The 86,547-nt window shown below is 40.0% G+C and carries 79 protein-coding genes, 10 tRNA genes and 1 riboswitch (1 of these 90 running past the window's edge); of the genes, 44 read left to right on the plus strand and 45 right to left on the minus strand.

Features of this window, described 5'->3' with window-relative positions:
- The 3 genes in view from PVK70_RS01870 to hemW are tightly spaced (at most 10 nt apart) and all read left to right on the plus strand, a layout consistent with a single transcriptional unit that may run on beyond the window.
- A protein-coding gene (locus PVK70_RS01870) for a DUF4426 domain-containing protein (RefSeq protein ID WP_130046957.1) crosses the window boundary here: on the plus strand, positions 1–332 show its 3' portion. The gene continues 100 nt to the left of window position 1, outside the view; 332 of the gene's 432 nt are visible here — the last part of the coding sequence; the start codon falls outside the window, past its left edge; the stop codon is at positions 330–332.
- 10 nt (positions 333–342) lie between these two features.
- The gene (locus PVK70_RS01875) at positions 343–939 is read left to right on the plus strand and encodes an XTP/dITP diphosphatase (protein WP_130044351.1); all 597 of its coding nucleotides are present in this window, start codon (positions 343–345) and stop codon (positions 937–939) included.
- A 3-nt stretch (positions 940–942) separates the two neighbouring features.
- Positions 943–2,103: a radical SAM family heme chaperone HemW gene (hemW, locus tag PVK70_RS01880; RefSeq protein WP_130046898.1), complete on the plus strand. Its 1,161-nt coding sequence runs from the start codon at positions 943–945 to the stop codon at positions 2,101–2,103.
- Positions 2,104–2,406: 303 nt separating this feature from the next.
- Here the strand turns inward: hemW and glsB are convergent, their stop codons facing one another.
- Together glsB and trmB are read right to left on the minus strand one after the other, a co-directional pair.
- Positions 2,407–3,327, minus strand: a complete 921-nt coding sequence (gene glsB / locus PVK70_RS01885; protein ID WP_130046899.1) for a glutaminase B — start codon at positions 3,325–3,327, stop codon at positions 2,407–2,409.
- A gap of 130 nt (positions 3,328–3,457) precedes the next feature.
- Complete coding sequence (gene trmB, locus PVK70_RS01890) at positions 3,458–4,174, minus strand: tRNA (guanosine(46)-N7)-methyltransferase TrmB (RefSeq protein WP_130046900.1); 717 nt, start codon at positions 4,172–4,174, stop codon at positions 3,458–3,460.
- Positions 4,175–4,392: 218 nt separating this feature from the next.
- On the opposite strand from trmB, the gene mutY reads away from it, so the two are divergent.
- The 14 genes from mutY to PVK70_RS01960 all read left to right on the plus strand — a co-directional run bounded on the left by mutY (position 4,393) and on the right by PVK70_RS01960 (position 8,814).
- A complete protein-coding gene (gene mutY / locus PVK70_RS01895) occupies positions 4,393–5,445 on the plus strand; it encodes an A/G-specific adenine glycosylase (RefSeq protein WP_130046901.1) in 1,053 nt (350 codons plus the stop codon).
- A 2-nt stretch (positions 5,446–5,447) separates the two neighbouring features.
- Complete coding sequence (locus PVK70_RS01900; RefSeq protein ID WP_130046902.1) at positions 5,448–5,720, plus strand: oxidative damage protection protein; 273 nt, start codon at positions 5,448–5,450, stop codon at positions 5,718–5,720.
- A 137-nt stretch (positions 5,721–5,857) separates the two neighbouring features.
- Positions 5,858–6,994 (plus strand): membrane-bound lytic murein transglycosylase MltC, encoded by a 1,137-nt coding sequence (gene mltC, locus PVK70_RS01905; protein ID WP_130046903.1) that lies wholly within the window; start codon positions 5,858–5,860, stop codon positions 6,992–6,994.
- A gap of 109 nt (positions 6,995–7,103) precedes the next feature.
- Positions 7,104–7,179, plus strand: a tRNA-Phe gene (locus PVK70_RS01910).
- Between the two features lie 76 nt (positions 7,180–7,255).
- A tRNA-Thr gene (locus PVK70_RS01915) sits at positions 7,256–7,331 on the plus strand.
- 7 nt (positions 7,332–7,338) lie between these two features.
- A tRNA-Phe gene (locus PVK70_RS01920) sits at positions 7,339–7,414 on the plus strand.
- Between the two features lie 6 nt (positions 7,415–7,420).
- A tRNA-Asn gene (locus tag PVK70_RS01925) sits at positions 7,421–7,496 on the plus strand.
- Between the two features lie 43 nt (positions 7,497–7,539).
- Positions 7,540–7,615, plus strand: a tRNA-Thr gene (locus PVK70_RS01930).
- 32 nt (positions 7,616–7,647) lie between these two features.
- Positions 7,648–7,723, plus strand: a tRNA-Asn gene (locus tag PVK70_RS01935).
- A 75-nt stretch (positions 7,724–7,798) separates the two neighbouring features.
- Positions 7,799–7,874, plus strand: a tRNA-Thr gene (locus PVK70_RS01940).
- 7 nt (positions 7,875–7,881) lie between these two features.
- Positions 7,882–7,957 (plus strand) — tRNA-Phe (locus tag PVK70_RS01945).
- Positions 7,958–7,964: 7 nt separating this feature from the next.
- Positions 7,965–8,040: transfer RNA gene (locus PVK70_RS01950), tRNA-Asn, on the plus strand.
- Between the two features lie 108 nt (positions 8,041–8,148).
- Positions 8,149–8,535, plus strand: coding sequence for a diacylglycerol kinase (locus PVK70_RS01955; RefSeq protein ID WP_130046904.1), 387 nt, complete (start codon positions 8,149–8,151; stop codon positions 8,533–8,535).
- 21 nt (positions 8,536–8,556) lie between these two features.
- Complete coding sequence (locus PVK70_RS01960; protein WP_045102898.1) at positions 8,557–8,814, plus strand: DUF2999 domain-containing protein; 258 nt, start codon at positions 8,557–8,559, stop codon at positions 8,812–8,814.
- Between the two features lie 132 nt (positions 8,815–8,946).
- Here PVK70_RS01960 and PVK70_RS01965 read toward each other — a convergent pair.
- Positions 8,947–9,031 (minus strand) — tRNA-Leu (locus PVK70_RS01965).
- A gap of 179 nt (positions 9,032–9,210) precedes the next feature.
- On the opposite strand from PVK70_RS01965, the gene PVK70_RS01970 reads away from it, so the two are divergent.
- On the plus strand, positions 9,211–9,675 hold the full coding sequence (locus tag PVK70_RS01970; protein ID WP_165366842.1) for an RDD family protein: 465 nt from the start codon (positions 9,211–9,213) through the stop codon (positions 9,673–9,675).
- A 58-nt stretch (positions 9,676–9,733) separates the two neighbouring features.
- On the opposite strand, the gene lptG is transcribed toward PVK70_RS01970, so the two are convergent.
- Together lptG and lptF are read right to left on the minus strand one after the other, a co-directional pair.
- Entirely contained in the window at positions 9,734–10,810 is a 1,077-nt protein-coding gene (gene lptG, locus PVK70_RS01975) for an LPS export ABC transporter permease LptG (protein WP_130046905.1), read from the minus strand.
- A complete protein-coding gene (lptF, locus tag PVK70_RS01980) occupies positions 10,803–11,915 on the minus strand; it encodes an LPS export ABC transporter permease LptF (protein ID WP_130046906.1) in 1,113 nt (370 codons plus the stop codon). Before lptF ends, lptG begins: the two co-directional genes overlap by 8 nt.
- 190 nt (positions 11,916–12,105) lie before the next feature.
- On the opposite strand from lptF, the gene pepA reads away from it, so the two are divergent.
- The 3 genes from pepA (at position 12,106) to PVK70_RS01995 (ending at position 17,125) form a co-directional block, all read left to right on the plus strand.
- Positions 12,106–13,614: a leucyl aminopeptidase gene (gene pepA, locus PVK70_RS01985; RefSeq protein WP_130046907.1), complete on the plus strand. Its 1,509-nt coding sequence runs from the start codon at positions 12,106–12,108 to the stop codon at positions 13,612–13,614.
- 95 nt (positions 13,615–13,709) lie between these two features.
- On the plus strand, positions 13,710–14,153 hold the full coding sequence (locus PVK70_RS01990; RefSeq protein WP_130044376.1) for a DNA polymerase III subunit chi: 444 nt from the start codon (positions 13,710–13,712) through the stop codon (positions 14,151–14,153).
- 110 nt (positions 14,154–14,263) lie between these two features.
- Entirely contained in the window at positions 14,264–17,125 is a 2,862-nt protein-coding gene (locus PVK70_RS01995) for a valine--tRNA ligase (RefSeq protein ID WP_130046958.1), read from the plus strand.
- A gap of 136 nt (positions 17,126–17,261) precedes the next feature.
- On the opposite strand, the gene PVK70_RS02000 is transcribed toward PVK70_RS01995, so the two are convergent.
- Both PVK70_RS02000 and rraB read right to left on the minus strand, forming a co-directional pair.
- A complete protein-coding gene (locus PVK70_RS02000) occupies positions 17,262–18,104 on the minus strand; it encodes a glycosyl hydrolase 2 galactose-binding domain-containing protein (protein ID WP_130046908.1) in 843 nt (280 codons plus the stop codon).
- A 75-nt stretch (positions 18,105–18,179) separates the two neighbouring features.
- Positions 18,180–18,596, minus strand: a complete 417-nt coding sequence (gene rraB, locus PVK70_RS02005; protein ID WP_130044378.1) for a ribonuclease E inhibitor RraB — start codon at positions 18,594–18,596, stop codon at positions 18,180–18,182.
- A 153-nt stretch (positions 18,597–18,749) separates the two neighbouring features.
- Between rraB and arcA the strand changes: the two genes are divergently transcribed.
- From arcA to PVK70_RS02030, 5 genes are all read left to right on the plus strand, one after another.
- On the plus strand, positions 18,750–19,970 hold the full coding sequence (arcA, locus tag PVK70_RS02010; RefSeq protein WP_130046909.1) for an arginine deiminase: 1,221 nt from the start codon (positions 18,750–18,752) through the stop codon (positions 19,968–19,970).
- Between the two features lie 97 nt (positions 19,971–20,067).
- Positions 20,068–21,072, plus strand: a complete 1,005-nt coding sequence (argF, locus tag PVK70_RS02015; protein WP_130046910.1) for an ornithine carbamoyltransferase — start codon at positions 20,068–20,070, stop codon at positions 21,070–21,072.
- A 267-nt stretch (positions 21,073–21,339) separates the two neighbouring features.
- On the plus strand, positions 21,340–22,269 hold the full coding sequence (gene pyrB, locus PVK70_RS02020; RefSeq protein ID WP_130046911.1) for an aspartate carbamoyltransferase: 930 nt from the start codon (positions 21,340–21,342) through the stop codon (positions 22,267–22,269).
- A gap of 12 nt (positions 22,270–22,281) precedes the next feature.
- Positions 22,282–22,746 (plus strand): aspartate carbamoyltransferase regulatory subunit, encoded by a 465-nt coding sequence (gene pyrI / locus PVK70_RS02025; protein WP_130044440.1) that lies wholly within the window; start codon positions 22,282–22,284, stop codon positions 22,744–22,746.
- Between the two features lie 116 nt (positions 22,747–22,862).
- Positions 22,863–23,252, plus strand: a complete 390-nt coding sequence (locus PVK70_RS02030) for a RidA family protein (protein ID WP_005417516.1) — start codon at positions 22,863–22,865, stop codon at positions 23,250–23,252.
- 79 nt (positions 23,253–23,331) lie between these two features.
- On the opposite strand, the gene idi is transcribed toward PVK70_RS02030, so the two are convergent.
- The 9 genes from idi to mlaF all read right to left on the minus strand — a co-directional run bounded on the left by idi (position 23,332) and on the right by mlaF (position 29,348).
- Positions 23,332–23,871 carry an isopentenyl-diphosphate Delta-isomerase gene (idi, locus tag PVK70_RS02035; protein ID WP_130046912.1) on the minus strand — a complete coding sequence of 180 codons (540 nt, stop codon included), beginning with the start codon at positions 23,869–23,871 and terminating at the stop codon, positions 23,332–23,334.
- A 73-nt stretch (positions 23,872–23,944) separates the two neighbouring features.
- The gene (locus PVK70_RS02040; RefSeq protein WP_130044382.1) at positions 23,945–24,670 is read right to left on the minus strand and encodes a 1-acylglycerol-3-phosphate O-acyltransferase; all 726 of its coding nucleotides are present in this window, start codon (positions 24,668–24,670) and stop codon (positions 23,945–23,947) included.
- Positions 24,671–24,758: 88 nt separating this feature from the next.
- Entirely contained in the window at positions 24,759–26,027 is a 1,269-nt protein-coding gene (gene murA / locus PVK70_RS02045; RefSeq protein ID WP_130046913.1) for a UDP-N-acetylglucosamine 1-carboxyvinyltransferase, read from the minus strand.
- Positions 26,028–26,039: 12 nt separating this feature from the next.
- A complete protein-coding gene (ibaG, locus tag PVK70_RS02050) occupies positions 26,040–26,297 on the minus strand; it encodes a BolA family iron metabolism protein IbaG (protein ID WP_122036590.1) in 258 nt (85 codons plus the stop codon).
- Positions 26,297–26,617, minus strand: coding sequence for an STAS domain-containing protein (locus tag PVK70_RS02055; RefSeq protein ID WP_130046914.1), 321 nt, complete (start codon positions 26,615–26,617; stop codon positions 26,297–26,299). Before PVK70_RS02055 ends, ibaG begins: the two co-directional genes overlap by 1 nt.
- On the minus strand, positions 26,617–27,258 hold the full coding sequence (gene mlaC, locus PVK70_RS02060) for a phospholipid-binding protein MlaC (RefSeq protein ID WP_130046915.1): 642 nt from the start codon (positions 27,256–27,258) through the stop codon (positions 26,617–26,619). Before mlaC ends, PVK70_RS02055 begins: the two co-directional genes overlap by 1 nt.
- On the minus strand, positions 27,258–27,752 hold the full coding sequence (gene mlaD, locus PVK70_RS02065; protein WP_130044386.1) for an outer membrane lipid asymmetry maintenance protein MlaD: 495 nt from the start codon (positions 27,750–27,752) through the stop codon (positions 27,258–27,260). The genes mlaC and mlaD overlap by 1 nt, the downstream gene beginning before the upstream one ends.
- A 2-nt stretch (positions 27,753–27,754) precedes the next feature.
- On the minus strand, positions 27,755–28,549 hold the full coding sequence (mlaE, locus tag PVK70_RS02070) for a lipid asymmetry maintenance ABC transporter permease subunit MlaE (protein WP_130046916.1): 795 nt from the start codon (positions 28,547–28,549) through the stop codon (positions 27,755–27,757).
- On the minus strand, positions 28,542–29,348 hold the full coding sequence (gene mlaF / locus PVK70_RS02075) for a phospholipid ABC transporter ATP-binding protein MlaF (protein ID WP_165367120.1): 807 nt from the start codon (positions 29,346–29,348) through the stop codon (positions 28,542–28,544). The genes mlaE and mlaF overlap by 8 nt, the downstream gene beginning before the upstream one ends.
- A gap of 200 nt (positions 29,349–29,548) precedes the next feature.
- Between mlaF and PVK70_RS02080 the strand changes: the two genes are divergently transcribed.
- From PVK70_RS02080 to mgtE, 12 genes are all read left to right on the plus strand, one after another.
- Entirely contained in the window at positions 29,549–30,517 is a 969-nt protein-coding gene (locus PVK70_RS02080; protein ID WP_130046918.1) for a calcium/sodium antiporter, read from the plus strand.
- A 200-nt stretch (positions 30,518–30,717) separates the two neighbouring features.
- Positions 30,718–31,692, plus strand: coding sequence for an arabinose-5-phosphate isomerase KdsD (gene kdsD / locus PVK70_RS02085; RefSeq protein ID WP_130046919.1), 975 nt, complete (start codon positions 30,718–30,720; stop codon positions 31,690–31,692).
- Positions 31,692–32,252: a 3-deoxy-manno-octulosonate-8-phosphatase KdsC gene (gene kdsC / locus PVK70_RS02090; protein WP_130046920.1), complete on the plus strand. Its 561-nt coding sequence runs from the start codon at positions 31,692–31,694 to the stop codon at positions 32,250–32,252. Before kdsD ends, kdsC begins: the two co-directional genes overlap by 1 nt.
- A complete protein-coding gene (gene lptC, locus PVK70_RS02095; protein WP_130046921.1) occupies positions 32,249–32,812 on the plus strand; it encodes an LPS export ABC transporter periplasmic protein LptC in 564 nt (187 codons plus the stop codon). Before kdsC ends, lptC begins: the two co-directional genes overlap by 4 nt.
- Positions 32,793–33,290, plus strand: coding sequence for a lipopolysaccharide transport periplasmic protein LptA (lptA, locus tag PVK70_RS02100; protein WP_130044393.1), 498 nt, complete (start codon positions 32,793–32,795; stop codon positions 33,288–33,290). The genes lptC and lptA overlap by 20 nt, the downstream gene beginning before the upstream one ends.
- Before the next feature lie 2 nt (positions 33,291–33,292).
- Entirely contained in the window at positions 33,293–34,018 is a 726-nt protein-coding gene (lptB, locus tag PVK70_RS02105) for an LPS export ABC transporter ATP-binding protein (RefSeq protein ID WP_130044394.1), read from the plus strand.
- A 66-nt stretch (positions 34,019–34,084) separates the two neighbouring features.
- Positions 34,085–35,512: an RNA polymerase factor sigma-54 gene (locus tag PVK70_RS02110; protein WP_422836555.1), complete on the plus strand. Its 1,428-nt coding sequence runs from the start codon at positions 34,085–34,087 to the stop codon at positions 35,510–35,512.
- 19 nt (positions 35,513–35,531) lie between these two features.
- Complete coding sequence (gene hpf / locus PVK70_RS02115; protein ID WP_130044396.1) at positions 35,532–35,819, plus strand: ribosome hibernation promoting factor; 288 nt, start codon at positions 35,532–35,534, stop codon at positions 35,817–35,819.
- 1 nt (position 35,820) lies between these two features.
- Positions 35,821–36,264 (plus strand): PTS IIA-like nitrogen regulatory protein PtsN, encoded by a 444-nt coding sequence (ptsN, locus tag PVK70_RS02120; protein WP_130046923.1) that lies wholly within the window; start codon positions 35,821–35,823, stop codon positions 36,262–36,264.
- A gap of 19 nt (positions 36,265–36,283) precedes the next feature.
- Positions 36,284–37,138, plus strand: a complete 855-nt coding sequence (rapZ, locus tag PVK70_RS02125; RefSeq protein WP_130044398.1) for an RNase adapter RapZ — start codon at positions 36,284–36,286, stop codon at positions 37,136–37,138.
- A gap of 2 nt (positions 37,139–37,140) precedes the next feature.
- Entirely contained in the window at positions 37,141–37,419 is a 279-nt protein-coding gene (locus tag PVK70_RS02130) for an HPr family phosphocarrier protein (protein WP_130046924.1), read from the plus strand.
- 150 nt (positions 37,420–37,569) lie between these two features.
- Positions 37,570–38,925: a magnesium transporter gene (gene mgtE / locus PVK70_RS02135; RefSeq protein ID WP_130046925.1), complete on the plus strand. Its 1,356-nt coding sequence runs from the start codon at positions 37,570–37,572 to the stop codon at positions 38,923–38,925.
- 79 nt (positions 38,926–39,004) lie between these two features.
- Here the strand turns inward: mgtE and pmbA are convergent, their stop codons facing one another.
- Positions 39,005–40,348: a metalloprotease PmbA gene (gene pmbA, locus PVK70_RS02140; RefSeq protein ID WP_130046959.1), complete on the minus strand. Its 1,344-nt coding sequence runs from the start codon at positions 40,346–40,348 to the stop codon at positions 39,005–39,007.
- A gap of 118 nt (positions 40,349–40,466) precedes the next feature.
- Here pmbA and yjgA point away from each other — a divergent pair, with 118 nt between their 5' ends.
- Positions 40,467–40,997 (plus strand): ribosome biogenesis factor YjgA, encoded by a 531-nt coding sequence (yjgA, locus tag PVK70_RS02145; protein WP_165367117.1) that lies wholly within the window; start codon positions 40,467–40,469, stop codon positions 40,995–40,997.
- Between the two features lie 82 nt (positions 40,998–41,079).
- On the opposite strand, the gene tldD is transcribed toward yjgA, so the two are convergent.
- The 26 genes from tldD to PVK70_RS02275 form a co-directional block, all read right to left on the minus strand.
- Positions 41,080–42,525: a metalloprotease TldD gene (gene tldD / locus PVK70_RS02150; RefSeq protein ID WP_130046927.1), complete on the minus strand. Its 1,446-nt coding sequence runs from the start codon at positions 42,523–42,525 to the stop codon at positions 41,080–41,082.
- 111 nt (positions 42,526–42,636) lie between these two features.
- Positions 42,637–43,455: a carbon-nitrogen hydrolase family protein gene (locus tag PVK70_RS02155; RefSeq protein ID WP_130046928.1), complete on the minus strand. Its 819-nt coding sequence runs from the start codon at positions 43,453–43,455 to the stop codon at positions 42,637–42,639.
- A 148-nt stretch (positions 43,456–43,603) separates the two neighbouring features.
- Entirely contained in the window at positions 43,604–47,476 is a 3,873-nt protein-coding gene (locus tag PVK70_RS02160) for a YhdP family protein (protein ID WP_130046929.1), read from the minus strand.
- Between the two features lie 13 nt (positions 47,477–47,489).
- Positions 47,490–48,959 carry a ribonuclease G gene (gene rng / locus PVK70_RS02165; protein WP_130044405.1) on the minus strand — a complete coding sequence of 490 codons (1,470 nt, stop codon included), beginning with the start codon at positions 48,957–48,959 and terminating at the stop codon, positions 47,490–47,492.
- 19 nt (positions 48,960–48,978) lie between these two features.
- Entirely contained in the window at positions 48,979–49,572 is a 594-nt protein-coding gene (locus PVK70_RS02170) for a Maf family protein (RefSeq protein WP_130046930.1), read from the minus strand.
- A 9-nt stretch (positions 49,573–49,581) separates the two neighbouring features.
- A complete protein-coding gene (mreD, locus tag PVK70_RS02175; RefSeq protein ID WP_130044407.1) occupies positions 49,582–50,073 on the minus strand; it encodes a rod shape-determining protein MreD in 492 nt (163 codons plus the stop codon).
- Positions 50,063–50,920, minus strand: coding sequence for a rod shape-determining protein MreC (gene mreC / locus PVK70_RS02180; protein WP_130046931.1), 858 nt, complete (start codon positions 50,918–50,920; stop codon positions 50,063–50,065). Before mreC ends, mreD begins: the two co-directional genes overlap by 11 nt.
- 23 nt (positions 50,921–50,943) lie before the next feature.
- Positions 50,944–51,987, minus strand: a complete 1,044-nt coding sequence (locus tag PVK70_RS02185) for a rod shape-determining protein (RefSeq protein ID WP_130044409.1) — start codon at positions 51,985–51,987, stop codon at positions 50,944–50,946.
- Positions 51,988–52,109: 122 nt separating this feature from the next.
- The gene (locus PVK70_RS02190) at positions 52,110–55,289 is read right to left on the minus strand and encodes a DUF6701 domain-containing protein (RefSeq protein WP_165367116.1); all 3,180 of its coding nucleotides are present in this window, start codon (positions 55,287–55,289) and stop codon (positions 52,110–52,112) included.
- Entirely contained in the window at positions 55,286–55,720 is a 435-nt protein-coding gene (locus PVK70_RS02195; protein WP_165367115.1) for an MSHA biogenesis protein MshP, read from the minus strand. Before PVK70_RS02195 ends, PVK70_RS02190 begins: the two co-directional genes overlap by 4 nt.
- Positions 55,710–56,435, minus strand: coding sequence for a PilW family protein (locus PVK70_RS02200; RefSeq protein WP_130046932.1), 726 nt, complete (start codon positions 56,433–56,435; stop codon positions 55,710–55,712). Before PVK70_RS02200 ends, PVK70_RS02195 begins: the two co-directional genes overlap by 11 nt.
- Positions 56,435–57,013 (minus strand): prepilin-type N-terminal cleavage/methylation domain-containing protein, encoded by a 579-nt coding sequence (locus PVK70_RS02205; protein ID WP_130046933.1) that lies wholly within the window; start codon positions 57,011–57,013, stop codon positions 56,435–56,437. The genes PVK70_RS02200 and PVK70_RS02205 overlap by 1 nt, the downstream gene beginning before the upstream one ends.
- Positions 57,010–57,606 carry a prepilin-type N-terminal cleavage/methylation domain-containing protein gene (locus PVK70_RS02210; protein ID WP_130046934.1) on the minus strand — a complete coding sequence of 199 codons (597 nt, stop codon included), beginning with the start codon at positions 57,604–57,606 and terminating at the stop codon, positions 57,010–57,012. The genes PVK70_RS02205 and PVK70_RS02210 overlap by 4 nt, the downstream gene beginning before the upstream one ends.
- Before the next feature lie 123 nt (positions 57,607–57,729).
- On the minus strand, positions 57,730–58,191 hold the full coding sequence (locus PVK70_RS02215) for a prepilin-type N-terminal cleavage/methylation domain-containing protein (protein ID WP_130046935.1): 462 nt from the start codon (positions 58,189–58,191) through the stop codon (positions 57,730–57,732).
- Between the two features lie 150 nt (positions 58,192–58,341).
- Complete coding sequence (locus PVK70_RS02220) at positions 58,342–58,905, minus strand: prepilin-type N-terminal cleavage/methylation domain-containing protein (protein ID WP_130046936.1); 564 nt, start codon at positions 58,903–58,905, stop codon at positions 58,342–58,344.
- 88 nt (positions 58,906–58,993) lie between these two features.
- Entirely contained in the window at positions 58,994–59,443 is a 450-nt protein-coding gene (locus tag PVK70_RS02225) for a type IV pilus, mannose-sensitive hemagglutinin protein MshF (RefSeq protein ID WP_130046937.1), read from the minus strand.
- A gap of 2 nt (positions 59,444–59,445) precedes the next feature.
- Complete coding sequence (locus tag PVK70_RS02230; RefSeq protein ID WP_130046938.1) at positions 59,446–60,675, minus strand: type II secretion system F family protein; 1,230 nt, start codon at positions 60,673–60,675, stop codon at positions 59,446–59,448.
- An 11-nt stretch (positions 60,676–60,686) separates the two neighbouring features.
- Positions 60,687–62,411, minus strand: a complete 1,725-nt coding sequence (locus PVK70_RS02235) for a GspE/PulE family protein (RefSeq protein ID WP_130046939.1) — start codon at positions 62,409–62,411, stop codon at positions 60,687–60,689.
- Positions 62,411–63,523, minus strand: a complete 1,113-nt coding sequence (locus PVK70_RS02240) for a tetratricopeptide repeat protein (protein ID WP_165367114.1) — start codon at positions 63,521–63,523, stop codon at positions 62,411–62,413. The genes PVK70_RS02235 and PVK70_RS02240 overlap by 1 nt, the downstream gene beginning before the upstream one ends.
- Positions 63,520–64,368, minus strand: coding sequence for an ExeA family protein (locus tag PVK70_RS02245; protein WP_130046941.1), 849 nt, complete (start codon positions 64,366–64,368; stop codon positions 63,520–63,522). Before PVK70_RS02245 ends, PVK70_RS02240 begins: the two co-directional genes overlap by 4 nt.
- Before the next feature lie 11 nt (positions 64,369–64,379).
- On the minus strand, positions 64,380–66,017 hold the full coding sequence (gene mshL, locus PVK70_RS02250; protein ID WP_130046942.1) for a pilus (MSHA type) biogenesis protein MshL: 1,638 nt from the start codon (positions 66,015–66,017) through the stop codon (positions 64,380–64,382).
- 11 nt (positions 66,018–66,028) lie between these two features.
- Positions 66,029–66,364, minus strand: coding sequence for a type IV pilus, mannose-sensitive hemagglutinin D (MSHK) (locus PVK70_RS02255; RefSeq protein WP_130046943.1), 336 nt, complete (start codon positions 66,362–66,364; stop codon positions 66,029–66,031).
- Between the two features lies 1 nt (position 66,365).
- Positions 66,366–67,004 (minus strand): type II secretion system protein GspM, encoded by a 639-nt coding sequence (gene gspM, locus PVK70_RS02260; protein WP_130046944.1) that lies wholly within the window; start codon positions 67,002–67,004, stop codon positions 66,366–66,368.
- Positions 67,004–68,452 carry an MSHA biogenesis protein MshI gene (locus PVK70_RS02265; protein ID WP_242504728.1) on the minus strand — a complete coding sequence of 483 codons (1,449 nt, stop codon included), beginning with the start codon at positions 68,450–68,452 and terminating at the stop codon, positions 67,004–67,006. Before PVK70_RS02265 ends, gspM begins: the two co-directional genes overlap by 1 nt.
- Positions 68,453–68,581: 129 nt before the next feature.
- Positions 68,582–70,561 (minus strand): RNase E specificity factor CsrD, encoded by a 1,980-nt coding sequence (gene csrD, locus PVK70_RS02270; protein WP_130046946.1) that lies wholly within the window; start codon positions 70,559–70,561, stop codon positions 68,582–68,584.
- 277 nt (positions 70,562–70,838) lie between these two features.
- Positions 70,839–71,378 (minus strand): single-stranded DNA-binding protein, encoded by a 540-nt coding sequence (locus tag PVK70_RS02275; RefSeq protein ID WP_130046947.1) that lies wholly within the window; start codon positions 71,376–71,378, stop codon positions 70,839–70,841.
- 506 nt (positions 71,379–71,884) lie between these two features.
- On the opposite strand from PVK70_RS02275, the gene galU reads away from it, so the two are divergent.
- From galU to PVK70_RS02290, 3 genes are all read left to right on the plus strand, one after another.
- On the plus strand, positions 71,885–72,754 hold the full coding sequence (gene galU / locus PVK70_RS02280) for a UTP--glucose-1-phosphate uridylyltransferase GalU (protein ID WP_274441256.1): 870 nt from the start codon (positions 71,885–71,887) through the stop codon (positions 72,752–72,754).
- A gap of 176 nt (positions 72,755–72,930) precedes the next feature.
- Complete coding sequence (gene uvrA, locus PVK70_RS02285; RefSeq protein WP_130046948.1) at positions 72,931–75,756, plus strand: excinuclease ABC subunit UvrA; 2,826 nt, start codon at positions 72,931–72,933, stop codon at positions 75,754–75,756.
- A 99-nt stretch (positions 75,757–75,855) separates the two neighbouring features.
- A complete protein-coding gene (locus tag PVK70_RS02290) occupies positions 75,856–77,610 on the plus strand; it encodes a PglL family O-oligosaccharyltransferase (RefSeq protein ID WP_130046949.1) in 1,755 nt (584 codons plus the stop codon).
- A 61-nt stretch (positions 77,611–77,671) separates the two neighbouring features.
- Here the strand turns inward: PVK70_RS02290 and PVK70_RS02295 are convergent, their stop codons facing one another.
- The gene (locus tag PVK70_RS02295) at positions 77,672–78,781 is read right to left on the minus strand and encodes a pyridoxal-phosphate-dependent aminotransferase family protein (RefSeq protein ID WP_130046962.1); all 1,110 of its coding nucleotides are present in this window, start codon (positions 78,779–78,781) and stop codon (positions 77,672–77,674) included.
- A 215-nt stretch (positions 78,782–78,996) separates the two neighbouring features.
- Positions 78,997–79,169, plus strand: a riboswitch (Lysine riboswitch).
- A gap of 65 nt (positions 79,170–79,234) precedes the next feature.
- Here PVK70_RS02295 and lysC point away from each other — a divergent pair.
- A complete protein-coding gene (gene lysC / locus PVK70_RS02300; protein WP_130046950.1) occupies positions 79,235–80,584 on the plus strand; it encodes a lysine-sensitive aspartokinase 3 in 1,350 nt (449 codons plus the stop codon).
- Between the two features lie 301 nt (positions 80,585–80,885).
- Here lysC and metH read toward each other — a convergent pair whose 3' ends face one another.
- The gene (gene metH / locus PVK70_RS02305; RefSeq protein ID WP_130046951.1) at positions 80,886–84,566 is read right to left on the minus strand and encodes a methionine synthase; all 3,681 of its coding nucleotides are present in this window, start codon (positions 84,564–84,566) and stop codon (positions 80,886–80,888) included.
- A 180-nt stretch (positions 84,567–84,746) separates the two neighbouring features.
- On the opposite strand from metH, the gene PVK70_RS02310 reads away from it, so the two are divergent.
- Positions 84,747–86,024 (plus strand): cation:proton antiporter, encoded by a 1,278-nt coding sequence (locus PVK70_RS02310; RefSeq protein ID WP_130046952.1) that lies wholly within the window; start codon positions 84,747–84,749, stop codon positions 86,022–86,024.
- Positions 86,025–86,547 lie beyond the last annotated feature (523 nt).

Consider the following 86,547-nt stretch of genomic DNA (forward strand, 5'->3'; position numbering starts at 1 on the left):
CCTTCAACTCAACATTTCTAACTCCAAAAGTAGCACGCGCTTATCAACTAAAACGCTCTGGCTACAACGCCTTAATTAACATCAGCGTGTTAGATATATCACAAGCAGGTAAGCCTGCTATTGCTGCAAAAATTACAGGGACCGCTAAAAATTTACTCGGCCAAACAAAAACGTTAACCTTCCGTGAAATTAAAGAGCAAAACGCAATTTACTACATTGCAGAGCTACCAATCACTAACGAAGAAACCTTTCGCTTTGATATTAATGTATCTGCCGATACCAAGGGTGCTGGCAAATTAAAATTCAATCAAAAGTTTTACGTAGAAGAATAAGAGAATCATTATGAGCAAAATCGTACTAGCAACAGGCAACCAAGGTAAGGTTCGTGAAATGGCAGATGTGCTGTCTGACTTTGGATTTGATGTGGTTGCACAAAGTGAATTCAACGTATCTGATGTAGCAGAAACTGGCACAACCTTTATTGAAAATGCCATTATTAAAGCGCGTCACGCAGCGAAAGAAACAGGCTTACCGGCGATTGCTGATGATTCAGGCCTAGAGGTCGACGCATTAAATGGGGCACCTGGTGTTTACTCTGCACGTTACTCAGGTGAAGGCGCAACCGACCAAAAGAACATTGATAAGATGTTAGCAGCAATGGACGGTATTCCTGCAGAAAAACGTACTGCACGCTTTCATTGTGTATTAGTACTAATGAAGCACGAGAACGATCCTACGCCACTTATTTGTCATGGTTCATGGGAAGGTCACATTACTACTGAACAACAGGGTGAAAATGGCTTTGGCTATGACCCTATCTTCTGGGTAAGTGAAGATAACTGTTCTTCAGCAGAGCTTGAGCCTGCGCGTAAAAAACAACTTTCTCACCGTGGTAAAGCGCTGAAAAAACTGTTTGCTGCATTAAAGGAAGGTAAATAAGTAATGCTAGTTCCACCACCATTAAGCTTATACATTCATATCCCATGGTGTATTCAAAAATGCCCATATTGCGATTTCAATTCTCATGCATTGAAAACGACAATCCCTGAAGCACAATATATTTCAGCGTTAATTGACGATCTTGATACCGATCTTGCGCGTTATGATATGCAAAATGAATCACGTAAGCTGCACTCTATTTTTATTGGTGGTGGTACACCAAGCTTAATTACCGCTCCTGAGATTAAGCGTTTATTGACCGAAGTTGAAAAACGCTTACCCTTTGCTGATGACATTGAAATCACAATGGAAGCAAACCCTGGAACCGTAGAGGCTGGTCGATTCATTGAATATCGTGAAGCGGGCGTTAATCGCATCTCCATTGGTGTGCAAAGTTTTCAGCAAGAGAAATTAGAAAAACTGGGACGTATTCACGGTAAAGATGAAGCCATTCGTGCAGCTCGTCTTGCGCATGAAGCCGGATTAAACAGCTTCAACCTTGATTTAATGCATGGCCTACCGAATCAAAGTATTGATGATGCGTTATCTGATTTAAAACAAGCGATTGACCTTAATCCGCCACATTTATCTTGGTATCAGCTGACGATTGAACCAAACACGGTATTTTATTATAAGCCTCCAACGTTACCGGATGATGATGATTTATGGGATATTTTTGAACAAGGTCACCAAATTCTTGCTGACGCCGGTTATGTTCAATATGAGATTTCAGGCTACAGTAAAGTCGGTTATCAATGCCGACATAATTTGAATTATTGGCGCTTTGGGGATTATTTAGGTATTGGCTGCGGGGCTCATGGCAAGCTGAGTTTTGCTGATGGTCGTATTGTTCGAACCACTAAAATCAAGCACCCACGCGGCTTCTTAGATTTAACGAAGCCTTACTTAATTGACGAACAAGAGGTTGTGGATCACGATAGACCTTTTGAGTTCTTCATGAACCGTTTTCGTCTGTTAGAAGCGTGCCCTAAACAAGATTTTATTGATAAAACTGGATTAGGTTTTGAGTCGATTCAAGAGACGATTGATTGGGCTAAAGAGAAGAAATATCTCGATGAAACCGAGACGCACTGGCAGATCACAGAGCACGGCAAGTTGTTTTTGAATGATATGTTAGAAGCGTTTATGGGGGATGAGGACTAAGTTCAGGGTTCAGATCGCTTCGCTTAAAGGTTTCAGGAAGAGCAAAGAATCGAAACTCTAAATTAAACAACCAGCAACCCCTCCTAGCCCCCCTTATATCAATACTGACTACCAAGTAACAGCGGTGAACAAGGGGAGGAACAGTATTGTGATCGTTGATATACCAGCATCAAAGAAAATTCTCCCCCTTTATCGACCAAGCATTGAGATCGATGATATTAATAGAAGGGGGAGTTAGAGGGGGTTGTTAGTGATAAAATCGAACATTTCACGACTCTGCTTTTCCTGAAACCTGCTCTTATCTTAAAATATCGAACGACCAATACGTTCTGAAAGCAGCTCTAACGCTTTAGTGCCAGCTAACGAATTCCCTGATGGATCCAACTCTGGAGACCATACCGCTATCGTCATCTCACCAGGAACTATCGCGATAATACCACCACCAACACCCGATTTACCTGGCATACCAACACGATACGCAAACTCACCGGCACCATCATATAAACCACACGTCGCCATTAAAGCGTTAATTTGTTTACTCTGCATTGGCGTTACGATGAACTCATTTGTCTCTGGTTGAATGCCTTTATTGGCTAAATAGCCAAATGTTCTTGCCAAATCAACACAGCTCATATTTAGCGCACAAGCGTGAAAGTAATTCTTTAATACTGGCATCACTTCATTATCGAAGTTACCAAATGAACGCATCAAATAGGCAATCGATGCATTTCGATCACTGTGATCCATTTCTGAATTCGCTACCGCTCGATCATACATAATATGTTCATTACCTGAGAGCTTACGTACAAATTCTAATAGTCTGTGTTTAGGAGCAGAAAATCGACTGTAGAGCATATCTGAAATAACAATCGCACCAGCATTAATAAAAGGATTACGTGGAACCCCCTGCTCCATTTCAAGCTGAATTAATGAGTTAAATGCCTGTCCTGAAGGCTCTTTTCCAACGCGTTGCCATAATTCTTCTGGCTGATATAACTCCATAGCAAGCGTTAAACTCAATGCCTTTGAGATTGATTGAATCGAAAAACACTCTTCTGCATCACCAGAGATAATGACTTCACCATCGTTGGTATATACGGCAATGCCTAATTTATCACTCGGAACACAAGCCAGTGCTGGAATATAGTCCGCTACTTTTCCTTGTCCAATAAGAGGACGCACTTCATTCAAAATATCATCTAATATTTGTTTTGTTGGCTTCATTATTTTTACTTCCTTTTGATAGCAAGGACAAAAAAGCCAACACAAAGGTTGGCTTTAGTACTTATTTAAATTGGCATAAGAGCCATGCAGCGCTTATCGTGCGCTGTCATACCGTTTGAAAATAAACGGATTATGCGTTACGACGGAATTTAATATCCCATACGCCATGACCTAAACGGTGGCCACGTGCTTCAAATTTTGTTAACGGACGCTCATCAGGGCGAGGAATGAAATCGCCATCGGTAGCGATATTCTCATAACCTGGTGCCGCGTTCATTACTTCAATCATATGCTCTGAGTAATTTTCCCAGTCTGTTGCCATGTGGAAGATACCACCTTCAATCAGCTTAGGACGGATCATCTCAGCAAACTCAGCCTTAACGATACGACGCTTATGGTGACGAGCTTTATGCCATGGGTCTGGGAAGAACAACTGTAAAGTACTTACAGAAGAATCTGGGATCATTGATTCAAACACTTCAACTGCATCGTGGCACATAACACGTAAATTTGTTACGCCAGCTTCTTTTGCTGCTGCAAGACAAGCACCAACGCCAGGACGGTGAACTTCAATACCTAAAAAGTTTTTCTCAGGAGAGTTCTGAGCCATCTCAACCAAAGATGCACCCATACCAAAACCGATTTCTAAAACGACAGGGTTGTTGTTACCAAACACCTCGTTCCAATCAAGCATTTGCTCAACGAAATCGATACCCATGTTAGACCAGCACTCAGTAATAGCGCCTTCTTGGCCTTTCGTTAAACGTCCTTCGCGGCGTACAAAGCTGCGAATTTTACGAACAATTTTACCTTCTTCGGTAAAGTCGTTTTTAGTCACTTCAGTCATGATTGGATAACCTGGTTATTCTCTGAACAAGGATTGTGGATCCGGCATTATCCAAAGTTTAGCTCAGTGTTCAAGTATTATCTTTGCTTTTCGCTATAAACAAGCTTAATTAAGGTAATTACCTCCCTTAATTAATAACCCTATTTTCTATCGGGTGTACAAAGCCACCACAGTGTGATGAGATCACAGTTAATTATAAAAATATGATCGAGCATGTCATGACTTCTTTTTCTCACGCCATTCTAGAGTGGTACGACAATTACGGCCGTAAGACCTTGCCTTGGCAATTAAATAAAACGCCTTATAAAGTATGGTTGTCAGAAATCATGCTACAGCAAACCCAAGTCACCACTGTTATTCCTTACTTTGAGCGCTTCATGGCTCGTTTCCCAACGGTTGTTGATTTAGCCAATGCGGAACAAGATGAGGTATTACATTTATGGACTGGACTTGGTTATTACGCTCGCGCCCGAAACTTACATAAAGCGGCACAGATCATTGCTGAACAATATAATGGGAAGTTTCCAGAAACCATTGAAGAAGTCATTGCTCTTCCCGGTATTGGACGCTCTACTGCTGGCGCTGTTTTATCATTATCATTAAAACAACACCACCCTATTTTAGATGGTAATGTAAAGCGAACCTTATCTCGTTGCTTTGCTATTGAAGGTTGGTCAGGTAAAAAATCCGTTGAGAATGCCATGTGGGAGGTTGCAGAAGAGCATACTCCTAAAGAAGGTGTTGAGCGCTATAATCAAGCCATGATGGATATGGGTGCAATGGTATGTACTCGATCTAAACCCAAATGTGAATTATGCCCAGTCAATGATCTTTGCCAAGCCAAAGCCCAAGATCGTCAATTAGAGTTTCCGACTAAAAAACCTAAAAAAGATAAACCAACCAAAGAGGCATGGTTTGCTATCTACTATCATGATGGTGAGGTGTTACTAGAACAGCGACCTCAAACTGGTATCTGGGGAGGATTATATTGTTTCCCTGAACAACCAGAAAATACGTTAAATGATCTCTCTGATCGTTATGGTATGGACGTAAAATCAAACCAACAATTGATTGCTTTTCGTCATACTTTTAGTCATTACCACCTAGATATAACTCCCGTACTTATCACTCTGAACAAGAAACCGAACATGGTGATGGAAGGAACGCGTGGAGTTTGGTATAACTTATCCCAACCAATGACGGTAGGATTAGCAGCGCCAGTTCAAAAACTGCTGGATGCTTTACCGTTCGAAATTTCTAATGGAGAATAACCATGAGTCGCACTGTATTTTGCGTTCTTTTAAATAAAGAAGCCGATGGCCTAGATTTTCAACTTTACCCTGGTGAACTAGGTAAGCGTATTTTTGATAACATCTCCAAAGAAGCATGGGCTCAATGGCAGCATAAACAAACGATGCTGATCAATGAAAAGAAATTGAACATGATGGATCCTGAGCACCGTAAATTGCTAGAAACAGAAATGGAAGGTTTCTTGTTTGATGGTAAAGACGTTGTTATCGATGGCTACACACCACCAAGCGAATAATTTATAATAAATAAAGCAGTCTAATGACTGCTTTATTTTTATCTATTTCAGTACTATACCCAAGTAACCTCAAGGTGCTTGGGTATATGCACTTCTGCCGTTAATCTAATTATTGAATTCTTATCTATATTGTTTTTATGAAAAAAATTATCCTGATTGCTTCCGCTTGCCTTTTTCTTACCAGTTGTAGCCGAGAATCAATAGAATCTACTTTTGGGGTAAACTACGATACCACTAACCGTTTTGCCAAAAATCTAGCGCCTTTACCTGGCCAGTTCACTAAAGATATTAAAGCGTTAGATTCGCTTATTAGTAGTTTTAGCGGTAATGTTGAAAAACGCTGGGGGAAAAATAACTTAGTGATTGCAGGAAAAAGCTCTTACGTAAAATACACTGATGGTTACCTAAGTCGCTCTCAAGTTAACTTTTCAACAGGTCAAGTCACTGTTGAAACCGTCGCTGGAACAGAGCCAAAAGCACATTTACGCCAAGCTATTATTACCACCCTTTTAACGCCTGATGACCCTGCCGGTGTCGATCTTTACTCTGATGCTGCAGTGACTCTCGGTGGAAAGCCGTTTTTATACCAACAGGTTGTCGATCAGGATAATAAACCGATTGAATGGTCTTGGCGCGCTAACCGTTATGCTGATTACCTCATTGCTCACCATTTAAAAACCAAAAATATTGACTATAAAAAAGCTTACTATGTTGATATCCCTATGGTTAAAAACCACACTCAGCTACGAGAATATCAATATGCTGATATTGTTCGTGGTGCATCTCAACGTTATGACATCCCTGAAGATCTCATTTATTCTATTATTAGAACCGAAAGTAGTTTTAACCCTTATGCGGTAAGTTGGGCAAATGCGTACGGCTTAATGCAAGTGGTTCCTAAAACAGCAGGCCGTGATGTATTTAAGCTAGTTAAGAATAAACCGGGAGATCCAACACCCGAGTATCTTTTCAACCCTCATAACAACATTGATACTGGAACGGCTTATTTCTATATTTTAAAAACACGTTACTTAAAAGACATTCGTAACCCAGTGTCTAAACAATACAGCATGATTTCAGCCTATAATGGTGGAGCTGGTGGCGTATTAACGACCTTTAGTAGTAGCCGAAGTCGTGCAATTCAAGATATTAATAGCTTAAATCCAAATCAAGTTTATTGGGCTTTAACCAAAAAACACAAAAATGCGGAAGCTCGTCGCTATTTAGAGAAGGTTACAGCGTTTAAAAAAGAGTTTAATTCAGGGAAGATTTAGCGATAAAATCGCCTATTCGATGAATTATCAATCAAACAATCAAAAAAAGAGACTATTTTGAAAAAAAAAGTTGACGGTTGAGGCAAAAATCCGTTTAATAGCGCTCGTTGCCCGGATAGCTCAGTCGGTAGAGCAGAGGATTGAAAATCCTCGTGTCGGTGGTTCGATTCCGCCTCCGGGCACCATACAATAAGATTGTTGGTGTAGTTCTAGATTTATTAAATAAATGCTAGATCACGAATAGTCAAAAGAATTTAGTGTGCCGACTTAGCTCAGTAGGTAGAGCAACTGACTTGTAATCAGTAGGTCACCAGTTCGACTCCGGTAGTCGGCACCATTCTTTTGCCTCGATAGCTCAGTCGGTAGAGCAGAGGATTGAAAATCCTCGTGTCGGTGGTTCGATTCCGCCTCGAGGCACCATACAATTCCCTTTTAGTTCAGTTGGTAGAACGGCGGACTGTTAATCCGTATGTCGCTGGTTCAAGTCCAGCAAAGGGAGCCATACAATTTAGTCTTTATAGTTTAAAGATTAATAAAAAATTAGTGCCGACTTAGCTCAGTAGGTAGAGCAACTGACTTGTAATCAGTAGGTCACCAGTTCGACTCCGGTAGTCGGCACCATTTCTTCCTTGTAAGAAGAACACAAAATCTGTTCCCTTTTAGTTCAGTTGGTAGAACGGCGGACTGTTAATCCGTATGTCGCTGGTTCAAGTCCAGCAAAGGGAGCCATATTTAAAAATCTTGTCGTAAGATGAGGTTTTCTTATCACTGATTTAATTCAGTGATAGCAAAAAAATTAAGTGTGCCGACTTAGCTCAGTAGGTAGAGCAACTGACTTGTAATCAGTAGGTCACCAGTTCGACTCCGGTAGTCGGCACCATTTTTTTGCCTCGATAGCTCAGTCGGTAGAGCAGAGGATTGAAAATCCTCGTGTCGGTGGTTCGATTCCGCCTCGAGGCACCATTACAATTCCCTTTTAGTTCAGTTGGTAGAACGGCGGACTGTTAATCCGTATGTCGCTGGTTCAAGTCCAGCAAAGGGAGCCATATTAAAAAGCCTCATCATTTGATGAGGCTTTTTTTATGCTTGTTATTTATTAAATGCAGCACTACCATACCTTCCATTCGTATTGGCTCTTCATCTAAGGTTAAACAATGACTGATACTCCATCAGGAAAACCAGGCAACACTGGTATCAAGCGTGTAATCAAAGCGACAGGTTTTTCTATTCAAGGTCTTAACGCTGCTTTTAAACACGAAGCTGCCATCCGCCAAGAGTTAGCGATGCTCGTTATTGCAACTCCTATTGCCCTACTTTTAGATGTGACTGTAGTAGAAAAAATCTTATTGGTTGGTGTGTTTGTTCTTATCTTTATGATTGAGCTTTTAAACTCGGCGATAGAAGCGGTTGTAGACCGTATAGGCCCTGAACATCATGAATTAAGTGGTAGAGCTAAAGATATTGGCTCTGCGGCTGTATTTGTCGCTCTGTGCTTTGCTGGCTTTACTTGGTTAATGATCCTAGGCAGCAACTACCTTTAATTAATTATAAGGACGATTCTAATGAACCCTATTATTCAAACATTAAAAGAACACAATGTTAGTGATGAGAAGATCGCTGAAGTATTTCAAACGCTAACACAAAATCCATTAGCAGCAATGGCTATCATTCAAAGCTTAGGTATTCCCCAAGAAAAGCTGCAACCGCTAATGATGCAAGTGATGACAAATCCAAGCTTAATTAAAGAAGCTGTGGAAGAACTAGGTTTAGATTTCTCTAAAGTAGAAGAAGCAAAAGCAAAGCTTGAAGAGAATCAATAAACCTTTTCAATGAGCAACACTAAAGCCCTGACTTCGGTTAGGGCTTTTTTATATCGAGAGAACGATGGTGTGCTTTCTATATCCCAGATACAACAAAGCCCCGATTTTCATCGAGGCTTTGTCGTTTAAATGTGGTACCGGTAGGCGGACTTGAACCGCCACTCCTTTCGGAAACGGATTTTGAATCCGTCGTGTATACCAATTTCACCATACCGGCTTTATCAGCATTGCTGCTTGATGTGATTGATTATACTCAGAGATGATCTTGGCGCAAGCTCTTTATTACTCTTAGTTTTTTGTTTGCTGAAATAATCAGCATTTATTTACAATCTGATTTTCATTTTTGCTTTCACTATCGTTATACTGCTGTCAGTTTTTTAATTTATGGAAGATAAAATGACAACACAAAAACAAGCGGGCTTTATGCGTCGCATGGGAGCTTGGTTCTACGATACATTAATCATCAGCGCTATCATGATGCTAACTGGTGGCGCTATCGTCGCTACTCTTGAAATGCTTTATGGTGCAGGGATCATTAGTTATGGTGACTTTCCAGATGTAAGCTCTTATTTAAACCATGACCCATTATGGCGCAATCTTTACCCAATTACTCTTATCTCTATATTTGTAGGCTTCTTTGCTTACTTTTGGTGTAAAGGCCAAACGCTTGGAATGCGTGCTTGGAAACTTCAAGTACAGCAGCTTGATGGCTCACCAATCACCCTAACTCAAGCGATTATTCGTATGTCGACTTCAGCTTTTGGTTTAGGCAACCTGCTTGTATTTATCTCTAAAGACAATGCAGCTTTTCAAGATACTTGGGCAAAAACTCGTGTTATCGTGTTAGATAAAGCCGTATAAGTAGTAAATCACTATACATATAAAAAAAGGAGGTACTCTGCAGTACCTCCTTTTTACGTTAAAGCTTTCTATTTAGTAACCCTAAGGTTATAAATAAAAATATCAAACTGGGCCCTAAAGCGCCGAATATCGGGTGAATGTTATATACCAATGTCATTGGGCCAAACACTTCATTCGAAATATAGAAGGTAAAGCCAGCAATCACACCAGATAAGATACGGGCCCCCATGGTTACACTTCGTAATGGGCCAAACACAAATGAGAGCGCTAAGAGCATCATTACCGCAACCGATATAGGCTGCAGTGCTTTACGCCAAAATGCCAACTCATAACGTGCTGCATCTAACTCTGAATCTTTTAAGTAATTAACATAATCATAAAGACCAGTAAGAGACTGCTCTTCAGGCTTAACTGTTACCACCGCCAACTTATCTGGTGTTAATGTCGTAGCCCAATTCAACGTATCCACTTTCTTTTCACTGATTTTTGCTTCATTTTTCATCTGAGTAATAGAAACATCACTCAGCATCCAACCCGCATCTTTAGATTGATAATCCGCTTTACGTGCAAATAAAATATTATTTAGTTTATGCTCATCATCAAACTGCCATACCGTCACACCGTAAAGCTTAGCTTGATTATCCACTCGGGCTAAATAAATAAAATCATTGGCATCTTTTGCCCAGACCCCAGCTCTTACCGCTGCAATATTACCGCCCGATGTGGCAAATGCTCGTAAATCACGTGCCATCTTTTGTGCTTGCGGTGCGCCCCATTGCCCTAATGCCATGACGATTAACATTAAAGGAATAGCCGTTTTTAGTACTGAGATACCAATATCTAGCTTTGAATAGCCTGCAGCTTGCATTACCACCAATTCAGAGCTTGCAGCTAACATACCAAGGCCGATCAAGGCGCCAAGTAATGCAGCCATTGGGAAAAACATTTCAATATCACGTGGCATACTTAAAATAACAAAATACAACGCATCGAGAAGATCGTATGTCCCTCTACCCACTTTACGTAATTGCTCAACGTATTTGATAATTGAAGATAAACCAACCAAGGTAACCAAGCATAATGCAGAGGTCGCAATGATTGTACGGCCAATATACCAATCTAAAATCTTAAACATGTTTTGGTTTTCTCCGCATTTTTTCTTTCAATTGCCTTACAAACACACTGTCCATTGAGTTCAATACAATCCCGATAATTAATAGCACGGCATTAATGGCCCACAATCCAATATAAGGCGCTAATCCACCATCTTCAATGGCTGACTTTCCTGCACTTAATGATAGGAAATAGGCAAGATACAAAAGAACCGCAGGCCCCAGCTTCGCAAAGCGTCCCTGACGTGGGTTAACGGCAGATAAAGGCACAACAACCATGGTTAATAATGGAATACAAATAATCAAAGAAATACGCCATTGTAGCTCTGCTTTTGCTTCTAACTCACCACGTTTCATTAAATCTAATGTCGGTATCGCATCCCAGTCTCGACGTTTCTCTTTCACATCTTTCTGCCCAATTAAGAGCTCATAAGATTTAAAGTTACTTTCAAGATAATCCAAACGTGTTGGTATCCCTTCATAACGGGTTCCGTCTTGTAAGTCTAAGACCTGACGACCATCAGGAAGTTCTTTAACGACCCCTTTTTCAGCGACGAGTACGCTTGGGCGTAATGACTCATGTGGCACTGGCTGAGCTAAAAATATATTCTCTAGCTGCTTACCATTTTTGTTGCTGATATCATCAATAAATACAACGGCTTTACCATCTGGAGATCGCTGAAACTGACCTTTTTGCAGTAAATCAATACCGGCATCCGATTCAACCGTTTCCATTAATTGAGTGGTTTTTTCTTGGCTCCAAGGAGACAACCACAATGAGTTTACCGCCGCAGCAACCCCGGTGATTAAAGCCAGATATAATGCGGCACGAATAAGAATAGAGTTCCCCATTCCTGTCGCATTCATTACCGTTATTTCACTCTCAGCATAGAGACGACCAAAGGTAAGTAAAATACCAATAAAAATACTCAATGGAAGCATCAATAAGCCCATTGCTGGCATATTCAAGCCAACCAAAGACAAAATCAAACCACCAGGAATGTCTCCATCAGAAGCATCCGCTAAAATGCTAATAAACTTTTGACTCATGAAGATCAAAAAAAGCACAAAAAAGATCGCAAATTGACTCTTTAATGTCTCCTTGATCAAATATCTAATAATAATCACGTCGAATCTACCTATAGAAAACTTGTATTTTTGCCAGAATCACTATAATTTCCGTGTAAACCATTTATTTTTTAATCTTTGGCTAGATGTTAGCCTGCGAAATCGGAACACTACATAGTATAGTATCTAACTAGATTTTGCTCATTATCTAACATTTAGTTCTATTTGTCTTTAGGATGTAGGAGTACGCATGGAGTTCAGTGTAAAAAGTGGCAGTCCAGAGAAACAACGCAGCGCTTGTATCGTTGTTGGTGTCTTTGAACCACGTCGTTTATCTCCAATAGCAGAACAGCTCGATAAAATTAGCGGCGGTTACATTAGTTCATTACTTCGTCGTGGTGATCTAGAAGGTAAACCGGGCCAAATGCTGTTATTGCATCAAGTACCAAATATTCTTTCTGAGCGTGTTTTATTAGTAGGTTGCGGTAAAGAGCGTGAGCTTGGTGAACGTCAATATAAAGATATCATCAAAAAAACCATCAGCACACTAAATGAAACAGGCTCTATGGAAGCGGTATGTTTCCTAACAGAGCTTCACGTTAAAGGTCGCGATACGTACTGGAAGGTTCGCCAAGCTGTTGAGTCTACTAAAGACAGCCTATATACCTTTAATCAATTTAAGAGCAATAAACCTGAGACGCGTCGTCCATTACGCAAGTTAGTATTTAATGTACCAACTCGCCGTGAACTAAACTTAGGTGAAAAAGCAATCAACCATGGTTTGTCTATTGCTTCTGGCGTAAAAGCCTCGAAAGATTTAGGCAACATGCCACCAAACGTAGCAAACCCTGCATACTTAGCTTCTCAAGCTCGTCGTCTTGCTGACGATTATGAAACCGTAACGACTAAAGTTATCGGTGAAGAAGAGATGAAGAAACTAGGCATGACGTCTTACTTAGCCGTTGGTCAAGGTTCTCATAATGAATCTATGATGTCGATTATGGAATATAAAGGCCATTCTGATCCAACTGCAAAACCTATCGTACTTATTGGTAAAGGTCTGACTTTCGATTCAGGCGGTATCTCTATCAAACCAAGTGATGGTATGGATGAGATGAAGTACGACATGTGTGGTGCTGCGTCTGTATTTGGTGCAATGAAAGCGCTAGCACAGCTTAATCTACCATTAAACGTTGTAGGTATTCTTGCTGGTTGTGAAAACATGCCAAGCAGTAATTCTTACCGCCCTGGTGATATCTTAACCACGATGTCAGGCCAAACAGTTGAAGTATTAAATACCGATGCTGAAGGTCGTTTAGTGCTGTGTGATGCACTGACTTATGTTGAGCGTTATGAGCCTGAGTGTGTTGTCGATGTGGCAACATTAACAGGAGCTTGTGTTGTTGCACTTGGTCATCATATCAATGGCTTAATCGCAAACCACAATCCTTTAGCTCATGAACTTATTAATGCCTCTGAGCAATCAGGTGATCGCGCTTGGCGTTTACCAATGTCTGAAGAGTACAACGAGCAATTAAACAGCCCGTTTGCAGACATGGCTAACATTGGCGGAAAAGCAGCTGGTACTATCACCGCTGGTTGTTTCCTAGCTCGCTTTGCTAAGAAATACCACTGGGCTCATATTGACAGTGCGGGAACCGCTTGGGTCTCTGGTGCTAATAAAGGCTCTACAGGCCGACCAGTCTCATTGCTTGTCCAGTTCTTACTGAATCGTTCAGGCCAAGAAAACGTAGAATAAATCACTTCGTTTTATGATATAAAGGGCCTCTAAATGGCCCTTTTTTAATACATGCGATTTAGCTTCTTTCCGTCATTTATTAAGTAAGAGAGATTATGAGCCAAGCACTTTTTTATGTCCTTGAACCCACATCCCCAACAGCCACTCAAGATGGACTGTTGAAATTTGTGTGTCAGCTTGCTCATTATTATTATTCTCAAAATGCGAGAGTGTATATATTAGCTCAAGATAAGGAACAGGCTTTATCAATTGATGAAGCGCTTTGGCAGAATGAAGTATCAGAATTTACTCCACACAACTTAATTGGAGAGGGACCAAAATCTGGCTCCCCTATTGAGATTGGTTGGGGAACGTTACGATCATCAGGCCGACGTCATGTATTAATAAATTTAGCTCAAGAGGTCGCAAATTTTGCGGTTTCCTTTGCTCAAGTGGTAGACTTCGTACCTTGTGAAGAAAAAAGCAAACAACACGCTCGAGAAAGGTATAAAATATACCGTAATGCAGGCCGAGCCATGCAAACCGAGACATTAAAATAGTGCCAATCATCATAGCTAAATGACTCATATTTTTGTTCTTTTTAATAATGAGCCATTAATTATGATATTTGGCATTCCACTTTTTAATAGAGATATTCGTGACGAACACTATGGAAAAGACATATAACCCGCAATCAATAGAACAAGCTCTGTACCAGACTTGGGAAGAAAAAGGCTACTTTAAGCCACACGGTGACACATCAAAAGAAGCTTATAGCATCATGATCCCGCCACCAAACGTCACTGGTAGCCTACACATGGGTCACGCTTTCCAAGATACGATCATGGATACACTTATCCGTGCTGAACGTATGAAAGGTAAGAATACGCTTTGGCAAGTGGGTACTGACCACGCAGGTATCGCAACTCAAATGGTTGTTGAGCGTAAGATTGCGGCAGAAGAAGGCAAAACAAAACACGATTACGGTCGTGACGCTTTCATCGACAAAATTTGGGAATGGAAAGCAGAATCAGGCGGCACAATTACGAAACAACTTCGTCGCTTAGGTGCATCTGTAGATTGGGATCGTGAACGATTCACAATGGATGATGGCCTATCTGCTGCAACTCAAGAAGTCTTTGTTCGTCTATACGAAGAAGATCTTATCTACCGTGGTAAGCGTCTAGTTAACTGGGATCCGAAACTGCACACTGCAATTTCTGATCTTGAAGTTGAAAACAAAGACAAAAAAGGCTTCATGTGGCATTTCCGCTACCCACTAGCAAACGGTGTTAAAACTGCTGACGGTAAAGACTACATTGTTGTAGCAACAACGCGTCCAGAAACCATGCTTGGTGATACTGGTGTTGCGGTAAACCCTGAAGATCCTCGCTACAAAGATCTTATCGGTAAACACATCGAACTTCCTATCGTTGGTCGTTTAATTCCTATCGTTGGCGATGAGCACGCGGATATGGACAAAGGCACGGGTTGTGTGAAAATCACTCCAGCTCATGACTTTAACGATTACGAAGTAGGTAAACGTAATAGCCTACCAATGATCAACATCCTAACATTCAACGCGGATATTCGTGATACTGCAGAAGTATTCACAACAAACGGCGAAGAAAGTGATGTTTATAGCACTGAGATCCCAGAGAAATACCGTGGTATGGAGCGCTTTGCTGCTCGTAAAGCCATCGTAGCTGAGTTTGATGAGCTAGGTCTTCTTGAAGAAATTAAAGATCACGATTTAACCGTTCCTTACGGTGACCGTGGTGGTGTAGTTATCGAACCAATGCTGACTGACCAGTGGTACGTACGTACTGCTCCTCTTGCTGCACCTGCGGTTAAAGCGGTTGAAGATGGTCAAATCCAATTCGTTCCTAAGCAATACGAAAACATGTACTTTGCTTGGATGCGTGATGTACAAGATTGGTGTATCTCTCGTCAACTTTGGTGGGGCCACCGTATCCCTGCATGGTACGACAACGACGGTAAAGTATACGTAGGTCGTACTGAAGAAGAAGTTCGTGAGAAAAATAACCTTTCTCCAGTTATCGTACTTCGCCAAGACGACGATGTACTTGATACATGGTTCTCTTCTGCGCTTTGGACATTCGGCACACAAGGCTGGCCTGAAAACACAGATGCACTAAAAACATTCCACCCATCAGAAGTTCTAGTGTCTGGTTTTGATATTATCTTCTTCTGGGTTGCTCGTATGATCATGATGACCATGCACTTCGTAAAAGACGAAGAAGGCAATGCACAAGTACCATTTAAGACAGTTTACATGACGGGACTTATCCGTGATGAAAACGGCGACAAGATGTCTAAGTCTAAAGGTAACGTACTTGACCCTATCGATATGATCGATGGTATTGGTCTTGAAGAATTAGTTGAAAAACGTTGTGGCAACATGATGCAACCTCAACTAGCGAAGAAGATTGAAAAAGCAACACGTAAAACCTTTGAAAACGGCATCGAACCATACGGTACTGATGCTTTACGCTTCACTCTTGCAGCAATGGCTTCAACGGGTCGTGATATCAACTGGGATATGAAACGTCTTGAAGGTTACCGTAACTTCTGTAACAAACTATGGAACGCAAGCCGTTACGTATTAATGAACACAGAAGAGCACGATTGTGGCATGACTGAAGGTGCTGAACTTGAGTTCTCACTAGCAGACAAATGGATCGAATCTCAGTTTGAAATCGCAGCGAAAGAATTTAATGCTCATCTAGAAAACTACCGTCTAGATATGGCAGCAAATACGCTGTATGAATTCATTTGGAACCAATTCTGTGACTGGTATTTAGAGCTAACTAAACCGGTTCTATGGAAAGGTACTGAAGCACAACAACGTGCAACGCGTTACACGCTAATTACGGTTCTTGAGAAAACATTACGTCTTGCTCACCCTGTTCTTCCTTACATCACTGAATCTATCTGGCAGAGCGTTAAGCCGCTAGTTAACGGTGTTGAAGGTGAGACTATCATGACTCAAGCATTACCTCAGTTTAATGAAGAAAACTTCAATGCTGATGTGGTTGCTGATCTTGAGTGGGTTAAAGCCTTCATTACAAGCATTCGTAACTTACGTGCTGAATACGACATCGCACCAAGCAAAGGCTTAGATGTGATGATTAAAGTCGCTGACGAAAAAGACGCTGCGCGTATTCAAGCCAATGAGATTGTTCTGACTTCTCTAGCGAAACTAGACAGCATCAAAGTGCTTGCTGACAATGAAGAGACACCAGCATGTGCAACCTCTCTTGTTGGTAAATCAGAGTTGATGATCCCAATGGCGGGTCTTATCGATAAAGATGCAGAACTTGCTCGTTTAGATAAAGAATCAGCAAAAATCCAAGGCGAGATTAAACGCATTGAAGGTAAATTAGGTAACGAAGGTTTTGTTGCTAAAGCACCTGAAGTGGTTATCGCTAAAGAGCGTGAAAAACTAGAAGGCTATAAAGAAACACTGGCTAAACTAGAAGCACAAAAAGTAACAATCGCTGCGCTGTAAATTACCCTTAATATTATTAAGTTAATTTACTGAAACGCATAAAAAAAGGTCGATGTGAACGCATCGACCTTTTTTATTATCTAGAGAAAATTCACAAATACTAATCACAATAAGTGATCAGAAATAGCGCTATCAACTATAACGGGAAATGAATAACATTCTCTGTACGACATAAGCCTATTTCTAACTCATGTTGCTGCCCATCCAGTGTCACTATTATTGAGTATAAATCATCGGGATTTTGAGCTTTATCATCCCAATATTTTGGCGCCTCAACTTGAAACAATGCAGAAATATGATCGCCTCTTACGTTTACAGGTAACGTCAACGTCATGCCATCAAACTTAACACTTGCTGAGATTAAATCTGGCTTATATGTCTTAAAATAAACATTTACCTTTAACTCACAGCCATGATGCCAAATTTGCTCAACACTAATATGCTCTAACGCCAGGTGTGGGATTGGTTGGAAGAAACACACGCCAAAAATACCAATATCATCTTTAATATCAACATCCTGAACAGCACCAAAACGGCGATGATAAGCCTGATTTATTTCACAGACTTGCTCACTAAAGTCATCATCCAGTAACCAATCATCTTCGTCTTCTTCTAAGAATAGAACTTCAAAACGATTACCGCCTAATTGAAGGTAGTCTTTAATATTTTTACGGTAACGCGTCATGTTATCAGTGCAATCAAATACAGCGACACCATTAATTCGAACTTCTGCGTAACGGGAGGCGCCACTCATTACTAATTCAATCGCAGGGTAATTTAGTAAGGTTTCATCCACCTCAAAAAATCGCATCACATGCCACTCTTGATCATTAACTTCAGAAGCAGATAATGACGCATAAGCAGAAACAATACCTTGCTGAATTGGAATATCTTTAATGGGTAATGAGGTCTCACTGAGCGGTGAAACTTGCCACAGCGCTTGCTCATTATTAAGTAAAATTCTTGAATTGACTGACATATTCATCCTTAAAAAAATGCCCTAGAAGTGGTTCACGTCTAGGGCATATATGTTCTTTTGAATTTTTGCTACGAATTAATCTTCGTCGCCATCTTCAATAACGTCGTATTCAGCGTCTTCGCCTTCATAGTAAGTACCCCAACCATCATAGATGATGTCGTGCTTTTCAGCTAGGTTTACTAATTTTTCAACTTGAGCATCAATCACATCAGCGTCTAATGCTGAATCCATTACTGCGTCACAGCATAAGATCTTCGCACCGTCTTCGTCTTCAAGCTCTTCCGCTTCTAGTACTTCAAAGCCCATTTTAAATGCTTCAACAACCGCATTTTCAAGCGCTTTAAAATCTTCAGCCATTAAATGGTGTTCAATCGCATACAGTGCATCCGGCTCACTACCATCGGCTTTTAGCGATTCAATAATTTCACGCGTTTCCGCTTTTTGCAATTCAAGAAATTGCTCAACCGATAGATATTCATCTTCTTGAGACATAGTAAGACTCCACACTGTATTAAATAATAAATGAGTAAGTAGCCATTATAGCCTGACCAACTCAAATCCCCTAATACTTCAATAATTAAAGAATAATCCCCTACTATACGGTATTATTTCTCTTACTAGCTGTAGATATTAGAAAGGAATCTTATGAATAAGCTATTTGTTGGCTCTGAAATTGGTCAATTACGCCGTGTTATTCTTCACCGTCCAGAAAGAGCGCTTGCTCACCTTACCCCAACAAACTGCCACGACTTACTGTTTGATGATGTGCTCTCTGTTGAAAAAGCGTTACTAGAGCACGACCAATTCGTAGCAACGTTAGAATCTCAAGGCGTAGAAGTATTACTGCTACAAAATTTACTTGAAGAAACGCTGCAACATCCTGAGGCCAAACAATGGCTGCTCAAACATCAAATTTCTCATTATCGCTTTGGTCCTACTTTTTCTAATCAAATTAGGGCGTTTCTGCTTGAAAAAGACAACAAGGAGCTGGCTTCAATTTTATTAGGTGGTCTTGCTTTTATTGAGCTTCCATTTAAAGCTCCCTCGATGTTACAGCAACTGAGTGACCCCTTTGATTTTGTCATTGAACCATTACCAAACCATTTATTTACTCGAGATACTTCATGCTGGATCTATGGTGGCGTTTCTATTAACCCAATGGCTAAAGACGCACGAAAAAGAGAATCGAACCATTTACGTGCAATTTATCGCTGGCACCCTTTATTTTCTCAGCAAGTATTTTCACAATATTTTGAAGATGAAAACCGAGATTACGACAATGCCACCATTGAAGGTGGGGATGTGTTAGTGATTGGCAAAGGTAACGTACTGGTTGGTATTTCTGAACGAACCACTCCCCAAGGTATTGAGAATCTAGCAAAACAATTATTCCGAACTCATCAAGCCAAGCAAGTTATCGCCATTAAACTACCTGAAGATCGTTCGTGCATGCATTTAGATACGGTTATGACTCATATGGACCATAACGTTTTTTCAGTCTACCCAAGAGTAGTTAATAAAAATATGCCTTGCTGGTCAATCACGCCTTGTGGTGAACAGCACCTTGCGATTAAAGAGATGCCTAATTTTCAAAATGTATTAATGGCAGCGTTAGATCTCGATGAGTTGAATATCATTACGACTGGCGGGGATAGCTATGAAGCCGAACGAGAGCAATGGCACGATGCCAATAACGTGCTGACCATAAAACCTGGCGTTGTCGTAGCGTATGAGCGTAATACTTATACCAATGATAAATATGACAAAGCTGGTATCAAGGTTCTTCCAATTACAGGCGATGAATTAGGCCGTGGTCGTGGTGGTGCGCGTTGCATGAGTTGCCCAATAGAAAGAGACGGCATTTAGCCTCAATATAAAATAAATCAAATATAAATTCACATTATCTGCATTTATATGTTTAAATAAATTTTATCGGATTAGCATGCATGGCAAGGAGCACACGATGGCTTTTAACTTACGTAATAGAAATTTTTTAAAACTATTAGATTTTTCCCCTAAAGAGATTGCACATTTACTTGAGCTATCTGCTGAGCTAAAAAAAGCAAAATACGCGGGGTATGAGCAACCTCGCCTGTCAGGTAAAAACATTGCACTTATTTTTGAAAAAGCCTCTACTCGCACACGCTGTGCCTTTGAAGTTGCCGCTTTTGATCAAGGAGCAAGAGTCACTTATCTTGGCCCGTCGGGCTCTCAAATTGGTCAAAAAGAATCAATGAAAGATACCGCTCGTGTACTCGGACGCATGTACGATGGCATCGAATACCGCGGCTTTGGTCAATCGATTGTTGAAGAACTGGGTGAGCATGCTGGTGTTCCTGTATGGAATGGATTAACTGATGAATTCCATCCAACTCAAATTTTAGCTGATTTTCTTACTATGCAAGAATATGCAAATGGTAAGCAATTAAACCAACTTACTTTTGCATACCTTGGTGATGCACGTAATAACATGGGAAATTCTCTTATGGTTGGTGCCGCTAAAATGGGCATGGAGATCCGCCTTGTTGCACCAAAACAATTTTGGCCAGAAGAGGAACTCGTTGCTCAGTGCCAAGACATTGCGAAGCAAACAGGGGCTAAAATTGTGCTGACCGAAGAGGTACAACAAGGCGTGAAGAATTGTGATTTCTTATACACTGACGTTTGGGTTTCTATGGGAGAAGCACCCGAAGCTTGGGATGAACGTGTCGCCTTAATGACCCCTTATCAAATCAATATGGATGTGATTAAAGCAACCAATAATCCGAACGTAAAATTCATGCACTGCCTGCCAGCCTTCCATAATGACGAGACAACAATAGGCAAAGAAATTGCAGATAAATATGGCATGAATGGGCTCGAAGTCACTGATGAAGTCTTTGAATCTGACTACTCTATTGTATTTGATGAAGCAGAAAATAGAATGCATACCATCAAGGCTGTTATGGTTGCAACACTAGGGGCTTAATCCCTCTTGTTTTAAAATGTAATCAAAAGAAAATTTGATGCAAACGCTTGCTTAGAATTTCGATACGAGTATAATCCCGCGCAATTTATTAGGAAATTGTGATGTTATTGACTTATCTTCATACAGTGGTTGACCATGTATCTGCACTAGCAAAGTGTGGTGGTCCCCTATTTTTTGAGTTTCCTAATTAACGATTTTTTAAAGCCTCCTATTTTATAGGGGGCTTTTTTTTGACTTCAATATGATAAATAAAAGGGAAGAGAGACTATGGCTAACTCGCTATACCAAAAGCACATCCTTTCTATTCCAGAACTTTCTCGTCAAGAGTTAGAACTGATTGTAGAAACTGCAGGGAACATTAAAAAAGAACCTCAACCTGATTTATTAAAAAATAAAGTGGTTGCTAGCTGTTTTTTTGAAGCGTCAACTCGTACCCGTCTTTCTTTTGAAACCGCAATTCAACGCTTAGGTGGCTCTGTTATCGGTTTTGATACTGCAGGCAATACTTCCCTTGCTCAAAAAGGTGAAACACTGGCTGATTCAGTTCAAGTGATTACCTCTTATGTTGATGCTTATGTTATGCGTCATCCAAAAGAAGGGGCTGCACGTTTAGCTTCTGAATTCTCTAACGGTACTCCAGTTATTAATGCGGGCGATGGTGCAAACCAACACCCGACGCAAACACTATTAGACTTATACACCATCTATGAAACCCAAGGCCGTTTAGATAATCTAAACATCGCTTTTGTAGGGGATTTAAAATACGGTCGTACCGTTCATTCATTAACCCAAGCATTAGCAAAATTTAATGGTATTAAGTTCTTCTTTATCGCACCTGAAGTCTTAGCAATGCCAGATTATATCTGTGAAGAGTTAGACGAACTTGGCATTGAATATCAAGTGCTAAATAGCATGGATGAAGCAATTCCTGAGTTAGATATTCTGTATATGACTCGCGTTCAAAAAGAACGCTTTGATGAATCAGAATACGCGCACATTAAATCTGCTTATATCCTATCTGCAGAAAACCTAACGCCTGCACGTAATAACTTGAAGGTATTACACCCGCTACCTCGCGTTGATGAGATTGATACTGATGTTGATAGCACGCCGTATGCTTACTATTTCCAACAAGCAGAAAATGGCGTTTATGCTCGACAAGCTTTATTAGCTCTTGTTCTTAACGAAACACTTTAGGGAGAAATGATGATGCCTAACAAAACTCAATTACGCGTTGAAGCAATTAATAACGGTACGGTAATCGATCACATCCCTGCAAACATTGGGGTAAAAGTACTTAAACTGTTTCAAATGGATAAGACAGCAGAGCGAGTGACGATTGGTTTAAACCTTCCCTCTTCTGCGTTAGGAGCGAAAGATTTACTTAAAATTGAAAATACGTTTGTCACGCCAGAGCAAGCGAGCAAATTGTCATTATATGCGCCACACGCAACAGTAAATCAAATTGAAAATTATGAGGTAGTGAAAAAAATTCCTCTTGTTCTTCCTTCACAAATTACTGGGGTATTCGAGTGCCCAAACAGTAACTGTATTACTCATGGTGAGCCGGTTGATAGCAGTTTTAAAGTTATCACTAAAAAAGATGATATCCATTTAAAATGCAAATACTGTGAAAAAGTATATTCACGCGAAGTGGTTACTGATTTAAATTAATCTCATACTTAGTTCAATATTTTTCAGCCTCAGATCTTCTGGGGCTTTTTTATTGATAAGGTTTGTTTTATATTGGATTTATTGAACCTAATACCAATCAAAAAGGAATCATTACAATGACTAAAGTTCTTCATACAGACAATGCACCTGCTGCAATTGGCCCATACATTCAAGGTGTTGATCTTGGTAATATGGTACTAACTTCAGGCCAAATCCCTGTAAACCCTGCGACAGGTGAAGTGTCTGATGATATTGCAGAGCAAGCTCGCCAATCTTTAGAGAACGTTAAGGCCGTTGTAGAGGCTTCAGGCCTAACGGTATCTGACATTGTAAAAATGACCGTTTTCGTAAAAGATCTGAATGACTTTGGCACAGTAAACGAAGTGTATGGCAACTTCTTTGATGAGCATAAAGTAGCGAACTACCCTGCACGTTCTTGTGTTGAAGTCGCTCGTCTTCCAAAAGATGTTGGTATTGAGATTGAAGCGATTGCTGTTCGTAAATAATTAACACCAGCAATGCAGTAAATCAAGTAAGGCAGCCATTGGTATCACTAATCTCTGCCTTATTTTTATGCCAATACAATTAATTCGATAAATATTGTGTCGCTTTATCAAAAACCGTTTCAAACCATACAGAAAATACAGCAGGATTATTTGTTAATTCTTGCTTAATACGGCTCTGGCTCCACCACTGAATATCACTCACTTCATCAGGATTCAGCGTAAATTCCACATCAGGTGTATTAGCCAGTAATATGTAGTCTTGCTCATGTTCACTCAATCCATTCTCCAACTCAGCTTGATAAATAAACCAACCTAGATTTTCAAACACATTAGCGTTAACACTCGTAATACCTATCTCTTCTTCCAATCGTCTCTCGCCAGCAAGCTCGACCGATTCATGTAATCTTGGATGAGAGCAACAAGTATTACTCCACTTTCCTTTACTGTGATATTTACAGTCTGCACGCTTCTGTAATAGAAATTCATACTCATCTTCTGTTTTTCGATACAGCAAAACGGAAAAAGCCAAGTGCAATAACCCTTTTTGGTGGGCTTCTAGCTTTTCCATGGTCCCAATGGTTTCACCTTGTTGATTTACAAGGATAACTTGTTCAGTCATTTTTATTCTACACACTAAATAAAAAGGGCATATAGCAAGCCATACACCCCTTAATAATTATTATAATTAAAATTTAAGCTTGGTTACGCTCGGCAACTTCTTTATTTAATTCTTCTAGCTTAACTTTCATTTGTTCACGACATTCGTTTGCAAAATCACGTACGTTATTTTTGTCGTAACCGTCAGTACTTATTGGAGGTAAAATTTCAACAATAACAGTGCCGTTATTCCAACGATTTAATTTAACGCCATCAGTGCTACTACATACAATTGGAGTTACTGGTACTTCAGCAGCAAGCGCGGCATGAAATGCGCCAGTTTTAAATGGCAATAAACCACGACCACGTGAACGAGTACCCTCTGGAAACATCCAAACAGACACATTACGTTTTTTAATATTGTCAGCAACTTGAGCAATCGTACCCACCGCTTTGCTACGATTATTACGATCAATCAAGATATTACCAGTGATCCAATATAACTGACCAAACAGTGGCATCCACGCTAAGCTCTTTTTACCAACCGTTACTGTACGAGGCTGGATAGCACCAGAAACAGTAAATAGATCCCAGTTATTCTGGTGATTGGCAATGTACAAACTTGGGCCTGCATTTTTTACACTATCAGGAACGCGTACTTCAAGTTTAATACCAAACACTCGTGACATACGAGCAAACCACAAGCCAAACGTATAAACGTGTTTTGGGTTTCGTGGGCTAAGTAAACAATAGCCACAACCAAATACAAACGTAAAGACAGCAAAGATAGCCAAAGCAATTAGGCGTAACAATGCGATCATAAGTGTTTCTCCTACATACAAACAATAAAAAACCGGGTCATTATATACCCGGTTTCCGCTTAGCTTTTTTAGCAAACTAATCTATTGATTAGATTTCGCTGCTACGAACTCTTTCGATGTTCGCACCTAATGCGGTTAACTTATCTTCGATCTTATCATAACCACGGTCGATATGATAAATACGATCAACAATTGTTTCACCTTTCGCTATACAACCAGCAATAACAAGGCTTGCAGAGGCACGTAAATCCGTTGCCATCACTTGAGCACCACTTAAACCATCAGTATCACCACAAATAGCGGTATTACCTTCGATTTCAGCATGAGCGCCCATGCGTTGCAGTTCAGGAATATGCATGAAACGGTTTTCAAAAATCGTTTCAGTAATAATGCCTGGGCCTTTTGCCATCATGTTTAGCAAAGTAAACTGTGCTTGCATGTCTGTTGGAAATGCAGGGTGTGGTGCTGTACGGATATTTACCGCTTTAAGCTCACGACCAGTCATATCCAGGCTAATCCAATCTTCACCCGTTTCAACTTTTGCACCGGCTTCTTCAAGCTTAGCAAGAACGGCTTCAAGTAGATGCGCTTTTGTGTTCTTACAAACAACTTTACCGCCAGATACCGCAGCAGCAACTAAGAAAGTCCCGGTTTCAATACGGTCAGCAACCACTTCATGATAACCACCACCAAGACGCTCTACGCCTTCGATAGTAATAGTATCTGTACCCATGCCTGATACTTTCGCACCAATCGCATTTAGGAAGTTAGCAGTATCAACGATTTCAGGTTCACGCGCTGCGTTTTCTAAAATAGTTTTACCTTCAGCCAATGTTGCTGCACACATTACAGTGATTGTTGCACCAACACTTACTTTATCCATTACGATATGAGCGCCTTTCAGACGACCATCAACTTCCGCTTTAACGTAACCTTCTTCAAGCTTAATCGTTGCACCAAGTTGCTCAAGCCCGTGAATATGAAGATCAACAGGACGAGCACCGATAGCACAACCACCAGGTAACGACACTTGGCCTTTACCAAAGCGAGCAACTAATGGGCCTAGCGCCCAAATTGATGCACGCATCGTTTTTACAAGATCATACGGTGCACAGAAATCATTAACGCCGCTAGCATCAATATGAACTGAACCATTACGAGAAACATTAGCACCTAGGCGTTGTAATAACTCCATAGTTGTATCTACATCACGTAATTTTGGAACGTTTGCAACTTCTACTGGTTCTTCAGCCAGCAGTGCTGCAAATAAAATTGGCAGTGCAGCATTTTTTGCACCAGAAATCGTAACTTCTCCAGAAAGTGGTTGTTCACTTCCTTGAATTCGAAACTTATACATTCAAAGGGCCTCTTAGAATAAGCTATTTAATTTTTTATCACGTGCCCACTCTTCCGGAGTAAACGCTTTTATTGATAGAGCGTGAATGGTATTTGTTGAGATGTGTTCCATCAAAGGTCCGTAGATGGTTTGTTGTTTTTTAACTCGGCTCATTCCATTGAACGATTCATCCACAGCAATAACTTCAAAATGGCTTCCTTCACCTTTAACGTGAATCTCTTGAAGTTGAAGTGCTGCGTCTAATAATTCTTTAATCTCGGCGCTTTCCATTACTCTACCTTTTGCGTTATTAAGTGATCAGCAAACAATGATTCCACATTACTTAATTGAATTAATGTAATGAGCTGATCAGGGACGAAAGCTAGCATTATATGACAGTTTTGATTTTTTGCATGCTCTATTAGGTGTAAAAGTAACACTACCCCTGCTGAGTCAATGCGATTAACGTGACCTAAGTCTACCTTTACTTGTGTTGATTTAGGTTTCCATTCTGTCAATTCTTTCCAAATATTCGGCACAGTCTCACGATCAAGGGCTCCATTTAGATGAATTTCATCTATTTTCGTCTCACATAAGTCCATCATTAGCATTATTTACTGCCTTCTAGGCGAATAGGTTGCTGCGCTAAAGAAGCCAATTCTTTACTTACTGAGCTAATGCCTTCTTTGCGAATTTTACCATTCCACTCTGACTGTTTGGTGGATAAAAGACTGACGCCTTCGGCAACCATATCAAATGCCTGCCACTCTCCCGTTTTCTTATTCTTACGCAGTTTAAAATCCACTTTTACCGTTGGGCGAGCAGAATCTAAAATATCAACACGAACGCTGATAATTCTTTTACCCTCAGGTATTTTTTTCGCTTTTTCTAATACAATTTGTTGGTTTGTATATAGCGTTAATACTTGAGCATAAGATGACACTAAGTAATCACGAAACGCAGTAACGAACTCAGCACGTTCTTCTGGTGAGGTTTTCTTTAAATGAGTGCCTAATAACTTATAAGCGGCATATCTCACATTGACGTATGGCATTAACTCTTCATCAACCACCGTTTTTAATACGTTAGGATCAGACTGAATCGCAGCTTGCTCTGCTTTCAAGCGTGCAAACGTCATTTCAGATACCTGAGCCATCATTTCGTATGGTTTTGTTTTATCGATATCTTGAGCCTGAACTGTACCTGTAAATAAACTTACTATAAGGGTAAATAGGCTAATCCACTGTTTCATTACTCATTCTCACTTTTCTCTGACGAATCACCACCAATGCTATACAGCACTTGGCCTATCATATCTTCTAGAACTAAAGCCGATTTAGTGTCTTCTATATAATCACCGTCTCCAAGCATATCAATGTCTTCATCAATAAAGCCAGGTACTATGCCTATGTATTGTTCACCAATTAATCCTGAGGTTAAAATTTGTGCCGCAGAGGTTTCAGGAAAAGAACCAAATTGTTTATCGATCTCCATGCTTACTATTGGTAAATAACTTTCAGTATCTAGTGTGATGCCTTCTACACGCCCAACCACAACACCACCAACTTTTATAGGCGAGCGTGACTTTAAACTGCCAATATTATCGAACTGAGCATTTAGCGTATAATACTCACCACTGCCACCACTTCGAACATCCGCAACTTTAAGTAATAACATGAGTAACGCAGCCATTCCGGCTAATACAAAAAGGCCAACAAAAAATTCTACTTTACGTGTCTGCTGCATAATTAATTCCCAAACATCAGTGCTGTCAGCACAAAATCAATTCCTAATACCGCCAGTGACGAATGCACTACCGTTCGTGTTGTTGCCAGCGAAATACCCTCAGACGTTGGCGTCGCATCATAACCATTAAATAAGGCAATCCACGTAACTATAAACGCAAACACCACACACTTAATTAAACTGTTTACGATGTCATAACGCACATCAACTGATGACTGCATTAATGACCAAAAGCTACCATAATCAATCCCTTTCCATTCAACACCGACAATTTGACCGCCCCATATTCCTACCGCCATAAAGATCATTGCAAGTAATGGCATTGAGATAATTCCAGCCCATAATCTCGGTGCAATAACACGGCGTAGAGGATCAATCGCCATCATTTCCATACTTGAGAGTTGCTCGGTGGTTTTCATTAACCCAATTTCTGCGGTTAAAGCAGAACCAGCGCGCCCTGCAAATAATAATGCCGTAACCACTGGCCCTAGCTCTCTTAATAAAGATAAAGAGACAAGCTGCCCTAAACTGGTTTCAGCACCGTAATCAACCAAGATAATGTAGCCTTGTAAGCTGATAACCATTCCGATAAATAAGCCAGAGACGACAATAATAACTAAAGAGCGAACCCCAACGGAATACAGTTGCGTTAATAGCAATGGAAACATTTTGAGGGGTTGAGGCTTTGAAATCAAAGCGCCTAATAACATGAACGTCGCACGCCCAAATGCTTCGCAAACCGATAAAGTACGCTTACCAAGTTGCTCGATAGATGAGATAAGAGAAAAGTTACTCATGAGAAAACAACACCTCATTTAATGGTTTGGCTGGGAACCGAAAAGGAACAGGGCCATCAGAACGCCCATCCAAAAACTGCCGAACTTGAGGGTCTGGATTCTCTTCTAATTCTTTTGGCGAGCCTTGAGCAATGACTTTTCCATTTGCTAATAAATAAACATGATCCGCAATACTCATGACTTCTGGTACATCATGAGAGACCACCACTGAGGTCAAACCTAACGCATCATTTAAATTACGGATCAAATCAACCAAGACCCCCATGGTTATTGGGTCTTGGCCAACAAAAGGTTCGTCATACATAATTAAATCAGGATCTAATGCAATTGCACGAGCTAATGCAGCACGACGCGCCATGCCACCCGATAACTCACTCGGCATTAAATCAGAAGCACCGCGCAACCCTACTGCTTCGAGCTTTAATAGCACTAAAGTACGGATAAGTTCTTCTGGTAATCGAGTGTGCTCTCGCAATGGAAAAGCCACGTTATCAAAGACACTCATATCAGTAAAAAGTGCCCCTGATTGAAATAGCATGCCCATTTTTTTTCGAGCTAAGTAAAGCGCCTTTCTGCCTAGTTTAGGAATATTCCACTCTTCAAAATGAATATCTCCAGACTCAGGTAAAATCTGCCCACCAATCAATCGTAATAGTGTCGTTTTACCTATCCCTGACGGCCCCATAATGGCGGTAATTTTTCCTTTTGGGACAGACAAACTAATGTCATCAAAAATCACTCGCTCACCACGTTTAAAAGTGAGGTTTTCTACTTTTATTAAGGTTGTTTCGTTATCCATATCAATATAATTCATTTAAAATCACTTTCTAACAACACCTTCATTAGTATACGTTAAGTTACCGAACCCATTTCTTTTTTTTAACATTCTTGCGAGAATCCCTAAGTAAAGGCGTCCTTTTCTCTTTCCTTTTTGTCAGATAAGCGTCAAAATTGTTCCCCTCAACTATAAAATATCTTCTACAAAAGGAAATTAACACAATGACAGAGCTGCTCATGCCAACTCTACTTCTTATTGTCGGCCTCTCTCTGCTCGTTTGGGGCGCTGATAAACTGGTATTTGGTTCTGCTGCATTAGCGAAAAACTACGGTATCTCTCCTCTTGTGATTGGTATGACTATCTTAGCTATGGGCTCATCCGCACCTGAAATGATGGTATCAGCCGCAGCGGCATTAGATGGTAAAACAGATACCGCAGTAGGTAATGTAATAGGCTCAAACATTGCGAACATTGCGTTAATTTTAGGTATTACCGCTATTATTAAGCCTCTTGCGATTAGCTCTGGTATCATTCGTCGTGAACTACCACTCATGTTGATTGTGACCTTGTTAGCAGGCGCTATCATGTATAACAACTACCTTGGTTTTTACGAAGGGGTATTATTAATTGTACTTTTTGCTGCCTTTATTATCGCGATGCTTTATATCAGTAAAAGCGAACAACAAAATGGTGATATCCTTCTCGAAGAGCAAGAGTCTGAAATTCCTGAAGGCGTAGATAATAAAATTGCCTTATTCTGGGTTGTTGTTGGGCTTATTTTGCTACCCGTTGGTGCAAATATGCTGATTGATAATGCCGTTGTTATTGCTAAATTCTTTGGCATGAGTGATCTAGTGATCGGCTTGACGATTATTGCATTAGGCACAAGTCTTCCTGAACTGGCTGCGTCTGTCGCGGGTGTATTAAAAGGTGAAGATGACATGGCAGCAGGTAATATTATTGGCTCTAACGTTTTCAATATCCTTGCGGTTATGGGGCTACCAGCACTTATCAACCCATCAGCAATTAGCCCTGATTTAATGAGTCGTGATTTTTATGTCATGATGGGCGTTTCTGTTTTATTGCTATTTATGGCACTAGGTAAGAGTCGCAGTATTAACCGAATTGAAGGCGGTGTGTTAGTGACATGCTTCTTGGTATATCAAGGCTACCTTTTTTACACAATATAAGCGTACTCTCATTTAAAAAAATATAGGTTTGTTAATTAGTAAACACACGTTATTAATTAACAAACCATACTCATTTCATTTATTCATCCTCATAACCATCCCCACTAGCTTGAACTACCTCTGGTATATGGCATAATAATTGTATACGCTACTCATCCAAATCATACATCTGTTATAACCAAAATAAAGGTGGTACCCCGATGGCAACTCAGTTTGATTTCTGCACTGCAGGAAAAAATGTACTTCAAATTGAAATAGATGCACTCACTCAACTGAACAACTACATTAATGATGATTTTGCTAAAGCATGCCAATTAATGTTGGAATGTAAGCGTAAAGTAGTTGTAATGGGCATGGGTAAATCGGGCCACATTGGTAATAAAATTGCAGCGACATTAGCAAGTACAGGCACCCCCTCTTTCTTTGTGCACCCAGGTGAAGCAAGCCATGGAGACTTGGGGATGATAGAAAAAGGCGATGTAGTAATTGCCATTTCAAATTCAGGTGAAGCGGGTGAAATTTTAGCGCTATTACCGGTTATTAAGCGCCTTGGTATTACATTAATCACCATGACAGGTAACCCTGATTCAAGCATGGCAAAAGTAGCCGATGTAAACTTACAAATTACCGTACCTCAAGAAGCGTGTCCTCTAGGGTTAGCGCCAACGTCAAGTACCACAGCAACTCTTGCTATGGGTGATGCTTTTGCTGTCGCTCTACTGCAAGCAAGAGGGTTTACTGCGGATGATTTTGCCTTATCTCACCCAGGTGGCGCACTTGGCCGTAAATTACTGCTATTATTGTCTGATATCATGCACAAAGACGATGAACTGCCAATGGTAACGAAAGACGCTCTAATTAAAACAGCACTGCTTGAAGTGTCTGAAAAAGGATTAGGGATGACAGCCATTGTTGATAACGAACAAAAAGTCATTGGTATTTTTACTGATGGTGATTTACGTCGTTTATTGGATAATCGAGTTGATATTCACACCCAAACAATTGGTGAGGTGATGACACACTCTCCAGCCGTTGCAAATCCAAACCTGCTGGCAGTTGAAGGCCTGAACTTAATGCAAGATAAGAAAATTAATGGCCTACTGTTATGCGATGAAAACCATCGTTTAGTCGGAGCACTTAATATGCACGATTTACTAAAAGCGGGAGTAATGTAATGACAACTAAATTCATTTCAACACTCTACGGTAATGTCGACGAAACCGTGTTTAATATCGCAAAAGACATTAAATTACTTATCTGCGATGTTGATGGCGTTTTTTCTGACGGCCTAGTTTATATGGGTAATGATGGTGAAGAGTTAAAGACCTTCCATACTCGCGATGGCTACGGTGTTAAATCATTAATGTCTGCGGGCGTAGAAATCGCCATCATCACAGGACGCAATTCTAAAATTGTAGAAAACCGTATGACGGCCCTTGGTATTAAACTAATTTATCAAGGACAAGATAATAAACTGCAAGCCTATCAAGATATTTTAACTAAACTCAATGTCGCGCCTGAGCATACTGGGTATATTGGTGACGATCTTATTGATTGGCCAGTCATGGAAAAGGTCGCGTTAAAAGTTTGCGTTTCTGATGGGCATCCACTACTCGTACAACGTGCAAATTATGTGACCACCATTAAGGGTGGCCATGGTGCAGTTCGCGAAGTGAGTGATCTTATCCTAGAAGCCAAAGGCGAACTTGAGCAACATAAAGGTTTAAGTATATGACCTTGAAACACTTTTTCATGGCAATATTATTGATGTTCTCCAGCTGGTCAGGGTATTACTTGTATTACGAATACGCTCAAAATAATCAGCAAATAGCGCCAGATCAACAAGTCCCTGTCTTTACAGGCAGAGACATTAGCAATAATAACTATGACGAAAGTGGTGTTCGTAATTACCAAATCGATGCAAAAGCCTTAGAGCGTTTTGCTAAAACTGGTGAAACTAATTTTACAACCCCGCACCTTTTTGTTTTTAAAGATGGAGAACTAAAAGAGTGGGAAGTAATTTCTGATATTGGTGTCCTAAATAAAAAACATGAGCTCTATTTAAGCGGTAATGTCATTGTAAAAAATTTACTGCCTGGCGCAGCATTTGACACAATGACAACCGATAGCATAACAATAGAGCTTTCCACCAAGGATTTTTCGACAGAAGATGTCGTTAACTTAGTTGGCCCAACGTTTGAAACAACAGGCGTAGGTATGAAGGGTAACTTTACTAGCCAACAAACGACCCTATTAAAGAATGTACAAGGTATCTATGAAGCTTTCACACGTTAGTCTACTTGCTGGCTTATTGTTAAGCTCTCCAAGCTGGGCATTAAGCAGCGACACAGAGCAACCAATTCACATTAATTCAAATTCACAAGACTTTGATATGCAAAGTAATCAAGTGACATTTATTGGTGATGTAACATTAAAGCAAGGCAGTATTGAAATTTTTGCTGATAAACTTATCGTTATCCGCCCTCAAGGACAAGAAGGTCGTGAGATCTTAGAAGCGTATGGAAAACCAACACGCTTTAGCCAATTAACTGACGATGGTAAAACCCTCAAAGGTAAAGCTGATAAATTGCGTTATGAATTAGAAAAAGAATTTCTAAAAATGACGGATAACGCTGAATTAACTCAAGACGACAGCATCATTAAAGGTAAAGTAATTACCTATAATATGAAGACTCAAAAATTAATTGCTGATGGTGGTAAAAATGAACGAGTTACTACCATACTTCAGCCTAGCCAATTGAATAAAAAATAATTATGGCCATTTTAGAAGCAAAAAACCTCGCAAAAACATACGGCAGCCGTAAAGTGGTTACCGATGTGAGCTTGACGGTTGAGTCAGGAAAGATTGTAGGTTTACTTGGACCAAATGGCGCAGGTAAAACGACCTCTTTCTATATGATCGTAGGTCTTGTCTCTCGTGATGAAGGCTCTATCACTATCGATGGTGTTGATATTTCATTACAGCCAATGCATAACAGATCAAAAATGGGCATAGGTTACCTACCTCAAGAAGCCTCTATTTTTAGAAAACTGTCTGTTTTTGATAATATTATGGCTGTTCTGCAAACTCGTAAAGATTTATCAAAAGCAGAGCGCTTAGATAAACTTGAAGAGTTATTAGATGAGTTTAACATTCAGCATATTCGTAACAGTAATGGTATGGCGCTTTCAGGTGGTGAACGTCGTCGAGTTGAAATTGCGCGCGCACTAGCTGCAAATCCAAAGTTCATTCTACTTGATGAACCTTTTGCTGGTGTCGATCCTATTTCTGTAATCGATATCAAAAAAATCATTCAACATTTACGAGATCGCGGTTTAGGTGTGTTAATTACAGACCATAACGTTCGTGAAACACTTGATGTATGTGAGCACGCTTACATCGTAAGCCAAGGCCACATGATTGCCAATGGGACTCCTGACCATGTATTAAATGATGAACACGTTAAACGCGTTTATCTTGGTGATCAGTTTAAGTTGTAATTTACATAAAGGTATCACTATATAATGAAAGCATCTCTTCAGTTAAAAATGGGCCAACAACTTGCTATGACGCCTCAGTTACAGCAAGCAATACGATTATTACAATTGTCGACCCTTGACCTACAGCAAGAGATTCAAGAAGCTCTCGACTCTAATCCTCTCCTTGATGTTGAAGAAGAGCAATTAAGTACGCCTGAAAGTTTATTATCTCCAGAGCCAACGCCTGAAAAAGAAACAGCAAGTGCAGAACAAGAAGATCCTATTACTGACAGTAGCGATGTTATTGAAAGCAATAATATTTCGGAAGAGCTTGAAATGGATGCGAGCTGGGATGATGTATATAGCGCTAACAGTGGCAGCACAGGGTTAGCTATTGATGATGATACGCCATTATATCAGGGTGAAACGACTGAAAGCCTGCAAGACTATTTAATGTGGCAGGCGGATTTGACCCCTTTCAGTGATATTGACCGTACTATTGCAACCACCATTATTGAATCATTAGATGACTATGGCTATTTAACCATCAGTCTTGATGACGTATTAGAAAGCCTTGGTAATGATGATGTTGAAATGGATGAGGTTGAGGTCGTATTAAAACGCATTCAACAATTTGATCCATTAGGCGTAGCTTCACGCGATCTTGCTGAATGCTTAATGTTACAACTTGCCACCTATCCAGCGGACACACCTTGGCTTCAAGAAACAAGGTTGATCTTAACCAATTACATTAATCTATTAGGTAATCGTGACTACCGACAATTAGCAAAAGAGACTAAGCTTAAAGAGACTGACTTAAAACAAGTCATGATGCTAATTCATGAACTTGATCCTAGGCCTGGAAATCGAGTTATTGACACTGACACAGAATACGTTATTCCTGACGTTTCTGTCTTTAAGCATAATGGCAAATGGGTTGTGACGATTAACCCAGACAGTGTACCTCGCTTAAAAGTAAATGCAGAATATGCCGCATTAGGTAAAGGATTAGGTAACAGTCCTGACGGACAATTTATTCGAACCAATTTGCAAGAGGCAAAGTGGTTAATTAAAAGTTTAGAGAGCAGAAACGAGACGCTGCTCAAAGTTGCGCGTTGTATAGTTGAACATCAACAAGATTTCTTCGAATATGGTGAAGAAGCGATGAAGCCAATGGTGCTCAATGACATCGCTTTAGACGTTGAAATGCACGAATCAACGATATCTCGTGTAACAACACAAAAATTCATGCATACCCCTCGTGGTATTTTTGAATTAAAATATTTCTTCTCTAGTCATGTTAGTACGGATAATGGGGGTGAGTGTTCATCTACCGCTATTCGAGCACTAGTGAAAAAGTTGGTCGCGGCTGAGAATCAAGCCAAACCGTTAAGTGACAGTAAAATCGCAACCTTATTAGCTGAACAAGGTATCCAAGTTGCACGACGCACCATAGCTAAATATCGTGAATCACTAGGTATTGCCCCATCGAATCAGCGTAAGCGTTTACTTTAATTAACAGAAAGGAAGTGTTATGCAAATAAACATCACAGGTCAAAACGTCGAACTAACCGATAGCCTTCGTGAGTATGTCGATACCAAATTCCAAAAACTCGATCGCTTTTTTGAACACATTAACAATGTCCATGTTGTACTAAAATTAGAAAAAGTACTGCATGTAGCCGAAGCAACACTTCATGTAAATCAAGGTGACATACACGCCCATTCTGACGCAGAAGATATGTATGCCGCTATTGATGGTTTGGTGGACAAGCTCGTTCGCCAGCTCAATAAACATAAAGAAAAACTAAGTAGTCATTAACATGCAATTAAGCACCATTCTTTCATTGGACTGCACTAAAAGCGCAGTCCAATGCTCAAGTAAAAAACGCGCATTAGAACTTATCAGTGAAATTGCGGCACCCAAAATTGGGCAAAACCCTCAAGACTTATTCGAAAGTTTACTCAGTCGAGAAAAAATGGGCAGTACAGGAATTGGCAATGGTATTGCCATTCCACACGGTCGAATTTTTAACTGTGATAATGCCGTTGCTGTCTTACTTCAGTGCCAAGAACCGATCGAATTTGATGCCATAGATAATCGTCCTGTCGATGTACTCTTTGCCTTACTTGTCCCTGATGAGCAATGTAAATTTCACCTACAAACACTCTCTTGTGTTGCTGAAAAACTCAATGATAAGCACGTCTTACGTCAACTTCGTCATGCCGAGAGTGATCAAGACCTATATCAAATTTTCACATCTTAATATACGCAAAGGTCACATAATGAAACTCATGGTAGTTAGTGGTAACTCTGGTGCGGGTAAATCCGTTGCACTTCGAGTATTAGAAGATTTAGGGTATTATTGTGTCGATAACCTCCCTATTGATCTTCTTACTCAGTTTGTCGAGTCCATTCAACACACCACTCAAAATGTGGCCGTAAGCATCGATATTCGAAATCTACCAAAAGATCCGCTATTACTGACCAATACCTTAACTGAACTGAAAAAAAATCATGATGTAACTGTCGTTTTCTTAGACGCTGAAAATAAAGAATTGATTAAGCGTTATAGTGAAACTCGTCGCTTGCATCCACTCTCTTTAACTGGCGAACAATGTTCACTAGAGCAAGCCGTCGCATTAGAAAAAAATATTCTATGTAACTTTAAAGAAGGTGCTGATTTAGTTCTTGATACCACGACTAAATCCATTCATGACTTAAGTGAAACTTTACGTTCCCGTATTCTAGGTCGAGAATCAAAAGAATTAGTTATGGTGTTTGAATCTTTTGGCTTTAAGCACGGCTTACCCACCGATGCGGACTATGTTTTTGATGTCCGATTTTTACCTAATCCTCATTGGGAACCAAACCTAAGACCAATGACAGGATTAGATAAACCCGTTGCCGACTTTCTAGCTGGGTATGATGAAGTCATTCAACTTAAAGAACAAATTCAGCAATTTTTAACCACTTGGTTACCCGCACTAGAAAAAAATAACCGCAGTTATTTAACCGTTGCGATTGGTTGTACTGGTGGGCAACACCGTTCTGTCTATATAACCCAGCAGCTTGGTGAGTACTTTAAACAGCAAGGGCAACAAGTGCAAATTCGTCATAAAACACTAGAGAGGCACTAACAATGCCAATTTCATCCCGTCACCTATTGATAAAAAATCGGCTTGGGTTACATGCTAGAGCAGCCATCAAATTAGTTGAAATGGCACAAAGCTTTGATGCTGTAATCACTCTAACCAATGACGAGAAAAAACAGGCAACTGCTGATGGTGTCATGGGGCTGCTAATGCTGGACTCAGCACAAGGGCAGTATGTTGATGTTTCTGCTGATGGGCCTGATGCTGAGCAAGCACTCAATGCTATTTGTGAACTGATTGAAGCGGGTTTTGACGAAGATGAGTAGATAATACTCATCTCAACACCTGTTTAACCCAATCCTTACAAAATTCACTTATCGCGCCCTCCAAATTGCGTTACTATTCAGCCCATTATCTAATCTAAATTGTCTATACTCATTATTCGAGTTAGAAATCGGTTTTCTATGGGGGAGAGTATGCAAGAGCTACAAGATTTCGATCAAACCCATCAAACTCTTCAAGAAGTATCTAATGCGCTTGATAGTGGGATGTTTGTCCATGTTCGTCGTTTATTACAAGACATGGAACCCGAGGATATTGCCCATCTATTAGAAGCCTCGCCCAGAAAAAGCCGTAACGTATTATGGCAATTAACCGATCCTGAAGATTACGGTGAAATCCTTGATGAGCTATCAGAAGGCGTAAAAGATGGTATCGTCTCTCAAATGGCACTTGAGAGCATCGTCGAAGCAACTGAAGGCATGGAGACAGATGATGTTGCCTACGTTCTTCGTAGCTTGCCTAACGACCTCTCGCGCGAAGTATTAAGTCAAATGGATACGGTTGATCGCTTCCGCGTTGAAACCGCTCTATCTTATCCAGAAGACACCGCTGGCGGTATGATGAATACCGACTTCATTACCATTCGTGCTGATGTAGAGATCGATGTTGTCCTTCGCTACCTTCGCATGAAAGGCGAATTGCCAGAAGCAACCGATGCTCTGTATGTATTGGATGAAGAAAGCCGTTTAATTGGTCACTTATCCTTAACCACCATTCTTACAGCACAACCTGATGTACTGGTTAGTGATGTAATGGATGATGCCGATGAAGCGATCCCAGTAAATACCGACGATGGCGAAGTAGCTAATTTATTTGAACGTCGTAACTGGATATCGGCACCCGTTGTTGATGAAAATAACCTACTTTTAGGCCGTATTACTATTGATGACGTTGTCGATGTTATTCGTGAAGATGCCGAACACTCAATGATGAGCATGGCCGGTATGGATGACGAAGAAGACACCTTTGCACCCGTAGTGAAATCAGCACGCCGTCGTAGTGTTTGGCTCGGAATGAATGTACTTGCAGCCCTTGCAGCTGCTTCTGTTTCAAATATGTTTGAAGCCACTTTAGCGCAAATGGCATCCATCGCTGTACTTATGACCATTGTACCTTCAATGGGAGGTGTTGCCGGGAATCAAACGGTTGCTCTAGTGATCCGTGGTTTAGCCGTTGGTCATATCGGCGACAGTAACCAAAAAGAATTATTATTCAAAGAAGCAGGCATTGGCCTACTCAATGGTATTTTGTGGGCTTCTATCATTGGCGGTATCGTTATGGTTTGGAAAGGTGACATTATGCTTGGAGCAATCATATCTGCTGCAATGCTCGTTAACTTAACAGTAGCCGGAGTTGCTGGCGTTGCTATCCCTGTACTTCTAAAGAAAATGAATATAGACCCTGCATTAGCAGGAGGAATGGCGTTAACTACCATCACCGATATTATTGGTTTATCTGCTTTCCTAGGTTTGGCTACTATTTTAATGTAGTTCGAACAATCCCTATTAAAAAGCGCGCTCTCATTTAATGATTGCGCGCTTTTTTGTTTATGCTTTATGTGTGTTAAGACTACTGACCAGCAATTTTCATTGATTCAATTAAGATAGAGCCAGTTTGAATTTGTGAACGTGTTTCTACATCATTACCTACAGCAACAATATTGTGGTACATATCAGCAAGATTACCTGCAATGGTAATTTCAGAAACTGGGTATTGGATCTCACCATTCTCAACCCAGAAACCCGCCGCACCACGAGAGTAATCACCTGTTACTGTATTGACACCTTGCCCCATAAGCTCTGTCACTAAAAGGCCAGTACCCATGGTTTTTAGCATTTGCTCAAAGCTTTGCCCTGTAGATTTAACAAACCAGTTATGGATACCACCAGCGTGGCCTGTTGGCGTCATATTTAATTTTCGCGCCGCATAACTTGTTAATAAATACGTTGCTAGCACACCATCAGTAATAATCTCACGATCTTGCGTATATAGACCTTCGCTATCAAACGGGCTACTTGCTAATCCTTTTAGAATATGTGGGCGCTCACTCACATTAAACCATTCAGGCAAAATCTTCTCATTTAGCTTATCAAGCATAAACGTCGATTTACGATATAAGTTAGCACCACTGATCGCCATGACAAGATGCCCTAATAGGCCTGTTGCAACATCTGCTGCAAACATGACAGGAACTCTCATTGTCTCTAGCTTTTTAGCATCTAAACGACTCACGGTACGCTCAGCAGCTTCTAAACCAACCTTTTTCGCATCCCATAAATCATCACGATGACGAGCAACGGTATAGCTATAATCGCGTTCCATGTCACCATGTTTATCGACACCAATCACACTACAACTGATGCTATGACGGCTTGATGGGTAACTTGCTAACATGCCATGGCTATTACCATAGACCTTAATACCATAGTGGCTATCGTAACTTGCACCATCACTCTGTTTAATTGAAGAGTGGTACTCTAATGCTGCTTGTTCTGCTTCAATGGCTTTTTGTGCTGCATAATCCGGCTCAGGATCGTCTGGATGAAACAAATCTAAATCAGGAATATTTTGAGCCATTAGCTCTTTTGGCGCAGGTCCAGAAAATGGGTCTTCAGACGTATAGTTTGCAATATCTAGCGCAGCAGCAACCGTCTGCTGAATCGCTTTATCACTAAGATCAGACGTCGATGCACTGCCTTTACGGTGACCACGATAAACGGTAATACCTAATGCACCATCACGATTAAATTCAACGTTTTCAACCTCTCCCATTAAAGTTGATACGCTAATACCTGTCGTTTTAGTGATTGCTACTTCTGCAGCGCTTGCGTGCTTTGTCGCCATTTCTAGCGCTTTGGCTACTGCTGCTTCAAGTTCTATTTTTTGATTCATCATTTGGGCTTTTGCATCCATAACATCAGACTGAATATATACATTTTTACTAGAATAACACTCTATGTGATAAATTTGCGCCCAATTCTCCATTTATCTTGCTAAAATAGAGAGAATCACCCATTAAAGAATGAATATCATGGCACGTAAAAATCAAAAAGCACCTTGGGAAGAAGAAGAAGAGATCATCTGGGTAAGCAGAACCGAGATGAAAAACGACATGGAAGACTTACAAAAGCTAGGCGAAGAATTGGTGGGTTTAAAACCATCTGTTCTTGCTAAGTTCCCATTATCAGAAGACTTGCAAGTCGCAATCGCTGATGCGCAACGCTTTAAGAACGAAGCAAAACGCCGCCAATTACAATACATTGGTAAATTAATGCGTCTTGAAGATCCTGAGCCAATTCAATTAGCTCTAGATAAAATTCGTAATAAGCACTCACAAACTACAATTGCACTTCAAAAATTAGAGATCCTACGTGACCGTATGATCGAAACACCAGATGTGGTAATTGAAGAAGTTATGGTGAGATACCCAGAAGCAGATCGCCAACGCTTCCGCCAACTTGCTCGTCAAGCACAAAAAGAAAAAGCATCGAAAAAGCCGCCAAAAGCGTATCGAGAAATTTTCCAAGTATTAAAAGATCTATACTTAGACGAAGATTTATAAGTCTTATCTAGAAAGCACAAGGGCCATGTATTTTTTAATACGTGGCCCTTTCTTATAGATACTGCATAATTTTTACTGGCTGCTACTCAGTACCGCCAACCGTTAAGGCATCCAGTTTTAATGTCGGTTGACCAACACCAACAGGTACGCTTTGTCCTGCTTTACCACAAACACCAACACCGCGATCAAGTGATAAATCATTACCAACCATTGAGATCTGCTGCATTGCTTCAATCCCAGAACCAATTAAGGTAGCGCCTTTAACTGGGCGAGTAATTTTACCATTTTCAATTAAGTACGCTTCTGATGCAGAAAATACAAATTTACCTGACGTAATATCAACCTGACCACCGCCAAAGTTTGGTGCGTAAATACCATTTTTAACCGTTGAGATAATCTCTTCTGGTGTATGTTCACCCGGTAGCATATAAGTATTTGTCATACGTGGCATCGGTAAATGAGCGTACGATTCACGACGACCATTACCCGTTGGTGCTACGCCCATTAAACGTGCATTCAGCTTATCTTGCATGTAGCCTTTTAATACACCGTTTTCAATTAACGTATTATATTGACCCGCCACACCTTCATCATCCACATTTAATGAACCACGGCGATCTGCCATGGTGCCATCATCAACGATAGTACATACCGAAGAGGTAACTTGTTCACCAAGCTTACCTGAAAATACCGATGACCCTTTACGGTTAAAGTCACCTTCAAGACCATGTCCAACCGCCTCATGTAATAAAACACCCGGCCAACCAGAACCAAGTACGACAGGCATCATACCGGCAGGTGCTGCATCAGCATCAAGGTTCACAAGTGCTTGACGGATCGCTTCATCAGCAAATTCTAACGCGATAGATTTACCATTTACTTCGGTTAAGAAATAATCGTAACCATAACGGCCACCACCACCCGCACTACCACGTTCACGCTTATCACCACGCTGAACTAATACGCTAATAGATAAACGCACCAATGGGCGAATATCCGCAGCATACGTACCATCTAAAGCAGCAACCAACATTTGTTCGTAAACACCACTGATGCTTGCTGATACTTCTTGAACAAGTGGTTCTTTTGCTCGAATGTACGCATCTACTTCTTCAAGTAGGGCAATTTTTTGTTGCTTATCCAAGCTATTAAGTGGATTGATTGGCGCATAAAACTGAGGAATAGTTTGCGCTGAAAACGCCTTAACTCTGCCCTCTCCACCTTGTTGAACAATACCACGAGCCGCTTTAGCACTTTGAGTTAATGCTTCAAGATTAATTTGGTCTGAATACGCAAAGCCTGTTTTTTCACCGGCAACGGCACGAATACCCACACCACGGTCGATATTAAAAGAACCATCTTTAATAATGCTGTCTTCGAGTACTAACGATTCATGCCAGCAAGATTGAAAATAGATATCAGCATAGTCTACGTCTCTTTTTGCGATGGTACTTAAGGTCTGAGACAGTTCTTGCTGACCGATCCCTGCTTGACTCAATAAGGACTGTTCTACTTCTTGCAAACTCATTCGAGGTACTCTTGTTAAGAATTTAAGATCTAGGATCTAATTATGAATAAAAAAGAATGGCTTTTATAGTGAAACTCACTCTTTTATTAAATAAAACGGTAACAATCGCGATTAGCTAAGCTGACAATGCAATCTCGAATGCTGAACAACTGGCATTTTTCTACGTATCGCTCTTAGATGCGAAAGATCAAGCTCCGCAGTAATCACTCCTGTGCCTTCTTTTTGGGCTGTTACTTTATTTCCCCAAGGATCAACAACCATTGAGTGACCCCATGTTTCTCGTCCTGAACCATGATTGCCCCATTGACCTGCAGCAAGGATCCAACATTGTGTCTCTATTGCTCTTGAACGCAATAAGATATCCCAATGGGCGTAACCTGTTACTTTAGTAAATGCAGCAGGAACAACAATAATTTCAGCTCCCTGCTGACGAAGTTCACTATATAACTGTGGAAAGCGCACATCATAGCAAATGGATAAGCCGATCTTGCCAAACGGCGTCTCTACCACTTTGACTTCATTACCGGGAGTAAATGTATCTGACTCTCGATAGCTATGGTGACCATCTTCGATTTCAACATCAAACATATGCAATTTATTATAGTGCTCGACAAGTTCGCCATTATCATTAAACACTAAGCACGTCGTCGACAAGCTACCATCATGATTACGAATAGGAAAAGAACCAACAATAAGCCAAAGCTGGTAACGCCTCGCTAGATCAGATAACTCTTGCTGTAAAACCCCCGTACCTAGCGATTCAGCATGACGCTCATAATCTTCTTTTTTCCCAAAGACAATGCTATTTTCTGGCGTTAAAGCAAGTTTTGCCCCTTGCTGTTGCAACCCTTTCAGCTTGAGATTTAATTGCTTCATATTCTCTTCAGGATCTGAACCTGAATTCATCTGTACTACACCAATCTTCTTCATCTTATATCCTTACACTGATGCTGCAATTTATGTCTTACTCTAATCGATTTGTTCTAGGTAATTATCTGATCAACGACTTATTCAAATAGGCATCATCATTTGAACACTATTTAAGAAAAAACAACCCCACCACTTGGTGAGGTTATTATTATTTTTCCGTTTTCTCTGGCAATTGATATTCACCTTGGCTACGCGAAAGCTCTTTAACTGTTGGCGACTCCAATGGCCCTTCTACCTTATAATTAACTTGAGTAATTACATCAATAACAGGCGCAATGGCGGTGGCTACCGCAAGTACTATAATCGCCGTCTGAGGAGCCACAGCAAAGGCGGTAATAATAGGTATGCCAGAGGTTAAGTCGGGAGTAAATTTCACTTCCGCATCAACGAGACGAGTATTTAAGTCCGCTTTACCTTTGATTATCATTTCACCTGCAACCGCGTCCATCGTTAGGTTATTACTCACAAAAATACCTTCGCGCATTTTGCCGCTGCCTGTGATCGAATTAAACGCCATACCATCATCAAAGACGTCTCTAAAGTCCAGTTTCATTTTACGAATGATGGAATCAATACTAAATAGTCCAAGAAAACGAGCCGCCCCTTTGACGTCAGTAATTACCCCTTCACCGAGCGTTGACGCTAACTCTCCAGATAAAGTATTAACTTGAATGCTCCATGGCGCACCATCCCAATTAAGATCCGCATCCATACTGTAGCTGGCTTTTTGAACACCAGAACTGATCCCAAATCGAGCCAGTAATTCAGAGTTATTCTTTCCTGACGCAGTCATTTTAAAGGCAGAATGGCTTTTCTCTTTATTTAGCACCCAGCTGCCAGACATCGCCAATTTATTCTCACCACTGGTGATCCTTAACTTATCTAAGTAAAAAGCATCGCCTTTTTTATGCAGCTTTGTGTCTACTTTTCCAAGCTTGTATCCTTGAATCCACGTATCTTTAATCGTTAACTCTAGATTAGGCATTAAACGGAAAAACTCATGATCAAACTCAGAAATAAGTGGATCGTCTACTTTTGCTCGATTCAACCCTCTTTGATTTTCAGGCTTATCTAGGCTAGGAATAAAAATATGTAGATTATCTAATTGCACTAATAAATCGTCATTTCCTTTCCAACTGGCTTTGCCATCGACTTCTTGACTTTGCACTTGTGCATACCAGCCTTGAGACTTCTTACGCGCATCAATACTGACATCATTCCAATCTAAACTCGCTACTCGTAATGACTTCACTTTTGCATCAATTCGAGTCGGTGTCGGAATCGTAGGAAAATGACTGACCGATGATGATTTCGATGCACTTTGTGCTTTTTCTTTTGCCAAAATAGGTTCAGATAACCAAGTATCTAAATCAAATGTCTTGGTATTAATGGAAGCAGATTGTCCCACAACAGGACTCACCTTAAAGTTACCTCGACCCACGATGACATGACTGGCAGTAATAACTGGCTCTGAACTTGAGATATTTATTTCTGCTTGGTATTTAGTATTAGGTAACGTTAAGCGGCCAGAAAGTTTTTCTGAGTTACCAGACACTTGTAATAATGCCTGTTCCGTTGTTCCTTTTTCCAGCATTAATGGATATGGCAGTGTTGATGCCATCTCTCCTAACGCTGCATTAACGCCAATTTGATAAGTGAAACCGACATCAGCCACTTGCAAATTAATGTTTGAACTCCATGAAGAGACACCACTGACTTTGTCCATCATTGGAGAATCTATGTAGTCTTTTAACGGGGATACCTTCCACTTTCCTTTTGTTTCAATCGCAACACTATAAAAATCAGATTGTGCTTCACCATCAAATGATAAGGTGACTGGTTGTCCCAATAATGACGCTTTAATTCCTGATGATTTAACCACGTCATTATCAAACTCAATACGTCCCTTAGCGTCTGTTAATACTATATTTGGGGATTGCAGCTCAATGTGGTTGCCAGCTAAATCTGCATAACCCCAAGCTCTAACGTCTTCTCCGGTAAAAGGAATATCCAGTCGCAGTAAAGCATCAACTCGATTATTTACATGGATACTGTTTAATGCTGCACCCACAGAGTCAACCAATGGTGTCGCTGTCATGTATTCTCGCACTGCTTTACCTGAGCCATTAGCTGTCGCACGAATGGTGAGTTTTCCATCTTCGGATAAATTAGCAATACGCCCTGTCACACGGGTAGCATGGACATCCATTAAATCGGCAGAATGTGAGCTTAAGAACATTGAGGCATTTTGAAACAGTAAATCTAACTGTAAATTTGTTAGCGGAGGCCAGGCCGTATCAAACGAAAACTGAGCATTTTTCAACCCCACTTTAACTTGGAAAATACCGTCATATTTTGTATATGGAAAATCACCTAATTCGCCATACCACAGTAATTGCACCGTCTTAGCACTTCCGCCTTGCACCGCCGAAGAGAGATAATCCGTTAAGTCTTGCCCTAATGCTAACGTTGGTAAATAGCGCCACGTTTGATCCGCATTAAAGGCATCAGCCTCTGCATAAAAAGAAAGTACAGAGGGCTTATCTTTAGGGAAATCTAAACGAAACTCCCCTTTAGCTTGCAGATCAGGCGTTGCTACATTGATGTAATCTGACCACAAACGCCACCCTTCATTATTCACTTCCCAATAAATACTCACATCACCATGAGTTATATTTAAAGGTGCTTGGAATACATCACCATAAGGCAAAGTATCGTCTACCAATGATAACTTTGCTTCGCCTTTTTCAGCATCACCAGCAATAAGTACATCTAACTTATGAAAGCCTGGAAGTAACTCCCACTGTTGCATTCCTGCTGCATGAATTGATGCGGAATAACTTAATCCTGTAGTATGATCAAATTCAACACGGATATCATTAATGCTGCCTTTTGGATCTAACGTAGTGAGAAGATCGGTAATATTATCTTGAGAAGCTGGCAACAATGTTTTTAAACTTAATACACTTTTAAGATCAATGTGAATAAGGTTTAAAATCCACTTTTCAGGCTGCCATGTAAAGCTACCTGAGATCTTAGGCCATAAGCTTGATTGATGCTTTATCTGAACATCTGATGCAAATACCTTCCATCCTTGCTTATCAGGCTGAAGCTCAAAAACGCCCCCTTCGACGCTTGCTTGGTGAACCTGTTTATCTTCAACCCAATTAAGATAAGAAGGAGAGGCTTCCACTAATGCATCTATAGGTTGGCCGTCTTTAAATGATAGCCATGCATTAGCCGATATTTCACCTTGGGTAACCCCATATTCTTTTTTAATCTCTTCCGTGATCCATGGTGTTACTTGAATATTTTTTGCTTCAATATAAAAATGGCCATCTAAACTTTTAAACGTGCCTTTTTCTTTAAAATTCGCGATGATTTTAAGTTGATTAATCTCACTTCCTACAACACTAACGACGCCTTCAGCTAAATGCTTTCTACGCTCATTTCGCCACTGTAGCGAGTCAATTTGTACCGTTTTATCTGTTCCATCCAGTGCAACAAACGCAACTTGTGAGTTCTTCACTGAGAAATGATTTAGACGAACTAAAAAGATATCCTCTAATCGTTTAGCTAATGAGTTATCTTCCTTGGCTTCCGTCTCATCTTTTGGGGTATTCGGTTCAGTAGAGCTATTCCCTAATGACGTCAGATCCGCATTAAGTTTATCAATGCGTAAATCTGCAAATTGTGGCTGTCTTGCCCATAGAGAAGAGAGGATATTTAATTGAATTTCGACTTCTTTAACTGAAATAATTTCATCACCAGAGACAGGGTCAATCGCTTTCAGTTTTTGAAGATTTAATGAAGGGTTGGTATTTCGCCAACGGCCATCTAACTCACCAATAGAGATAGAAAAACCAGTCGCTTTAGAAAGAAATGCTTCAATTTCAGGTTGATATTGATTCAAAGAGGGAAGAAACAGACGCAAGCTGGTTATGACTAATGCTGCTAGTAAAAATACCAGCAGCAATAATCCCATCAAGCAACGTTCGAAACGAATTAACTTAGTGGTCACGTATTATTATTCTCTACATCATTACAACATCAAACTGCTCTTGAATATACAAAGGCTCCGCTTGAATTTTGACCTGCTTACCAATAAAGAGTTCGAGCTCCGCTAATGCATGGGATTCCTCTCCCTCAAGAGCATCAGCAACAGCCACCGAGGCATAAACAACAAACTTATCAGAGTCGTAAGCTCGGTTTACTCGTGTGATTTCACGCAATATCTCATAGCACACACTCTCAACCGTCTTAACGGCACCACGTCCTTCACACGTAGGACACTGACCACATAGAATATGTTCAATACTTTCTCGAGTGCGTTTTCGAGTCATTTCAACAAGACCAAGTTGAGTAAACCCATTGATGTTGGTTTTTACTCGATCTTTCTCTAGTGCTGACCCTAAAGATTGAAGTACTCGACGACGATGTTCTTCGCTCAGCATATCAATGAAATCAATAATGATGATCCCACCTAAATTGCGTAAACGAAGTTGACGAGCAATGGCTTGAGTTGCTTCAATATTGGTGTTGAAAATGGTTTCTTCTAAATTACGACGTCCAACAAAAGCACCGGTATTAATATCAACCGTTGTCATGGCTTCGGTTTGGTCGATAATTAAGTAACCACCCGACTTCAATTCAACCTTACGATCAAGTGCACGCTGAATTTCATTTTCCGTTTCGTACATATCGAAAATCGGTTTATCACCAGCATAATATTCAAGCTTCTTAGTCAGCTCAGGGACAAATTCTGTGGTAAATTCTTTTAACTTTTCAAAAGCCAATTTTGAATCAACGCGAATTAAATCCAATTCGGTGCCGACAAAATCACGCAAAATACGTTGGTCTAAACCTAACTCGCCATAAAGCATTGACTTCGTTTTACTCTTTTTACGTCGTTCAATAACTTTATGCCATAAACGCTTTAAGAAAGCGGCATCTTGTGAGATTTCTGCTTCACTGGCGCCTTCCGCAGCAGTTCGAATGATGAAACCACCAAACTCATCACAGTAATCAGAGACGGTATTCTTTAAGCGGTTACGTTCTTTCTCGCTTTCAATGCGTTGAGATACGCCAACATGGCTCGCCCCCGGCATAAAGACCAAGTAACGAGAAGGAAGGGTTATATCTGTCGTTAAACGAGCGCCTTTGGTCCCAAGCGGGTCTTTTACCACTTGAACAACCAAATCTTGTCCTTGATGAACAAGTTGAGAAATGTCTCTTACTTGGAATTGACGTTTTTCATTTTCAGATACACACTCGGTATGAGGGACAATATCCGAGGCGTGCAGAAAGGCGGCTTTATCTAAACCGATATCTATAAATGCAGCTTGCATACCCGGTAATACTCGGCTTACTCGGCCTTTATAAATATTACCCACAATACCACGTCGTGCTTCTCTTTCTACATGGATCTCTTGAAGCACGCCAGCTTCAATCATCGCAACACGAGTTTCACTCGGTGTTACGTTTATTAACAACTCTGTACTCATTGGAGCACCTCACTAATTTTTACAAAAATTGGTGTAAGAGCTGATCTGTTTCCATCAAAGGCAGTCCCATGACAGCGTGATAACTGCCATCAATACGCGAGACAAATCGCCCACCACTACCTTGAATTCCGTATGAACCCGCTTTATCCCAAGGTTCACCACTTTCCCAATATTGTTCTATCTCTTGTTCTGAAAGTGGTCTAAACCACACCTGTGTTATTACTGTTTTGGTTTTTGTTGTTTCAGGTGTCGCTAGTGTTACAGCAGTCATTACTTGATGTTGACGACCAGACAGTGCTAAGAGCATTCTCTTAGCATCTTTAAAATCTTTTGGTTTTTCTAAAATAACACCATCGATAACTACGATGGTGTCAGAGCCCAATACTGGGACTGTTTTTTTCTCAATATGTTCTATTGTGTTGCCTTCAGCTAGTGCTTTTATGCCTGCCTGAGCTTTATCTTTAGAAAGACGCTCTACATACATAAGAGGTGTCTCATGCGCTTGATGCACCTCTTCAACATCTACAGATAACACCTCAAATTGGTAACCTAATTGAGCTAGCAGCTCTTTTCTACGCGGTGAGCCAGAAGCTAAAAAAACTTGAGTTGCCATTCCCTGTCCTTATCGAATTGACCAATGACGACGTACTCTACGCATCAATAAAAATAACCATGGCCATAAAAGAAAGTTTAACACGCCAGCCCATAAAAAGTGTGCGTTAAAGGACACATCATGAACTAAAAATTCGCCCATAAACTCAATTATTTTACCTAAAAGCGTTAATCCTGAAAAAATAGCGGCTTGTTGCCATAATGCCAAATTTCTCAATAACTTAAAATTAGCGGCAACAAGGTAGATTAAAATTGCCATCGTCATACCACGAATACCTAATGTCGTCCCTAATAAGAGATCCCATAAGATACCCAAAATCATTGCTGTACCCACATTCACTCGATGTGGTAATGCGAGTACCCAATAAAACGTGACTAAGATAATCCAAGAAGGTCTCAATACTTCTAGCGTTCCTGGCCAAGGTGCAGCTTGCAAAATTAATGCGATTAAAAAAGAGAGCCAAATAATGATTCGACCACGCATTAAATGACTACTCGCCATCCGGTATCTCCTTGGCTTTTACTTCTGTTTCTGTTGGCCAAACTAATAATAAATAACGCAATTTATCAAATTCAACGGTTGTGCCTAATTCAATCGAAGCAAATGGGCGCTTATTATCATTATCAATACTGGAAATATAACCAACAGGATATCCTTCAGGATAACGACCGCCCAGACCTGAACTCACCAATAAATCACCAATTTCAATATCGGTATTCGTCGGAATATGTTCAAGTTGCATGGTATCTAAATGGCCTTTACCTGACGCAATAACGCGAATGTCATTTCGAACAATTTGAACAGGAATCGCATTGTTTGGATCCGTTAATAGCAATACTCGGCTATTATGCGCTCCAACATAGTTAATTTGGCCAACAATACCTTTATCGTTGATCACTGGTTGTCCTTCATACACACCATCGATCAAGCCTTTATCTATCATGACTTGATGAGTATAAGGTGCTGAATCAACAGCCATCACCTCGGTAACCATCTTCTTTTCATCTCGAATAAAAGGGGAACCAAGAAGATCACGTAAACGGCTATTCTCTTGTTTTAGCTGTTCCAACAACAATAAATTACTGTTTTGAATAAAAATATCTTGCTTAAGTTTCTGATTTTCAAGCATGAGCGTATTTCGGCTATTAAACCGTTCATACATACCATCAAACATCGTACGAGGAAGGTTTGCTGCATAATGAATAGGGGCAACAAAACTATTAAGTAGGTAACGTATCTCAGAAAATGCATTTAAACGACTATCGGCCAGCATAAGGCTAGCCGATATCATTACAGCAATAAACAGGCGAAACTGTAGAGAAGGGCCTCTACCAAAGATTGGAGTCATGTCCACTCACCCGTTATTAATTATTACTCTTCACTAAAGAGATCGCCACCGTGCATGTCGATCATTTCTAATGCCTTACCGCCGCCACGAGCCACACAAGTCAGTGGTTCTTCAGCAACAACAACTGGAATTCCAGTCTCTTCAGTTAGAAGACGGTCTAAATCACGAAGTAGTGCACCACCACCAGTTAGAACCATACCGTGCTCTGAAATATCAGATGCTAGTTCAGGCGGACATTGCTCTAAAGCAACCATTACCGCAGAAACGATACCTGATAGAGGCTCTTGAAGTGCTTCTAAGATCTCATTTGAATTTAGCGTAAAGCTACGAGGAACACCTTCTGCAAGGTTACGACCACGAACTTCAATCTCACAAACATCATCACCAGGGTATGCAGAACCGATTTCATGCTTGATGCGCTCAGCGGTTGCTTCACCAATTAAGCTGCCGTAGTTACGACGAACATAGTTAATGATCGCTTCATCAAAACGGTCACCACCGATGCGAACTGAAGAAGAGTAAACCACACCATTTAATGAGATAACAGCAACTTCTGTCGTACCACCACCAATATCGATAACCATAGAACCTGTTGCTTCAGATACAGGTAAGCCCGCACCAATTGCCGCAGCCATCGGCTCATCAATAAGGTAAACTTCACGAGCACCCGCACCTTGTGCAGATTCACGAATAGCACGACGCTCAACTTGTGTAGAACCACAAGGAACACAAACCAATACGCGAGGACTTGGACGTAACACGCTATTATCATGCACTTGCTTGATAAAGTGTTGTAACATTTTTTCAGTTACATAGAAGTCAGCAATAACACCGTCTTTCATTGGACGGATAGCTGAGATGTTACCAGGAGTACGACCAAGCATTTGCTTTGCATCGTGACCTACAGCGGCAACACTTTTTGTTGCGCCACCACGGTCTTGACGGATAGCAACAACAGACGGTTCATCAAGAACAATACCTTGACCTTTTACATAGATAAGTGTGTTGGCAGTACCTAGATCGATCGAAAGATCGTTTGAAAACATGCCACGAAGTTTTTTAAACATAATCTTCGTATTTCCTGAAAACGTGAGAATGAGATAAATTTTACTAAATGTACCAATGCCTAGCCTAATCAGCAAGGCATTGCTACAGAATCCTGAAGCAAATCAGGATTTTTATTCAATTTTTAGTTAGAAGTACCAATAATGTTACTTTCACCGCGGAATATGACGCGATCATTGCCTCGGTAAATACCAAAGGTCACTACGGTTGATGGATCTTCATCGCCTTTTCCTCTCCAATTAAATTGCAACCAAGGTTGATCTAGATAATCTGGTTCGCAATCGACATTCGCTTCACCTATTTGTGGAGAAGTGCTTGCTAATCTTAACCAAAAACGGACCTGTTCTCGTAATCTACTATTACTTGCATCGGCAACTAAATTGGTAACATTACTTCCTTGAGCAACCGTATTTGAGCCTTTTAGGAGCGTACTACTTGATTGAGTGGGATCTGGCCATACTGTTTGCTTGCAATGCTTTTCACCTTCAAACTTACTCGCAGCATCTTTATTACTCAGAACGAAGGCGTTGCCATTCCAGTACTCTACACGCAGTGGCACATTTACATCACTGCCAATCGAGCCTCCCACACTGTCCAATACCATTCGACCATAACGAACATCAGGCTGCGACAGCAATTCTTGCTCTATTACTGCAGGATCAAAAGAGGTAGCATCAAAAGAAACAGGATCGGCACCACTAATTTCCAGCCCAAGAGCCGTTGTTATTGAGCTTGTATTTCCACTCATATTAAATGGCCCATCAGGCTGTGTAGTTATGTTTCCAGCAAGTGTAGAATCATTTAAACGAGACCATACAACAGCATGATTTAAATTACTTACCTGCCAAAGAGCACCATTTCCCCAATGAGATGCATCTAGATCAGCATTTGTAATATTTAAACGAGTCGCATGCTCACCAACCAAAGAAAACCACGCTTTTAGTGATTCATCAAAACCACCATAATTTATAGTGTCACTACCTGAAGCACTATAAGACATTGCCTGAAAATCAACATTGCTAAAGTGTTGTCCCATATAAACATAGGTTCCATCAGTTGAACCTTGCTCCTCTGGGTAATCCCATTCCGTAGTAGTTATAGAAAAATACGCAGGATAAAAACGCCCGACCTTAGAGAAAGTTGACGGGATAGTAAACCCCGAGCGATTAAAGTAATTATTCTGGAATACATCAAAACCCAGAGTGCCTACTTCATTCCAGTTCATTTGTGTTGAAGCGTTTTTATTCTCACTGGTTACCTCTTTACTAAAATTAGCAATAGGGTGCCCATCTGCGGTAATCACTCCTATCGCCCCTGATAGTGGGTAGTTTAATTGAGCCGCTAAGCTTAACTGAGCCATCCCCTCGCTGTGAGTAACATAGCTGGGTGTTACGGCCTTACTGCACACTAACGATGGATTGGCATAATCAGGAACGCCATCACCATAAGCTCCAGTATCCAACTCTTTAATCCAATTAACCGCTTTTAAATAAGCATTAAAATCGATTCCAGAAGACAAGTAAGCACCATTAAGCTCATCAGTATAAGATGGTAATACTGATGATTGACCACACAGTGCAGCGGTAAAAGGACGAAAATAAAATTGCTCCGAGGTAGTAAACGTATTGCCTTGAATACTTGCACTAACCGTTAATCTTGCTTTACCGGCGTCATTCAAACGCGCTTTCAATGAGCCATCAGCCTGACTCTCATCTCCACCAGCAACACCATTCACAAACGCAACCGATAAAGTTCTATTCGCTTCAGCCCAACCATTAGTTTCTTTCTTGATTTCAATGTTCTCATTGCTCGTCACAGGCAAGACAACGTTTGAAAAAGTAACATCAATATCCGTGGTTTCTTTAATAATATGGCAATTTAGCATATTGCCATTTCCATTGTCTTTACCACGAATTTTTAATCTAAATGGATAAGGTCGACCTGCTACTTGATTACTATCAGAGCCATCAACGCCCTCAGATGGAACAATACTTATCGCTTTAGCAATAAACTCATACGGTCCTTCTGTTGTCGTTAAATTGTCACTACTAACACTTGCGGATACGTTATAAAAGTTTAAAAATTTACTATGAATATATCGAGTAACCACCGCAGGGCCACTTGATGGAAATACCGTATCGAAACGACTGTCATCAGCATGGTTACACTCAGGTGTTGTAATGTTTCCGTCTTCACTCCAACACGCTGCGTTTGTATCGCCAACAGCAACTGGAGTACTGCTTACTTGTAATTGCTGCCCCTTACCTTCAACCACACTGCCATTAGAATCAACAAGGGAGAAATCAATGGCAATACCATCACAAGCCAAGCCTTTACCTGATGTTGGCGAGATAACGAGTTGATAATTTGAAGAATCACAATTTTGTAATTGCTTACCAATTATTTTACTATCCTTATTCATATGTATTTGGCAAGCCGTAACCGAACCAATTATCTGAGAGTTATTTGATAATTTTAACGGTCCTTGAGCATAAATATGCGCTTCAACTACCGCATCGCGATCTAGCAAGACTCTTTGAAAATCGGAGGTATCATTCCAATAGATCTGAGGAATTCCATCTGGATAATTGAGCGGTTTAGGGCATCCCTCCTTTTTATAAGAGTAAATAATAAGAGAGCTGTTTGGTTGTTGTCGAATCTCACCATCGACTCTTAATTGATCTTTAACATGAAAAATCACATTACCATCAGCAATTATTTCTCCCCCAGCATTAATTTGAATACTATCAAACCAATACTCACCTTCTTTGAAGGTCATCGTTCGCCCTGCTGCGACACTTAATGCGATGGTATTATGTGTTGAACTATAAGTACTTTTAAAATAGGTATTTTGATTATAAGTAACATCCACTACTGAAGGCGGTAAATCATTAATTATATGGATATTGCTAGGTACTGTATCAATAAAATTGGCGCTGTAGGCGGGCGCAACGTCACCATTAAGCTCGCATACCGTATCATTATCATTACAACGACTCGATATAATTCGCTCTTCAGGCGTAAAACCAGGATCGCTATAATCCTCAATAATTTTATTAGTAAAGCCGACTTGGTTACTATCGAGTAACTCAATATAAAGAGTACCAGTCTCACTACCGTCCAAAATAGCCTGAAAGAAATTATTTTGGTTACCTTGCCAAGATTGCACCGTATTAGGAAACAAGTCACAGACTGATGTGGATAAGGTAGTATTTTTATCCATAAACAGTGGCTTTTCCGCTGAAAAAAGTAACGTTGACCACGTTAATAAAAAAAGTAACCCAACCGATTGATATTGCTTCATTCTATTTCCTTCGCCCATACTTCTTGAACTCGCGTCACTTGGTTTATCCCTGTCCCACAACTTGCGGTGCTTATAATCTGAAAATATCGAATAGCATTGCCTTTGTAGTTTACTGATGTCATGTCACATTTCACTTGCGGTTTAGTGCGACAACCGCTGTTATCACGTTCCATATCAGGAGTATGAACGCTGCCATTACAAATAAAATCATCAGCCCCGGATTGGTTTAATGGAAACAAGCGTACTAACCCCCACTCAGCCCCTGAATGTGCAAGAAACCAGGCTTGTGTACCTAATACTTCTTTAGATACAGTATCGTGATTACTGGTTTCCACTTTCAATAAATTTAATGACAGATACCCCACCACAACCATAACGACCACTGACATGATTAATAGGTTACCTTTTTGCTTTGATTGATTATGGTACATTAATCACCTGCACATCATGTTGATACTGAGTTACCTCACCAAGATCATTTTCAAACGTTAAGACCATCTTAATCATGCTATTACGATTGAGCGACGCGTTATCAATAGAAAATCCACCGGAGGTCACGTGGTTAGCAATTTGCACCCCATCACGAAACACCCCGCCCGCCTGTATACAATACTCAACGACACTTGGTCGATAAATAAAGGCACGCTCAGAAACAGAGCTTGAAATAAATGCAGGATTATTCGTAGTGTTTGGGAAGTGGATGGTAGAAATACCTCCCGATTGTGTCATAGACTCTATAGTAATAAACCTGTGATGGGCGTCATCTAATAAATCAGATTGGGAACTTGGGTTAATCACTAACCTAAAGTTATCAAGCGTCACTGTATTATTAGAGAGCAAAACAACATCTATTTGTTTTTGATTAAATTGAGGTAATTCAAAATAAAAAGCACTGACTTTTAGAGGAATAAAACTAACACATTGACGACTTACAACCTCCGCGCTATTTGGCACAGCATGACGCAATTCTCTGCTGAGTTTTTCAATCACAAACTTTGCCTGCATTTGGTTATCTTGACGATCAATACTGTCGTTATAACTTTGAAAACCAAGCACAAGGGTGTTGCTTGCTGCGATAGCGATAATCCCAACAACAACAATGGTTAAGATTAACTCGATAAGGGTAAATCCCCTGATACGCTTCATTAATAATTCCCTCGATAAGCACTAAAGGTATATTGAGCGTGGTTGCTTGCATACAGAGTAATATCGATTTTTTTGAACTGAGTTATTACTGTTACTCTATTATCTACATCCGCATAAGCGACATTGATTTCAACAGTGAAATTTTTATATTCATCCGCACTGCTTGAGTCTATTAAACGATTTAACGGATAGCTAGCCAGTCCAGAAGTGCATTGAGCCGCTTCTCCCCAACAACCAATAAAGTCATCTACATCATTAAAGGTTGGCGAACCATTCTCTTGGCTACTATCTCGCCCAAGTTCATTAGGACTTGAACACGCATCTGGTGCCGAAACTTCTCCGCAACGATACGCTCCACCATTAGGATCGCTATGCTCATCAAATTGACGACTTAGAATATCCGTCATTATCGAATGCCCAAGCGTTGCTGCTTGAGATTGATAGGTGGCTTGATGTGATTTAGAGGCTGAACTAAACACGCCCGTCACTAAAATCAATAGCGCAAAACCCAGGATAATAATACCAATAATAGATTCGATTAAGGTAAAGCCCTTTTGACGATTAACAGCTCCATTCATAATCTGCATCCACTGGTTTCTCGTGAGCGATAAATAAACCCTTCGCTATTAATACATACCGAGCGGCTTTCGTTCACAGAGGGCGTATTAATGGTGATTCTACAATCACTGATAGTACAAAGAGAGGTGGCTGCAGATGAGGTAGCCATTATGGGCCGGCCTAATAAATCGAAGGTCAATTCAGAAACAGAGGTAACCCCATTAGCACTGTTAAACGCATAATTAAGTTGGATCTGCTCTAGTTGCTGTTGATTGCTGTCTTTAGAGTAATCAGATAATACCGCGCTGCTCATATCTCGACTTGGGCATGACTGGCTAACACCAAATTGAGTTTTTCTCATGACAATCAACCGACAATCATCGTGGTCATTTGAACCATTTACTTGCATCGCGGTGATTTGAACTTGACGCAGAATAGAGAGTGCTTGTTCTTGTGCTGCTGCTGAAGAAAAACGGCTCGCTCCCATGTATTTGCTCGAGGCATAGACACCAATAATGGCTAATATCAAGATCACGACAATCAGTTCTACTAAGGTAAAACCCATGTTCATTACTGGTTTTTTTGAGTGTTTTTTTATGAGAAAAGGGGTCATCGTCCGTTACCTTATTGCTTCCTGTTATTAGGATAACGGAAATTATAGAGATAGCGAGGGATTGTTAATTTTAGATACAAAAAAGCCAGCGAAGATCGCTGGCTTTTTGGAGATAATTAACTATTAACAGTCATCAGTACCAGCTGCTGTAATTACTGGTGGAGTATCCGCATCTGCTGCTTGTGTATAAGAGACATGACAAGCGTCAGTCGAGCCTGAAGGGAAAGTAGCTATAATAGTGCCAGCAGAAGAACTTGGGGTTAAAACCCAATCCTCATTTAAACCAACAACTGCAGCGCCGATACCTGCAGATGTCGCAGCAGGGTAACCAAATTCAACTGCAATACCTTCTATGTCCTTATGTCCTGTATCGCCCGTACTCAGACTCTCAACACCTTCAATCGCCGCTTTACCATAAACGATACCAGCAGCACCAGCCATTGCGCCTTTTAGGCCTTGCAGTGATGATGCACGCGCATCTGATTGTAGGTTAAGGAACTTAGGTGCTGCAGTTACTGCAAGAATACCTAAAATAACAATGACTACTACTAGCTCAATAAGGGTAAAACCACCTTGTCTTTTCATTTACTACTCTCTTTCTATTATAAAAAGTGATGGAACTCGATTGTTACCACCATTATTGTTAAAACAGTTACCGCTATAACACCATTGGTTTAAGCGGTTTTTCATTTAGTACCTTGCCCATAATCAACGTTATCACCAAGGTATTAATCTTTATTGCAGAGTAACTACCACACGGCCAGATTCTGGCTCATACGTAAAGAAATGCCCTTCATTTTCTTGTTGTGTGTATTTGCATTGATTGCGACTGTTTTCGCTAATCACTTCTGCTAAGTATTTCGCTTTATTATCATTACTGTCATCGGTCACATAGGGTGCGTTTTGCAGTAACATTTCCATTAGCAAGATACACTCTTTTGCAGTTAATGATCCTGGGTAATCACCCGTATCATTACCATCTAAATCTTCACGAGGTGAAATTGGGTAACCCGGACGAAAATCTGATTGATTGTTTTTTGATGGGTCTGTTAACCAAAATTCAGTGCCATCATAACTAACCGCATTACTGCCATCAGTTTTAGGACGAGCTTCTGCTTCCCATTGTGCTCTTGCCGAAAGAACCGCCGTTGCATAACCACCTGCAACACCTTCAATACTGGCTTTTTTTGCTTCAAGGCTAACATCTAAAAATCGAGGTAATGCGACTGTTGCCAGCAAACCTATAACCACAATCACAATCACTAGCTCAACCAGTGAGAAACCTTTTTGGTGTTTCATCGTAATGCTTCTCTCTATTTCTTATTTCGTTCTGAATTGTAAGGGATTTTGTAAAAAAAAACACGCTGTTCGTCAAAAAAACGACAACTTAACCTTCATCCAAAAAACCGACACTGACTTTAAATACGCCATTGATGAGCATAACTGAAATCATTTTACCATTCGACGCACCGTAAGAACATTGATATTGTTCTTTTTTTGTTGCATTATCATGTACTTTTATAGTATCTGCATAAATTTTTTCTTTCCTTGGTAACAGTAAATGCAGCCATTGCTCACAATCTAGCTTGTTATCATTCAATACTAATGGCCAACCAGATTTGCTAAAGGTGACCTCAATATTGTCTTTATCCATACTTACGGGTTGCCCATTAACCACCCAATAATTTTTAAACTCATTTGCAGATGATAGGATTTCACGACTCGCCATCATCAATGCAGTATCTTCGACTTCTGGTTCCATTTTATCCCACTGAACCAAAATAACAGCCAATAGGATAATGAATAAAGCCCCCCACGTAATACGGGTTACTCTCATCGTCAACTTCCTTTTACTACATCCAACATATTCCACATTGGTAAGAAAATACCTAATGCTAATATGAGCACCATGCCTGATACGATAACCAATAACAGAGGTTCAATTCTCGCTGTTAATGTTTTTAAATCATAATCAACTTCACGATCATAAAAATCAGAGACTTCTAATAGCAAATCATCAATTTGCCCAGTCTCTTCACCTACCGCAATCATTTGTTGCACTAAAGGCGTAAAGATCCCACTTTGAGCAGCAGTGGCTGACATACTGGTTCCCGACTCAATACCACTTTTCATCTCTAACAATCGGTTCTCTAAATACTTATTACCAAGAGCCTCAGCAGAGAGTGCTAACGATTGATTTAATGGCACACCTGATTTCAGCATTAACGCAAAAGTTCTTGAAAAACGAGACATTTGGGCTCGAGTAACAATATCACCAACAATAGGGAGCCTAAGTCGAAATTTATCCCACTTTTCTCGTCCTACGTCACCGCTAACCCATGATTGGAAGGCAACAAACATGCCAGCCATACCACCTAAAATAAAGTGCCAGTAGTTAACAGAAAAACTTGAGGTTGCCATCAATATCCGTGTCGGTAGCGGTAATTCAACACCAAAACGAGCAAACATTGAGGTGAATTGTGGGATCACTTTAACGTTAAGTACTAACATTGCGATGAAAATAAAGCTCAACACGAAAATTGGGTAACGCATTGCTGACTTAATTCGCTTACGAGTTTCCATCTCTTGTTCGTAATAATTTGCTAATTGAAATAAGGCCTGATCTAAACGACCTGTATTTTCACCCACATGGATCATTGAAACGAACAAAGAGCTAAATACTCTAGGATGCTGCTTCATTGCTACCGATAAACTTCGACCATTAGTTAGATCCGCAGTAACCTCTTCAAGTGATTGCTTTAACAATTTATTATTACTGTTTTGCGTCAATCCGTTCATGGCTCTTAACAAAGGCACACCAGCTTTAGTTAAGCTGTACATTTGGCGACAAAAGATCACTAGTACTTCAAGTGGGATCGATGGCTGAAACCACGCTTTCCAATCAACAGAAGGGGCCGAACCTTTTAACTTTCCACCAGAACGAATTGAAATAGGAATAATACTGTCATTAATTAATTGCTCTGCCGCACTCTCTTGTGAGGGTGCTTCAATTTTTCCTGATACCGATGCGCCCTTGGCATTTCGACCTGTATATTTATATATAGCCATGGCTTAGCAACCTATAACCATATTGGTTGATGAGAGGAGGAGTTATCACCTTCACCCAAAACCATCACTTCATTGAGACTAATAATACCATTCATTGCTAGCTCCATCGCTGAGGCTAATAATGGTTTGTAATCTGGGTTTTCTCGTGCTTTTTGAGCAAATTCTACTGCATTATTTCCCCGCAGTGCATCCATCATGGGTTGATCTAGCTCTAATAGTTCAAAGACACCAATTCGGCCACTGTAGCCTGTTAAGTTACAACTTTGACAACCAGCGCCCTTTCTAAATGGAACCGAAGCTTGATTTGGAAAGCGGCTTTGCACCCATTGCAAACGTGATTCATCTAGAGGATCGGGGGCTGAGCACTCTGTACACACTTTTCTTACCAAGCGTTGAGCCAATACCGCACGAACCGCACTAGCAACAAGATAACCCGGGGCCCCCATATCCATCATACGAAGCGCACTATCAACAGAGTCATTGGTGTGCAGAGTTGATAATACTAAGTGGCCTGTTAATGCTGCTCGCAAACCAATCTCAACCGTTTCCTGATCACGCATTTCACCAATAAGAATGATATCTGGATCCTGGCGTAGGAAGGTTCTTAAAATTTTAGAGAAGGTTAGATCTATCTTGCTGTTTACCTGAACTTGGTTGATACGTGGTAATCGATATTCTACTGGGTCTTCAGCGGTGATGATCTTTTTACTTGGTTTGTTAAGCTCACTTAATGCACCATACAATGTCGTCGTTTTGCCCGAACCTGTAGGCCCCGTTACTAAGATCATGCCATGAGGGCGGCCTAACTGCTTACGTAAACGAACCAAAAGATGATCAGGAATTCCTGAATATTCTAACTCTCGAACCCCTGAGGTTTGATTAAGCAGACGCATAACAACCGATTCACCGTATTGCACAGGCATAGTAGATAAACGAATATCCACTGACTGACCACGAGATTTAATATTAAATCGCCCATCTTGAGGCAAACGCTTTTCAGAGATGTCGAGATTCGCCATTAGTTTTAAACGCAATACTAATGCTGGCGCAATGTTGACTTCATTAAGTAGGGTTTCGTGCAATATGCCATCAATACGCTGACGAAGTCGTAATACTTTATCATCAGGCTCAATATGAATATCTGAAGCTCCAACTTGGACCGCATCTTCAAACAATGAGTTAATCAACTTTACAACGGTAACTTCGTCATTATCACTGTCTGATATACCAAAGTTAAAGTCGTCCGTCTCTTGGTGCTCTGAATGCAACTGCTCTGCAAATGAAGCTATCTCTTTAGTTCGACGATAAAAACGATCAAAGCTATCGACTAATTGTCTTTCTGAAGCGATAACCATCTCTATTTGATATTGTTGAAGCTGAGAGAATAGGGCTTCTTGAGCAGAAAGATCGGCTGGATCACTCATCGCAACACGAATAGTATTGCCATGCTGACTAAGTACTAATGCTCTTAAGCGACGCGCATGAACTTCTGGCAGTAGTTGCACTGCTGCTGCATCAATATCTGCACGGCTTAGATCCACCAAAGGCACATCTAATTGCTGAGATAAGAAAGTTAGCATTTGCTTTTCGGTTAAGAAACCAAGCTGAATAAGCGTGGCACCCAGCTTACGGCCAGTTGTTTTCTGTGCCGCTAGCGCCTGCTCAATCTGTTGTTCAGTAACAATGTTTTCTTCGACTAATAAATCACCAAGTCTTTTTCTTAACTGAAGACGCATTATTCATTACCTTCCATTGTTTCTAATAACTTAATTCTATCTCGAACGAACACTTGAGAAGAGCGTGATAAACCTGGTGTCGTTAATGCCACTTTATAAGTTTTCAAGGCATTTTTAACTTGTGCATTCCTCTCATACACAATAGCTAACCCTAGCCACCAACGACCATTATCTGGATCTGTCGCTACCAACATTTGGTAACTTTCTTCAGCTAAGTCCATCAATTTTAATTTTTGAGCTAAGCCACCACGCGTAGCTAAATAATCGACAGACGCTCCTAAAGGTATATATTCTAATGCAGAGAGTGCGGCTTCTGGCTGCTCCTCTTTTTGCAATAAACTGGCTAAAGCTAAACGTAAGTCAATACTGTCATTATTTAACCTTATGCCTTGTTGTAAGATAGCTGCTGATTCCTGAATCTCACGTTTACCATAAAGCAAAGCCGCTAGTTTTTTACGAGAATCTTCATCACTAGGTTGGTATTTCAATACTCTATAATAAGCTTTCATCGCAGTATTAAAATCAGAGTTATCTAGGGCTTTTTTTGCTGCGTCACGATTTCTCTGAGCCAGTTCAGAAGGCAGAACCTCGACTTCTTCAACGTGTAATTGCTCTTGAGGTTCAGTCTGACTAATAGCCTGTTCGCGAGGTGTATCTGGAACAATAGACACCTCTTTAGCTTTCGTTGGCGTTGTGTCGCTATTTACAACACGTATCGAACTTTCTTCTACTTTCGGTAATTCGATATGATGGCTTAAGGGTTTCTCATCAATATTTTCATTCAAATATATACGACTAACTTCTGAGGTAACAATTTTTGCCGTTGGTGAATTGACTGGTAAATAAGAGCCTTTAGAAAGTTCTGAATGTTCAACAACGTCCTCTACAATCATCTCTGATACTTGATGTTCATTATTAATGGCATTTGGAGTATTACTCAGTGTTGCCCACCCAATTAAACACAATGAACTCATTACACCAATAGCAAAAAAGAAAGGCGCTTTAAATTTTGATTCAATATTAGGAACGTCAGCTTGAGATAGAGATGTTTTCCTCTCTATGTCTACATCTTGTTTTGTTATGTTTAACAGCGCTTTATTTGTGGCACTCACAAGGCTCTCCAACCCCAAAACTTGGGAAAATAGTGCTTGGGTTTGATGGTATCAGTTGTATCTATAATTGCATTAAATACCGCTTTTTTAGATACTTTATCCAATTGCTCAACAAAAGAAATAAGTAACGCTTTATGGCATATTTGATTAATCAATCGAGGAACGCCACTACTCGCACACCAAACCGCTTTCATTTGAGCTAGGGTAAATGGATTGACTTGAGCCCCCGACTCTTTCATTCGATAAGTAATATAAGCGACCGCTTCATTTACATTAAGTGGGCGTAATTTTGCTGAAAAAGTAATTCGTTGTCTTAATTGTCGTAGATGATGCTGCTGTAAGCGCTCGTCTAATTCAGGCTGCCCAAATAGTACAATCTGAAGTAACTTAGTGTAATCCGTTTCTAAATTACCAAATAAGCGTAGGGTTTCTAGCGCTTCATCACTCAAGGCTTGTGCTTCATCTATAAATACTACTGCGCTCTTTCCTTCCGCTTGAATATCAATCAATTTCTCATGGATAAGCTCAGTTAAAGCAGTACCATCTCCCTCTTGCTCTAGCCAGAGCTCTTTGGCTAATGCTTGCCGTAGCTCTCGTCCATTCATAACAGGATTAGGCAAGTAGAGTAATTCGACATTCATAGGAAGTTGGCTCATCAACATTCTGCAAACAAGCGTCTTTCCTGTCCCAATTTCACCTGTCACCTTAATGACGCCTTCCCCCATTGAGATGGCTGACAAAACGGTTTGAATCGCCTCATAGTGAGGCGGTAATCCATGAAAAAGAGAGGTATTTGGCGTTAACGTAAAGGGAAGCTGTTTTAAGCCAAAATGTTGCTCGTACATAAAAGTAGTCGCTACTCGTCAGGGAACCATTCTTGTAATAAATCACGAGAACGCTCTAACTCTTCTTGCCAAGTATCCACACCAACCACCGTTGGTTTTAATAAAATAACTAACTCGGTCTTCTGAGTTAACTTACTTACGTTACGGAATAAATGGCCTAATGCTGGAATATCCCCCAAGAATGGAACTTTAGATACTTGGTCAACGGTTTGGGATTTCATCAAACCACCAATAACCACCACATCCCCACTTTTCGCTCGAATAACCGAATCTGATTCACGAATTGAACTTTTCGCTAATGGTAATTGAAGTACGCCACCTACATCACCAAGATCTATCTCTTTAATTTCATTCTCAACATCGATAACGGATGGGTGAACATGCAGCATCACGTTACCTTTATCATCAATCTGAGGCGTTACATCTAGTGAAATACCCGAGAAGAATGGCGTTAAAGTAACTTCTGGTGACGCATTTGAATTATCACCACTGCCTGTTACGCTTGATACTTCTGTGACGTAATACTCGTCACGCCCAACCTTAATCACTGCTTTTTGGTTATTAGCCGCTGTCACTCTAGGACTTGAAAGAACGTTCAAATCACCCTGAGTATCCATGAAGCTTAAAACAGCATCAAAGTTACCATCAGAAATCTTAATATTGGTTTGACCGCCAAGCAGTGTTCCAATCGCATCCATTCCGGGTAAAACACCCGCGGTGGTACCCGCCGTTTGGCTAAGTGAAATATCAGTACCGCCAATTGATGCGCTTAAATTAGTCCAATTAATACCTTGTTGATAGCCATCACTTAAGGTTACTTCTAATAATTTTGCTTCTAAAATCACTTGGCGCTGTAAACGTTTGTGTGAGGTCGATAAAAATGCTTTCACCTTACGTAATTCATCCGGAGAAGCGGTAATCGTCACGACACTCGCCTGAGGTGAAACTACGACACTACGACCTGAACCATTGCCGATCATCACTGAAACCGCTTTCTCTAACTCTTTCCAGAAATCACTTTCACTAGTGGTTTCAATTTCTGTTCCACCTGTAGCTGAAGATGATGAGCTATTGTTTGAATTTGAACTTGAATTATCACTATTGTTTGATGATGAATTACCTTCAGAATTCGTGATAGAGCCGGTTGTTATTGTCGTTAGTGAACGGCCTTTACGAGTAAGCTGTAAATAATCAACAGGAATTGTTTCTGTGCGGATAGTCGCAGGGTAAACTTGTAATATTTTATCTGACTTTACAATTTCATAGCCATATAAGTCTTCAACAGAAGAGAGTACTTCATCTAAGGTTACATCGTTAACATTCATCGTAATACGACCAGAAACTGCTGGATGTATTACTACACTGTATTCTGTACCTTTCACTAAACTGGTAAAGAAAGCCTTTGCATTAACACCATTCGCCTTAACTCTAAAACGCTTCACTGGCTCTTCAATTTCAACAACTTTCGCGTTGAGCTCAGGCATCAGATCTGCCTGGACAGATGCAGGCAAATCGACAAGTAACTGACTGCCATTATCATTAATAGACTTATCTAAGGTTTGTTTAATTTCAACAGGATCTCGATGACCCATTGAGCATCCTGTTAATGATGCAACCATTAATCCAATGATGACATTACATACTTTCATTACTGCAAACCTTAATTCTTAATATTTTGTGAAAATAGAGAAAGTTGCCACGTTTTACCAGAACGACCAATAGAAACGCTATCTTCACGAATCGCTAATAAGGTATATCCTGATACTTTGTCGCCTTTTTTCATTGATTTATCATCTAATACGGCATAACAATCATTTGTACCACTGCAACTAATCGCTTGCAGAGATGGGAAGTAATGACGCTTTTTAGTCACCACTTTCTTTTTAGCTACAGGCTTAGTCCAACTTAATGGTTCAGTAGGATCGTGCCCTTCAATGCTATCTGAAGCAAACATAAAGCTTGAAAATAAAGCCAATAAAATAAGAAAAACCTTCATATTAACCGCCGATAAATCCTTTACTTGAACCAAGTGTATATACTTCAATCGTTAGCTCTGCAGTTGGGTATTTCTTAACTTCATAACGGAAGTTTCTCCAATAATACTTAACAGGTAACGCTTCTAAACTTGATAGATACGTTTCTATATCAAAGTAGTTACCTGACAACACTAATTTAACCGGATGAATGTAATAACCCGCCTTATTATTCTCATCAAGTAAGCGCTCTGAAGGCTGCGTACTCATAGATATTAAGGTTAATTTTGACGACTGCTGTAATACTGTTTCTAAAAGCTGAGCCATCTGAGTAGGAGAAACCAATGCAGCAACTCGATTAGACAATAATTGAGCTAAATCTTGGCTTTGTAACGTTAAATCTTGATACTGCTTGTCCACTTCAACATTTGGGTCTTTTTGTAAGCGAAAGTGAGCTAACTCAATTTGCTGTTTTAACGATGTAATTGAATTAGTTACCTGATAAGTTTCACGCTCAGCCTTCTGCTTCGCAACAAGCGCTGGCTCAATAAATAGACTAAATGAGATAAAAATGACCGCGAACCAACCAACCAGAGTAATAAGTATTTTTTCTCGTTGTGAAAGTGCAAAAAATGCATCTTTGGCTTTAATCCAATGCTCCATTATTTTTCCTCTGTCGCTTTAGTGTTTAAAACAAACGACACCAAGCCTTTCTCATCGGTTTTTATGTCTAATTGATTAAACGTTCGACCAATAAGATGCAATTCATTTTCAAAGCTCTGTATCCAATTTGGTACCACATCTGGTGTTCGAGCATACCCAACAAAATTTACATCTTCTCCTGAAATATAAATTTTTGTTAACGATATATTCCCTTTACCAAGCTGAGCTAAGCTACTCATCACACCGGAATAACCAATTTGCATTCCTTCATCAAAGTTATCGATAACTTTTAATGATGACTTCTTAGATTCAATATCTTCCTGTAAGCGCTTAATTGCTGCTAATTTTGCCGCGGATGGTTTATGACTTTCAATCTGACTGTTCAAGTTACCCAGTTCTTGCTGATAACTCTGCTCTTGCGAAGATAATACAGTGAAGTGACTTTCTAACTGGTTCAATTGCCACTGATAATAGCCTGTAATCATACCTACAACAGCAAGACCTACTCCCCAACTAATTATCACATTTTGTAACGTAAAGTGATCGACTTTAGGCTTCAGTCTGTCGTTATATAAGTTAATGTCAGGCTTATTAAATAACCCTAACCAGCTTAGTACTTCACCAGAGCGAAATACTCTTGGCTCATCGACCAATAAAGATGCGACTTGTACACCAAGACGCTTTTGTAGTTCAGCAGAAAGTTCAGCATCATCTTCATCATCACAACGGAAATAAAGGTGATTAATATTAACGTCGTGCAGTTGTGCACTTAAGTAATCTAAAGAACGCTGTAATTCCAAAGCTAAACTATCAAGCTGAAAGCTATTAGATAGTTCGCCAGTTAATGGGGCTGTAATACCACGTAATGAACGGTTTAAATGTAAATTACCTTCATTAAAAGCAAGCAACTTAAATTCAGCAGAAGCACTGTGACTTAATAACATGAAGCTATTTTGTTCTGGTTTAGCGTATTTCCACACTAATTCATCAGGCGTCACGTTAGATATCTGAATTGAAAGTGGTTTTAATAACTCAAGAATCGTTTCTATTACTGAAACCTGAGAAATATAAACCTGCATTTTCCCGTTGGTAATATCTACACCATCAGCAACGATATCAGAGACTCTATCACTAATTAAATCCTTCACTAAAAAAGGCAATGCACCTGGCAGTTCTTCTTTAAGGATATTTGGGTTTTCTATTTGAAAGGATTGATATAAATGAGAACCGATGACAATATTTACACAGCAGTCAGATAAACCCATCTTTTGGCAAGCGCTAACAAGCGAATCTCTCCACGCTTGGGGCTGACTAACAGGCATAAAAACTTGCTCTTTAAGCGCTTTATTTCCACCACTTTTTGCAATGTAAATACCGCCTTGCAATATCACAATTGATGCTGTGACATTGACTGAACGAGATAGCTTCAGTTTTTTAAATGCATCCATTATCTTCATCTACTGCTAGTCTCTTATCTCTCACTTTATTTACAATGCTCTCAGAAAAAGCACAATTCGCGCAATCATACAACATTCTATTCTTTTCTGATATGCTGTAATTAATAAAACACGAAAAACTTACTTTTCCCAACGACTCCTTCTTTTAGGTATTGATAGCTTTTCTTTATGATGGAACAAGGCCGTTTCTGCTTCAAAAATTCGCCCTTGAGCACCTTCAACACCAAGCTCTTTTATTACTTTTAATTCTTTTTTATTTTCAATACCTACAGCAAGAACTTGCGAACCTGTATTTTCGCAAGCACCTAATAAACTTCTCACAAACAATTGGTTTTCATATCGTTGAGGGATATCCTTCATCAAACTGCGGTGCAATTTAATGTAATCAACGTTTAAATCCTTAATATAGTGAGTGCTCACTATTGTCCTTCCAGCTTGCTCTACAATTAACTGACAACCAAAGCTTTTTATTAACTTTGCTACTGGTCTTACCGCATCTAAGTAAGTGACTACTTGCCCTTCAACTAACTCAAAACTTAACCGCTGCAGTTGAGCTCGAGGTGTTTGTAATAGTCGATTTCGTAACTGCCTAATAAATCCTGAATTTTGTAAACTTTTAACATGCAAGTGTACAGAAAAAGAATGCTGCGAAAATTCAGGATCACTAAGTAAAGGGAAAACTTGTTTTAACACGGCAGCATCTAGCTTAATTTGATACCCTACTTGTGCGATCGCAGGTAGAAATCGAGAGGCCTTGATTTGCACACCATTCTCATCTTTAATTCGAGAAAAAAGCTCTAAATGAAGCGGATTAAGATCAGCACCATCAAATAAGAATGTTGATTGCTTATATAGAATTAATTGATCTTGAGAAAAAATAGCATCAAACAAGTTTCTCCAGCGCACACTTCCTAAACTTTCAGTTAGTTGCTGCTGTTTTTTAAACAATGACCAGCTATTATTATTTTGTAATAATGCACTACGATGAGCCATATCAAGCTCATCCATCAAGCGACCTCGCCTCTCCCCACTCACATACATACTGACACCAATATGGCACCAATTATCAATATCTAGGCTTTTAGGTGGAATAATTTTTTCTATCACTTTTAAACATTGTGAAGCTAAAACTTTTGCTTCTTTTAGTGATTGCTGTGGAATAAGAAGAGCAAAATCAGATTGATAATAGCGAGAAAGAACACTGTCACTGTAGCGTTGCATTACATTGTTTAATTGCTTGCCTATCTCGACAATGAGTTCATCTCCAACTGCTTTTCCACTTTCTTCAATTAATTCTTCCCAACCATTAATACGTAATAATAAAAGAACCCCTTGGCTTTCTGATTCTTGCAGAGTTGACTCTAACTTACTGTCAAATAACACTCGATTTGCCGAACCTGTAAGTTGATCCAGGAAGGTATGCGTACGTATAAATGTATCAAAACGGCTACGCTCCTTTCTTGCATCTTTCAGCTCAGCAATCACGTTATCAAGAGCCAAGCTTGCTGTTGCTGGCCATTCTTCTTCATTACCTATAGCGTAATCATCTAGCTTTCCAGCCAGTAGCATACGCCCACGTTCTTCTAATAATTCTGAACCATGCAGTTGTTTTCTTAACCAAACTACCCCCCACAATAATGAGACGATAATTACGGCAATCGCAGCTGTAATTGAAAATAACGCCCCTAAAGAATAAGTAAAAGCACTATAAGGAGGGACGGATTTGAAAGTAATGGAATAACCTTTATTCAGCTCTAAAGGCAGTGTTTTTTGATATAGTAAATTATCATCAGGCATAACCGCTAAGGTTTGAAAAGAGTAAACGACGCCAGTGGGTGAAGATAGCTCCATGCTTACTACACTGCTTGCCTTTAATAATTTAGGTAGCCATTTAGTCATTGATTTTGCTTCCTCTGGCTGAAGAAGCTCTTCATCAACAACATTAACGACACCAATTAAATAGTGCTCAAGATATTCATTACCTATCTGCTTAAATGAGATCGTCCCACCAATAAATAAAATAAAAATAGCGGCTGAAACCATTAATGTTACAAACGAAATTAATCGGTTACTCAACCGTAAACTAGGGGTTTTTCTCATTAAACTTTTCTTCCTTGAAAAAGTTGGCTTTGAATCATGCCACAATTTAAAATGTAAATTTTTGAACTATCTCTAAGTCCGTATTCAGATGTAATACAAATATCTTACTTAAGTTCTTTATGATACGAAGCTTCAGTAACAGAATGATGAATCGCTAAATTAGTAATAAACTTCTGACTTAACAATAAATATCACTGATTGATTAGATTACTCATTATAAAAAAAGCCTCGTTAAATTCGAGGCTTTTTCTATCTATAACAACATTACTCTTAAGTTCTAGAACGGAATGTCATCATCAAAATCCATTGGCGGCTCATTGTATTGAGGTTGAGGTGCTTGTTGAGCTTGCTGCTGAGGCGCTTGTTGTTGCTGTTGAGGTGCAAAATTATTCTGCTGAGCAGGCTGTTGAGGCTGGCCCCAGTTACCTTGCTGTTGCTGTTGACCACCAGCAGGTGCGCCTTGGCCACGGCCACCAAGCATCTGCATTACGCCATTAAAACCTTGAACTACAACCTCTGTAGTAAAACGGTCTTGACCACTTTGATCTTGCCATTTACGCGTTTGAAGCTGGCCTTCAACATAAACTTGAGAGCCTTTACGTAAATATTCACCAGCTACTTCTGCTAATTTTCCGAATAAAGCAACTCGATGCCATTCAGTTTTTTCACGTTGTTCACCAGTTGCTTTATCACGCCATGATTCAGACGTTGCAATTGTAATGTTTGCTACCGCACCGCCACTTGGCATGTAACGGATTTCAGGATCTTGCCCTAAGTTACCCACAAGAATAACTTTATTAATACCACGGCTGGCCATAGTTTGCTCCAGATAGATTAGAGGTGAATATTCATATCACCCGGTTATATATACAGTAGTCTTCAGTCTAACACGTTCAAGGTTATTTCTGATACCCCTAAAGATGGAATCCATTTCATAACCTCCTAAAATAGAGACACAGTTAAAGAGTTCTAACAACTTACCCCGCTAAAAAGCTTAGATCACTCTTTTAATTACAATGGGTATACTTAGTATATTCGTTTCGCTATTCTTACTTTGTACGTAATCAAATCAACCATTAGAATTCATATTTTCCATAATGCCTCATTTGGTGTGTGGAATGGGGTTAAAACAGCACCTCAGTCTTAATATTAAGCCTAGTTTTAACTAATATTCATAGATGAATCGCATTAATGGCTACACGAGATGATTGTTTTACTCAAAGCGCTTCATTTCATTATGTTTAATCGCTAAACTGCATTCATAATGATGAGGCTCAAAGGGCTTTCAACGAATTTAAAATATTGTCTATCTAGGACTCAGTGATGATCAAAAAATGTCTTTTCCCTGCCGCAGGCTACGGCACTCGCTTTTTACCAGCAACCAAATCAATGCCAAAAGAGATGATGCCAGTGGTAAACAAACCTCTGATTGAATATTGTGTAGAAGAAGCTATTAATGCTGGTATGGACGGGATCTGTATTGTAACAGGTCGTGGTAAGCACTCTTTAATGGACCATTTTGATAAAAACTACGAGCTAGAACATCAAATTAGTGGCACAAATAAAGAAGAGTTACTGGAGGATGTGCGCGAACTGATCGACGCGGCTAACTTTACCTATATCCGCCAACGAGAAATGAAAGGTTTAGGTCATGCTATTCTTACTGGCCGTGAGTTAGTCGGTGATGAACCATTTGCAGTAGTACTTGCTGATGATTTATGCGTAAATGAAGAGCAAGGTGTTCTTTCTCAAATGGTTGCGCTGTATAAACAATTCCGCTGCTCTATTGTGGCAGTAGAAGAAGTGCCAGACGACGAAACTCACAAATACGGCGTAATTGCTGGTGAAATGATCAAAGACGATTTATATCGTGTAGACAACATGGTTGAAAAACCAGAACCAGGTACTGCACCAAGTAACCTTGCGATTATTGGTCGCTACATTTTAACTCCTGATATTTTTGAGATTCTAGAAACCACAGAGCCAGGTAAAGGTGGTGAAATCCAAATTACGGATGCACTACTAAAACAAGCTCAATCAGGTTGTGTTCTTGCCTATAAATTTAAAGGTAAGCGTTTTGACTGTGGTAGCGTTGAAGGTTACATCGAAGCAACTAACTACTGCTACGAGAATGTTTATTTAAAAGATAAAAAATCTTCAGAATTAGCAAAACAGGCTACAGGTAAAAAGTAAAACCTCTACATGCCAGTATATAAACGCCTTGTGATACATCTCAAGGCGTTTTCATTTCCCCCGATACTATCTCCAATTTAATAAAACCACTGTTTTTTTACCCAGTACCTCTTTGTTGTTTTGATACTCTGTGCAATACTTATCCTAGTTATTCTTTAAAGCAGAGAGACATTTCCATGGATAAAATTGAAGTTAGAGGGGCAAGAACCCATAACCTAAAAGACATTAGTTTAACTATCCCAAGAGATAAGCTAACCGTTATTACAGGGTTATCTGGTTCAGGAAAATCCTCTTTGGCCTTTGATACTTTGTATGCAGAAGGTCAGCGACGCTATGTAGAGTCTTTATCTGCATACGCTCGTCAGTTCTTATCATTAATGGAAAAGCCAGATGTTGACCACATTGAAGGCCTATCTCCTGCTATTTCTATCGAACAAAAATCAACATCTCATAACCCTCGCTCTACTGTCGGAACAATTACTGAGATTTACGATTATTTACGTCTTTTGTATGCTCGTATTGGTGAACCTCGCTGTCCTGAACATCATGTCGAACTAACCGCACAAACCATCAGTCAAATGGTTGATAAAGCGTTAGAGTTGCCAGAAGGCACAAAACTCATGCTATTGGCTCCAATTGTGAAAGAGCGTAAAGGTGAGCATGTTAAAACCTTAGAAAATTTAGCTGCCCAAGGGTTTATTCGTGCTCGTATTGATGGCGAAGTGTGTGATTTATCCGATCCACCAACGTTGGAACTTCATAAAAAACACACCATAGAAGTGGTTGTTGATCGTTTTAAAGTTAGAGATGATCTAAAACAGCGCCTTGCTGAATCTTTTGAAACCGCTTTGGAACTGACAGGTGGTATTGCGGTTGTCGATTATATGGATGATACCAAAAACGAACCTCTGATTTTCTCAGCTAACTTTGCATGTCCACATTGTGGTTACAGCATGTCAGAGCTTGAGCCACGCCTCTTCTCATTCAATAATCCAGCAGGGGCTTGTGGTACTTGTGATGGTCTAGGCGTTCAACAATATTTCGATGCCGACCGCATTGTTCTAGATAATAAATTAAGTATTGCTGAAGGAGCGATCAAAGGTTGGGATCAAAAAAACTATTATTACTTCCAAATGTTAGGTTCATTAGCCAAGCATTACGGATTTGATCTTTTCGCACCATTTAAATCACTATCAAAAAAATTCCAAAGCATCATTCTTAATGGCTCTGGTTCAGAAGAAATTGAATTTCAATACAGTAATGATCGCGGAGATCTTCGTGTTAAACGTCATCCTTTTGAAGGAATACTAAATACGCTTGATCGTCGTTATAAAGAAACAGAATCAAGCTCTGTGCGTGACGACCTATCAAAGTACATTTCAACTCAATCATGTTCAAGTTGTCACGGTACTCGCTTACGTTTAGAAGCTCGTAATGTATTTGTTGGTGACACAACATTACCTGAAATCTGTGAGATGAGTATTCAAGATTCAATGGCCTTTTTTAGTTCACTAGAGCTAAAAGGACAAAAAGCTCAAATAGCAGATAAAGTAATGAAGGAGATTAATGAACGGCTGCATTTCCTTATCAATGTTGGTTTAAATTACCTTAATTTATCACGTAGTGCTGATACCCTTTCTGGTGGTGAAGCACAGCGCATCCGCTTAGCAAGCCAAATTGGTGCCGGTTTAGTTGGTGTTATGTACGTTCTTGATGAACCTTCTATCGGTCTTCATCAACGAGACAATGAACGCCTATTAAAAACCCTTAATCACCTTCGTGATCTTGGTAATACCGTCATTGTGGTGGAGCATGACGAGGACGCGATCAGAAGCGCCGACCATATTATTGATATTGGCCCCGGGGCAGGGATTCATGGTGGGTATATTGTGGCTGAAGGTGATTACCAAGCTATTATTTCGAACCCAAATTCACTAACAGGCCAATACTTAAGTGGTGCTAAAGAAATCGCGATACCTAAAGAGCGCATCAAAGCCGATCCGAAAAAACAGGTTGAGTTAATTGGCGCGACAGGCAACAACCTAAAAAACGTGACATTAAAATTACCTGTCGGTCTTTTTACTTGTGTGACAGGGGTTTCTGGTTCAGGTAAATCTACACTGATTAACGATACCTTCTTTAAAATTGCTCATACCCAATTAAATGGCGCGACGACATCAGAGCCAGCACCCTATAAGAAGATCAAAGGGATCGAGCATTTTGATAAAGTTATCGACATAGATCAAAGCCCAATAGGCCGAACACCTCGCTCAAACCCTGCGACTTATACTGGTATTTTCACTCCAATTCGTGAGCTGTTTTCTGGAACGCCTGAATCTCGATCTCGTGGTTATAAACCAGGCCGCTTTAGCTTTAACGTTCGCGGCGGTCGCTGTGAAGCGTGCCAAGGTGATGGTGTCATCAAAGTAGAAATGCATTTCTTACCTGATGTTTATGTACCATGTGATGTATGTACAGGTAAACGATATAATCGCGAAACACTAGAGGTAAAATACAAAGGCAAGAGTATTGATGAAGTTCTTCAAATGACGATTGAAGATGCTCACTCTTTCTTTGAACCAGTACCTGTTATCGCTAGAAAGCTACAAACCTTAATGGATGTAGGGCTGTCTTATATTCGTTTAGGGCAAGCTGCGACGACACTATCTGGTGGTGAAGCTCAACGGGTTAAACTAGCTCGTGAACTATCAAAGCGAGATACAGGGAAAACGCTTTATATTCTAGATGAGCCGACAACAGGTCTGCATTTTCACGATATTCAGCAACTATTGAACGTCTTGCATCGCTTACGTGAGCGAGGCAATACCATTGTCGTGATCGAACATAACCTTGATGTCGTTAAAACTGCTGACTGGATTATCGACTTGGGGCCAGAAGGTGGACAAGGAGGCGGAGAGATCATCGCAGAGGGAACACCTGAAGATGTTGCATTAGTTGAGGGGTCTCATACGGCACGCTTCTTAAAACCAATGCTAAAGTAATAAAATTAAGCCTTTTATTGCTTGGATCAGATAGAATAAAGCCAGCATTTTGTTGGCTTTACTTTTATTCTCATGCTCGTAATAAGGAATTAATGAAACATGGCAACGCTACTCACTCAAGGAACATTATTAGAAGCTAGAAAGATTAAAAAACCATTAACTAAATCCTATCTATTCAGCTTAAGTGTTCTTTTCTTTGTTTGTGCTCATTTTTTCCAACCCAACCCTGGAGGTTCAGGGCTACACCTAGCATTCAATGCCGCCTCTTGGATCCCTGCAAGTATTGCAATCGCAATTGCCTTATTTCATACAGCAAAACAGGGACTAATTAAATATTCGACCTTAACTCTGGTTTTATTGTTCGCTGTTAGCTTACTTTCCCTTCCTCTGTTCTATCACGATGCCTCTCCTCAATTAGCTTTAGGGAAGTTTTTAGGTTTATGGGCTGGGTTACTTTTCTTCATTACTCTGCAACAATTCGCCTTTTCAAATAAACAGAAGCAGTGGCTCTTGTGGTGTATTATCGGTTCAGTGTTAATCGAAGCAGTTTTTGGCTATATCCAATACCTTTTTCTAAAGGAAGGGAACAGCTTGGGTTATAACGTTATAGCAAATCGCCCTTACGGTATTTTTCAACAACCCAATGTAATGGCAAGTTTTCTAGCGACAGGGCTAGCTATCGCCTCTTACTTCCTTGCTCGACAACCAATTAAATACCGTGAAAATGTTATTGCACTCACTCTACTTTATGCAACGATCTTATTTACCTTACCACTGATCGTCGTATTAGCGTCTCGTACAGGTTGGCTAGCGACGGTTTTCAGCCTTATTTTATTAACGCCATACATGTGGAAATATTGTACAAAACAACGTTTCTTTTCTTGGGTATTAGCGTTAATTATTGGTTTTAGTGGTAGCTTTGTTTTATTTAACTTATCTCAAGATAATTTATCTAAAGTATCATTAATTAGTCAAAAAGCGGATCTAGAAAGTCCGAGACGATATACCTTTCCACAAGCTCTAGACATGTTTTTAGAAAAGCCGATTACCGGTTATGGTTATGGTAATTTCGAGGCTGATTACACCCTATATACAGCAAAACAACACCAAATTTCATCAAGCTATAAACCTGGGTTGCCTTCAATGGATCATCCTCACAATGAAGTATTATACTGGGGCGTAGAAGGTGGTATCGTTGCAATATTAGGTTTGTTAATTGCCGCGGGAGGAGTGTTACTCAAAATACGAAAAAGCAAACTAGATACACAATTTGCTTTGCTCGCTTTAATTGCTCCGATCTTTATTCATAGTCAATTAGAGTATCCATTTTACCACTCTATGCTGCACTGGTTTACATTCATCATTCTTCTGTTCTGGATAGATCAACTAAGCTGTAAATATAAAAAGTACCGCATTAGTGATATCAGTAAAATAACATTACGAGTCAGCTCATTAGTACTGCCAATTGTCACTGCTTTTTATATGCTTTCAACACTTCACACGAATTGGGTTTTAACTAAATTTGAAACGACTCGACCAATGAACCCTGATATTTTAAATCAAGTAACTAATCCTGTGATTTGGGAAGACAGATTTAATTGGGATGTGTTATCTGCTCAACTATCCATTGGGATAATGAATAAAAAACCAGAACTGATCACGCCTTATATTACTTGGTCAAAAGAACTGATTAAAACCAAGCCAAGACCAGCCTTTTATCAAAACCTAATCATTGCTTATCAAGCTTTAGGCGAAGAAAAAAGAGCAGAAGATATTAGAAGAGAAGCCATTTTTCTCTTTCCAAATAACAAATTTGAATTGGTACAACTCGACGAAAAGTTACGTCAAAAATAAAATCATAAATAAAGACACAGTAAAAAGCCGCTACGTTTTTAGCGGCTTTTGTATTTGTAACCTAAAGAACGTCAGATAATGCTTTTAAACATAATGCGACATTTTCTTTTTTAGCTGCATACCCCATCAAACCAATACGCCAAGTCTTTCCGGCTAAATCGCCCAGCCCTGCGCCAATTTCTAAATTATACTCATTCAGTAATCGACTTCTAACTTCTACATCGCTAACACCTTCTGGAATATAAACGGCATTAAGCTGTGGTAAACGATATGCTTCATCAACCATAAACTGAATACCTAGCGATTCTAATCCTTCTTTTAATTCTTGATGATAAAATGCATGTCGACTCCACGCGGCTTCTAATCCTTCATTTTTAAGCATCAACAATGATTCGTGCAATGCATACAAACTATTTACAGGCGCAGTATGGTGATAACTTCGTTTTCCTTCACCACTCCAATAAGACAGGACTAAGCTTTGATCTAAGAACCAGCTTTGCACAGCTTTAGTTCTTGATTTCATCTTATCGACTGCTCGCTTAGAAAACGTCACAGGAGATAAACCAGGAGTACAAGATAAACATTTTTGAGAGCCAGAATAAACCGCATCTAATTGCCACTTATCAACGAGTAATGGTACACCACCTAACGACGTTACTGCATCAACAATAGTTAAGCAGCCATGTTGACGCGCAAGAGTTGAAATGGATTCTGCATCACTTAATACACCAGTTGATGTCTCTGCATGCACAAAAGCGACGATCTTAATATCTGCATGTTGCAGTAAAGCCTCTTCAACTTTATTTAGTGAAACTGGCTCACCCCATTTATCATCGATAACAATCGCAGTTCCACCACATCGCTCAACATTCTGACGCATACGCTCGCCAAAAACACCATTACGACAGACTAAAACTTTTTCGCCTTCTTCCACGAGATTAACAAAACAAGTTTCCATTCCTGCACTTCCTGGTGCAGAAACCGCAATGGTAAACTCATTTTTTGTTTGAAATGCATACTTAAGTAGCTCTTTTACTTCATCCATCATTTTAATGAATAGAGGATCTAAGTGACCAATCGTTGGGCGACTTAATGCCTGCAATACTTGTGGCGATATATCAGAAGGTCCAGGTCCCATAAGGGTTCTTTTTGGTGGGATAAAACTTTGCATCATTCACTCCTTGAAATATAGGGTGTTTAAAGAATAGACACAATAATAATTAAACTCAATTAGACGAAGTAATTAGAGTGACTTAACTATAGAAAATAGCCATAAAACACTTATATTTACTTTAAATCGGAGAAATACAAATAAATACATTACTATTGATTGACATTTGTTTCATAAAAAAGCACATTGTTAACATATGTTTTGTTATATAAAACATACACAGAAGAGGAGCACTGCCTAGGTAGCTTTATTTGTGGAGCCCAAACTCCCAAACAAATAAGTGAGGGAGAGCAGTGCCGAGATAATCTTGATTGGGAAAAGATTATCGATCGTACAGGCTGAATCCTTACGATTGCCACTTAATTTTAAGTGGAGAGCTTCTAGCAGCTATTTATTTTTTGCTATGACTCTTCACATTTATTTCCACATTGGATGTAGTCGGGAGACAGGAAAGTGAACCCTATAAATGTTGCTAAATTTGGCGGAACAAGTGTTGCAAATTTTGAAGCAATGAGCCGCAGCGCTTATGTCATAGAACAGAACCAAAATACTCACCTTGTCGTTATCAGTGCTTGCTCCGGAGTCACTAATCTTTTAGTTGAACTCGCAAATGGCACACAAGATAACCAAAGAAAAAAAGTAATCCTCTCTGAACTCAAGTCCATACATTTTTCAGTATTAGACCAACTTTCCGATCCCATTTACCCTGAAAAAGCCATTCTTGAAATCCTTGATGATATAGAAAAAACGGCTGACGCTGCGACTTTCCAACCTAGCGATAAACTTACTGACCACCTTGTCGCGTGTGGTGAGTTAATGTCTACCCACCTTTTTACTCAACTATTGATTGAACGTGGAAATTCTGCGGTTCGCTTTGATATTCGAACCGTACTACGCACCGATTCAAAATTTGGTAAAGGTGAACCTCAACTTGAAGAAATTACTCGTTTAGCTCGAGAAAAACTGATACCTCTATGTCAAAAACATATCGTTGTAACGCAGGGCTTTATTGGCTCAGATAGCCAAGGGAGTACAACAACATTAGGTCGAGGAGGCAGTGATTACAGTGCCGCTTTGATTGCAGAATCAGTGAATGCATGTGGATTAGAGATTTGGACCGATGTTCCGGGTATTTATACAACCGACCCACGTATTGCCTCTGCTGCCTCACCAATCCCTGAAATCAGTTTCAGCGAAGCCTCTGAAATGGCAAATTATGGGGCTAAAATATTGCACCCATCAACCCTATTGCCAGCACTTCGCCATCAAATTCCGGTATTTGTTGGTTCATCAAAAGAACCAGAAAAAGGCGGCACATGGATTAAACAACAGGTAAATAGCTCTCCACTATTTAGAGCGCTAACCCTACGCTGCAATCAAACCATGGTGACATTACATAGCCCAAATATGTTTCATGCTTACGGTTTCCTTGCCGAAGTGTTTGAAATTTTGGCAAAATACCAAATATCTGTAGATTTAATTACAACTTCCGAAGTCAGTGTTGCTCTCACTCTTGATCAAACAAACACCAATGGCAAAGCACCTGAATTGCCACCAGAAGCACAGCAAGAACTTGAAGAACTTTGCACAATCGAAATAGAACACAATTTGTGCTTAGTTGCGCTCATTGGTAATCAAATGAGTCACTCTAAAGGCTCAGCTAAACAAGTATTCGGTACTTTAGAGGATTTCAATTTACGTATGATTTGTTATGGTGCAAGCCAACATAATTTATGCTTTTTATTAAATGAATCAGACTCAAAACGTGCAGTTCAAGTTCTACATAAAGAGTTATTTGAATAAATAGAACTAATTTAAATAAGGACCTGACCATTTATACCAATCTACATAAGTATTTGATCATTCTTGCTTGTTAAAATCGATTATATCTGCGTTATACCTTTCTCTTGCAAAAATTAGGTGTAATTAGAACCACTAGTTACTGTAATTTATGCCTTGCTCTAATCGATTTTTCCTACGCAATTATCTGATCAACTATTTATCCAGAATGGTATTACACTTGAATAGATATCAAGTGTATAAACTAAAAATCCCATTAATAGATTTATTAATGGGATTTTTTTATTTTAAATTTAAAAAGAAATTAGTTTAAATTTGGACCTAACCATTTTTCAGTCTCTAACATGTCCCAGCCTTTTCTTTCCGCGTAACTCTCTGCCTGATCTTTTTGGATCTGAGCTATCGCAAAATAACGAGAATCAGGATGAGAGAAATACATACCAGAAACAGAGGCTCCCGGCCACATAGCGTAGCTAGAAGTCAACGACATTCCTATTGCTTCTTCAACATCCATCAACTCCCACAATGTCCCTTTTTCTGTATGCTCAGGACAAGCTGGATATCCAGGTGCAGGACGAATACCTTGATACTTTTCACGGATAAGATCATCATTTGAAAGGTCTTCATCTGGAGAATAGCCCCAAATATCTTTACGTACTTCTTTATGCAAATACTCGGCAAACGCTTCAGCTAAACGGTCAGCAACGGCTTGGATCATAATGGCATTATAATCATCACCTTTGGCTTTATAGTCGTCTGCAAGCTCTCTTTCACCAATGCCACCAGTCACAGCAAAGCCACCTACCCAATCGGCCTTTCCGCTCTTTTTCGGTGCGATATAATCAGATAAACAATAGTTAAACCCTTTTGGTTTTTCTGTTTGTTGACGTAAATTATGTAGTACTTTCAATACCTCAGTACGTGATTCATCGGTATACACTTCAATATCATCATCAACACTGTTGGCAGGAAAAAGAGCACACATTCCTCGCGCTTTTAGTAAGCCTTCTTTTTCTACACGATCCAATAGATCATTCGCGTCTTTATATAAACGCTTCGCTTCTTCACCCACCTCTTCATGCTCTAAAATTGCAGGGTATTTGCCCATTAAAGACCATGTCATAAAGAAAGGAGTCCAATCAATATATTGGCGTAACGTCGCAACATCCATATCATCAATAATATGTACACCCGGCTTTACAGGTACTGGAGGCGTGTAGTTTACCCAATCAATATCGACTTTGTTTGCTCGCGCTCTTTCTAGTGAAACGGGTTTTGTTCGTGGTGTTTTACGATTATGTTGATCACGTACACGCTCGTAATCTAAATCTAATTTTTCAACAAATGCAGGTTTCAATTCATCAGAAAGTAATGAGGTACATACGCCAACCGCACGAGAAGCGTTGTTAACATAAACCACAGGCTGAGAGTAATTTTGTTCTATCTTAACGGCAGTATGTGCTTTAGAGGTTGTTGCTCCACCAATTAAAAGTGGCAAATCAAAGCCTTGACGCTCCATCTCTTTAGCCACATGAACCATCTCATCAAGTGATGGGGTAATAAGACCAGAAAGTCCAATAATATCGACGTTCTCTTCTTTCGCAACTTTTAGAATTTTCTCACAAGAAACCATCACGCCAAGATCAATGATCTCATAGTTATTACATTGAAGAACAACCCCAACGATATTCTTGCCGATATCGTGTACGTCACCTTTCACCGTTGCTAATAAGATTTTGCCATTGGTTGAACCGACATCTTTCGTGGCATTAATAAAAGGTTCTAAATGCGCTACGGCTTGTTTCATCACTCGCGCAGACTTAACCACTTGAGGAAGGAACATTTTCCCTTCACCAAATAAATCACCCACGACGTTCATGCCGTCCATTAAAGGACCTTCGATCACTTCAATAGGGCGAGCTGCATTGACTCGTGCTTCTTCTGTATCTTCAACAATGAAGTCAGTTATTCCCTTCACTAAAGAATGTTCAAGGCGTTTTTCTACTGACCATGTTCTCCATTCTAAAGCCGATTTATCTTCAACCTTTCCGACCGCTCGTTCTAGATATTCTGTTGCCATATCAAGTAAGCGTTCTGTTGAATCATTACGACGGTTAAGTACGACATCTTCTACCGCTTCACGTAAATCTTCAGGTACATTATCGTAAATTTCTAATTGGCCTGCATTTACGATACCCATATCCATACCGTTCTTAAAACAGTGATATAAGAACACGGCGTGAATAGCTTCACGTACGTAATTATTACCTCGGAATGAGAATGATACGTTAGATACGCCACCTGAAATCATGGCATGGGGAAGCGTTCTTTTTATATCAGCTACGGCTTCAATAAAATCAACAGCGTAGTTATTATGCTCATCGATCCCCGTTGCAACAGCAAAGATGTTTGGGTCAAAAATAATGTCTTCTGGTGGGAAACCAATTTCATCTACTAAGATGTTATAAGCGTTAGTACATATTTCTATTTTTCGCTCACGCGTATCCGCTTGGCCGACTTCATCAAAAGCCATCACAATCACAGCAGCACCATAGCGACGGATTAGCTTAGCTTGTTGTAAGAATTTTTCTTTACCTTCTTTAAGCGATATTGAGTTAACAATACCCTTGCCTTGAATACATTTAAGTCCAGCTTCGATAACTTCCCATTTAGAAGAATCAACCATTACAGGAACTTTAGATATCTCAGGTTCTGAAGCACACAGGTTTAAGAATTTAACCATACACGCTTCAGCATCAAGCATCCCTTCATCCATATTGATATCGATGATTTGAGCTCCGTTTTCTACTTGCTCACGAGCAACACTCAATGCTTCATCATATAGCTCTTCTTTAATTAAACGTTTAAAGCGAGCAGAGCCGGTAACATTGGTTCTTTCACCGACATTTACAAAAAGAGAGTCTTTTTCAATAGTTAGTGGCTCTAAACCCGATAAACGACAAGCAACAGGAAGTGTCGGTAATTGACGGGGTTTAACACCTTCAACCACTTGTGCCATTTGGCGGATATGCTCAGGTGTTGTACCACAACAACCACCAATCAAATTTAGGAAACCACTTTCAGCCCATTCCTTTACATGCTCTGCCATTTCCTCTGGAGAGAGGTCATATTCACCAAAGGCGTTAGGTAAACCGGCATTAGGGTGTGCAGACACGCTGCATTCTGAAATACGAGATAGCTCACTCACATACTCACGTAACTCATCAGGCCCCAACGCACAGTTTAAACCGAATGAGATTGGTTTAACATGACGTAAAGCATTGTAGAACGCTTCGGTTGTTTGACCAGATAAAGTTCGCCCTGATGCATCGGTTATCGTACCTGAGATCATTACTGGTAATGTTATACCCATTTCTTCAAAAACGGATTCTACGGCAAAAGAACAGGCTTTTGCATTCAAGGTATCAAAGATAGTTTCGATAAGAATTAAATCAGAACCACCTCTAATTAAGGCTCGAGTGGATTCAGAATAGGCTTCAACTAATTCATCAAAAGAAACATTTCGATAGCCTGGGTCATTTACATCAGGGGAGATAGAACATGTTCGGTTTGTAGGACCTAAAACACCTGCAACATAACGCGGTTTATGTGGTGTTTTTAATGTCCACTCATCAGCGACTTCTCTTGCTAACCTTGCAGCTTCGAAGTTCATTTCTTCGCTCAGGCTTTCCATATCATAGTCAGCCATTGCGATTGTTGTTGAGTTAAAGGTATTCGTTTCTAAAATATCAGCACCCGCTTCTAAATAAGCAGAATGAATATCCCTGATAATTTGAGGACGAGAAAGCACTAAAAGGTCATTGTTACCTTTTAAATCACAATGCCAATCACTAAAGCGCTCTCCACGATAATCTTGCTCTTCAAACTTATACTCTTGGATCATGGTACCCATACCACCATCTATCAAAAGAATACGTTTTAATAACTGTTGTTCTATTTGAGTTTTTTTATTGCTTCCTGCCACGGTACTGCCTCATCCATAATACGTTTCGTTTACAATCCTATCACACATAGAATAGGAATCTAGACGTCCAAAATGGATTTATTTCTACAAATTAGAAATAAAGTTTGATATTTATCAAATAGAGCGGAAAATGACCTTAATCACATTTTGTTACATTAATAACATATTTAGAGGTTAACCATGTCTGTGTATAACACACTCTGTTTTTTAGCAGCTGCTGCTATGCTAATTGCTTTTATTAATAGCAAGATAGGAAAAATGCAAACTACGATCGCTATCACTGCAGGTTCAATGATGTTATCACTAGGGATCATCATCGCGGGGCAAAATGATTGGTTTAACCTAAGAGAAGTGGCAACCGAAACTTTAACTGAGATAGATTTTGAAGACTTCCTATTAAATGGAATACTTGGCTTCTTATTATTTGCCGGTGGGCTAGGAATCAAATTACAAAACCTGAAAGATCAAAAATGGGAGATAACTGTACTTGCTTTAGGGGCTACGCTATTTTCAACCTTCTTTATTGGTTTTGCGTTATGGGGAATATGCAATCTCATTGGTATTAATCTTGATTTAATCTACTGCTTATTATTTGGCTCCCTTATCTCCCCAACTGATCCTATTGCTGTTCTCGCTATTGTAAAAAAGCTGAATGCTCCACAACGTATTTCAACTCAAATCGAAGGTGAATCGTTATTTAATGATGGTTTTGGCTTAGTTATCTTCGTAACACTATTTACGATTGCTTTTGGCTCAGAAGCGCCAACAGTCGGTAGTGTCACTGCATTATTTTTACAAGAAGCTATTGGCGGTATTATTTATGGGTTTGTTTTAGGTCTAATTTTTCATTATCTAATAAGCTCTACAAATGACCATTCAATGGAATTATTATTAACTATAGGTATTCCAACATCGGGTTATGCCTTTGCTGGTATCCTTGAAGTTTCAGGTCCATTAGCAATGGTTGTATCTGGAATTATGATTGGTAACTGGACACGTTATATTGGTTTTTCAAAAGAAAGTGAAGACCATCTAGATCACTTCTGGGAGTTGGTTGATGAATTCTTAAATGGTGTATTATTTCTTCTTATCGGTATGTCGATGCTTCTGTTTCAATTCCATCAAGAAGACTGGGTATTAATGGCAATATCTATTCCACTAGTACTAGCAAGTCGCTACTTAAGTGTCTTTTTGTCTTATATTAGCTTTAAGCGATTTAGAACCTATAACCCATTATCTGTAAATATATTAACCTGGGGTGGACTTAGAGGAGGTTTAGCCTTAGCGATGGCTCTAGCTATCCCTGCTGGTATTTTAGTTATCCCAGAGAAGAATATAGACGTACGAGAAATCATACTTGTTATGACTTATTCAGTCGTTGTCTTCTCTATTTTAGTTCAAGGTTCTACCATTACAGCAATGATTGAAAAAGCAAAAAAATTAGAAAAAGATACTTAACCTCTATCGCTAGCAAATATTAGTGGAGATGCATTTTATGTATCTCCATTTTTTATACCTATACAATAATCTTCCTAACCTTCTGTCTGAGCTTTTCCAATATAGCGGCTACGTTAACGGGACTTTCTATTAACCTTGAGAGCGACACGCCCCCAGCGTGACTGACCGCTAAGCTCTCCAATAGAAAGCCTAACCAACTGAACTACCACTTCGCGATGTCTATTCTGCATCATTTTACTTTTATTCAGGCGTAAAAAAGCCCTAATCTTTCGATTAGGGCTTTTTCAAATAAGTGATTACGTTAACGGGACTTTCTATTAACCTTAAGAGCGACACGTCCCCCAGCGTGGCTGGCCGCTAAGCTCTCCAATAGAAAGTCTAACCAACTGAACTTGAACTGCCACTCCGCAGTGTCTATTCTGCATCATTTTACTTTTATTCAGACGTAAAAAAGCCCTAATCTTTCGATTAGGGCTTTTTTAGTATAGTGGCGGAGTGGACGGGACTCGAACCCGCGACCCCC

The organism is Aliivibrio sp. A6, from assembly GCF_028765505.1.
GTDB classification, from domain to species: domain Bacteria; phylum Pseudomonadota; class Gammaproteobacteria; order Enterobacterales; family Vibrionaceae; genus Aliivibrio; species Aliivibrio finisterrensis_A.

Bases quoted from the DNA above. Each gene is read 5' to 3' on its own strand.
- tldD (WP_130046927.1), bottom strand. From the start codon at position 42,525: ATGAGTTTGCAAGAAGTAGAACAGTCCTTATTGAGTCAAGCAGGGATC.
- mshL (WP_130046942.1), bottom strand. From the start codon at position 66,017: ATGAAAGTATGTAATGTCATCATTGGATTAATGGTTGCATCATTAACA.
- PVK70_RS02235 (WP_130046939.1), bottom strand. From the start codon at position 62,411: ATGCGTCTTCAGTTAAGAAAAAGACTTGGTGATTTATTAGTCGAAGAA.
- trmB (WP_130046900.1), bottom strand. From the start codon at position 4,174: ATGACTGAAGTGACTAAAAACGACTTTACCGAAGAAGGTAAAATTGTT.
- PVK70_RS01955 (WP_130046904.1), top strand. From the start codon at position 8,149: ATGACTGATACTCCATCAGGAAAACCAGGCAACACTGGTATCAAGCGT.
- murA (WP_130046913.1), bottom strand. From the start codon at position 26,027: ATGTATAAGTTTCGAATTCAAGGAAGTGAACAACCACTTTCTGGAGAA.
- rraB (WP_130044378.1), bottom strand. From the start codon at position 18,596: ATGTCTCAAGAAGATGAATATCTATCGGTTGAGCAATTTCTTGAATTG.
- PVK70_RS02155 (WP_130046928.1), bottom strand. From the start codon at position 43,455: ATGAAGAAGATTGGTGTAGTACAGATGAATTCAGGTTCAGATCCTGAA.
- hemW (WP_130046898.1), top strand. From the start codon at position 943: ATGCTAGTTCCACCACCATTAAGCTTATACATTCATATCCCATGGTGT.
- ptsN (WP_130046923.1), top strand. From the start codon at position 35,821: ATGCAATTAAGCACCATTCTTTCATTGGACTGCACTAAAAGCGCAGTC.
- PVK70_RS02205 (WP_130046933.1), bottom strand. From the start codon at position 57,013: ATGAATGGAGCTGTTAATCGTCAAAAGGGCTTTACCTTAATCGAATCT.
- PVK70_RS02295 (WP_130046962.1), bottom strand. From the start codon at position 78,781: ATGCAAAGTTTTATCCCACCAAAAAGAACCCTTATGGGACCTGGACCT.
- ibaG (WP_122036590.1), bottom strand. From the start codon at position 26,297: ATGGAAAGCGCCGAGATTAAAGAATTATTAGACGCAGCACTTCAACTT.
- yjgA (WP_165367117.1), top strand. From the start codon at position 40,467: ATGGCACGTAAAAATCAAAAAGCACCTTGGGAAGAAGAAGAAGAGATC.
- PVK70_RS02220 (WP_130046936.1), bottom strand. From the start codon at position 58,905: ATGAAACACCAAAAAGGTTTCTCACTGGTTGAGCTAGTGATTGTGATT.
- PVK70_RS02255 (WP_130046943.1), bottom strand. From the start codon at position 66,364: ATGAAGGTTTTTCTTATTTTATTGGCTTTATTTTCAAGCTTTATGTTT.
- hpf (WP_130044396.1), top strand. From the start codon at position 35,532: ATGCAAATAAACATCACAGGTCAAAACGTCGAACTAACCGATAGCCTT.
- pyrI (WP_130044440.1), top strand. From the start codon at position 22,282: ATGCCTAACAAAACTCAATTACGCGTTGAAGCAATTAATAACGGTACG.
- PVK70_RS02245 (WP_130046941.1), bottom strand. From the start codon at position 64,368: ATGTACGAGCAACATTTTGGCTTAAAACAGCTTCCCTTTACGTTAACG.
- csrD (WP_130046946.1), bottom strand. From the start codon at position 70,561: ATGAGAAAAACCCCTAGTTTACGGTTGAGTAACCGATTAATTTCGTTT.
- PVK70_RS02195 (WP_165367115.1), bottom strand. From the start codon at position 55,720: ATGTACCATAATCAATCAAAGCAAAAAGGTAACCTATTAATCATGTCA.
- mlaD (WP_130044386.1), bottom strand. From the start codon at position 27,752: ATGCAGCAGACACGTAAAGTAGAATTTTTTGTTGGCCTTTTTGTATTA.
- mlaC (WP_130046915.1), bottom strand. From the start codon at position 27,258: ATGAAACAGTGGATTAGCCTATTTACCCTTATAGTAAGTTTATTTACA.
- PVK70_RS02190 (WP_165367116.1), bottom strand. From the start codon at position 55,289: ATGAAGCAATATCAATCGGTTGGGTTACTTTTTTTATTAACGTGGTCA.
- PVK70_RS02185 (WP_130044409.1), bottom strand. From the start codon at position 51,987: ATGTTTAAAAAACTTCGTGGCATGTTTTCAAACGATCTTTCGATCGAT.
- mreC (WP_130046931.1), bottom strand. From the start codon at position 50,920: ATGACTCCAATCTTTGGTAGAGGCCCTTCTCTACAGTTTCGCCTGTTT.
- mutY (WP_130046901.1), top strand. From the start codon at position 4,393: ATGACTTCTTTTTCTCACGCCATTCTAGAGTGGTACGACAATTACGGC.
- PVK70_RS01900 (WP_130046902.1), top strand. From the start codon at position 5,448: ATGAGTCGCACTGTATTTTGCGTTCTTTTAAATAAAGAAGCCGATGGC.
- mltC (WP_130046903.1), top strand. From the start codon at position 5,858: ATGAAAAAAATTATCCTGATTGCTTCCGCTTGCCTTTTTCTTACCAGT.
- glsB (WP_130046899.1), bottom strand. From the start codon at position 3,327: ATGAAGCCAACAAAACAAATATTAGATGATATTTTGAATGAAGTGCGT.
- pmbA (WP_130046959.1), bottom strand. From the start codon at position 40,348: ATGGATGCAAAAGCCCAAATGATGAATCAAAAAATAGAACTTGAAGCA.
- arcA (WP_130046909.1), top strand. From the start codon at position 18,750: ATGAATAAGCTATTTGTTGGCTCTGAAATTGGTCAATTACGCCGTGTT.
- PVK70_RS02080 (WP_130046918.1), top strand. From the start codon at position 29,549: ATGACAGAGCTGCTCATGCCAACTCTACTTCTTATTGTCGGCCTCTCT.
- PVK70_RS02265 (WP_242504728.1), bottom strand. From the start codon at position 68,452: ATGGATGCATTTAAAAAACTGAAGCTATCTCGTTCAGTCAATGTCACA.
- PVK70_RS02030 (WP_005417516.1), top strand. From the start codon at position 22,863: ATGACTAAAGTTCTTCATACAGACAATGCACCTGCTGCAATTGGCCCA.
- lptG (WP_130046905.1), bottom strand. From the start codon at position 10,810: ATGTTTAAGATTTTAGATTGGTATATTGGCCGTACAATCATTGCGACC.
- PVK70_RS01970 (WP_165366842.1), top strand. From the start codon at position 9,211: ATGACAACACAAAAACAAGCGGGCTTTATGCGTCGCATGGGAGCTTGG.
- kdsC (WP_130046920.1), top strand. From the start codon at position 31,692: ATGACAACTAAATTCATTTCAACACTCTACGGTAATGTCGACGAAACC.
- mlaE (WP_130046916.1), bottom strand. From the start codon at position 28,549: ATGAGTAACTTTTCTCTTATCTCATCTATCGAGCAACTTGGTAAGCGT.
- argF (WP_130046910.1), top strand. From the start codon at position 20,068: ATGGCTTTTAACTTACGTAATAGAAATTTTTTAAAACTATTAGATTTT.
- mlaF (WP_165367120.1), bottom strand. From the start codon at position 29,348: ATGGATAACGAAACAACCTTAATAAAAGTAGAAAACCTCACTTTTAAA.
- uvrA (WP_130046948.1), top strand. From the start codon at position 72,931: ATGGATAAAATTGAAGTTAGAGGGGCAAGAACCCATAACCTAAAAGAC.
- pyrB (WP_130046911.1), top strand. From the start codon at position 21,340: ATGGCTAACTCGCTATACCAAAAGCACATCCTTTCTATTCCAGAACTT.
- PVK70_RS02055 (WP_130046914.1), bottom strand. From the start codon at position 26,617: ATGCTAATGATGGACTTATGTGAGACGAAAATAGATGAAATTCATCTA.
- idi (WP_130046912.1), bottom strand. From the start codon at position 23,871: ATGACTGAACAAGTTATCCTTGTAAATCAACAAGGTGAAACCATTGGG.
- PVK70_RS01960 (WP_045102898.1), top strand. From the start codon at position 8,557: ATGAACCCTATTATTCAAACATTAAAAGAACACAATGTTAGTGATGAG.
- PVK70_RS02200 (WP_130046932.1), bottom strand. From the start codon at position 56,435: ATGAAGCGTATCAGGGGATTTACCCTTATCGAGTTAATCTTAACCATT.
- PVK70_RS02215 (WP_130046935.1), bottom strand. From the start codon at position 58,191: ATGAAAAGACAAGGTGGTTTTACCCTTATTGAGCTAGTAGTAGTCATT.
- mgtE (WP_130046925.1), top strand. From the start codon at position 37,570: ATGCAAGAGCTACAAGATTTCGATCAAACCCATCAAACTCTTCAAGAA.
- PVK70_RS02225 (WP_130046937.1), bottom strand. From the start codon at position 59,443: ATGAGAGTAACCCGTATTACGTGGGGGGCTTTATTCATTATCCTATTG.
- PVK70_RS02130 (WP_130046924.1), top strand. From the start codon at position 37,141: ATGCCAATTTCATCCCGTCACCTATTGATAAAAAATCGGCTTGGGTTA.
- pepA (WP_130046907.1), top strand. From the start codon at position 12,106: ATGGAGTTCAGTGTAAAAAGTGGCAGTCCAGAGAAACAACGCAGCGCT.
- mreD (WP_130044407.1), bottom strand. From the start codon at position 50,073: ATGGCGAGTAGTCATTTAATGCGTGGTCGAATCATTATTTGGCTCTCT.
- gspM (WP_130046944.1), bottom strand. From the start codon at position 67,004: ATGGAGCATTGGATTAAAGCCAAAGATGCATTTTTTGCACTTTCACAA.
- PVK70_RS02170 (WP_130046930.1), bottom strand. From the start codon at position 49,572: ATGGCAACTCAAGTTTTTTTAGCTTCTGGCTCACCGCGTAGAAAAGAG.
- galU (WP_274441256.1), top strand. From the start codon at position 71,885: ATGATCAAAAAATGTCTTTTCCCTGCCGCAGGCTACGGCACTCGCTTT.
- rng (WP_130044405.1), bottom strand. From the start codon at position 48,959: ATGAGTACAGAGTTGTTAATAAACGTAACACCGAGTGAAACTCGTGTT.
- PVK70_RS02210 (WP_130046934.1), bottom strand. From the start codon at position 57,606: ATGACCCCTTTTCTCATAAAAAAACACTCAAAAAAACCAGTAATGAAC.
- PVK70_RS02000 (WP_130046908.1), bottom strand. From the start codon at position 18,104: ATGTCAGTCAATTCAAGAATTTTACTTAATAATGAGCAAGCGCTGTGG.
- PVK70_RS02230 (WP_130046938.1), bottom strand. From the start codon at position 60,675: ATGGCTATATATAAATATACAGGTCGAAATGCCAAGGGCGCATCGGTA.
- PVK70_RS01875 (WP_130044351.1), top strand. From the start codon at position 343: ATGAGCAAAATCGTACTAGCAACAGGCAACCAAGGTAAGGTTCGTGAA.
- lptC (WP_130046921.1), top strand. From the start codon at position 32,249: ATGACCTTGAAACACTTTTTCATGGCAATATTATTGATGTTCTCCAGC.
- PVK70_RS02310 (WP_130046952.1), top strand. From the start codon at position 84,747: ATGTCTGTGTATAACACACTCTGTTTTTTAGCAGCTGCTGCTATGCTA.
- PVK70_RS02040 (WP_130044382.1), bottom strand. From the start codon at position 24,670: ATGATCGCATTGTTACGCCTAATTGCTTTGGCTATCTTTGCTGTCTTT.
- lptA (WP_130044393.1), top strand. From the start codon at position 32,793: ATGAAGCTTTCACACGTTAGTCTACTTGCTGGCTTATTGTTAAGCTCT.
- kdsD (WP_130046919.1), top strand. From the start codon at position 30,718: ATGGCAACTCAGTTTGATTTCTGCACTGCAGGAAAAAATGTACTTCAA.
- PVK70_RS02290 (WP_130046949.1), top strand. From the start codon at position 75,856: ATGGCAACGCTACTCACTCAAGGAACATTATTAGAAGCTAGAAAGATT.
- rapZ (WP_130044398.1), top strand. From the start codon at position 36,284: ATGAAACTCATGGTAGTTAGTGGTAACTCTGGTGCGGGTAAATCCGTT.
- lptB (WP_130044394.1), top strand. From the start codon at position 33,293: ATGGCCATTTTAGAAGCAAAAAACCTCGCAAAAACATACGGCAGCCGT.
- PVK70_RS02275 (WP_130046947.1), bottom strand. From the start codon at position 71,378: ATGGCCAGCCGTGGTATTAATAAAGTTATTCTTGTGGGTAACTTAGGG.
- PVK70_RS02110 (WP_422836555.1), top strand. From the start codon at position 34,085: ATGACGCCTCAGTTACAGCAAGCAATACGATTATTACAATTGTCGACC.
- PVK70_RS01990 (WP_130044376.1), top strand. From the start codon at position 13,710: ATGAGCCAAGCACTTTTTTATGTCCTTGAACCCACATCCCCAACAGCC.
- PVK70_RS01995 (WP_130046958.1), top strand. From the start codon at position 14,264: ATGGAAAAGACATATAACCCGCAATCAATAGAACAAGCTCTGTACCAG.